This window comes from Candidatus Pantoea floridensis (genome assembly GCF_900215435.1).
GTDB classification, from domain to species: Bacteria; Pseudomonadota; Gammaproteobacteria; order Enterobacterales; family Enterobacteriaceae; genus Pantoea; species Pantoea floridensis.
The window spans coordinates 4,196,620-4,311,593 of sequence record NZ_OCMY01000001.1 but is presented as its reverse complement, the minus strand read 5'-3'; the positions used below and the strand labels follow the sequence as shown (position 1 = coordinate 4,311,593).

The following is a 114,974-nucleotide window of genomic DNA, read 5'->3' as shown; positions in this document are numbered from 1 at the left end:
AAGTGGTGGTGCTGGAAGGTGAGTTGCTGTTGGGATTGGACGGCACATGGCGCCGCTTACAGTGCGGCGAGGCCAGTCAGTTCGCCGCCGATAAACCACACAGCTATCGCAATCCGCTCAGCACGCCGCTGCGTTTTCACAGCCTAATCCACTATTTGCAGCGGCCATAGGGGCGCCATTTATCGCGGCTAACACCCGCTGCGCATAAATGCCGCACCCCACGCAACCCGCCGACAGCGCGCGCAATTACAAATTGATACGAAGGTAAACTACACAGTTTGCCTTCCTATTTATATACTCGCGCTTCATTAGTAAGGAGAAGGTGCCATGAGCGATCTTAATAGCGCGGCCGCGCTACTGCGCAGCATCAATGGCAAACTGGCGCGCCGCCTGCGTGAATCGGCCCCACCGGGCGATCTCACCTGGCCGCAGGTTTCGGTGCTCGGTTATCTGGTGCGCGACGGTGCGATGACGGTGACGGAATTGGCGGCTCGGGAAGCGGTACGAACCCAATCAATGGGCGCGACCGTTGCCAGCTTACAGGCGCTGGGTATGGTGCAGGGTGCTGTCGATCCGCTGGATGGCCGCAAAACCCGCTATCAGCCCACCGACGCCTGTTTAGCGCTTATCGCCGCCAACCGCGCGCAGCGGGATGATTGGCTCGTAGAGAGCATCGCTACACAGCTAACGCCACACGAGCAGCAAACGCTGCTGGCCGCCATTCCTTTACTTCAACGACTTGCCGACCATTAATCCTGAGAGGACTCAACATGGCTTTAACTACCCTTGATGACAATACCGCGCTGATTGTGATTGACCTGCAGAACGGCATCGTCGCGCTGCCCGTGGCACCGTTAGAAGCCAACGAGGTGATTGAGCGCTCAGCGCGTTTAGCCGATGCCTTCCGGGGGCAAAAACGTCCGGTGGTGCTGGTTAACGTAGCGGGAGGCGCGCCAGGCCGTAATGAACAACCTCGCCACGGCGGCGATCTGCCAGCCGATTGGGCGACATTAGTGCCGGATTTGGCGCAGCAGCGCGGCGATATCGCCATCACCAAAAAGACCTGGGGCGCGTTCCACAACACCGACCTGCATGAGCAGCTGCAGCAACGTGGCGTTACCCAGGTGGTCATCTGCGGTATCGCTACCGCTATTGGCGTAGAGTCCACTGCGCGTCAGGCTTATGAGCTCGGTTACAACGTCACGTTGGCAACCGATGCCATGACCTGCCTGAATGCCGAAACGCACAAAAACAGCGTTGAACGTATCTTCCCGCGCTTGGGTGAAACCGGCACAACGGAAGACGTGCTGGCGTTGTTGAAGTAATAGACAGTTTCGGTCGCCATGCATGGCGACCCTACGTGTATATAGCTGGGTTTTTGTAGGGTGCGCATTCATGCGCACCTGGATATCAATCGTGGCAACGCGTTTATTTACTGAAACGCATAGCTCACCGTTAAACCGACGCTGTAATTGCGGCCCGGTGCCGGTTCGTAATAGCGGCCGTTGCTTTCGTTGACGATCACCGAACCAATATAATTGCGGTCAAACAGATTATCGACGCGACCAAACAGATCCAACGTCCAGTTTTGCACCAGCCATTTATAACCGCTATTTATCCCCACTACGGTGTAAGACGGCGCTTTCACATCGTTCTCATCATCAGCGGCGATATCGCTCAGGTAACGCACATCTGTTCCAGCATACCAGCCTTGTTCTGGCGCATAGGCCAATCCGGCATACGCCATATTGCGCGCAATGCCTGGAATGCGGTTGCCATTGCAGCTTTCAGTGCCGCAGACGTTAGAGCGATAGCGGGCATCCAGCAAGGTCCATGCGGCTTTAAAACGCCAGCTTTCACCGAATTGCTGATCCAGCCCCAGCTCTAAACCACGGCGACGGGTTTCACCGGCGTTTTTGTAGCTGGTGCGGCCCTCAAAGCTGCTATCGGAAACGATCTCGTTTTTGGTATCCGTCTGGAATACCGCCGCGGTTAACAGACCATTGCCAATACGTTTTTTGCTGCCAAGCTCAACCGTCTCGCTGGTGGCCGGTTGCAGATCTAAATTGAGGCCGGCCTGATTGGCGGCACGATAGGACAACTCATTCAACGTAGGCGTTTCGAAACCGCGTCCGGCAGAAACGTAGGCGTTCCAGCTGTTATCAATCGTGTAGTTCAGCGCCGCCGCCGGCAGCCAGCGATGGTAGCGACGGTTGCCGCTGTCGTCCGGATCGGTAGCGGTCACGTAATAGTCGTTGGAGTCAAAATTCACCGTACTGAAACGCACACCAGCATCCAGCGACAGTTTATCCGTTAGCTGCCACGCGGTTTGCAGATAGGGATCGAGATTCCACATCAGGTTGCGCTCGTTACGACGCAGATCGCCCTGTACGCCTAGCTCGTTGGCGGTGAAGTTTTGATAGCCCTTACGCTTTTCGGTCATGGTTTCATAGTCTATACCGCCGGTGAACGTCACCGGGATGGTGAACAGCGCGTCGCGGTGCGTCCAGCGCGTATCAATGCCCTGATAATGACGCGCCAGCGAAATCACGCCGCCCGCATTGCCTGCGCTTTGCTGAGCACTTTTAGGAATCGATTGGTACTGTGTGGTTTCGCGCTCGCCTGCATACATCATGACGCTCAGATCGTCATTTTCACTCATCTGACGCTGATAGTGCAGGCCTGCTTGCGTCTGATCGACGGTTTTACGTGCGTTGTACAAGGTCACATTGCTGGCCACCTGGCGCGGATTATCTTTCCACTGATCGGCGGTTAAGCCGCCCGGATCCTGCGCATCCACGTGTACGCTGTTAAACAGCAGCGTCAGGGTGCTGACATCGTCAATGCGCACGCCGAGTTTGGCGTTACCCAGGTTTTTTTGTGCCGAGCTGTGATCGCGATAGCCGTGCGTGGTAAAGCGTGAGGCGGAAACGGTGTAATTGACGTCGCCGGCGTGCGTGCCGTCGCCGGTTGCGCCGCTGGCTTTCACACTGTTGCGCCAGCTGCCGTAGCTGCCATACCAGCTGCTGGCTTCCAGCGTAGTGGGCTGCTGACCGGTTTGGGTTTCGACGTTAATCACGCCACCGGAAGAGTTGCCGTACAGCGCCGAGAACGGGCCACGCAGCACGTCAATATGATCAATCGATCCGATATCAATATTGGAGGTTTGGCCCTGGCCGTCTGGCATGGTGGCTGGGATCCCGTCAACATACATGCGGATGCCGCGCAGGCCGAAAGTGGAACGCGAACCAAAGCCGCGCACCGAAATCTGTAGGTCCTGGGCATAATTTTGTCTGTTTTGTATCTGCAAACCGGGCACGCTGGCGAGATTTTCAGACAAATTCACGCGCGGTGCCGCGTGGCGCATATCGTCGCCGGAAACCACGCTAACCGCTGCTGGCGTATCCAGCTCAGAGAGTCCGGAAGCAGCGGGTGAGGCACTCACCACCATGGTATTGCTGCCTGCATCCGCCGCGATGACAGCAAGCGGGAACATTGCGGGCACCATCAGCAACGAAGCCTGTCGCAGTAAAGCTATTTTCATTATGAAAGACCGTAAAAAAGGGCGTGGAATGTACCGAATGGAACATTTATGGCGCGTATGTTAATCGTTTTTTCATTTGTTTGAAAAGCGTTAATAGTATGACGGATTATTACTCTTTGCGGTGTTGAAAATGTTTTTTCATCGCATCTCTCGCCTGGCTGCGTGAGGAAAATTCTGTCAGTCTGGCGGTTTTGTCTGTAGGCACAAAAGAGAGGGATAGATGAGTCAGCAACCTGTGGTAGCGGTACTGGGATTGGGCGCAATGGGTCATGCATTTGCCGCCAACCTGTTGAAAAAAGGCTTTACGGTACGCGGCTGGAACCGCACGCGCGCCAGGGGCGAAGATCTGCTGGACGCTGGCATCACCTTAGCCGATAGCGCCGCACAAGCGGTTGAGGGCGCGGATGTGGTGATCGCCATGCTGGCTGATGGGGACATTACGCAACAGGCCTTGAACGATGCCCGCAGCAACCTTAAGCAGGGCGCAACCCTTTGCCAGATGGGCACCATCGGCGTGGAAGCCACCGATCAACTGATCGCCGAATTTAAAAGCGTGCGTCCGGACGTGGTGTTTATCGATGCGCCGGTTTCCGGTACCAAAGCGCCGGCAGAAAATGCGCAAATTCTGGTGATGGCGAGCGGCGATCAAAGCAAAGCGCAGGCCGCCGAGCAGGTGTTTGCTGCCATCGGTAAAGGTACGCAGTGGCTGGGCGCAGCGGGTGCCAGCTCGCGCATGAAGCTGGTGGTGAATAGCTGGCTGATTGGTCTGATGCAGAGCCTGGCGGAAAGTACCCGTTTGGCGGAAGAATTCGGTTTCAGCACTGACGATCTGTGGAAAGTGCTGGATGGCGGCCCACTCGCCGCGCCGTATGCCAAAATGAAACTCGGTATGATCGCCAGCGGTGATTTCACCCCACAGATGCATCTGGTGTGGGCACTGAAAGACGCCAAACTGGCGCTGGACGCGGCGGGCGACAGCAAACTGCCGGCGCTGGAAAACATCGTTGACGTCTGGCAGCAAGCGGTGGACGCCGGTTATGGCGAGCAGGATCTGGCGGCGGTTTATCAATATCTGAAACGCTAGCATGAGTGCGCGGCTCAATTTCGACTTCACGCATCGCCCGCTGGTGCCGTATGCGCATGATTACGCACATGGCGACGCCGAGCCGTGGCATCACCACGCTTGCGCGCAGCTGATTCACACGCTGAGCGGGGTGGTAAAAGTTGAAACCCAGCACGGCAGCTGGATTGTGCCGCCGAGTCGCGGCGTCTGGCTGCCTGCCGAAACGCGCCACGCTTTACATATCGTCGGCGCGGTGGCGGCGCGCACGCTGTTTGTTGATCCGCTGGCGCGCGCCGATCTGCCCGCCAGCTGTCAGGTGGTGCAGATTTCGCCACTGCTGCGCGAGTTGATCGTCAGCGCGCTGGCGTTGCCGGAGCAGTACGGTTCCGGCAGTCGCGCTGAGCGCATTTATGAGCTGATTCTGGATGAAATCCGCGTGATGGATGTGCTGCCGTTTGGCCTGCCGCTGCCGGAAAGCAGGCGGCTGCTGAGTTTGTGTCAGCACATTCAGCACGCGCCGGGTGAAAACTGGACGCTGGCACGCGCCGCCGCTGAACTCTGCGTGGCCGAACGCACGCTGGCGCGCCATTTCAGTCGCGAAACCGGTTTGCAGTTTAGCGACTGGGTACGACGCGCGCGCCTGAGCGTAGCGTTAACCCGTTTAGCTCAGGGAGAAAGCGTGCTCACGGTGGCGCTTGAGCTCGGTTACGACAGCCCAAGCGCCTTCAGCGCCATGTTCCGCCGGGTGCTCGGCGTTACACCAGCGAACTACTTTCCTGCGGCAGAAAAGCGTGCGCCGCGTTGAGCAGCGCCTGCAACGACGCGCGCGCCACATCATTGTCAATTCCCACGCCCCACGCCCGTTCACCGCGGGCGTTAATACAGCTGATGTAGCTCACCGAACGGCTATCGCTGCGTTTACCCAGCGTATGTTCGTGATAATCCTCAATGGTGATGGCTAAGTCATAGCGCTGATGCAGCGCGGAAACGGCAGCGGACAGCAAACCATTGCCTTTACCTTCCAGCGTTACCTGCTGCGCACCTTGCTGCAATCGCGCTTTGAAACGCGTTTCGCCTTTGTCGTCGCTGTGGCTTTCCGCTTCCAGCAAACGCCGTGCGGGCTGCGTTAAACCATAATGCTTGCAAAATAGCTGCCACAGGGCGTGATGCGTCATCTCCTGGCCATGGCCGTCGGTTTGCTGCTGCACTAATCGGCTGAAATCCTGCTGTAAAGCGCGCGGCAGCTGCAGGCCGTGGTTCTGTTCCAGTAGCCATGCCGCACCGCCTTTGCCCGATTGACTGTTCACGCGGATCACCGCTTCATAGCTACAGCCGATATCCAGCGGGTCGAGCGGCAGATACGGCATTTGCCACATTGTTTCTTCCCGTTCAGCGCGTTCGGCAAAGCCTTTACGAATCGCATCCTGATGCGAACCGGAAAACGCGGTAAACACCAGTTCACCGGCGTAAGGATGGCGCGGATGCACCGGCAGCTGATTGCAGCGCGTCACCACTTCCAGCACCTGCTGGATATCGCTGAAATCGAGCTGCGGCGCAACGCCCTGGGTGTAGAGATTGAGCGCCAGCGTAACGATATCAACGTTGCCGGTGCGCTCGCCGTTACCAAACAAACAGCCTTCTACGCGGTCGGCTCCCGCCAGCAAAGCCAGCTCGGCACAGGCGATGCCGGTGCCGCGATCGTTATGCGGGTGCACGCTGATCGACACCTGCGATCGCTGGCTGAAGTGGCGACAGAAATACTCAATCTGATCGGCATACACGTTGGGCGTATTCACCTCCACGGTCGCGGGCAGGTTGATGATCATCGGGCGCGTGGGACCCGGTTGCCAAATCGCGGCAACCGCTTCGCAAATTTCCAGCGCAAATTCGGGTTCGGTAAAGCAGAACGTTTCTGGTGAATACTCGAAAGTCCACGCAGTAGCGGTTTGTGCTTCACAGCGGGCGCGAATCTGCCGTGCACCGGCGCACGCCAGCGCAATGATTTCACTTTTGCTTTGACGGAACACGCGCTCGCGGAACAGCGGCGCAGTCGCGTTATACATATGGATGATGGCGTTTGGTGCACCGCGTAGCGCCTCAAAAGTACGATCGATCAGGTCGCTACGCGCCTGCGTCAGTACCTGAATTGCTACGTCGTTGGGAATGTGATTGTGCTCGATCAACAGGCGCACAAAATCAAAATCGGTCTGCGAGGCTGCCGGAAACGCCACTTCTATTTCCTTGAAGCCACAGCGCAGTAACAGTTGCCAAAACTCCAGCTTGCGCGCGCCGTCCATTGGCGTGGCGAGCGCCTGATTGCCGTCGCGCAGATCGGTGGAGAGCCAGCGCGGGGCGTGCGTCAACTGACGCGATGGCCACTGGCGGTCGGGTAAATCGATAACCGGAAACGCGCGGTATTTGCTAGCAGGTTGAGTGAGCATAACAGTCTCCTTGTGGTGTTGTGATGAGTCTCGCCTGGCAGCACGCTGCTCGGCTCGCGCATTGCTGACAACCACCCGCGCGTAACTGACAACCTCTGCGTCACGTAACCCTTTGTGCGCCCACATTTGGCGAAACCGCAGCGCGCGCGTAGCATGGTGGCATGTTGTTTCACCAAAGATCGCCTCATGTTACTCACTACCTTCGACGGTCATAATGACCTGCTGCTTAACCTGTGGCTGCATCATCGTGATGCGCCCGCCCAGGCATTCTTTCACGGCATTGAAAAAGGCCACCTCGATTTTCCGCGTATGCAGCAGGGCGGCTTTGCCGGTGGCCTGTTCGCCCTGTTTGTGCCGCCGCCGCGCTATGTGCAAGAGATGGCACCGCTGCGGGCGGCGGAGAATCTGTCGCCGCTGGCGATCCTCTGGCAGCAGCTCGATATTCTCAAAGCGCTGGCTGCGCAATCCGACGGGCGGGCGCGCTTATGCCTCAACGCCGCCGATATGGCCGCCTGCCGCGCTGAAGGAGTGCTGGCGCTGGTGGCGCATATCGAAGGCGCGGACGGTTTTGATGTCGATGGCGCAGCGCTCGATGCGTTCTATCAGGCTGGCGTTCGCAGCATCGGGCCATTCTGGAATTTGCCTAATGGCTTTGGTGAAGGGGTTAGCGGCTCTTTTCCGCATTCGCCGGATACCGGGCCAGGATTGACGATGGCTGGTGAGCAGCTGATTGCGGCGGCCAATCGTCATCGCATGCTGATCGATATGTCACACATGAACGAAAAAGCCTTTTGGGACACGGCGCGCCTCTCATCGGCGCCGCTGGTGGCGACGCACTCTAATGCGCATGCGCTGTGCGCGCAGCCGCGCAATCTCACTGACGACCAACTGCGCGCAATTCGTGACAGCGGCGGCGTGGTAGGTGTGAATTTTGGTAACGCTTTCTTACGCAGCGATGGCAAACGCGATAGCGATACGCCGTTGATCGAAATTGTTAAACATGTTGAGCATTTGATCGCGATAATGGGCAGCGATCATGTAGCGCTGGGTTCCGATTTTGATGGCATCAGCGTGCCTGATGCGCTGAAAGATGTTTCCGGATTACCGCGCTTGTATGCGTTATTGCGCTCACTGGGCTACGATCAAACGGCTCTTGAGCAGCTCGCCTGGGGCAACTGGCAGCGCGTGTTGCAACAGATTTGGCGGGATTAGCACAATTCCCTTACCGAATCAGGGTTGATCTGCTCGCTACATTGGCGCAACATCTGCGCGCGTCATGATTGCAATGTGATCTACGTCACAGCTGCAATGATCTCCAGCAGAGCGTGCTCTGCATTTTTGAATGAATAAGAGGAAGAATATTATGTGGAAAAAACCTGCGTTTATTGACCTGCGTCTGGGCCTGGAAGTGACTCTGTACATCTCCAACCGCTAAGACTTCTGCCCGCCGCTCGTGCGGGCATTTTGTTTTCTCTCTCTGGTCAAATTTCATGTTTATTAAAGTCCTCGGTTCAGCGGCTGGCGGCGGCTTCCCGCAGTGGAACTGTAACTGCGCCAACTGCAGCGGCCTGCGTAACGGCACTATTCAGGCGCAGGCGCGCACGCAATCCTCGATCATCGTCAGTGATAACGGTGAGGATTGGGTGCTGTGCAACGCGTCGCCGGACATCAGCCAGCAGATTGCCCACACCCCAGAATTGATAAAAAAGGGCGTGCTGCGCGGTACGGCCATTGGCAGCATCATTCTCACCGACAGCCAAATCGATCACACCACCGGTTTGCTGAGCCTGCGTGAAGGTTGTCCGCACCAGGTGTGGTGTACGCCGGAAGTGCATGCCGATCTCACCAGCGGCTTTCCGATTTTCACTATGTTGCAGCACTGGAACGGCGGCTTGCAGCATCATGCCTTAACACCGCTGGAGCCATTTCGCGTCGATGTGTGCCCGAGCCTGCAGTTCACCGCGATTCCGATTCTCAGCAACGCGCCGCCGTATTCGCCATATCGCGATCGTCCGCTGCCGGGCCACAACGTGGCGCTGTTCATTGAAAACACCGCCAATGGCCAAACGCTGCTGTACGCACCGGGACTCGGCGAGCCCGATGCGGTGATCATGCCCTGGCTGGAAAAAGCCGATTGCCTGCTGATTGATGGCACGGTATGGCAGGACGACGAGCTGCTCGCCACCGGCGTCGGCAAAAATACCGGCAAGGCGATGGGGCATTTAGCGCTGGCCGAAGAACAAGGTTTAATGGCGCTGCTGGCCTCGCTGCCGGCCAAACGCAAAATTTTGATTCACATTAACAACACCAATCCCATCCTTAACGAGCAATCGCCGCAGCGCGACTATTTAGCGCAGCAGGGCATCGAAGTGAGTTGGGATGGCATGGCGATTCATCTGCAGGAGTTTGCATCGTGATCATTACCGAAGCACTATCGCCCGCCGCATTTGAGCAGGCGCTGCGCGATAAAGGCGCGTTCTACCACATTCATCATCCGTACCACATCGCGATGCACAATGGTAATGCCACGCGCGAGCAGATTCAGGGCTGGGTGGCGAACCGCTTCTATTATCAGACCAATATTCCGCTGAAAGACGCGGCGATCATGGCCAACTGCCCGGATCCCGCTACGCGGCGCAAATGGGTGCAGCGCATACTCGACCACGACGGCAGCAACGGCCACGAAGGCGGCATTGAAGCCTGGCTACAGCTTGGTGAAGCCGTCGGGCTGGACCGCGATGTTTTACTTTCAGAGAAGCTGGTGCTGCCGGGTGTGCGCTTTGCGGTAGATGCCTACGTTAACTTTGCGCGCCGTGCCAACTGGCAGGAAGCCGCGTGCAGCTCGCTGACCGAGCTGTTCGCGCCGCAGATTCACCAATCGCGCCTTGATAGCTGGCCGCAGCACTATCCGTGGATCAAAGAGGAAGGCTACTTCTATTTCCGCAGTCGCCTGAGCCAGGCGAATCGCGATGTGGAACACGGTCTGGCGTTGGCGCTCGAGGTGTTTACCACGGCCGAGCAGCAGAACCGCATGCTCGAAATCCTCCAGTTTAAGCTCGATATTCTCTGGACCATGCTGGATGCCATGACCATGGCGTATGCGCTGCAGCGTCCGCCTTATCACACGGTCACCGATCGGGTGTCCTGGCACAGCACAAGGTTGGTATAACGATATGAAAGATAATCTGATTCCGGCTTTCCGTCGTGGCTACCGCATGCAGTGGGAAGCGGCGCAGGAGAGCCATGTCGTGCTCTATCCGGAAGGCATGGCCAAGCTGAACGAAACCGCCACGATGATCCTTGAACTGGTCGATGGTAAACAGGATGTGGCGGCCATTGTTGCCACGCTGGATGCGCGCTTCCCGGAAGCGGGCGGCGTAGGCGATGACGTGAAAGAGTTCCTGCAATCTGCCATCGAACAAAAATGGATACTGTGTCGTGAACCCGAGTAAAACCGTGACGCCGCCGCTGTGGCTGCTGGCAGAATTGACCTATCGCTGCCCGCTGCAGTGTCCGTATTGCTCCAATCCGCTGGATTTTTCCCAGCAGGAGAAAGAGCTGACCACCGAACAGTGGATTGAGGTGTTCCGCCAGGCGCGTGCCATGGGCAGCGTGCAGCTCGGTTTTTCCGGCGGCGAACCGTTAACGCGTAAAGATTTGCCGGAGCTGATCCGCGCCGCGCGCGATCTCGGTTTCTACACCAACCTGATCACCTCCGGCATTGGCCTGACGGCAAAAAAACTCGACGCCTTTGCTGACGCGGGCCTCGATCACATTCAGATCAGTTTCCAGGCCAGCGATGAAACGCTGAACGCTGCGCTAGCCGGGTCGAAGAAAGCCTTCCAGCAGAAGCTGGAGATGGCAAAAGCGGTGAAAGCGCATGGCTATCCGATGGTGCTGAACTTTGTGCTGCATCGCCACAATATCGATCAAATCGACAAGATCATCGATCTCTGTATCGAACTGGAAGCCGATGACGTCGAGCTGGCGACCTGTCAATTCTACGGTTGGGCGCAGCTTAACCGTGAAGGATTGTTGCCGACGCGCGAACAGATCGCCCATGCCGAAGCGGTGGTGGCCGATTATCGTCAGCGCATGAGCGCCAGCGGCAATCTGACCAATCTGTTGTTCGTCACGCCGGATTACTATGAAGAGCGGCCGAAACCGTGCATGGGCGGTTGGGGATCGATCTTCCTTAGCGTCACGCCCGACGGCACCGCGTTACCGTGCCACAGCGCGCGCCAGCTGCCGGTTGAGTTCCCATCGGTGCTGGAACGCACGCTGGATGACATCTGGTACAACTCGTTTGGCTTTAACCGCTATCGTGGTTTTGACTGGATGCCGGAACCCTGCCGCTCCTGCGATGAGAAAGAGAAGGACTTTGGCGGCTGTCGCTGCCAGGCGTTTATGCTGACCGGCGATGCGGACAATACCGATCCGGTGTGCAGTAAGTCACCGCATCACGGCAAAATCCTCGAGGCGCGGCGTCAGGCCAACTGCAGTGATATCAAAATCCAGCAGCTGCAGTTCCGTAATCGTAGCAACTCCGAACTGATCTTTAAGCAGCGCGTCACCTGATGAACGCGCGCCAGATCACGCTCGCCAACGGCCTGCGCTGTTATCTGCACCATCAACCCGGCGCACGCGATGCGGCGGCGCTAATGCGCGTGCAGGCGGGCAGCCTGGATGAGCCGGATCGCTGGCCGGGGCTGGCGCATTTGCTCGAGCATCTGCTGTTTTGCGGCAGTGAAAACTTCAGCGGTGACTATCGTTTCATGCCGTGGGTGCAGCAGCAGGGCGGCCAGGTCAATGCCACTACGCAGCTGAGCCGCAGCGCCTTTTTCTGCCAGCTACCGGCCGCGGCGTTATCAGCGGGCGTACAGCGGCTGTGCGATATGCTCGCGGCACCGCTGCTGAGTGCGCAGGCTATCCAGCAGGAAGCGGCGGTGATTGATGCCGAGTATCAGCTGCTGCAACGCCATGCTGACACGCTGTGTGAAGCGGCGATACTGGATGCGCTGCAAGGCCGTTTTCAACGCTTTCGCGTAGGCAATCGCGTGGTATTTGGTGACGATGTCACGCAGTTGCGGGCGGCGTTACAGACATTTCATCAGCGTTGGTATCACGCTGATAACATGCAACTTTGGTTGCAAGGTCCGCAATCGCTCGATGAACTGGCGCAGCTGGCGTCGCAGTTTGGCAGCGGATTATTAACGGGTGGTGCAACTCCAGCGGCAATCGAACCTTTACTGCTGCCAGGCGATGGTTTGCTGCAGCTGGTGGGTGAAGAGAGTTTCTGGCTGGCGCTGCTGATTGACGGCGATGAACCCACCATTCGTGACAACGTCACCTTGCTGAATGCCTTTTGGCAAGATGAAGCACCCGGCGGCTTAATGGCGCAACTGCGGCATGAAGGGCTCTGTGAGTCCTTTAACGCCCAGTGGCTATGGCAGGATACGCACCACGCGTTACTGGCGCTGCGCTTTGGTGCGCCGCAGCTTACTCCCGCGCAGGCGCAACGTATCGAGCACTACTTCTGGCAGCATCTCACCGCGTTAAGAGAGGCACCTGCGCGGCAGCATCAGCACTATGCGCGGCTGGCACAGCAGGATTTTGCCGCCTCGTCCGCGCTGGAGCAGCTGCGCGGCCGGGCGCTCGGTTTTGCGCCTGGCTTAACGGTTCCAGATAATCTGGCTGACTTTGCCTCTGCGTTACCTCACCGCCCACGCAGGCGTTTGCTCACGCAGCAACAGCTGAAGGGTATGCCGCAGCAGAAACAGGGATTTACGCTGCAGCTGGCTGAATGGTTGCCCGAACAATGGCTCGCCACCGAACCTGCAACGTTTCACTTTTATCCGGCGTCAGCAGAGATAACGTTGCCTCGCTTACCGCCAGTGGCGCAGCCGCTGCCGGTGATTGCGCCCGTGCAATCGGTTGAGACGCTGCTGCTGCGCCCGGCGTTTTATCAGCTGTTGCGCGACGAGGAAGCACAGGCGCGGCAACGCTTATTGCGTCCGGTGCTAGCTGAGTTGCGCCACGCCGGTGGCAACGGCAGCTGGCAGCAAAAACAGGGTAGCTGGCAGCTGGTGCTTAATTTGCCTGCTTGCGCCGATCGCGCTTTGCTTAGCATGCATCAGGCTTTACAGGCGCTTAATGCACCGGTGCAGGATCGGGTCATCAAGACAACGCACTCTATCGTTATTCGTCAGCTGCTGGCCGCTTTGCCCAGCAAACTGATCCCGCCGCAGTCAACACCACAATGGTTGGTCGCGTGGTGTGGCGCAGAGGGTGCGCTAAGCCAGCGCGTGGGCCATCTGCTCAGCGAATTCTCCCTCGCGCTGGCACGCTATGCGCCACCTGCCATGCTGCATCGCGGCGTGATGCCGGTTGCCTGTGACGGGAGCGATCAGGCGCTGTTACTGTTTATGCCGCTGCCGCAGCAGGATGATGCCAGCCTCGCGGCGTTACGTGCGCTGGCGCTGATGCTGGAAACGCGCTTTTTCCAGCGTCTGCGGGTAGAGCAGCAAATTGGCTATGTGGTGTCGGCGCGCTATCAGCGAGTTGCGGATGTTGATGGTTTGCTGCTGGCGCTGCAGTCGCCGAATATCCCATGGCGCACGCTGCTTGGCCACAGCAAACGTTTTATGCGAGACATGCTTGCCGAAATTGCCGCTATTCCTGCGGCACATCTCGCGGCCTGGCAGGCCAACTTAGCGATGCAGTGCGTAAAACAGGACAACAGCGAGCGCGCGGAAGAAGCGCTGCGCCAGCAGCTTGGCTTACCAATCCTTAACCGCACCGCCATCCAGGCACTGACGCTGCCGCAGCTACAGCACCTTCACTATCACCTGCTGCGTGAAAGGCATCGCTGGTTGATTTTGGTTAATCAAAGTTGAAAGGCGATGTGTTTGCCGTTGGGCAACGTAACGTCAATACGCAGTTCACCACCTAAAGCGTCAACATAACGTTTTAATGTGGAGAGTCGCGGGTCGTTGCCGGGATTTTCCATTTTTGCCAGCGTGGGTTGCGAGACGCCAATCACACGTGCCAATTCGGTTTGCGAGAGATTAAGCTCTTCACGCAGCTGGCTCAAGGCAATCTCCTGGCGCAATTTCTCGACTTTTTTAGCGATCCGCTGCTGGCTTTCAGGTGATTGTTTTTCCAATAACTCTTTCAAAGTAGACATCTTATCCCTCCATCTGCGCCACATGCTTACGGTATTCTGTTTCAGCAAGGCGAATCATCGTTCGGTAAAACTGTTTTTGGTTGCAGCCGGTTTTATTCCCTGCGCATAGCACAATAGCGCGTCGCACCGGATCAAAAGCGAAAAATGCCCTGATGGGGTTACCTGCATGCTGAATGCGCAACTCCTTCAGGTTAGGGACATCGCTACCTTTTAGCGTATCAACATAAGGGCGTCCCAATTGGGGTCCCATTTCACCTAAAATAGTCATCGCGGCTAACACATCCTCGCGCAGTGCTTCACTCTGCGCCAGGAACCACTTATCGAAAACATCCGTTGTCAGAATTTCCCACATAATGCCATCCCATAGCTTTTTTGCTATAAATAACCTATAGCCTTTAGGCTATGAAAGCAACGTGCATGCTACTTACGCGCTGTGATTTTATCGTATGATGATTATTACTCATTGATATATTTGAATATATTTGACAGTCACCAGCAAATCTCTTCACTGGTTAGTTACCAGGTAAAGGGCGACACTCACTGCATTATCCCGAACTAAAAGGAACTGCGAGTGAAAAACGTTACCCGTCTTGCGCTGCCACTGTTGGCGGCGGCTACGCTTTATGCCCCCTTGTCACAGGCTGCAGCGATGCAGTATGCCCTCGATCCGGCGCACACCTCGGTCATCGTGACCTGGACGCACTTTGGTTTCTCTCACCCGACGGCCGATATCCCGAATAGCAAAGGGTCAATCGTATTTGATAAGGATCAGCCGCAGCAGTCGCGCGTTGATGTCACGCTGCCGATTACGCAAATTGATACTCACGTACCTGCATTGACCAAAGAGTTTCTCGGTGCTGAGTATTTCGATACCGCAAAATATCCTTCAGCGGTATTCCACAGCACCAAAGTGGAAGCCAAGGGTGATAACAAATTCGACGTGGAAGGTAACCTGACGTTGAAAGGGATTACCAAGCCGATCACCTTGCATGCCACGCTGAATCAGCAGGGCATGCATCCGATGGTGAAAAAAGAGGCGATTGGTTTTGATGCCACTGGCGTGATTAAGCGTTCGGATTTCAAGCTGGATAAGTATGTGCCAGCGGTAGGCGATGACGTGACGTTGACCATCTCAACCGAAGCATACGCGAAATAATCGCATCGATGTTTGCTGAGTCACCATCTCGATGAATCCCCCAGGATGCGCATTGGTGTTGACCAGGTGCGCATGCATGCGCACCCTACGAAATCCCGCTAAATAACCGTAGGGTCGCCATTTATGGCGACCTGGCTGCTGATGCTACATTTCCCGCCAAAACTTCTTCTTGCTGGTTTTGCCAATCCCCGGATTGCAGCTGTTGGTAGGATCGAGCTGTTTCCAGTGATCCACATGCTCGCATGAAGCCTGATAGAGGTGTCCAACGTTGTGCTCGGCGGGATATTTAGCCCCGCGCTGCTCCAGATACCGCTTCACCTCTTCCTTAAACGCTTTGGCATCATAGCCCGGCTTCAGTACATAATCCTGATGATTCACGAAACAGAAGAAATGCCCGCAACATGAATCGACCTGCACCTGTGCCGCCAGGTGATCCGGCAGCGTCAGGCGCCACGCATCATCATTACGACGCAGCGCCACGTCAAAGGCGACCAACCGCTCGTTAGGGTTATAACCCAGCGTATCGCAGTAGGAAATGGTGCAGCCGCCAACGCCAAAACGTACCAGGAAGGCATCTGCCGCTTCACGTGCATCGCAATGGAAAAAGCCGCCCTGATGAGCCGCAAAGAATGCCTGCAACAGAACGTGTAGCTCAGCGCTTTGCTGAGACTCAACTTTGATCATCAAATGATGTTGATACTCGCTGCGGTAATCCATAATGCGCGGCGCGATAAAGCTCGGTGTGAGCTGATTAAAGCATTGCAGCATCCGATCAACAAAATTGCGCGGCAGGAATTTCAAATGGCTGATGCGCACATCCCATTTGGCTTTATTCGCCATCATTTGCGGAATGGCCTGCGGACCGAGTTTACGTATTGCCAGATACATATGTTTGGCGTAGCGCACCGTCAAATCAAAGGCGTTACGATGGATATATTCCGCCTGTAACGGCAGCTCGCTCATGCGGGTCAACAGATAGCGACGCAGTTCCACCAGCACATTCTCATCATTGGTACCGATGTAAAAGGTATCGCTACCGGTGCTGGCCTCAAAGGTGGGCAAACGCACGGCAAACACCACCACTTTACCGGCGCTGCCGGAACTGTCGTGCAGATAACGGAGGTCGCCATTAAAACGTGCCGGGGAATCAGCGGTGACATCACGCAGGCGATCGGCATAATCTTCGGCCCAAATCTTTCCCTGCCAGTCGGGTTGTTCACCAGTTTGATACTGCTGCTGCGTCAGTGCTTCCAGCATGGCCTCTGGCGTTTCGCCCAGCGCAATACCGAGATGATTAACCATTTCTAAGCGGCCATCGTCATGGATGCGCGCGAACAGGGACTTTTCAGTAAAGGCCGGGCCGCGACGAATCAGTGAGCCGCCGGAGTTATTACAAATCCCGCCCACCACAGACGCGCCGATGCAGGATGAGCCAATCACAGAATGCGGTTCACGCCCTAAAGGCTGTAAGGTCTGTTCCAGTTCAGTGAGGGTGGTACCTGGGAAGGCAATGACCTGACGCGCCTGATCAATGACCTGCACACCTTTTAACTGGCGGGTGCTGATGATCACCACATCGCGATCGTAATCGTTGCCGTCGGGCGTTGATCCGCCGGTAACGCCGGTATTTGAGGCTTGCATAAGCACAATGGCGTCATGGGCGACGCAAACCTGCAGTGTCTGCCATAGCTGCAGCAGGGTTTGCGGTAACACCACCGCCAGCGCTTCGCCACGCCCCACACGGAAGCCTTTTATGTACCAGGCTTTATCATCGGCATGGGTTAATAACTGTTTCTCACCCACCACGCCAGCCAGGTGACGCAACATCTCCTGCGGAATACTCATCTTCTCTCTTCTTCGCTAATTATTTGCATTCATATTGGACAAGTGCAGCAACATTGAGTCAATCATTGACTGGCACGGATGCGGAAATAACGCACGTAATCATTATCCCTTTAACTTTCACGGAATAAACGCGCGGAAACGATAAAAATGCGCGGGAAATCACAAAATAGAGTGAAAGAAAAAGAGTGTCAGTAAAGATATTAAGGCCAGCGGGGCGCAAAGATAAATGTAAATATAACCTTATGATTTAAATGAATAATTCATATTTTAATCAGAATTGGCAATGTGATTTTAATCACAAAAAAGACTCATCAAAACCCTGTGTCAACGATCTCTGGCAGCAAATTCATGGCAAAAGTGTGACATTCGTTGCAAATAGCACTGCGGTTAATCGGAAGAATGAATATCAGACGCACAGCATGAAGGATGATGGCAATGAGAATTGGCATGGTGATCAGCGGTGGAGATGTTACCGGGATTAATAACTTTGTTTATCAAATATCCCGTCTGACTAAAGCGGAAATGGTGTTATTCAATGGCGGCATTCCTGGTTTACTGGAAAACAATCACCGGGAAATATCCCATCGTGATTTAGTCGATTACGCCATCGCTTCAATTCCGGTAATGCAGTCAGGAAGAACGACAAGGAAATTAATTCGCCCGGAATATGAAATCATTGCTAAACACCTCAAGTCGCTGCGTATTGACGTAGTAATTATGGCGGGAGGTGACGGTTCATTACAATTTTTGCACACGCTGAGCGAATTTGGCGTCAACTGTTTTGGCGTGGGTATGACTATCGATAATGACGTCTTTGGCAGTGACTACAGTATTGGTTTCTCCACTGCCTGCGAGCAGGTATTAAAAGAGGTGGCAAAATTACGCAATACCGGCCGCGCGTTAACCGGCCGCGTATTCATGGTGGAGCTACTCGGCGGCTATTGTGGGGAATTAACGTTACAGTCGGCGATCAAGTCCAATGCGGATTTTGCGCTGATTCCAGAATGCCAGATTGCACCGCAGGAACTGGCCGAGCGCATCACACAGCGGCTGGCCGCGCAGAACAGCGTGATTATATTGTGCTCGGAAGGCTATACCCGTGAATATTCACCGGGGTTTCAGGGCGCCATTGATACCTTAATAAAACAAATTGAACCGCTGATTGGCGTACGTATTCGTAAAACTATTATCGGTTATGGCCTGCGAAATGGCGATCCCACCTGTGAAGAGATTTATCAGGGCACCATTATGGCCAGTGAAGTCGCGCGTTGTATTCAGTCGGGAATGCGCAATAAAGCGGTCATTATTAATGGCAGTAATCGACCGATTCCGATTGATTTAATAAGCATGAAAAAACGCCTGGTCGATACTGAAGGGCATCATTATAAACTCGCTAAACAACTGCAAATTCTGTGAGGAAATAGCCATGCTGAAAATATTATGTGTCTGTGGATGCGGTCTTGGATCGAGTTTCGCAATCGAGATGAGCGCTAAGTCGGTATTAAAGAAGCTCGAAATCGAAGCCGATATTGATCACACCACTATTTCTGAAGCCAACGCCTTTAAATCCGACATGATTTTAACTCAGAAAGCGTTTGCTGATGTGTTAAATGCCGATGCCAGCCCGGAGCAAATTAAGCGGGTGATTATTCTCAACAAGCTGACTGATAAAGCGGAAATTGAAGAAAAAATCGTGGCGTTTATGAAAGAACGTAACTTAAAGGTTGCTAATCATGAATAGTGTGATCGACTTCCTGGTAAAAGATCTATTAGGGCAGGCGTCAATACTGATTGCCTTTATCGCCCTGATTGGTCTGCTACTGCAAAAAAAATCGGCGGGCAAGGTGGTGGAAGGCACCTTTAAAACCCTGCTCGGTTTCTTAATTATGATGGCCGGTATCAACATTATTGTCGGTACCTTAACTTTCCTGAACACCATTTTCACCCACGGTTTTGGCATGCAGGGTTATATCACCGACGTTGCCGCCATCGCCGGGTTAGCGAACCGCGAGCTGGGTTCAGAAGTGGCGCTGACGCTGTTGGTGATCTTTATCGTCAACATCATTATCGCGCGCCTGACACCGTTCAAATACATCTTCCTTACCGGTCAGGCGCTGCTGTGGATGGCGACGATTGGTGCGGTGATTGGCTATAAAGCGGGGCTAACAGGCTTACCTCTGATCCTTACCGGCGGCATTTTTGGCGGCATTATGGCGGTTGTCATGCCTGCGCTAGCCCAACCGGTGGTGCGCCGCATCACCGACTCCGACGACGTGGCGCTCGGACATTTCTGCACCATCGGCTATCTGCTGACGGCGGCGGTGGCGAAGGTGGTCGGCAAAGGCTCGCGCTCTACCGAAGATCTCAAACTGCCCGACAACTTTAAATTCCTGCAGGATACCTACCTGTCGATGGCCGTGGTGATGGTGCCGATGTACCTGATTCCTGCGGTTGCCGCCGGTCCGGAATTTATCGGCCAGTACAGCAACGGCATGAACTACCTGATGTATGCCTTTATGCAGTCAATTCAGTTCGTGTGCGGCGTGTTCGTGCTGTACAGCGGCGTGCGTCTGCTGCTGAATGAATTGGTGCCGGCTTTCCGCGGTATTGCCATGCGCCTGGTTCCCGATGCCAAACCTGCGCTCGATTGCCCGGTGATGTTCCCCTATGCCCCAAATGCGGTGATCGTCGGCTTCCTCGCCACCACCCTGGGTTCGGTGGTTGGCATGCTGGTGTTCCCGATGTTTGGTCTGGCGATGATTCTGCCAGGGCTGCTGACCAACTTCTTTGCCGGTGGCACCGCAGGGGTGTTTGGCAATGCGCTGGGTGGACGTCGTGGTGCGATGATCGGCGGCTTCGTTCACGGTTTATTCATTACCTTCCTGCCGGCGATTCTGGTGCCGATGCTGGAAAGCTATGGTTTCACCGGCGTGACCTTCAGTGATTCGGATGTCATCAGTACCGGGCTGGTGCTCGGTCACGCGTTCCAGAATAACTGGCTGTTCGTCGCCCTGTTTATTGTCTTTATTACGCTTCTCGCCTGGTTTGTTAACGGAAAATCCACGAAATCTAAATCCCATGAGGAAAAGCTCCATGAAACTTTATAATTTTACCGATCTGTTACAGGTGGCAAAAGAACGTGAATTTAAAGCGCTCGGTTCCTTTAATTTACACTGTCTGGAAATGCTGCCGGCCTTTTTTAGCGCGGCAGAGAAAACCAATAGCCCATTAATGATTCAGATATCTACCGGTACCGCGAAATATCTCGGACATAAATTATTGGTGGATGCGATTCGCTCATTATCAGAGAGCCGCAATGTCCCGACCTGTTTGCACCTCGATCACTGTTCCGATTTAGCGGCGATTCAAACTGCGCTGGATGCTGGCTTCAGCTCTATTATGTATGACGGCTCACATTTACCGATTGAAGAAAATATTGCCAATACGCGTCGTGTTATTGATATGGCGCGTCCGCTGGATGTCTCAGTCGAAGCGGAGCTGGGTGCGATTGGCGGTTCAGAAGACGGCAAAGTCGTCGCCATGAGCGAAACAGCTTTCACCACGGTCGATGACGCTAAGCGCTTTGTGGAAGAAACCGGTGTGGATATGCTGGCCATCTCCATTGGTACCGTACACGGCTTGTATACCGGTAAAGCGCACATTCAGCATCAGCGCCTCGCCGAAATCACTGACGCCACGAAAACACCGCTGGTGCTGCACGGCGGCACGGGGGTGAGCGATGAAGATATGCGGCTGGCGGTGCGCAGCGGTATTGAGAAAGTGAACGTCGGAACTGAGATGAACGTGCAATGGGTAGCGAACTGCAAACAGACATTCGAAAAAGGCAAAGTTAACGACAGCGTACGTAATTTCCTTGTACCGGCTAACGATGCCGTAACCAATGTTCTGGTAGAAAAGATTCAGCTGTTCCGCTAATAGTTTATCACTTATGACGTAATAACCTGAGGTGCCCGGCGCCATTCGGGGCAGGAGACGCTATGTTTGGATTCTTGAAAAAGGGCTTGGAAAATAAGAGCCAGGATTCACAGGAAATAGATCTTCAGGCTGAAGCGATCAGCGGTAAAATAAACGAACTGGAACAACAGTTGGCGAATAATCCGCAGGCGAAAGATACGCAAAAGCAATTAATGCTGGAATATAACCGCGCATTAACGCTTTTTGCTAAAAGCCACCGCTTCCGTCAGGAAATTGATCCGCTGTTCGTTAAAATTGATGAACTGCGTAATACCATTCGCAAATCCTTTTAAGGAGGCAGTATGAGCATTAAACAGCTGCTGCAGGAAGCGAGTGCGATTCAGGTCGGGATCAGCGCCATGGACTGGCGCGAGGTGATCGCGCTGGCCGCGCTGCCGCTGCTCAACGGCGGCTACATCAAGGCCAGCTATCCGGAAGCGGTTATCGCCAACACGCTGGAGCACGGCGCTTATTACGTGTTTGAGGAGGGCATTGCCATTCCTCATGCACGGCCGGAAACCGGCGTGTTGAAAGACTGTTTCAGCATGATCGTACTGGATGAGCCGATTTCGTTTGATGGCAGCGATAAAGCCGACATCGTGATTATGTTCGGTGCGCGTGACAGCAACGCCCACATTGAAGAGGGCATCCGCGCGATTGTCACGCTGCTGGAAGATGAAGAGACGCTGGTGCGCCTGCGCAATGCCAGCAGCGCTGCGGAGGTGATAGATATCCTATGACAACCCATAGCGAAGAGAAAATCGTCGTGCTGGTAAACGGCATTCCCGCTTCCGGCAAAAGCACGCTGACCCGCGCACTGGCAGAGCAGTTTGGCTTGCCGGTATTAACGCTGGATGGTCTGAAAGAGCCGTTTATGGCCAGCTTTGCACCGGTGGATCGGCAGCGCAATCGACAACTGGGCTGTGCGGCCTATCAGGCGATCTGGAACGTGGTGGCGCAGGCGCCGACGCGCTGCATCTACATAATCGACGCCTGGTTTGGCTTTCAGCCGCGTGAAGTACTGCAGCAAGGATTGCAAAAGGCGAACGTGACGCGGGTGCTGGAGCTGTGGCTGGCGATTACGCCGGATGATGCGGTAACGCGTTATCAGTCGCGTTTGACGGATCGTATGCCCGGGCATCCGGGGGCGGAGTATCTACCGGAACTGCGCAAGCTTGCGGAAACCGCTCAGCCGATGGGGCTGGGTCCGGTTTTGCAACTGGATGCGCGCGATCCGGACGAAGCGGCGGCTTTTGCCTGGCTGCAACGCCAGCTGCGAGTGCCCATCGCTGCCCAGCCTGCTTTATCAGCATCAGGTTAAATTCCTGTCTGCAACAGGCAAAAGGAGAGGCCTGAACAGCTGCCATTAGACGAAAATTCAGCGCGTGTTTTGCCGTGTCTTTCGATTAATCGCATGTTTCGTCAATGCGTGTCGCTGAGCTTCTACCAGGCTTTTGTGATTACGCTCACAGAGGAAACCTTCATGAATATCGATTTACACGGGAAAACAGCGCTGGTCACCGCCTCCACCGGCGGCATAGGTTTTGCCATCGCACAAGGTCTGGCCGCCAGCGGCGCGGAAGTGGTCCTGAACGGACGCAGTGAAGCATCGGTCAGCCGTGCACGCGAGAAGCTCAACGGCCTGGTGGCGGGCGCAAAAATCCATACCGTTATCGCCGACCTCGGCAGTGCGCAGGGTGTCAGGCAACTGCTTAACGGCTTGCCGCCGATCGATATTCTGGTAAATAACGCCGGTATTTACGGACCGCAGGATTTCTTTGAGGTGGATGACGAAACCTGGGATGCCTACTGGCAAACCAATGTGATGTCAGGTGTCCGCTTGTCGCGCGCGTTGTTGCCGGAGATGGTGAAACGCGGCTGGGGACGGGTAGTGTTTATCTCTTCTGAATCGGCTCTCAACATTCCCGCCGATATGCTGCATTACGGCGTCAGTAAAACGGCGCAGCTGTCGCTGGCGCGTGGTCTGGCAAAAGTGGCGGCGGGCAGTGGGGTAACGGTGAATAGCGTGCTGCCGGGGCCAACGCTTTCCGACGGTTTTGCCGCCATGATGGAAGATGAAGTGAAACGCACCGGCAAACCGCTGGAAGCGTTAGCGAAAGAGTTTGTGATGGCCCAGCGGCCAAGCTCCGTCATTCAGCGTGCTGCCACGGTGGAAGAGGTCGCGAATATGGTGGTGTATGTCTGTTCGAAACAGGCATCAGCCACGTCGGGCGCCGCGCTGCGCGTTGATGGCGGCGTCGTGGATGATATTGTTTAGCCGCATGCTGCGATTGACCTGGTCGCCATGAATGGCGATCCTACGGTGGATCGTGCGGTGTATAGGTTGCTCATCACGTAGGGTGGGCATTCATGCCCACCGTCTCAAAACACGCTCCGTACAATAAAGACAAAAGTTTACACTGCAAAGCTTGGTGTTTCTGCTGTAGATGCATAAAATGCCCGCACTTTTCTCTGAGGCTGCGGCATGACGATATCGCTATCACGCGCAAAATGGATTCTGGCACTGGTTTGTCTGGTGCTGGCATTTTGTCTCGTCCAGCGCAGCTTCAATTTGCCCTCCGCGCCGTTCCCGCAGATCAACGCCTCCGGGCAAACTCAATGTGTTGACGATGCCAGCGGCAGCGAAAAGCCCTGTGCACTGAGCGCGAAATCCCTCGGCGGCACGGCACCGCTCCTTGATACTGCATTGCCCTTTCTGCTGTTGCTATTAGCGTTAATGGCTAGCTTTACGCCAGCCACGAAGTCTGTCGGCTATCACTGCACACTACTGTTTCCACCGCTGCGACGGCGGCATCTCACCTTCTGTGTCTTCCGGGAATAACACGACGCGCTGCATCGCGTAAACCCTGTTATTTACTGGAGATATCAACATTTACTTATTAATCAGGAGCCTGCTGCTTCTGCTGGCGAGCTGTGCGATGACCGCGCAGGCCGCCGATACCGGCTGGCTGCGCAATGCGCAAAATAGCCACGCCGAGGTGCGCCTGCGCAGCGCCAGCTTCAACGACAAGCAGCAACTGCTGCTGGATATTCGTCTGCAACCCGGCTGGAAAACCTACTGGCGCACCCCGGGCGAAGGCGGCGTCGCGCCGGAAATCCGCTGGCAAACGCCGGAGGTCAACGCGCGATGGTTTTGGCCAGCGCCCGAGCGTTTTGACGTTAGCGGTTTGACCACGCAAGGCTACAAAGGCGATATCACGCTGCCCATCGAACTGGCAACATTGTCGAGCCAACGGCTTGCAGGTACGCTGACGCTCTCGACCTGCAGCGATGTCTGCATTCTGACCGATTTCCCATTCAGTCTCGATCTCACCCGACCTGCGGATGTGAATTTTGCCCGCGATTATGCCGAAGCGATGGGGCAAATTCCCGCCGCAGGCGGATTAACCGATCGGCTCGACGCCAGCTTTGTTAACGGCGAACTGCAAATTCGCGCCCAGCGCCAGGATGGCTGGCAAAAACCGGCGCTGTTCTTTGATTATCCGCCGGGCAGCATGCTGGCAGCACCCAGCATCAGCGTTAGCGGTGACACACTCAGCGCGCGGGTGGCGGTGACCGACGAATGGGGCGAAGCCGCACCGGACTTGCGCGGCAAAACGCTGTCGCTGGTGGTAGCCGATGGCGGTATCGCGCAGCAAAGCTCAGTGACGATTGGCGCTGAAAGCCTGGTTTCGGGCGGGGCAGCGTCGACCTTGTGGTCCGTTGTGCTGCTGGCGCTGCTCGGCGGATTGATCCTCAACCTGATGCCCTGCGTGTTGCCGGTGCTGGCGATAAAGCTCAGCAGCCTGGTGCAACAGCAGGGGCAAACACAGCGTCAAACGCGCCAGCAGTTCCTTGCCTCCAGCGCTGGCATCATCTTCTCTTTCCTGCTACTGGCATTGCTGATGACCGGGCTGCGGCTAAGCGGCCAAGCACTTGGCTGGGGCATCCAGTTCCAGAGCAGCGGTTTCTTGCTGGTGATGGTGCTGGTGATGTTCCTCTTCAGCGCCAGCCTGTTTGATTTGCTGCACTTCCGCTTGCCGTCGGGCCTCAATACCACACTGGCGACACGGGGCAGTGATGGTCTGCTCGGACACTTCGGGCAGGGCGCGTTTGCCACCTTGTTGGCCACGCCGTGCAGCGCACCGTTCCTTGGTACCGCTGTCGCCTATGCGCTGACTGCACCGCTGCCGCAGCTATGGCTACTGTTTGTGGCGCTTGGCGTGGGCATGAGTTTGCCATGGCTGCTGGTGGCCGCGCTGCCGGGTATGGCGCGTTGTTTACCGCGTCCCGGGCGCTGGATGGTGCATCTGCGCAGCGTACTCGGCTTGTTTATGCTGCTTGCCACCTTCTGGCTGGTCACGCTGCTCATACCTCACTGGGGCGCGACCTTTGCGCTGATGCTGGCGCTCACGCTGCTGGTGGTGCTTTGCATCTGGCTCGTGAAACAGCAGGCGCTCCAACAGGCTGGCGTCGTGCTCATCACGCTTACGCTGGCAGGCGCACTGTTCCTGATGACGCGTATTGAGCCGGAAGAGGATTCGCTGCACTGGCTGCCGCTGACAGAAGCGGCGCTCAATCAGGCACTTGAGCAGGATAAACGCGTGTTTATTGATGTCACTGCTGATTGGTGTATCACCTGCAAAGTGAACAAATCCCGCGTGCTGAATCAGCCTGATGTGCGTGCTGCGCTAAAAGCCGACGACGTGGTACTGCTGCGCGGCGACTGGACACAACCCGATGCGGCGATTGGTGAATTCCTGCGCCGCCGCGATCGTGTCGCCATCCCATTTAACCAGATTTATGGCCCGGCGCTGCCGCAAGGCCAGATTTTGTCACCGCTGCTGACGCGTGAAGCGGTGATTTCAACACTCTCTGAGGCGAAAAAATAATGAAGAAATCCCTGTTACTGCCACTGATGCTCCTTGCCATGCCCGCACTTGCTGCTGCGCCGTTTACCCCAGAACAGGAAGCGCGCATTAAAGAGCTGATTCGAGAGACGCTGGTGCAAAACCCAGCGATTCTGGCCGAAGCGGCCGACGCCTTGGACAAAGAAGCCGCGCGCCAGTAGCAAAGCGTGGTGGCGCAGATGGTGGAGAAAAACCGCGATGTGCTGTTCAACGATGCCGCCTCACCGCGCATTGGCGCTGAAAAGCCCGCGCTGACGTTGGTGTACTTCACCGATTACAACTGTGTGTTCTGTAAGAAATTTGAAGCAGATATCGAAAAGCTGATCAAAAACTATCCGCAGGTAGCGGTGGTGATTAAACCGCTGCCGTATCGTGCCGAAACCTCGCTGACCTCAGCACGACTGGCGCTCACCGTTTGGGAGCAGCAGCCTAAAAACTTTCTTAAGCTGCATGAGCGTTTGATGGCTAAAAAGGGCAATCACGATGCGGCCAGCATTGAAGCTGCACTGGAAAAAACCGGCATCACCTTGAAAGAGCCCAGCAAAGCCAGTCTTGACACCATTAACAGCAATCTGACGCTGGCACAGCAGCTTGGCGTCCAGGGGACGCCAGCAACGCTGGTGGGCGATCAGATGATCAGCGGTGCGGTCCCTTATGAACAGCTGGAAGCGGCAGTGAAAGGCGCGCTGCAGGCCAAGAAATGAGTCGCCTGAAGCGCTGGCTACGTGAAGCGCTATTGCTGGTCCTCATTGCCGGAGCAGTATTGTGGGGCATGGATTGGTGGCGTGCGCCGCAACTGCCTGCGGATTTGGCGCAACAGCCGCTGACTTCGCTACAAGGTGACGTCAATCTCGCTGAAATGAGTCAGCATCAGCCGGTGCTGGTTTACGTCTGGGCGACGTGGTGTGGTGTGTGCAAACTCACCACGCCAACCGTGGCGGCGCTCAGCCAGCAGGGAGTAAAGGTGGTTAGCGTGGCGCTGCGCTCTGGCAGCGATGCGCGCGTTGCCACCTGGCTTGAGAAGAAAGGGGTGCACGGTGTGGCGATCAATGATGAAAACGGAGCGCTAGGTCAGCGCTGGGATATCAACGCGACGCCGACCTTTATCGTGTTACACCAGGGAAAAGTCGTTAGCACCAGCAGCGGCTGGACCAGCGGTTGGGGATTGAAACTCCGCCTGTGGTGGGCATCCCGATAAGCTCACTGGCGGCACATGCACGTGCCGCCAGCAACATCGCATTTTTGCAGAACAATATGTTCTCGCTTCGTCGATTGCATGATCAGTCTGTGACTTGAATCACAGGCAATAAAGCATTTAAGGGCTGCATTTTACCGCTCACTGATTAAAATGAAACGGTGTTTCAATTTAATTTGAGGATGGATCATGAAAATCGCGTTGATGATGGAAAACAGCCAGGCTGCGAAGAACGCAACGGTGTTGAAGGAGCTTCAGTCGGTGGCACAGCCGCTCGGGCATCAGGTGTTTAACGTTGGCATGAGCGACGAGCAGGATCATCATCTGACATACATTCACCTCGGTATCATGGCCAACGTGCTGCTGAACAGTAAAGCGGTGGACTTTGTCGTGGCCGGTTGCGGCACCGGCCAGGGCGCGCTGATGTCGCTTAACCTGCATCCGGGCGTGGTGTGCGGTTACTGCATCGATCCGGCGGACGCCTATCTGTTTGCGCAAATTAATAACGGTAATGCGCTGTCGCTGCCGTTCGCGAAAGGTTTCGGCTGGGGCGCGGAGCTGAACCTGCGCTTTATCTTCGAAAAAGCCTTCACCGGAGAAAAAGGGCTGGGCTATCCGCCGGAGCGTAAAGCGCCGCAGGTGCGCAACGCCGGCCTATTGAACGAAGTGAAAGCCGCACTGCTGAAAGAGAACACGCTGGATGCATTACGCGCCATCGATCCTGAGCTCGTAAAGACGGCGGTAAGCGGCCCGCGCTTGCAGCAGTGCCTGTTTGAACATGGGCAAGACAAGGCGATCGTAGGCCTGGTACGTGAACTAACGCAGTAGTGATGCTCTTAGAGCTGATAAGGTGCGCACTGATGCGCACCTTTTTTTATGCTCGACTGTCATCTTTGCTCACAGCCTGATGATTGCAACTGCTCTGCGCCGCGCTAGACTGTATCGTATTGATTTTGATAGTGAGGCCAGTTCGTGAACGTCATTGAAGGAAAAGCACTGCAAGTATCTGATGCCATTGTGGCCTGTCAGCTTGATGGCGCAGGTGGCATGATTCCCATCGAAGATAAAGATGTGATTGATTGCGAGCGCCCCTGCTGGCTCCACCTCAATTATACCCAACGCCAAAGCGCAGAATGGCTGCAAAACACGCCGCTCATCCCCGACTCAGTGCGCGATGCGCTGGCAGGTGACAGTATGCGCCCGCGCGTGACGCGCCTCGGCGACGGCTTCATGATTGTGTTGCGTAGCGTTAACCATAACGCCGATTCGCGGCCCGATCAGCTGGTCGCCATGCGCGTGTTTATCAACGACAAGCTGATTGTCTCCACGCGCCGTCGCAAGGTGTACGCCGTCGATGAAGTGTTAACCGATCTCCAAAATGGCAATGGCCCGATTGATGGCGGCAGCTGGCTGGTGGATGTCTGCGATGCGTTGACCGATCACGCCAGTGAATTCATTGAAGAGATACATGACAAAATCATTGCGCTGGAAGATGGCTTGATGAACCAGGAAGTGCCTGCACGCGGTGACCTGGCGTTGATACGCAAGCAGCTGATTGTGATGCGACGCTATATGGCGCCGCAGCGTGATGTGTATGCGCGGCTGGCCATCGAAAAAATGGCGTGGATGAATGATGACGATCGCCGTCGTATGCAAGAAGTTGCGGACCGGTTGGGACGCGGACTCGACGATCTCAATGCCGGCGTGGCGCGTACCTCAATTCTGGCGGATGAAGTCGCTTCGATCCTGGCGGAGTCAATGAACCGCCGCACGTACACCATGTCGCTAATGGCGATGATTTTCCTGCCCGCGACGTTTTTAACCGGCTTATTTGGCGTTAATCTGGGTGGCATCCCCGGCGGCAGCTGGCCGCTGGGCTTCACGGCCTTCTGTGTGCTGCTGCTGATGATGGTTGCAGGTGTTGCGGTATGGCTTAAAAGACGTAACTGGCTGTAAAACAGAAAAGCGGTTTAAACCTGATCGATATCAATATCTCCCGAGACCAATCGGGGCAAACTCTCTCCCGCAGGTGAATGCAACGTCAAGCGATGGGCGTTGCGCTCCATATTGTCTTACTTCCTTTTTTAGAATTACTGCATAGCACATTTGATTCGTACGACGCCGGCCTATCCGCCGGCTTTTTTTTGCCCGCTTGGCTTGCTCGGCCATCCTTTCCTATGCTTACAAGACATTCAGCAATAAGGAGAAGGGCATGCAACCGATCACCGCTAGCGAACCGATTCCTACCGATCCACCCCCCATTCCCGAACCGATTCCACAACCACAGCCGATTCCACCGGAGCAACCGCCTTACGACCCGGAGTTTCCACCGATTCAAGATCCGCCGCCGCATCGCTAATTGCAAATAAAAAAGGCGCGTTGCCGAAGCGACGCGCCTTTTATCTCTCAAAAAACGCTTACTTAATTTCCAGCACGTCCAGACGTACGCTAAGGCTCGGCGCATCATCTTCTTCAGGCTGCCAGCCCGCAGGCTGCACCGGCAACGTTTCGCGATCAAATGCTAAATCACCGCCATCAACAACGTCATCGCCGTGTTTGATACCTTTGAAATCAAAAAGATTGATATCTGCCATATGTGATGGCACCACATTCTGCATGGCGGTAAACATGGTTTCGATGCGGCCTGGATATCGTTTATCCCAGTCGCGCAGCATATCGGCGACCACCTGACGTTGCAGATTTGGCTGCGAGCCGCACAGGTTGCACGGAATGATCGGGAACTGGCGTGCTTCCGCAAAACGAATGATGTCCTTCTCGCGGCAGTAAGCCAGCGGACGAATCACGATATGCTTGCCGTCATCGCTCATCAGCTTGGGCGGCATGCCTTTCATCTTGCCGCCGTAGAACATATTCAGGAACATCGTCTGGAGGATGTCGTCACGATGATGACCTAACGCGATTTTGGTACAACCCAGCTCGGTGGCAGTGCGGTATAGAATGCCACGGCGTAAGCGCGAGCAGAGTGAGCAGGTGGTTTTCCCTTCAGGGATTTTATCTTTAACTATCGAATAGGTATCTTCGTTGACGATGTGGTACTCAACGCCCAATTCATCCAGATAGGCTGGCAGGATATGCTCAGGAAATCCCGGCTGTTTCTGATCCAGATTCACCGCTACCAGCGAGAAATTCACCGGTGCGCTCTGCTGCAAATTGCGCAAAATCTCCAGCATGGTGTAGCTATCTTTGCCGCCAGACAGGCAAACCATGATGCGATCGCCTTCTTCAATCATATTGAAGTCAGCAATGGCTTCACCCACGTTGCGACGCAAACGCTTCTGCAATTTATTGAGGTTGTACTGCTCTTTTTTTGTTACTTCTTGATTTTCTGACATTATTTTCACGCTTAAGAGTGAAGACAAGGACCGTTAGCGGCTGAAGCAAACTTCAGCGGCAATAAACCCTTTTAACATGACTGCGTATGGTACGGATTGCGGGCGCGAATGCTAGCCTGAAGTGATCTCTTTTCTGCGAGTCACGCATTGCACTTGATAGCAAAGCGCACACTTTGCCAGCGCAATCTGTGTATTTATTGATCTAAGCAAATATTTTCCTCATCCGGCCCTGACAGGATGGCCAAATAGTTTTTTTAGTTTCTTAAGGTGAGGAGTGAAAAATGCAAACGTATGACATGGTGTTTGAAGAAGCATGCCGGCTGGTGGGGCAATGTTATCTGGAGCTGGCACAGCGCGGTGCCGCAACCGAGAAAGAAGTGTTAGCGACTGAGTTACGTAACCTGCAAGTGCGTTATCGTGAATTAACCGGCGCACCGAATCGCGCCGTGGAGATGGCAATCGTCCAGCTTAAACCCTGTTAAACCAGCAAAAAGCCCGGCCATCTGCGCCGGGCTTTTCCATTTACTCACTTTTCTCCCTTTTTCCTGCTAACTCCGCCAGCCGTTGATAGCGCTGCTCAGCGGCCTCCGTCGCGTCACGCCATAACTGAGACGCCTCTTCGGGGCGCTGGCTTTGTAATTGACGGAAGCGCTGCTCGTTCATTAATGCCTGTTCCAGCTCTGAGGTGGGTGGACGAGAATCCAGTGACAGCGCGGCTTTACCTTGTTCCGCTCGGCGCGGATCAAAACGATACAAAGGCCAGAAGCCGCTGGTCGTAAGCAAACGCATTTGCTCATGGCTATAGGCGAGATCGTAGCCATGTTCTTCACACGGGCTATAGGCAATGATCAACGACGGCCCTGGCCAGGCTTCGGCTTCCTGAATCGCTTTCACCGTCTGATTAAGCTGCGCACCCAGTGAGATCTGCGCCACATACACATGCCCATACAGTAGGGTGGACATGCCAAGATCTTTACGTGCTTTACGTTTGCCTTGCTCGCCAAATTTGGTCACGGCGCCCAGCGGTGTCGCTTTTGATGCCTGACCACCGGTGTTGGAGTAGCACTGTGTATCCAGCACCAGCACGTTTACGTTTTCGCTCAGGCTCATCACATGATCGAGTCCGCCGTAACCAATATCATAGGCCCAGCCATCGCCACCAATCAGCCAAACGGATTTCTCTACTAATGCATCGGCGGTTGCAGTTAATGCTACGGCTGCAGGCTGCGACGATGCGGCGAGCAGGGCGCGCAGTTGGGCAATCTGTTCGCGCCGCCGTGATATGGTGACGTTGTCACCTTTAAGGTCAGCAACTAATGCAGCGGGCAATTCTGGAGCACATTGATCGAGCAACCTGAGTGCGCGCTGTTTTTGCTGATCGACACTCAAACGGAAACCCAAACCAAACTCGGCGTTATCTTCAAAGAGTGAGTTAGCCCACGCCGGACCACGCCCTTCAGCGTTAGTGGTATAGGGCGTGGAGGGCAAGTTGCCGCCATAAATCGAAGAACAACCGGTAGCATTAGCAATTAATAGGCGATCGCCATATAGCTGCGTCAGAAGCTTGATATAAGGCGTTTCACCACAGCCGGAACAGGCACCGGAATATTCAAACAGCGGGGTAATGAGCTGCGAGGTACGGATATCAATCCTTTCCAGCTGTTCTGCCGTTATCTCAGGAAGTGCGAGGAAGGCAGCGTAATTGATCTTTTCAGTCTCAACATGCTCCAGCCGTGATTTCATGTTGATGGCTTTAATCTCTGGGTGCTGGCGATCGCTGGCTGGACACACCTCTACGCATAAGTTGCAGCCGGTGCAATCTTCCGGTGCCACCTGCAATACATATTTCTGCCCGCGCATATCGCGCGATTTCACATCAAGGGATGCGAGCGAAGCGGGTGCATCGGCCAGCGCTTCAGGGGCCACCACTTTGGCACGAATGGCCGAATGGGGGCAGGCGGCGACACAATGATTACACTGCGTACACAGATCAGGCTGCCAGATGGGGACCGCTTCGGCAATATTGCGTTTTTCCCACTGCGTAGTGCCGACCGGCCAGGTGCCGTCGGGTGGCAAAGCCGAGACGGGGAGCTTGTCGCCAAGGCCTGCCAGCATTGCGGCAGTCACGGTTTTGACGAAATCGGGTGCGCTATCTGACACCACCGGCGGCCGATGTGGGCTGCGGGGATCAACCGGCTGTCGCGGCACCGCGTGCAATGCCTGTTGAGCTAGCGCCAGCGCCTGCCAGTTGCGCTGCACCAGCGCTTCGCCCTTGCTGCTGTAGCTACGTGCAATCGCGTTTTGCAATTCGCTCAGTGCGCTGTTGCCTGGCAGGATCTGCGTCAGCTGGAAAAAGGCCATCTGCATAACCGTGTTAATGCGTGCGCCCAGTTGGCATTCACGGGCAATGCGCGCAGCGTTAATCACATAAAATTGTGCCTGTTTGTCGTTAAGCTTGCTTTGAACTTCCTGTGGCAAACGTGACCACACTTCATCCGCGCGGTAAGGCGTGTTGAGCAGAAAAATCCCGCCGGGCTTGAGCTGATCAATCATCGAATACTTATCGATAAATTGCAGCTGATGGCAGCCGATAAAGTCAGCTTGCTGAATCAAATAGGCGGACTGGATGGGATATTCACTGACGCGTAAATGGGATACCGTCAGTCCACCGGCTTTTTTTGAATCGTAAACGAAATAGCCCTGCACGTGCCACGGCGTAGCGTTGCCGATAATCTTCAGATTGTTTTTGCTGGCGCTGACGCTGCCGTCGCTTCCCAGGCCGTAAAACAGCGCCTCAAGTCGCGCGCGGTTAGGCACAATGTTGGCTTCCAGCGGCAGGGAAAGGTGAGTGACATCATCGTAAATGCCGACGGTAAAGCGCGCCGGAGGTTGTTCACGCTGTAGCGCCCGGAATACGGCCAGGACCGCATCGGGTGCGAACTCTTTCGAAGATAAGCCATAGCGCCCACCACTTACTTTTGGCAGCGATGCACGCTCGCCACGGCTGTAAGCCTCAGCCAGCGCAGTCATCACATCAAGGAACAGCGGTTCACCCAGCGCGCCCGGCTCTTTAGTGCGATCCAGCACGGCAATGCGCTGCGCGGACGCTGGGATCACGCTGAGTAAATGCTTCGCCGAAAACGGGCGATATAAGCGCACTTTCACTAAGCCAACTTTCTCCCCGCGCTGCAGCATCTCATCAATCGCTTCTTCCGCAGTGCCGCAACCAGAACCCATCATGACTATCACGCGTTCGGCCTGTGGATGGCCATAAAACTCAAACGGCTGGTAGTGGCGTCCGGTATTTGCGCCAAATGCTGCCATCGCATCTTCAACGTGTTGGGTGCAATTGTCGTACCAGCGGTTAGTGGCTTCGCGCGCCTGGAAGTAGGTATCAGGATTCGCGGACGTGCCGCGAATGGCAGGACGATCTGGCGTGAGTGCGCGCGCGCGGTGGGCGGCAATGGCGTCAGCGGGCATCAGCGCCTGCAGGGTTTCATCGCTGATCGGTACAATCTTGTTAATCTCATGCGAAGTGCGGAAACCATCAAAAAAGTGGATAAAGGGGATACGGCTGTTAAGCGAGGCAATGTGCGCAATCAAGGCAAAATCCTGCGCCTCCTGCACGCTGGATGCGCAAAGCTGTGCGCAGCCCGTTTGGCGAACGGCCATTACATCGGAATGATCGCCAAAAATAGACAGTGCGTGAGTCGCCACGGTACGCGCTGCAACGTGCAGCACAAACGGCATCAGTTGACCGGCCAGTTTGTACAGCGTTGGGATCATCAGTAGTAATCCCTGCGACGAAGTAAAGGTGGTGGAGAGCGCCCCGGTTTGTAGCGCGCCATGCACGGTGGCAATCGCGCCGCCTTCAGATTGCATCTCGATGACACGCGGTACGTCGCCCCAGACGTTAGGGCGGCCTTCGCCAGACCAGCTATCTGCCAGTTCGGCCATAGTGGAGCTGGGCGTGATGGGGTAAATGGCAATCACTTCACTGGTGCGGAAGGCGACCGAAGCCACTGCACCGTTACCGTCGACGGTAATCATAAATCGTCCTTTGCTACGCTGAGAAACCCGCAAAATTTACGGGGGTAATCAATTCAGTCTAGCAAAGTGTCATGAAGCGATTTTTTCATCTGTGTGCTCGTGTGCTGTGAACGCACAAGCCTCTAAAATTGATGGTTTTTACATCATCTCCAGCGATTGTACTCCTTTGATTTCCATCACCTTGTCGTAAATATTGTGAATTGGCGATCTGCGTGACAACGTCACCTCAACGCTTAGCTCGCATAAGCCGCTCTCTTCATCGCGATTGACCACTGCTATATGCCCGTAGCGAATGTTTTCGCGCTGTAATACCAACAATACGATTGGCACGCTTTTCGGTTTGAGATGGACCAGCAGCGTGTGATGACGGCCAATCAGCCAATGGCTGATGCGACGGAAGGTTTCCAGCACGACCAGCGCCAGCACCGTGCCATAAATGCCGATTTCATACATGCCGCTACCGATGACTAGACCAATCGCCGCGGTGACCCATAAACCGGCGGCGGTGGTAAGGCCTTTCACCACTTGTTTCTGAATGATGATGGTGCCTGCGCCGAGAAAGCCCATACCGCTGACTACCTGCGCCGCAATACGGCTGGGATCGAGCGCCACGTGTTCGCTGGCTAACATGTCGGCAAAGCCATATTTCGAAACCAGCATAAACATTGCGCTGCCGATACCCACCAGAATGTGGGTGCGTAAACCCGCCTCTTTGGCGCGCAGCTGGCGTTCCAATCCGATCAGGCCACCGAGGATCCCGGCCAGAGCAATACGAATCAACATATCCGTTAGCATTTATCTCTCCTTAGTCATTGAAAAATGGGAATGTCACAGGAATAAAATGGGGTAAATATCCCAATCAGGATAATTCTGCTTGTAAAGCGTGGAAGAAAATTTTGTAAAAAGCTGTGTCACCCCTCGATCCCTTGCCACGCCTGACATATGCTGGTGCGACTTTTTCGCTCATCCCCGGAGCCCAACCGATGAAAGCCGCTCTCTTCCTGCTGGCCGGAACGACACTGTTACTTTCTGCCTGCAGCAGCAATAGTGATAACGAACCGCCGCAACAAGCTACTGCCGCACACGTACAACCGCGCGTTATTATGTCATCGATGGCTGAAGTGAATTGCAGTAATGCCGGAGGATCGCTGGCGTTTTCCCGTCAGTTAGACGGTTCACGTATCGGTATGTGCCAGCTGGCGAATGGTCGTCGCTGTGACGAACAGGCGCTGATGGGGGGAAATTGCGCCCGCTAACGCAGGCGCAATGCGATTACGCCGTTACCTGATTGGGACTGGTTTCACCGCGCTCTAGCTGTTGTAGGTTGCCGAGCGTAGTTTCTGAAATCGCCGTCAGCGCTTCGGCCGTCAGGAAGGCCTGATGACCGGTAAAGAGCACGTTGTGGCACGCTGATAAGCGACGGAAAATATCATCCTGAATCACATCATTCGATTTGTCTTCAAAGAACAAATCACGCTCGTTTTCATACACATCCATGCCTAGCGAACCAATCTTTTGCTGTTTAAGTGCATCAATGGCTGCCTGTGAGTCAATTAACGCACCGCGGCTAGTGTTGATGATCATCACGCCATCTTTCATTTGGCTGAACGCCTGCGCATTGAGCAAGTGGTGGTTTTCCGGCGTCAGCGGACAGTGCAGCGTAATCACATCGGATTCGGCAAACAGCGTTTTGAGATCGACATATTCCGCGCCCAGATCGAGCGCCGCCTGGCTTGGATAGGGATCATACGCCAGCAGGCGCATGCCAAAACCCTTCAGGATGCGCATCGCCGCAATACCGATTTTGCCGGTGCCGACCACGCCTGCGGTTTTGTTATACATGTTGAAGCCGGTTAAGCCATCCAGCGAAAAATTGGCGTCGCGGGTGCGTTGATAAGCGCGATGAATACGGCGATTGAGCGTCATCATCAGGCCAACGGCATGCTCGGCCACCGCTTCTGGCGAATAAGCCGGTACGCGCACCACGTTTAATCCCAGCGCTTTAGCTGCTGCGAGATCGACGTTATTAAAACCGGCACAGCGCAGCGCGATATGCTTCACGCCCAGCGTCGCCAACTCTTCCAGCACCTCTTTACTGGCATCATCGTTGACGAAAATGCACACCGCATCGCAGCCAGCGGCATTTTTCGCGGTGGCTGGCGATAACAGGAAGTCAAAGAACTGCAGCTCAAATCCAAAGCTGGCATTGACGTGTTCAAGGTACTTCTGGTCGTAGTGCTTGGTGCTGTAAACCGCAACTTTCATTGTTTCGCTCCTGAAAAATGCTACGTCGGTATCATCAAAGGATAACGTTTTCCGCGGCATTTTGCTGGTCTTCAGCCAGACTATATGGCTGAAAACTTCATTTGCGAGACGTAACATGCCATCATTTGGCTCCTCGTCAGGATTGTGTAAAGAACAGGAAAGTTAACTGCATGACGCGTGGCCTTCGCCGAACACTTGCTGCACTACTGGCGCTGATACTGCTGCTATTAGGATTGCTGCTGACACTCACGCAGTGGCTGCCGCGTCTGGTGGGTATCTGGCTGCCAGAAAATACCCGCGTTGAACTCCACGGCACGCCGCGCTGGCAGCAAGGTGCGCTGCATTTTCCTGCGGTGCGCTATCTGGCGGGCGAGTGCGAGCTGGCGAAGGTAAGCGATGCCGCACTCGGCTGGCAGCACAAGCGCTGGCAGCTTAATGCCGAAGACGTGCAGCTCAACAGCGATTGCCTCCAATCGCTGCCGCGAAATGAGACAAACGGTACGCCGCGTAGCCTGGCCGAGTGGCAGAAGATGTTGCCGGGCGCGGATGTGCACTTGCAAACGGTCACCATTTTGCCGTTTCAGCAATATGCTGGTCGTTTTGACCTCACCTTAGATAAAGATGTGCAGCAACTGCACTATCAGGGCGACAATCTCAAGGTTGATGCCCGTTTGCAGGGGCAGCAGATGCATATTGCCCAGCTGCAGCTCACTCATCCTTTACTGCCCCAGCCGCTGAATTTACAGGGTGATGTCACCTTGCCAACCTTTGCCGATGGGTTACCCGTCGCTGGCCAACTGCACGCAGCGGTAAATTTGCTGCAATGGCCGCAGCCACTGGCGTTCACGCTTAACTGGCAACAACAGCAAGGGATGCTAGTAGTCAATCAACAGGGCGACGATCACCCGCTTTTGCAGCTGCCATGGCAGGGTGACGATCGCCAAATCCGTATTACGCAAGGTCAATGGCGCTGGCCGCAAGCCGAGCAGCCGCTATCGGGTGGCGTTACATTAACGCTTGAAAACTGGCAACAAGGGCTGGAAAACACCCAGGTCAGCGGACGATTCAATTTGCTGACGCAAGGGCGCGGTGGCAAAGGAAATCTGGTATTAAGCATCGGCCCCGGCAAACTGAGCCTGACAGAGAGCGCGTTGCCGTTTCAGTTGACGGGTGAGAGTAAGTTCGCCGATCTCCAACTATATGGCAGCATGCCCGGTTTGCTGCATGGCATGCTGACGGATCCGCAGCTCAGCCTGAAGCAAGGAGCACTGCTTCGTTTGCGCGGTCGTTTACTCTCAACATTGGAAGTGGATGAAGCACGCTGGCCGCTGGCCGGTGTTACCGTAGCCACGCGCGGCATTAATGGTCGCCTGCAGGCGATACTCAAGGCGCACGATCCCAACTTTGGTCGTTTCACGCTGCATCTTGATGGCCGCGCCACGGATTTTTGGCCGGACAGCGGCGTATGGAACTGGCGTTATTGGGGAGAGGGCGTGATTGAACCGCTGGCGGCCAAATGGGATGTGAAAGGCACCGGCAGCTGGCGAGACACATTAATCACCCTTAGCACGCTGGATACCGGCTTCGATCAGCTGGCCTATGGCATGGTGCAAGTCGCTAAACCGCGCCTGACGCTCTCTGCACCGGTGCGCTGGCAGCGCGATCCCCAGCATCCCGCCTTTAACGGTGGCTTTACGCTGAAATCCGGCCAAACCCAGTTCAGTTACGGCGGCTGGCTGCCCCCTTCAGAACTCAATTTCGCAGCCAAAGGCAGCGATCCCAGCCAGTTTATCTGGCGCGGTCAGCTGATGGCGGAAGATATCGGCCCGGTACGCGTCCATGGCCGCTGGGATGGGGAACGTTTACGGGGTGAAGCCTGGTGGCCCGCGCAATCGCTGACGGTATTCCAGCCCTTACTCAGCAGCGACCTGAAAATGCGCATTCAGTCAGGTGAATTGCGTGCGCAAGTGGCGTTTTCGGCAGCGAGCGAGCAGGGTTTTGAAGCAGGTGGTCACTGGACGGTAAAAGAGGGCAGCCTGTGGATGCCCGACAGTGAAATCAACGGTATTGATTTCTCGTTACCGTTCCGTTTAAAAGATCATCAGTGGCAGCTTGGCCGACGTGGACCGGTTTCATTACGCATTGCCGAAGTGAAAAACCAGTTTTCACTGCAGAATATTACCGCCGATTTGCAGGGTCATTATCCTTGGCGGGAGCGCCAGCCGCTAACGCTCAGCAATGTGAATCTCGATCTGCTCGGCGGACACGTGAGTATGCCCGAGCTGCGCATGCCGCAGCATCAGCCCGCGCGCGTCTCGCTCAAAGAGATCAACCTGAGCAAGCTGGTGACGGCGATTAAACCGAAGCAGTTTGCTATGTCAGGCAAGGTTAACGGCGAGTTGCCGCTATGGGTGAACAATCCCCATTGGCTGGTGGAAAAGGGCTGGATCGCCAACAGCGGTCCGCTGACGTTCCGCCTGGATAAAGATATGGCCGATGCCATCGTCAGTAATAATTTTGCCGCCGGTGCGGCGCTGGATTGGCTGCGCTATATGGAGATATCGCGTTCATGGGCCACGATCGATTTGGATAATCTTGGCAATCTGACGATGCAATCAGAGGTGAAAGGGACCAGCCAGTTCAGTAATCGCCGTCAGTCCGTCAATCTCAACTACCGTCATCAAGAGAATCTATTCCAGCTGTGGCGCAGCCTGCGTTTTGGCGATAATTTGCAATCCTGGGTGGAGCAAAATGCCACCTTACCCTCGAAGAAGGATCCCCAACCATGAGCCTCAGGGCATTACTGGTGCTGGTGCTACTGCCATTGAGCGGTTGCGTCCCGCGTATTGAAGTCGCCGCGCCGAAAGAGCCGATCACCATCAATATGAACGTCAAAATTGAGCATGAAATTCACATCAAGGTGGATAAAGATGTGGAAGCGCTGCTGAAGAATCAAAGCGGGCTGTTTTGAGGAGAAGCATGATGAAACGCAAGGGGATTGCCCTGATTGCCGCGCTGCTGCTCGTGCCATCGGCCTGGGCGCTAACGCTGGATGAAGCGCGTCAGCAAGGGCGCGTTGGGGAAACGCTGAGCGGTTATGTGGCTGCACGCCAGCAGGACGACGAGACGCTCGCGCTGGTCAAGCGTATTAACGATGGACGGATGCAGCAGTATCAACGTGTCGCTCAGCAAAATAATCTCACTACCAGCGAAGTAGCACGCATCGCCGGCGAAAAATTGGTGAACCGTGCGGGCAGCGGCGAGTATGTGCGCGGTATTAATGGCCAGTGGCTGCGTAAATAGAACGCATAAAAAAGCCGGGCACTCAGGCCCGGCAATGATGGCATGATACCCGTTATTGGCGGGTATTTATGGTTTAATACGGATTATGCAGCCACGATCTGTTTGATGGCGTCTTTCGCATCGTTAGCCGCTTTGGTCGCCACTTCTGGACCATAAGCAATGCCTTCCGCAAACACAAAGTTCACGTCAGTGATACCGATAAAGCCAAGGAACAGCTTCACGTAGGGTGTCAGCAGATCGCTGGCGGTGTCTTTATGGATGCCGCCGCGGCTGGAGAGGATCACTGCACGCTTACCGGTGACCAGACCTTCAGGGCCGGCTTCGGTGTAACGGAAGGTCACGCCAGCACGAGCAATCAGGTCAAAGTAGTTTTTCAGCTGCGTTGGAATGTTGAAGTTGTACATCGGTGCCGCGATAACGATAGTGTCATGGGCTTGCAGTTCAGCAATCAGTTCATCGGACAGAGACAGCGCTTCCTGCTGACGCGGAGACAGCGGCGCGTCAGACGGACGCAGTGCGCCAACCAGCTCACCATCCAGTACTGGAATTGGCTGAGCAGCCAGATCGCGAACGGTAACCGAATCACCTTTGCCACGTGCTTCTTCAGCGTAGAAGTCGGCCAGTTGATTTGACTGAGAATAACCAGCCAGAATGCTTGATTTCAGAACTAAAACGTTGCTCATGGTATTTTCCTGTGCGTTACGCGGTTGGCTTACCGCTCAATGCTTTACACTGTACGGAGTAAGCCCGTGCGGTAAAAGCGCAATATTTCGAGCTCGATGTTCGAAATAATTGAATAAGCTCGCACGTCGCGTTCAGGCAGGTTTTCCAGATTGTGCTATGATGCCGACCATTAATTGCTTGAATCCGCCGGGAAAGTGTCCGGTTTGCTGCAACAATAGGTAACTCATCGCTATGTCATCACCCGCACCCACTTCTTTAGCCTCCCTTTGGACGCGGCTCGATAATCTGATGCTGCGTGATGGTCAACGCCTGCGCCGACGTTTGCAAGGTGCGGCGAAGGTAAAAAATCCTGACGCACAGCGGGGCATTGTGGCTGAACTTGAGCCAGAATTTGCCGCTGCCGAGCAGCGTATTGCCCAGCGCACCGCCGCTACGCCGCGCATTACCTTTCCGGAAAACCTGCCGGTCAGTCAGAAACAGCAGGATATTGCCGATGCCATCCGTGAGCATCAGGTAGTGATCGTTGCCGGTGAAACCGGATCGGGTAAAACCACCCAGCTGCCAAAAATTTGTCTGGCGCTCGGTCGCGGCGTAAAAGGGCTGATTGGTCATACTCAGCCGCGTCGTCTGGCGGCACGCACCGTGGCCAATCGCATCGCGGACGAACTGGAAACGTCACTCGGTGGCACCATCGGTTACAAGGTGCGCTTTAACGATCAGGTGAGCGAAACCACTCAGGTTAAGCTGATGACTGACGGTATTTTGCTGGCGGAGATCCAGCAGGATCGCCTGTTGCTGCAATATGACACCATCATTATTGATGAAGCGCACGAACGTAGCCTGAACATCGATTTCCTGCTCGGCTATCTGCGTGAACTGCTGCCGCGTCGTCCCGATTTAAAGGTGATCATCACCTCGGCGACCATCGATCCGCAGCGTTTCTCACGTCACTTCCACAATGCGCCGGTGATTGAAGTTTCTGGACGTACCTATCCGGTAGAGGTGCGCTATCGCCCGATGGTGGAAGACGCTGAGGACACCGATCGCGATCAGCTGCAGGCCATTTTTGATGCGGTGGATGAGCTGGGTCAGGAGAGTCGCGGCGATATCCTGATCTTCATGAGCGGCGAGCGTGAAATCCGTGATACCGCCGATGCGCTGATGAAGCGCGATATCCCGCACACCGAGATTCTGCCGCTGTATGCGCGTTTATCGAATGCCGAGCAAAACCGCGTGTTCCAGTCGCACAGCGGTCGTCGTATTGTGTTGGCCACTAACGTGGCGGAAACCTCGCTGACCGTGCCTGGCATCAAATATGTTATCGATCCCGGCACTGCGCGTATCAGCCGCTACAGCTTCCGCACCAAAGTGCAGCGCCTGCCGATTGAGCCGATTTCCCAGGCCTCCGCCAACCAGCGAAAAGGCCGCTGCGGACGCGTGTCCGAAGGGATCTGTATTCGTCTCTACTCGGAGGATGATTTCCTTAGCCGCCCGGAATTTACCGATCCGGAAATTCTGCGCACCAACCTCGCATCGGTCATTCTGCAGATGACGGCGCTGGGGCTGGGTGATATTGCCGCCTTCCCGTTTGTGGAAGCGCCGGATAAACGCAACATTCAGGATGGCGTGCGCCTGCTGGAAGAGCTCGGTGCCATCACCTTAAGTGAAGACGAAACCTATAAGCTGACGCCTTCGGGTCGCCAGCTGGCACAACTGCCGGTCGATCCGCGCCTGGCGCGCATGGTGTTGGAAGCACAGAAATTTGGCTGCGTGCGTGAAGCGATGATCATCACCGCCGCGCTGTCGATACAGGATCCGCGCGAGCGTCCATCCGACAAACAGCAGGCCTCTGATGAGAAACATCGCCGCTTTGCCGATAAAGAGTCTGATTTCCTTGCCTTCGTGAACCTGTGGAATTACCTGCAGGAGCAGCAAAAAGCGCTCTCCAGCAATCACTTCCGCCGCCTGTGTAAAACCGAATTCCTTAACTATTTGCGCGTGCGCGAATGGCAGGATATCTACACTCAGCTGCGTCAGGTGGTGCGGGAACAAGGCATGCCGGTCAATAGCGAACCCGCGCCTTATCGCGAAGTGCACTGTGCTTTGCTCACCGGCTTGCTGTCGCACATTGGTCAGAAAGACAATGAGAAACAGGAATTTACTGGCGCTCGCAACGCGCGCTTCTCCATCTTCCCGGGTTCCGGTCTGTTTAAGAAGCCGCCGAAGTGGACCATGGTGGCGGAACTGGTGGAAACCAGCCGCTTGTGGGGGCGCGTTGCCGCGCGTATCGATCCCGAGTGGATCGAGCCGCTGGCGCAGCATCTGATCAAGCGCAGCTACAGTGAACCGCACTGGGAAAAAGCGCAGGGCGCGGTCATGGCGACGGAGAAAGTGACGCTCTATGGCCTGGCGATTGTGCAGGCGCGCAAGGTTAACTACAGCCGTATCGATCCGCAGCTGAGCCGCGAGTTGTTTATCCGTCATGCGCTGGTGGAAGGCGATTGGCATACGCGCCATGCGTTCTTCCGCAATAACCTGAAACTGCGTAACGAAATTGAAGATCTTGAGCACAAATCACGCCGTCGTGACATCCTGGTTGATGACGAAACGCTGTTCGCTTTCTACGATCGTCGCATTGGCAGCGAGGTGGTATCGGCGCGCCATTTCGATAGCTGGTGGAAACAGGCCAGCAAAGAGAATCCGGATCTGCTGAGCTTTGATAAGCAAATGCTGATCAAGGACGGTGCGGATAAAGTCAGCCAGCTCGATTACCCCAACTTCTGGCATCAGGGCAACCTGAAGCTCAAACTGAGCTACCAGTTTGAGCCGGGCGCGGATGCCGATGGCGTGACGGTGCACATTCCGCTGCCGCTGTTGAACCAAATTGAAGACACGGGTTTTGAATGGCAGATTCCGGGCGTGCGCCGTGAACTGGTGATTGCGCTGATTAAATCGTTGCCGAAACCGGTGCGCCGTAATCTGGTACCCGCGCCCAACTACGCTGAAGCATTCCTCGGCCGCGTTACCGCGATGGAGCAGCCGCTACTGGATGCGCTGGAGCGTGAATTCCGCCGCATGACCGGCGTCACCATCGACCGCGACGCCTGGCAGTGGGATCAGGTGCCCGAGCACCTGAAAATGACGTTCCGTATCGTTGACGAACATAATCGCAAGCTGCAGGAAGGTAAAAATCTGCATCAGCTCAAGCTGTTGCTGAAGGGCAAAGTGCAAGAAACGCTGTCGAAAGTGGCGGACGATGGCTTAGAGCAGAGCGGTTTGCATATCTGGAGCTTTGGCGACTTACCGCAAAGTTATGAGCAGAAGCGCGGTAGCTATCAGGTTAAAGCCTGGCCTGCGCTGGTCGATGAGAAAGACAGCGTGGCGATCCGCCTGTTTGATAGCGAAGCAGAGCAGCAAAAAATGATGTGGCGCGGTCAGCGTCGTCTGCTGCTGCTGAACATCCCATCACCAACGAAATATTTGCACGAAAAGCTGCCGAACAAAGCCAAGCTTGGTTTGTACTTCAACCCGTATGGCAAAGTGCTGGAGCTGATTGATGACTGCATCGCCTGCGGCGTGGATAAGCTGATGGCGGAGGCAGGCGGTCCGGCGTGGCAGCAGGAGAATTTTGAGCAGCTGCGCGACAAAGTGCGCGCTGAACTGAATGAAACCGTTGTCACTATCGCCAAACAGGTTGAGCAGATTCTGACGTGCGTATTCAATATCAATAAGTTCCTGAAAGGACGTGTGGATATGTCGCTGGCGCTGGCGCTGGGCGATATCAAAGCGCAGATGAATGGTTTGGTCTACCGCGGTTTTGTGACCGGCAACGGCTGGTCGCATCTGAGCGATACGCTACGTTATTTGCAGGGTATTGAGCGACGCCTGGAGAAACTGCCGGTTGATCCGCATAGCGACCGCGCACGGATGTTGAAAGTGCAGGCCGTGGAACAAGCATGGCAGATTTGGCGCAATAAATTGCCACCGCAGCGTCAGGATGATGCCGAAGTGCAGGCGATTCGCTGGATGCTGGAAGAGTTAAGGATTAGCTATTTCGCGCAGCAGCTGGGTACGCCTTATCCGATTTCGGAAAAGCGTATTTTGCAGGCGATGGAGCAGCTGAGTTAAGCGATTCGCATGTGAGGTGGTCGCCATGAATGGCGACCCTACAATGCGGGCATCAATATCACATTAAGGAGAAAAAGGTGGGCAGTGGAATAAAGCGTCCGCAGCTTACTGCGCCAACTCTTCCAGCTTATCTTTAAACGATGGCACCGCAATCGCGCGGTTATCGGCACGATAACGATCGGCCGGTGCCGGTGCCGAACTCTGCACCGCAATTAACTGCCACTCATCGCCATTTTTCAACAGCAACGGTGAACCGCTGTCGCCCGGCAAGGTATCGCACTGATGCGACAACACCGCACGCTGCGCCCAACCGGTAATCAAACAATCACTGTGTGAATAGAGCGTATCCAGATGATCGGCAGGGTAACCTGCCTGCGTCACTTTGCGCTCGGTGGTCTTGAGCGCGGCGGTTAAATCACCACGTGAGCCGTCAAACAGGGGAATCGGCACAATACCCGACGGTGGGTTATGCAAAATAACCAGCCCATAATCGTAAGGTGCGGCGGCTGGCGGTACGATCCAGCCTTCACCGTCAGCTTGCAACCGGCGTGCTAACGAAGGTTCTACGCGCGCATCAATATCATGAATCTCATAACGCCAACCTTTCGCACTGGCCATAAAGCGCAACGCTACCGGCTTATCAAATTTCCCCGGCGGCGCCAGCAAACAGTGGCCGGCAGTCAATGCCAGATGGGCTGAAATCAAAGTGGCGGTACAAAGATTGCCGCTTTCGGTCTCTAACTGACCGATGGCATCCCAGGGCGCAGCACTTACGTCGCGTATCGCCTGGCGATTATCTTTACCAAAGAACAACGTTTTGATGTCTTCCGGGCTTGGCCCATCTTCATCATCGGCATGTGCTGCGAGGTTGAAACTGAAAAGACCAACAAGAAAAAGGGTAGCCAGGCGCATAGTTCTCTCAATGGCGAGAATAAGTAGAGGTTATTGTCATCACGCTTGAGCGATAACTATAGTCGGTGAGCGATGAAAAAGGGAGAAATATTGGAGTAATCAGCACGCTACAACGACTAGATAAAAAAGCTGGCTGCAACTATGCCACAGAGGATCATCACAATCAGAATAATTTCGAAGCGATAGCGACGCACCATTTTTCGCTACTCCAGTAAATAAACACCCGGCATAACCGGGTGTTGTCAATCGTTAAGGCGGTGTTGGCGCTACAAGGCAACCTTATTTAGCCGCTTTTTTCACTTTATGGTGCTTTTTAGCAGCCTGCGCTTTCTGCGCAGCAGGTTTAGTTACTTTTTTGTGGTGCTTTTTAGCAGCCTGCGCTTTCTGTGCAGCTGGCTTGGTTGCTTTGTGGTGCTTTTTAGCAGCCTGGGCTTTCTGTGCAGCTGGCTTGGTTGCTTTTTTGTGGTGCTTTTTAGCAGCCTGGGCTTTCTGTGCAGCCGGCTTGGTGGCTTTTTTATGGTGCTTTTTAGCAGCCTGAGCTTTCTGTGCCGCTGGCGCTTTCTTCTCTACTTTTTTGTGCTTCTTAGCAGCCTGCGCTTTCTGAGCAGCAGGTTTCTTATGATGTACTGCTTTGTGTTTCGCTGGAGCAGCAGTAGTCGCTGGAGTTGCAGGAGCAGCTGTAGTCTCAGCAGCGAAAGCAACAGAAGACATACCCATAGCAGCGGCGATCACCAGTGCAAATAATTTTTTCATTGCAAAATCCTCGAACTATTTTTTCATGTGTAGCCCACTGCGGGGCCGGTGAAAACACTATATGAAAAACAATTGAGGCTTTCCGTGAGGCATTGGTATCGGCGTGTAACCGATTGTACAAAGCGGGTTATAGGCGGAAAAAAGGGCGGCCTAATGGCCGCCGCGCAGTTTACGCAGAGAGATAGCGTTGTTCAAGATGTTGGCGGAAATAGTGCGGATTCAGCGCTTCGCCGGTGGCATTGATCAGCAGCTGTTGCGTAGGGAAGCGGCTGCCATGCTGCCAAATGTTCTGCTGTAACCAATCAAACACAGGCTGCAGCTCACCTTGCTGAATTAACGTCTCGACCTGTGGAATAGCACGCTTCACCGCCTGGAACAGCTGGGCGGCGTACATCGCTCCCAGCGTATACGTTGGGAAATAGCCAAACGCGCCGTCGGTCCAGTGAATGTCCTGCATGCAGCCATCGCGATAGTTACCGCGTGTGTCAATGCCCAGCGATTGCTGCATCTTCTCGTCCCATAGCGCTGGGATATCATCCACTTCAATCTCGCCTTCAATTAACGCGCGCTCAATTTCGTAACGTAAAATCACGTGCGCTGGATAGCTCAGCTCATCCGCATCGACGCGAATAAAGCCCGGCTTCACACGCTGCGTCTGGCGTATAAAGTTTTGCAGCTCCAGCGCCGGCTGATCGCCCATCAGCGCCACCACCTGCGGATGGATGTGCTGCAGGAAGGCTTTGCTACGCCCAAGCTGCATCTCCATAAACAGACTTTGCGATTCATGGATGGCGGTTGAACGCGCCTGAGCGACGGGCTGGCCGCGCCACTGTTGCGGAAGATTTTGCTCGTAACGCGCATGGCCTGTCTCGTGGATCACACCCATCATGGCGCTGAGAAAATCATTCTCGTTATAGCGGGTGGTAATGCGCACATCTTCGGGTACGCCACCGCAGAACGGATGCGCGCTGACATCAAGGCGACCGTGATTGAAATCGAAACCTAACGTCTTCATCACGCTGAGGCCTAATTGCTTCTGCGATTCGACGGCAAAAGGGCCCACTGGCTGATCGGTGGGCGTTTGCTGCTGTTTTGCAACCGCTTTCTGCAAGAGATCGGGCAACCAGGTTTTCAAGTCACCAAAGGTTTTATCCAGCTGCGCGCTGGTCATGCCGGGTTCAAAAACATCCAGCAGCGCGTCATAGCGCGAAACACCGAGCGCGTCGGCGCGTAACTGCGCCTCTTCACGGCTAAGTTTTACCACTTCCTTTAGATTGACAGAGAAACCTTGCCAATCATTCGCAGGCCGCTGCTGGCGCCATGCATGTTCGCAGCGAGAGCCAGCGAGCGATTTGGCTTCAACCAGCGCTGCCGGTAATAGCGTGGCCTGCTGCCATGCACGCTGCATCTCATTCAAGTTCACTTGCTCAACGTCGTTGAGCGATTCCTGCTGCGCCGCATCGAATAATCCACCGAGACGTTTATCGGTAAGCACTTCGTGCATGAACACGCTCAGCTCGGCCATCGCTTCACCGCGGGCCTGGCTGCCGCCCGGCGGCATGGTGGTCTGCATATCGACACCTGCAATGGCACCTAAGTGACCAAAGCGAGAAAGACGCTGAAATGTGCGGCTAAGTTCTTGATAAGCTGAAGTCACGTAAAAAGCTCCTTATGACGGTAAGCGTGGTGCAATGTCCCGCAAGGGTAGATCAACCGGCCAGCAAAAGCGAACGCTGGCGCCGCCTAACGGGCTGCTCTCGATAGAGACATTTCCCTGCATTGCCAACGCGATAGAGTGCACGATCGCCAGGCCCAAACCGCATCCGCCGGTGGCGCGGTCGCGGCTGGGATCGAGGCGTACGAAAGGTTCGAACACGCGGGCGCGTTCTTCTTGCGGAATGCCCGGGCCATCGTCTTCCACCTGTAAACAGCCAATCGCACCGTCAAACCACAAACTGACGCGTAGCCGTTGTTGCGCATAGCGCAGGGCGTTATTCACCAGGTTATCCAGCACGCGCTCCATCAGGCGGGTATCCGCGCTACCGACGTTCTGGAGCTGTGGGATGTCGAGTGCGATCTGCGCCTGCGGGTTCATGGTTTGCACATCTTCGATATGCACGCGCAGCCATTGAGCGAGATCAAAGGTCTGCAGATTGAGATCGACGCGCGGACGATCAAGACGCGCATAGGTCAGTAGTTCTTCAATCAAACTCTCCAACTGTCCAACGTCACGATTCAGCGCCGCGGATTCCGCTTCGGTGAGATTATCGCTCATCTCCAGCCGGTAACGCAGGCGCACCAGCGGCGTGCGCAGTTCGTGGGCGATGCCGTCGATCAGCTGCTTCTTACTGGCCACTAGCGTGTTGATATTATCGGCCATTTGGTTGAAGGCCACGCCCAGACTGTGCAGGCTAGAGGTGCTTTCAAAATGGGTGCGCACATCCAGCTCGCCGCGACCAAACCGCTGAGCGGCTTTTTCCAGCCGCTGCATCTCTTGCCAGTGTGGACGCAGCCAGATAAATACCGGCAGCGCCAGCGACATGCCAATAAATGCCAGCAGCGCAATATCCAGAATACGCATCTGGTGCAGATAAAACAGGTAGGGAATAGGGCCAACGGAAAGTACGTAATGGCTGCGCGGAATGTGCTGCAGAAAAGTGTATTGATCGTCGATCGCCACAATTTCCCCGGCGCGCAGGCGCTTCATATCGGCTTCACCCAGCTGATATTTACTCATCGGTTCGATATTCAGGTCGAATGACAGATCGAGATCGAGGCTACGAATGGTTTTACCCCAGTCGCGCGGTGGGATCTCACGCAGTTCGCTGCGCATCAAAAACAGCGAGCTGGCCATGAGATCATTCATTGATTGGCGACCGGCGCGTTCGGCGGTGAATTTGTACACTAGGCCAACCAGCAGCGTCATCACCAGAAAACAGACGAACAGCAGCAAATAGAACTGAATAAAGAGCTTTCTCATGCGGAACGGGTATCCCAGGCCTGCGGCGCGAACAGATAGCCTTTGTTACGAATCGTTTTGATGCGAAACGGCTCGGTGGCGCTGTCGTATAACTTTTTGCGCAGGCGCGAAATGGCCACATCGATACTGCGATCCATACCGTCGTAACTGACGCCACGCAGGGTTTTCAGCAGCGCGTCGCGATTGAGAATTTGTCCTGCGTGATTGGCCAGTTCCCATAACAGATCGAAATCGGCGGTGGAGAGAATGATATTCTCATCAAATAGCGTAACCTGGCGATTGAGGGAATCGATGGTCAATGAGCCAAAGCGCAGTACGCGCTGTGAGCTTTGTATGGCCGGCGTCACTTCGGGTTGACCAACCTGCGCCTGGCGGAGATGTAGGCGCAGACGCGCCAGCAACACCGCCGGTGGCGTTGTTTTCAGAATGTAGTCGTTTGCGCCCATTTCCAGCGACAAAATGTGGTTCATGTCGCTGTCAAGCGAGGTCAGTAGCACAATCGGACCTTGCCAGCTGGCACGGAGATCGCGGCACAATGTCATGCCATCTTTGCCGGGCAGCATGATATCAAGCATCACTAAATCGGGATCGTGCGCAGCAATGGTCGCTTCGGCGCGGTCACCGCGGGTTTCAACAATCACTTCTATATCGTGGCGGCCAAGATAAGCGGCGATCAATTCGCCAACCTCTGGCTCATCTTCCACATAAACGATTTTGTTCATAATTCACTGTGGCGGCTAAGAATGTCAGCAGCATAGCTTTTCCTGGTCCTGAGCTCTACGCTACCGCACGAAATATCCCTACCTTACTGGTATGTATACCGTGAAATGTGCCATTATTAGCGGCGCGTTGTCGCGCAAGGTTCGGAACCGTAACGAAAAATAGGGGGAGTGCGAGGGTGTCTGATAAAGAGCTGGCTTCAGCCGGATACAGTGATCGCATCTGCTTCAATTACAGTGATTTTCTCTCCGCTTCCTGCAAAAAACGCTGGAGCTTTGTTGACGCCATTTACGGCGTAATGCCGATCTTTGGCATGGTGACGCGTAAATCGACGCATAATCTGCAGGCCAGCGACGATCATCTCAAAGATTTAGCATTACAAATCATTTCAACGCAGGTCAGCGATGAGATTAATATCGCGCGTTTAATTACGCTCGCCGAGCAGCAGCACATCAGCCGTTTCGATATTCAGTTACCTTATCCTTTGTCAGCCGAGCAGCTTGACGCTATTCATCAGGAATACCGTAAGCCGCTTAACCTGACACAGCAGGATGACCTGCTGTGCGTTTCAATTCCCATCCAACCGCATTAATTCGTCAGCTGCCAGGTAGCGGGCAGAGCGGCTGCAATCAATAATACGATCGCGATGCGTTCCAGCTGTGACAATACCTTGTCACCACGGCCACCGCGTCGTGCATACAGGAACAGCATCAGACCAGGCGCATACAGCACCACAGAAAGTAAGAGATGCAGCGGGCCCGATGCATATAGCAACCATATACCATACGCGCTGGCGCCAAGACCGGTGAACATCGCCAGCGGCCTGTTCTGGCCGCGCACCACTTTAATTAAGTAGAGACCAACCAACAGATAAGGCACCAGAATCATTTCCGAGGCGATGGTAAGTAGCGTGTTGTAATCTGCACCGGTAGCGGCAATCAAGATCAGGCAAACCTGCACGCTGCCATTTGTCAGCAATAGCGAGGCAGACGGCGAATTGTGACGATTCTGACGTGCGATGCTGCGTGGAAACGCACCCTGCTGTGCCGCCAGGAACGGCACTTCGGCCGCCATTATCGTCCAGCTCAGATAAGCGCCGCATACCGAGATAATTAAACCGACCGCAATTACCGCATCCCCCCAATGCCCCAGCAGATGCTTCATCAGGCCGGCCATCGACGGATTGCGCATTTGCGCCAGTTCGGCGCGCGGTATCACGCCCAGCGACAGCAGCGTCACCAGTAAATAAACCAGTAGCGCGGCAATCACCGCCATTAGCGTGGCGCGACCCACATCTTTTTTATTGCGCGCGCGCGCGGATACTACCACCGCACCTTCAACCCCAATAAACACCCACAGTGTGATCAGCATGGTTTGCTTCACCTGCTGCCAAAGCGGCTGACCGAGTTCTACGCCGCTAAAATCAAAGCGGAAGCGATCGTAATTAAATGCCAGCAATGCCAATACGACGAACAGCAATAACGGCACTAATTTTCCTAATGTCGCGAGCAGGTTAATGCTGGCCGCAGTCTGTACACCGCGCAATACCAGACAATGCACCAGCCATAGCAGCACAGAGGCGCCGAGCATGGCCTGCCACGTATTTCCATCGCCGAATACCACGCGATCGGGGGTATCGGTAAAGAAACTTAGCGCGGAGAAGACGATCACCAGATAGGAGACGTTAGCGATTACCGCACACAGCCAATATCCCCACGCTGAGCAAAAGCCCATCAGCTCGCCAAAACCCGCGCGTGCGTAGGTAAAAATACCGCCATCCAGTTCAGGTTTCAGCCGCGTGAGTAATAGCATGGCAAGCGACAGGAAGATGATGCCAACGCCGGTGATGAGCCAGCCGATCAGCAGTGCTGCCGGGCCCGCAACCGCAGCCATATTTTGCGGCAAGCTGAAAACGCCAGCGCCGAGCATTGAGCTGAGTACCAACGCGGTGAGCGCGCTAAGACCTAATTTTTTATCCAAAACGCCCATCCTAAGCAGCAGAGTATGCTGGGTGGTGGTCATTCCGTTGGCGTGTTGCAGGGTGTTTTGCCAACTTTAGAACGGAATCACCTGAAAACAGGCGGCAGATTTTACGGAGAGCAGGCAGGTAAGGCAATGCAAGAATATGCAAATCTGCGCAGAGATTATGCAAACGACAGAGAAGGGCGACAGACGTCGCCCTTGAGAGAAATTACTTGAAGAGATCGGCGGTGACGGTGAGGTTGCCACCGCTCTGGTTCTGCCATTGACGTGTGATGTGATAGTACTTCGCACCTTTCTCAACGGCACGTTTGCCAACCGCTTCAGATATTTCAGTTGGTGTACCGAAGTGATCGGAGAAAGTAATGGTATCGAACGGCTGCATCTGAGCAGCGGTAATAGCATTAACTTCCTGTACGCTGCGACCATCCGCGGTTTTCACCGTATAACGTTGACCGGTTGAACTTTGGGTTTCGAAGAAACGACCCACATTACGGCTCGGCGTCTCAGAAGAGGCGACTCCCGGGATTGCCACTTTCGTCGCTGCGGTGCCACCGGCGGCCAACGCGGCTTTACCGGCTTCTGAATCAGCAGGGATGGAGTCTGATGTGTTTTGCACCTTACGCTCTGGCGCATCGGCTTTATACACATAAGCGGTGACGTACTGATTGCCGCCGTTATTGGCATCAACCTGACGCACAATAAAGAACGAGGCCGCGCCCTTATTTTTCGCCGCTTTACCAATTGCTTCGTTCACATCCGGCTGGCTAGAGAAGAATCCGTTGACCGACACAGTATCGTAAGGCTCAAGGCGATAGGCTTCTGCTTTCGGCAGCTCTTTCACGCCTGAGAAGCTGCGGTATTTGGTTGAGTCATCCGCTTTCGGCGCATTGGCTTTGTACAGATCAGCCGTTACGCGCCAGTTACCGCCATTACCGTTGCTGTCATTGATACCCTGAACATAGAAAGAGTCTGCGCCTTTGGCATCGGCTTGTTTAGAGATGGCATCTGTTGCATCGCCAATGGCATTGAAACGACCGCTGATATTAATACGTTCGAATGGTTTCAACGCGGCCGCTTGATCTGGCGTTAACTCTTTAGCAGCGAAAGCATTTGCTGCCAGCAGTGATAACAAGGTAGACGCCAGAATAGTGTTCTTCAGCTTCATAAAAATGATCCTTCGCCTTACGCAAAATGAGTACGAAAACGTGCTGGACTCTTGATGTATAACAGATTAGCCGCTGATTATTGCATGTAATAATCAGCCTGTCTCAGCCAATTTATACGCATCAGATTGACAATAACGGCACCTTATTCGCTGGCCTGTCATTTATTGTTGTTAAGCCCCTTTTTTGCACAGATAACCACTTAATCTGGTAACACTTAGTGCTAATACAGTTAATGTATTGTTAAATAAAGGTTTTTAAAAACACTTAATTCGACATGACACGATTTTACGCAGCAGAATATTTTTTAATACGTTCCAAATGCAGTGGCAAACCATGGCATTCATTCTTTGCGTCTGAATATTTGTGTGAATGTCATAAGTGCGCGTTATCGCTGTGGATCACTCTTCACATTTTCAGTAGGTTATAAAGACTTTGTTACATTGTGCATTTTGCTCATAAAAAGCTGAAACACTGTTTCGGCTTTTGAGCTTTTGCCACTTACAGAACTCCATCCTTTAATTATTGAAAGGAAACAGTATGTTAATTGGAATACCCAAAGAACGGTTAGCCAATGAGTCACGCGTGGCCGCCACGCCAAAGACCGTTGAGCAACTGATCAAGCTGGGATTCAGCGTAACCGTTGAACAAAATGCCGGCCTGCGCGCCAGTTTTGATGATGAGAGCTTCATAGCTGCCGGTGCCACCCTCACCAATGGCACCGATGTGTGGCAGTCCGACATCGTATTAAAAGTCAATGCGCCAGACGATCAGGAGATCGAACTGACTCGTGCGGGCAGTACGCTAGTGAGCTTTATCTGGCCGGCGCAAAATCCTGCACTGCTGGAAAAACTGGCTGCGCGAAACGTTACCGTGATGGCAATGGATTCAGTGCCGCGTATTTCACGCGCGCAGGCGCTTGATGCACTCAGCTCAATGGCGAACATCGCAGGTTATCGCGCCATCGTTGAAGCGGCCCACGAATTCGGTCGCTTCTTCACCGGCCAAATCACTGCGGCAGGTAAAGTACCGCCAGCTAAAGTGATGATCATCGGTGCGGGCGTGGCTGGTCTGGCTGCCATCGGTGCAGCGGGGAGCCTGGGTGCCATTGTGCGTGCTTTCGATACGCGTCCGGAGGTAAAAGAGCAGGTGCAAAGTATGGGCGCCGAGTTCCTTGAGCTGGACTTCGAAGAAGAAGCGGGTAGCGGCGACGGTTATGCCAAAGTGATGTCTGAAGCCTTTATCAAGGCGGAGATGGAACTGTTCGCGGCGCAGGCGAAAGAAGTCGATATTATTGTCACCACCGCGCTAATTCCAGGACGTCCAGCACCAAAGCTGATTACCGCAGAAATGGTGGCCAGTATGAAACCAGGCAGCGTGATTGTCGATCTGGCCGCGCAAACCGGCGGTAACTGTGAATTGACCGTTGCCGATCAGGTGACGCTAACCAGCAATGGCGTGAAGATTATCGGCTATACCGATTTGCCCAGCCGTTTGCCAACGCAATCCTCCCAGTTGTATGGCACCAACCTCGTCAACCTACTGAAATTATTGTGTAAAGAGAAAAACGGCGAAATCACCGTTGATTTTGAAGACGTGGTAGTGCGCGGCGTGACGGTGATTCGTGATGGCGAAGTCACCTGGCCGGCGCCGCCGATTCAGGTTTCGGCGGCGCCAAAAGCGCAACCAGCTGCACAACCGCTGCCGAAGGAAGAAGCCAAACCGGTTTCACCGTGGCGCAAGTATCTGCTACTGGCGCTGGCGCTGGTGCTGTTTGCCTGCCTGGCGAATGTGGCACCACCTGACTTCTTGTCACACTTCACCGTCTTTGCGCTCTCATGCGTGGTTGGCTATTACGTGGTGTGGAACGTAAGTCACGCTTTACACACGCCGTTGATGGCCGTCACCAACGCTATTTCCGGCATTATTGTGGTGGGTGCGGTGCTGCAGATGGGTCATGGCGGATGGGTAACATTCCTTTCCTTTATTGCCGTGCTGATTGCCAGCATCAATATTTTCGGTGGTTTCACCGTCACCCAGCGCATGCTGAAAATGTTTCGTAAGAATTAAGGGGTAGCAACATGTCTGGCGGATTAGTTACTGCAGCATATATTGTTGCCGCGATTCTGTTTATTTGCAGCCTTGCGGGTCTCTCGAAGCACGAGACCTCTAAGCAGGGTAATATTTTTGGCATGAGCGGCATGGCGATTGCGCTGCTCGCAACTATTTTTGGCCCTCATACCGGTAACGTTGCCTGGATTATCGTGGCGATGGTCATCGGTGGTGCGATTGGTTTGCGTCTGGCGAAGAAAGTCGAAATGACTGAAATGCCTGAGCTGGTGGCCATTCTACACAGCTTTGTCGGTTTGGCTGCGGTGTTGGTGGGCTTTAATAGCTACATCGATCACGCACCGGGCCTGGCGCCGGTGATGGAAAATATCCATCTCACCGAGGTGTTTCTTGGCATCTTCATCGGTGCCGTGACCTTTACCGGTTCGCTGGTGGCATTTGGCAAACTGCGCGGGAAGATCTCCTCTTCGGCGCTGATGTTACCGCATCGCCATAAGATGAACCTCGCCGCGCTGGTGGTCTCTTTCCTGCTGATGCTGTGGTTTGTGCAGACCAATAGCACCGGTGCTCAAGTGTTCGCGCTGCTGCTGATGACCCTCATTGCGCTGGTATTTGGCTGGCATTTGGTGGCTTCGATTGGCGGTGCCGATATGCCGGTTGTTGTCTCCATGCTCAACTCTTACTCGGGTTGGGCGGCAGCGGCGGCAGGCTTCATGCTGAGCAACGACTTGCTGATCGTGACCGGTGCGCTGGTGGGTTCTTCGGGGGCCATCCTCTCATACATCATGTGTAAAGCGATGAATCGTTCATTTATCAGCGTGATTGCAGGTGGTTTTGGCACCGATGTAAGTGTGGGTGGTGAAAGCGAAGAAGCGGGTGAACACCGTGAAATCACTGCAGAAGAAACGGCTGAAATGCTAAAGGCCTCCTCTTCGGTGATCATCACCCCGGGTTATGGTATGGCAGTGGCGCAGGCGCAGTATCCAGTTGCTGAAATTACTGAGAAGCTGCGCGCGCGTGGCATCAAAGTTCGCTTTGGTATTCACCCGGTTGCCGGTCGTCTGCCTGGCCACATGAACGTTCTGCTGGCGGAAGCTAAAGTGCCGTACGATGTGGTGCTGGAAATGGACGAAATAAACGATGAATTTAGCGACACTGATACTGTTTTAGTGATCGGCGCGAACGACACCGTTAACCCGGCAGCGCTGGAAGATCCTCGTAGCCCAATTGCTGGCATGCCAGTGCTGGAAGTGTGGAAAGCGCAGAACGTCATTGTGTTTAAACGCTCAATGAGCACGGGATATGCCGGCGTGCAAAATCCACTGTTCTTTAAAGATAATACGCAGATGTTGTTTGGTGACGCCAAAGCCAGCGTCGAAGGTATTCTGCGGGCGCTGTAATAAAGCAGGGCGGTGATGTGAGTCACCGCCCTGAACGTAATAACCAGGGCGGCCATTGTGGACCGCCCTTGTTTAATTAATCGTCTTCATCTTCTTCATCATCGTACTCAATCGGCGATTTGAAATCGTCCGGCTTGATCGCCAGCAAATCACAGCGCAAATGATCGATAACCTGTTCAGCCGTGTTACCGAGGAACGCCGCAGAAAGACCGGTGCGACCAATGGTGCCCAACACCACGATGCCGGCATCAAGATGCGATGCGATATCCGGAATCACCTCCTCAGGTAAGCCTTTCGCCACGTGGGTGAACTCTTCACTGATGGAGAACTTTTGGCGTAGCGCTTTCATAGCCACCAAGTGCTGGCCACGAATGGCGTCGTTGTAGACGCTGGGATCAAAGTCCGGTAATTCGATGGCAATATTAATGGGGGTAATCGGGTAGGCGCCCACTAAATGCACTTCAGTGTGGTTAACCATCTCGGCGAGCAGTGTGGTTTCACGAATCAGTTTCTGGTTGAGTTCGTCATGATGCGGTTCTTCGCTCGCCAGATTAACCGCCACCACGGCTTTACCCCCTCAGGCCAGGCCTGATCTTTTACCATCCAGACCGGGCAAGGGCATTTACGCAGTAGATGCCAATCCGTAGGCGTGAAAATTACCGCTTCCAGGCGGTCGTGCTGGTGTGCCATTTTCAGCACCAAATCGTGCTGATGCGCCAGAATTTCCTGAATGATGGCTTCGTAAGGCCGGTTATGCCAAACCACCTTGATCTCAATTTCCACCCCGGCTTCCAGATACGCGTGAGCCTGCTGGCGAATCCACTCCGTGCGTTGGCTGATCACTCCCTTGCGCATGTTTGAGCGCTCATCGGGTGACAGTAACGTCGTCATTTCGTAGGAGAAGTCGTAGATAGGCAGGAAAGCTTTGATTTTTCCGCCAATACGTTGATTCAGATAAACCGCACGGCGCAGCGCGGGCTGGTCATCCTGTTGGGGATCAATAGCGACCAGAATATTTTGGTACCGGGACATAAGCCGATCTCCTAAACCAAAGCAAGTTGGATTAAAGATAGCCTAAGTTTGTGCAGGGCAGAAGAGGAAAAGTTGTTGCCGGATCAATAAAATAACTTTTACTGACCCGGCAAAGAATCATGCGGCTTGTTCAGTCTGGCCCGCTAATTCTGCCAGTAAAGCATGGTTCTCAATGGTGATATATTTGCCTTTTACGGCCAACATGCCACTTTTCTGGAAGCGACCGAGCAGACGGCTGATGGTTTCTACGGTTAGTCCCAGATAGTTACCAATGTCGCCGCGCGTCATAGTGAGGCGGAACTCACGTTGTGAGAAGCCACGTTGACCAAAACGACGGGACAAATTCCACACGAAAGCGGCCAGGCGCTCTTCCGCATTTTTCTTCGACAGCAACAGAATCATATCCTGGTCGCCTTTAATTTCACCGCTCATCAGACGCATCATCTGCTGACGCAGCGCAGGCATTTTACCGGAAAGATCGTCCAGCGTTTCGAAGGGGATTTCACATACCATCGCCGTTTCCAGCGCCTGAGCAAAGCTCGGATGTTTCGCACCGACAATGGCGTCAAAACCGACCAAATCACCCGCCAGATGGAAGCCAGTAATTTGCTCATCACCTTGCTCGGTGATGGTGTAGCTTTTGATGGTGCCGGAACGGATAGCGTAAAGGGATTTCAGTTCATCACCGGCTTTGAACAGCGTCTGGCCTTTCTGAATGGGCTTTTTGCGTTCAATAATATTATCCAGCTGATCCAGTTCGTGCTCGTTCAGCGTGAAAGGAATACACAATTGACTGATGCTGCAATCCTGGCAATGAATGGCACAACCGCCAGACTGAATACGTCGTATGCTGCGTTTTTCCGGGATCATATAATTTCGCTCGATGATTATTGACTGTGGTCAATTTTAACATTTTTCTAAGCGAAGGGAACTCATCCGAGCAGTAAATGTACCTAAAACCCTACTATTGTCGGGTATTCCAGGGTTTGAGCGGGTTTTTTTGCAGGGCCATAATTGATCTGGAACGTTTTCTTGCCAGCTTTACAGTTAAGCCAGCCTTGTTACAACGCAATATGTGACAGATGTTTTGCTTAAAATCCTTTGCTACTCTTTGGCTTTGGCGTCGAAAAAGGGCGCTCAGTTAAACACCAGGCGAGAGGAAACACCATGAATCTTGATGATGAAGACCTTTTCCGGGATGCCATGGGTGATGTGACACCACTTAAAAATTGCGCCAATACTCAGTGGCTGCGTGCGCCTTCGCCTAAGGCACCGCGTGTGCCAGAGCAGAGCGAGGAGCAGGAAAACTTTCTGACGCGCGGCTTTCTGGACATTATCCCGCTCACCACCGCGCTGGAGTATAAAGCCGAGGGCATCCAGCAAGGCGTGCTGGATAAGTTGCGGTTAGGTAAATATCCCATTGATGCCAGTCTGAATTTACTGCGCCAGCCAGTTGAAACCTGCCGGCAATCCCTGTTTAGTTTTATGCAGCAAGCCAACAAACACGGCTTACGCAATCTGCTGATTATTCATGGTAAAGGGCGTGATGATGAGTCGCATGCCAACATTGTGCGTAGTTATCTTGCGCGCTGGTTACGGGAATTTCCAGAAGTGCAGACGTATTGCATGGCTCGCCCGCAGGATGGCGGCGCGGGGGCGCTCTATGTCGGCTTGCGCAAAACCGACAAAGCGCGCCTCGAAAATCGCGAGCGGCATGCTAAGCACAGTCGCTAACTATGGAATTTGCGGATGGTCGCAATCAACACTTCAGCGCTAAGGCTCAAAGGACTGCCGCTGCGTGTAATGATGCCAACTGGCTCGCCCGGGCCCGGCGACGCAATCGGTAGTGCGCACAGCGCGTCGTGACTCAAATCTTCCTTAATTGCGCCTGAAGGTACAAACCACACATAGTCATAACGTAGCGCCAGCTGACGCGCCAGCGAGGTAGAGGAGGTTTCCACGCAGTTGGCCGGAAGGGTACAACCCTGTTCATTCAACATGTGCTGCGCAATGCGGCGCGGCGCGGTGCCTTCGGGTGAAATCACCACCGGCCATTGCATCGCCCGTGAAAGCATCACGTTGTCACTTAATAACGGATGATCTGGCCGCACCACAAGCTTGAGCGATTCCAGAAACAGCAGTTCATAAGTGAGTCCCGCCATCATTTCGCTGTCGGCCATGCGGCCGATCCCCACATCAAACTCGCCTGCACGCAAGCCCGCCAACAGCACATTATTATGCAGGGTAGCGACTTGCACGGTGGTATTCGGTTGCTGCGCGTGGAAACGATCGAGGATTTGCGGCAGCATACCCATGGCCGCCGTTGTGAGCGCGCCGAGGCGGATCACCACTGGGCGACCGGGCTGCGGAGCGTTAAAACTCTGTCCGGCATGATTCAGTGCATCCAGCACTTTCACGGCATGGATGAGGAATTGCTCACCCAAAGTGGTGAGCTGGGCGCCAAGGCGGCCGCGTTCGAATAGCCGCGCTCCCGCCAGTTCTTCCAGCTCATTAAGCGTTTTCGATAGGGCGGGTTGACTGAGATTCAGTGTCTCAGCCGCACGACCCAGCGTGCCCTGCTGCGCTACCGCAACAAAGGTATGTAAATGGCGCAAGCGAATGCGCTGATTGAAAAGGATATTTTTGTCCATACACTCAACATAATGAGTTCTGCCGAGCTGCGGCAATGGGGAAACTGAAATTATGTTAACCTGCCTGCAAAATAATATTAACAAAAATGCTGCAAAGTTGGGATTCTAGCTAACCCCTTGTATTGATGGGGCTTCATAAAAATGACTTTTTTTGCATTATCGTTATGCCACTTAGAATCAAGTGCTTATCGAGCAGAACATTGAATAATTCTCAATTACATCCAAATTTTCTGCCAGTTATTCTTAACGATGAGCTATGATAAGCGCCGTTTTTTTTACTAAAACTGATGCCCTAAACGGTTGAAAAGTGCAGGAGTCGTTAAGTGACCAGCGTTGAAGCAGTAGACGTTCGCCAGCTCATCAATCAGAGTGCGCTAAGCAGCTGGCAGAAGCGCTTAATTGCGCTGTGCTTCGTGGTGGTCGCGCTTGATGGCATGGACATTGCCCTCATGGGATTCATTGCACCTACGCTTAAAGCCAGTTGGGGAGTGACCAATCATCAGCTTGGCATGGTGATCAGCGCCGCGCTAATTGGTCTGGCGCTGGGTGCCATGGTTGCGGGCCCGTTAGCCGATCGCTACGGCCGTCGCGTAATGATTTTGCTCAGCGTGCTCTTTTTTGGACTGTGGACGTTAGCCACCGCCATGGCACAGAACATCGAACAGATGATGCTGTTTCGATTCCTGACGGGGCTAGGGCTTGGCGCGGCGATGCCCAACGTTGGCACGCTGGTTGCTGAATATGCGCCTGAGCGCCGGCGCTCATTTATCATCACCGTTGTATTTTGTGGCTTCACCTTTGGCGCCGCGTCCGGGGGCTTTGCCGCCTCGTGGTTGCTACCACGCTATGACTGGCACTCTGTCATGCTGATGGGCGGCGTGCTGCCGCTGGTTGTGCTGCCTTTTTTACTGCGTGGCTTGCCTGAATCGGTCCGTTTTCTCATCAGTCGCCGCGCCCCCGCCGCACGTATCCACGCCATTCTTGAACGCATGCTGCCCGGCGTCGTGCAGCCAAATAGTCATTATCAGAGTACTGAACTGCCAACGGCCCGCCGGGGATCTGTCGCCACGGTAGTGTCACGACGTTATCTGTTTGGCAGTTTGATGCTGTGGGGCGGCTATTTTATGGGGCTGTTCCTGGTTTATTTAATTGGTAGTTGGATGCCTTCGCTAATCAGCACGCTAGGTATGTCGGTGACGGAAGCGGCAATTGTTACCGCAATGTATCAAGCGGGCGGCACCCTCGGCTCGTTGTTTGCCGGTTGGTTAATGGACCGCATCAATGCCAATCTGGCGCTGGCAGCGATCTACTTCTGCGGCGGCATTGCTATTGTCGCGCTGGGTTTTTCGCCAGCGCAGGTCGGCCTAATGAGCGCCATCGCCTTCTTTAGCGGTTTCTGTTTTAACGGTGCTAACACCGGTATGAATGCGCTCTCCGCCAGCTATTATCCCACTCACGCGCGCGCGACAGGTTCCAGCTGGATGCACGGCGTGGGCCGCGTGGGAGCCATCATCAGCGCGTTTGTCGGCGCTGAGCTGTTAACTCTCGGCTGGTCATTTAGCCAAATCTTTCTGCTGCTGGCGATTCCTGCGGTACTGACCACCGTCATGCTGGTATTGAAATGCCGCTTTGGTGACCATCCAACCGCCAGTGAGTGACAAGGCGATCACAGTTCCACGAAATTCTCACCCAGCGCTAAAGGGTTGATCTACAGTAGCAGCAGCCCTTTAGCCCAAGGTGATGATGATGCCAAACTTCCTTAGCAGCGATGCGATCCGCACGCTTTTCTCTCAGGCGATGTCAGCCATGTATCAGCAGGAAGTGCCTCAATATGGCACGCTGACGCAGCTGGTCACCGCTGTCAATGAACGCACGCTGGAAGCTAATCCCGCGTTAAAAAACCGTCTATCGGCGGCTGATGAGCTCAGTCGGCTGAGCGTGGAACGTCACGGCGCGATTCGCGTTGGCACAGCAGAAGAACTCAGCACGTTGCGCCAGATGTTTGCCGTAATGGGGATGGAAGCGGTGGGTTATTACGATTTGTCACAAGCTGGAGTGCCGGTGCACTCCACGGCATTTCGCCCCGTAAGCGACCGTGCGCTGCGGCATAATCCGTTCCGCGTGTTTACCTCATTGCTGCGTCTGGAGTTAATTGACGATGCGGCATTGCGCGCTAAAGCTGCGGCGATTCTTGCCGCACGCGATATCTTTACGCCTGGCTGCCGCGCGCTGATTGCTCAACATCAGCAGCAGGGCGGTCTCAACGCGAATGATGCCGCCCGTTTTGTGCAGGAAGCGCTGGAAACCTTCCGCTGGCACGCGCACACCACGGTGGATAGCGGTACCTATCGCGCGCTCAGTGAACAGCACCGCCTGATCGCGGATGTCGTGTGTTTTCGCGGTTGCCATATCAACCATCTGACGCCGCGCACGCTGGATATTGATCGCGTGCAAGCGCTGATGCCCTCGCGCGGCATCGATCCCAAAACCCTGATTGAAGGCCCGCCGCAGCGCCAGGTACCGATCCTCTTACGTCAGACCAGCTTTAAAGCGCTGGAAGAAGCGGTACACTTTAACGACGGCACGCCGGGTACCCATACCGCGCGCTTCGGTGAGATTGAGCAGCGTGGTGCAGCACTGACGCCGAAAGGACGCGCGCTGTACGATCGGTTGCTGGCTGAAGCCGGCACCGGTAGCGACAATCAGCATCATCAGCAGCATCTCAGCGCTGTGTTCCGTGATTTCCCCGATGATGAAGAAACGTTACGTGAACAGCAGCTGGCCTGGTTCCGCTATCGCCTGACCGAGAAAGGGACGGATGTGCCGCCGCGTGCAGGTGAAAGCGTGGCACAATTGCTGGCAGAAGATCGCTTAGCCGTCGAACCGATCGTTTACGAGGATTTTTTACCGGTCAGCGCTGCAGGAATTTTTCAGTCGAATTTAGGTGATGTGGCACAAGCACGCAGTGCGGGCAATGCCAGCAAAGCCGAGTTTGAAAGCGCGTTGGGTGTAGCGGTACTGGATGAAATGGCGTTGTATCAGCAGATGCAGCAGCGCAGTCTGGAACGCTGTGGTGTTGCATCGGCGTAAATAAGAGAGCCGGTCTGTGAAGTTCAGCAGACCGGCTGCTTTTCTTATGGTTATTGCAAGCGCGAATCCCGCACCAGCGTGTACTTCCCAGCCCCTAAAAACATAATGGCGAGTGCGCCAAGCAGGTAAAGTGCCTCTGTCTCCAGTGCCCAGGCACCGACATCAGTGCGATGCCAGACGTCGCCCATTTTTACCAGCAGTGTCGCAACAATCATATTCACCGCAATAATGAACGCCGCAGGGCGGGTCATTAATCCGATGATAACCATTACGGGTGCCGCTATTTCCCCGATGTAAGCACCGTAAGCGATGAAACCTGGCATGCCTTTGACACTGAGCATGTGCGCGATCCACCCCACGCCATGCACCGCTTTGAATGCGCCATGAAACAACAGCAGCCCGCCAAAGGTTAACCGTAACAGCAATTTACCGAAGTCCGGGTGATCGCTCATCCGGGTGAACATCTGGTTGATTCCACCAAACATGCTGTCTCTCCGCCGCGCCAGGTTAACTTGTAACCTTAAAACAAATGGTCGTCTTAGGGTTAACCAAAATATTTGATGAGGTTGTTCAAAGAATCACACCGCGTTTCGGCTTAATCTGCAAATGCTTTCAGAACATGGACATTCGCACAAGGCCTGCAAATAATGGAACGATGCTTTATCAGGGAAGCCGAGATGAAAAATGAACGACGTCTGAGGATCATGACAGCAGAGGGTGAACTCAGAGGCCTGATGGATGAAGATCTTTTTGTCTTTAAGGGAATACCTTACGCAGCAGCGCCGACCGGCGCCTTACGCTGGCGTCCTCCGCAGCCGGTCCAGCCCTGGCAAGGTGTGCGGAATGCAACGGAATGGGGCGCGGCGAGCTGGCAGAATCGCGATTTTTGTGTGGCGGCAGGCGGCGGTGATCCGGGATGTTTCAGTGAAGATTGTCTTTACCTGAATATCTGGACACCGGATGTTGAACCATCGCGTCCGTTGCCGGTAATGGTCTGGCTGCATGGCGGCGGTTTCACAATGGGTGCAGGCAACCTCGATCCTTATCGTGGCAAGGCGTTGGCGGCACAAGGCGTGGTTGTCGTCACGTTAAACTATCGACTTGGCCACTTCGGTTTCTTTGCACACCCCGCGCTTGATGCGCAATATCCGGTCGGCGGCGTTATTAACAACTTCGCCTTACTCGATAAAATTGCCGCGTTGCAGTGGATTCAACGCAATATTCCGGCCTTTGGTGGCGATCGTCATAATATTACCCTGTTTGGTGAATCATCCGGTGCGCGCAGCGTATTATCGCTGTGCTGTTCGCCACTGGCCGAAGGGTTGTTTCATAAAGGCATCGTGCAAAGCGCTTACAGTCTGCCGGATGTGCCGCAGAAGCAGGCACAGCAACTCGGGCTGCAGGTCGCCGCGCATTTCAATTTGCCAGAAAACGTCAGTGCAGAACAATTACGCGAACTGCCTGCCGATCGGTTCTGGCCACTGGAGCGTCCGCTGGCGTTAGCACCGGTTCCCATCAGCGGTGATGCTGTCTTGCCCAAACCGATGCTGAACACCTTTATGGCAGGCAAACAGCATCGCATTCCTTTGATGATTGGCAGCAACAGTGATGAAGCCAGCGTGTTGGATTATTTTGGTGTGGATCCCACCGCGGTATTGAAGCAGATGCGTAGCAAGAACCGCATCAGCTATCGCCTGATGAAATGGCTTTATGATCTGCACGATGATGCACTGCTCGGTCGCGCGGTGGCGCGTGACATGGCCTTTACCGTATTGCCACTGATCGTGGCGCAATCACAATACAATATTGGCATGCCTGCCTGGCGCTATTGGTTCGACTATGTTTCGGAAAATGCGCGCGACCTTTATCCGCACGGCACCTGGCATGGCAATGAAATTCCTTATGTTTTCAATACGCTCGATACCTTCACGCCGTTGACCGAGCGCACTTACAGCGCACAGGATAAAGCGTTTGCTGCTAAGGTCAGCGCGTATTGGATCGCTTTCGCTCGTGAAGCCAGCGAGTTTAGCGCTCATTTAACGGGAGAGGTGGACTGGCCGGTTTGGCGTGCGGGCGAGGACATCACGCTAGCGTTAGGCGATCGGGGCAAAGCAGAGGCGGTATTGAAGAAAAAATTTATGCGTGGCCGGCTGCGTTTGTTCCGCCTGATGATGCGTAGCCATGTAAAGCTTTAGTTAGCTTGCTAATGGTGCAATTGCGCAAATGATTTTTTAAGGTAAATTTCACGCTATCTTACTGATAAGTATTACAAGCTAGCTTTAGTAACCTCAATTAGTGAGCAATTTATTAGCTTCCAAAACCGTTACATTTTCCCTTTCCCATGCCGATAAACGCAATATGCCCGATTTAATCGGGCCTCCTTCGCGTTTCACACCAAGGGATTATGTATGGGTATCTTAAAAAACTTCACGATTCGCACCGTTATGCTCACCATTCTTGGGCTGTTTTGCCTGCTGTGGTGCGCTGTCGGATTGTTTAGCGTCCACTCGTTGAACGCTCTGGGCGACGGTAATGAGATTGACCGCCAGTTAGTTAATCAAATGACGGTATTAAGCAAAGGAAATGACCAATATTTTCGCGTAGTGACGCGCCTGTCGCGCGTGATGGAAGGTCGGGCATCGGGCGCACCAATCAAAGGCGAGGCCTTCACACCGGTGCAGCAGGCATTAGATAACATGAAAAGCCTGCTGACTCAGTTCAAAGCAATGGCTCCCGGTCCAATGGACGAGGAAACGGCCAACAGCGTAATCGTTAACTGGCAGAAATTGCTGGATGAGGGCATTGCGCCGCAGGTTGCTTTGGCGCAGCAGGGTACGCTTGAGGCCTACCGCGCGCAGGCGAATAACGTTACGCCGCCGCTTAGCCGTGCTTTTGGTGCCAGTGCTGAAGCCTTCAATAAAGCCGCCGGCAGTAAACTGGATGAGACGCGGGTGACCGTTGATAAGCTCACCAGCATCACCAAAGCGATCATATTGGTGGCGGTGGTGATTGGCCTGGTCATCCTGCTGTTTACCGATCGTTATCTGGTGGCAATGCTGGTGAAACCGCTCGAGCGCGTGCGTAACCATTTTTCCATCATTGCGCAGGGCGATTTGAGTCAGCCGGTGGCAGAGTTTGGTCGCAACTGCGTTGGCAAGCTGGTGCCATTACTCAGTGCCATGCAGGACAGCCTGCGTGAGGCGGTAAGCGCCATTCGCAGCGGTACCGAAAACATCTATCGCGGTGCGGCTGAAATCTCCTCAGGTAACAACGATCTCTCTTCACGTACCGAAGAGCAGGCCGCCGCGCTAGAGCAAACCGCAGCCAGTATGGAGCAGCTCACGGCCACGGTAAAATTCAATGCTGACAATGCACGTCAGGCTAGCACCCTGGCAGAAACCGCAACCAGTACCGCGCAACAGGGCGGAAGATTGGTCGGTGAAGTAGTGACTACCATGCAAGGTATTTCCGGCAGTTCGAAAAAAATCGCCGAAATCACCAGCGTCATTAATAGCATTGCCTTCCAGACAAATATTCTGGCGTTAAATGCCGCGGTAGAGGCCGCACGCGCGGGTGAACAGGGACGTGGCTTTGCCGTCGTCGCGAGCGAAGTGCGCAACCTGGCGCAGCGCAGTGCGGGTGCAGCTAAAGAGATCGCGACATTGATTGAAGATTCCGTGCAGCGCGTAGAGAAAGGTTCAGAACTGGTGAGCAGCGCCGGCAGTACCATGCACGATATTCTTAAGTCGGTGCAGGACGTTAATGAAATCATGAAGCACATCGCTGCCGCTTCGGAAGAGCAAAGCAAGGGAATTTCGCAGGTTGGGACTGCGGTGACGGAGATGGACAGCGTCACGCAACAAAACGCCTCGCTGGTTGAGGAGGTTTCTGCCGCCGCCAGCGCGCTGGAGCGTCAAACACAAGAGCTACAAGCCTCTGTGGCTAAATTCCGGTTATCAGACAACACACCCGCGAGCAACATGCCGTTATCGCCAGCTGCTCCGGTACTGCGCCGCCCGGTGTTATCTGGCGCCAGCGTTCAGCCAAAATCGACCACCGACGAGTGGGTTTCCTTCTAAGGCTGCGCTAACCACGCCACCAGTTCCGGCAGGAACGGTGGCGCATCTTTTTCCGCTCTCTGCAACAGACTGTAGGTTGCGCCGGTTGCCACACTCGCGGCGAATGGCGCGATTAATCGACCGTTCGCCAGGTCATTCTGTACCAGGGTGACATCCGCTACCGTGACGCCAAATCCCTGAATCGCTGCGCTAATCGCTAAATCCATGGTGGCGAAATGCTGGTTGCGCGCCATAGGCAGCGCTGCTTCAACACTTGTCAGCCACAATTGCCAGTCGCGCATATCCTGCGTGGGATGGAGAAACGTAAGCTTTGCCAGTTCGGTGACCTGGGTGGGCGGCGTAACGCTGCTGGCCATTACCGGTGTTAAGCGCTCCTCAAACAGACAAAGCGAACCCGCGGGCGTTGCGCCAAACACAATCGCCGCATCAAAATTCTCGAGCTGCGAGCCATGATCGAGCGTGGTGGTAAGCGCAACGTGAATGTCAGGCCGGTGCTGTTCCAGCGCCACCAGACGCGGCACCAGCCAACGCATAGCGCAGGTGGGTGCTTTCAGGCGAATCGAGGTATTGCTGCGGCTGGCTTTTTCCGTTGCATTCACCAGCAGCGCAAAGCCTTGCTGTAGCTCCGGCAGCAACGCAGCGCCTTGCTCGGTGAGATTCAGTCCACGCGCGTGACGCACAAATAATGGGAATCCAAGCCAGCTTTCTAACGTTGCAACTTTGCGACTCACTGCGCCTTGAGTAATGCAGAGTTCACTGGCAGCACGCGTCAGATTCAAATGGCGTGCAGTCACCAGAAACGCGTGAATGGCATTCAGCGGCAGAGCGGAACGGGACATAACAACCTCAAGCTATGATTTTTAATCATGGCTATTATGACAACAATTCGCTTGTCGACTCAAGCCACACGCCGTTGAATAGAAATCTATTTTCATTACGTGGTTATGCAACTTTACGAGGCAACGATGACCCTGAATAGCAGTGTTAACATCTCTTCCAAACAGCCTGATGTCGGCACGACGATTTTTAGCGTCATCGGCCAGCTGTCGGCGCAACATCAGGCTATTAACCTTTCGCAAGGCGCACCGAATTTCCCCTGCGATCCGCAGTTGGTGGAGCTGGTAAGTAAAGCGATGCGTGAAGGCCACAACCAATATGCCTCAATGACCGGCTTGCCGGCGCTACGCGAAGCGCTGGCCGAGAAGGTTCACACGCTGTATGGCCAGCAATATGATGCCAGCAGTGAAGTGCTGATCACCGGCAGCGCCAGCCAGGGCATTTATATGGCGATCTCGGCGCTGGTGCATCCCGGCGATGAAGTGATCTTCTTCGAACCGGCCTTCGACAGCTACGCGCCGGTGGTGCGTTTGCAGGGCGCGACGCCAGTCGGGCTGAAGTTGCAGGTGCCCGATTTCGCTATCGATTGGGATGAACTGCGCGCCACCATTACCTCGCGCACCCGCATGATCATCATCAACACGCCGCACAACCCCAGCGCACAGGTGCTGTCAGCGGCGGATTTGGATCAGCTCGCCGCGCTGACGCGCAACACCGATATTGTGGTGCTGTCTGATGAAGTCTACGAACACATTCTGTTCGATGGTCGCCAGCATTGCGGCATGGCAACGCATCCGGAGCTGGCGCAGCGTAGCGTGGTGGTTTCGTCCTTTGGCAAAACCTTCCACGTTACCGGCTGGCGCGTCGGCTATGCGCTGGCGCCGGCCGCGCTGATGGAGGAGATCGTTAAAGTGCATCAGTTCATGATGTACGCCGCTGATACGCCGATGCAGGTTGGCTTTGCTCACTATCTGCAACAGCCGCAAAACTACCTGCAGCTATCGCCGTTCTATCAGGAGAAGCGCGATCGCCTGCTGACCTTGCTGCAGGATTCACCGTTTAAGCTGCTGCCGAGCGCCGGATCATTCTTTATGTTGGCCAGCTACGGACATTTCAGTGACGAGAGCGATAGCGAAATGGTAAAACGTCTCATCGTCGATCACGGTGTGGCCACCATTCCGTTGTCGGCGTTTTATATGGACGGCACTGACAATAAATTAATTCGCCTGTCATTCGCAAAAGACGACGCAACACTTCAGGCCGGTGCAGAAGCGCTCTGCCGGGTCAAAGGGTAACTTAGGGGTAAATATAATGAAAAAATTGAATGCACTGTTTGTCGCTCTCGGCATGCTGACCTCGGCGCACGCGCTGGCACAGGGAACCTTACGCTACGGTCTGGAATCGCAATATCCGCCGTTTGAAAGCCGCAATGCGCAGGGTGAACTGGAAGGTTTTGATATCGAACTGGGTAAAGCGATTTGTCAGGTAGGTAACTTCGATTGTAAGTGGGTGGAAAGCAGCTTTGATGCGCTGATCCCGGCGCTGCAGGCGAAGAAATTTGATGCCATTAACTCAGCGATGAACATTACTGAAGCGCGAGCCAAAAGCATTGATTTCACCAAGCCGATCTACCGTATTCCCACCATGCTGATTGTGAAAGAGGGTGAGAAGCTGCAGCCAACTGCGGAGTCGCTGAAAGGCAAAAATATCGGTGTGCTGCAGGGTTCCATTCAGGAAACCTACGCGAAGAAACATTGGGAAGCGCAGGGCGTAACCGTGACCTCTTACCAGGATCAGAACCAGGTTTACAACGATATGGTGGCGGGGCGTCTCGACGGCACGCTGGTGATGTCTGCAGCCGGTCAATCTGGCTTCCTGGACAAGCCGCAGGGTAAAGGTTTCGCCTTTGCCGGCAAGCCGGTTGAGGATGACACCATTCTTGGCAGCGGCATTGGCTTTGGTCTGCGTAAAGGGGATACCCGCCTGAAGCAAGAGCTGGATGCGGCCATCACCAAGGTGCAAAGCGATGGAACCGTGACCAAGCTGGCAGCGAAATTCTTCCCAGGCATTGATGTGTCAGCAAGCAAATAAAGTAAAAAAGGTCGCCAAAAAAGGCGACCCCAATCCAACTGTAAGGTCGTCATTTATGACGACCTTTTTGTATTATTTCGCCGCTAAATAACACAGCGCTTCCGCCACCTGATACGACTTCACAAACGATGGAACCGGTAAAAACTCAAAGCGCGAATGGAAATTGTGCGCGCCGGTAAAGAAATTCGGCGTCAATAATCCTTTCGCTGACAGCGCGGCACCATCGGTGCCGCCGCGCATCGGGATCACTTTCGGTTCCACGCCCACTTGCTCCAGCGCGGCAAAAATCAGGTCAATTGCGCGACGATCTTCACCAATCGCATTGCTGATATTGCTGTAGGTATCGTTAATGGTCAGCGCCACATGTCCGGTGGGATAACGCGCGGCAATCTCATCGGCCACCTCCACCAGCTGCTGCTTCCTGGCGTCAAAACCTTTCAAATCAAAATCTCGAATTGAGGCTTTCAGCACGGCACGGCTGGCATTGGCATTCATATCGTTAAACCAGATATAGCCTTCGCGTCCTTCAGTGTGTTCGGGTGTGGCAAGGCGATCAAATTGCGCGATAAAGTCATGCGCCATCAGCAGCGGATTAACCAGCACGCCTTTGCCTGACATCGGGTGCGCCGGTACGCCGGTAAACACCACTTCTGCCGCGGCGGCATTAAAGTTTTCATACACCACTTCGCCCAGCTCACAGCAGTCGATGGTCCAGGCGAAATCGACGTTAAAGCGCTGCTCCAGATCCAGCGCTTTGGCACCGCGCAGGCCAATCTCCTCATCGGGAACAAAGGCCACCACGATGTCACCGTGATCGCCCTTTAAATTTTCCAGCAGCGTCATCACTACCGTCACCGCCGCTTTGTTATCTGCGCCGAGCACGCTGGTGCCATCGCTGAAGATAATGTCCTGGCCAATGTAGGGTTGGATTTCCGGATGTTCAGCAACGCGCAGCCAGATATCCTGCGTACGATTCAGGCAGACATCATCGCCGGTAAATGTCAGGGTTTGCGGGTGGATGTCCGGTGAAAGACCCACATCCACGGTATCGATGTGGGTGATAAAGCCAATACGCGGCGCAGCAGGACGATTGCCTGGTTTTACTGCCGTTACCGTGGCGTGCTTATCGATCACGATATCCTGCAATCCCAGTTCGCCGAGCTCCTTTGCCAGTAATTCTGCCATCGCATGTTGCGAAGGCGTACTCGGCAGCGTGGTTGATTTGGCATCGCTCTGGCTGGAAACCGCCAGATAACGGTAAAAACGCTGGGTCAATTGGCTGGCAAGTTGGTCTGTCATCACAATTCCTTATTAGCATTGCGGCGTCTGTAGTACGCGTGCTGGTTAAATCATGTTATTTATTAGTCAGATGAACATTAAATAACGAAGCTGACTCATGGAAGTCAATAAAAAGCGAGGATAATGATGAAAAAAGTGATGGCAAAACTGACGCTCACGGCACTGGGATTAGCGGTTGCCGGCGGGGTTTCGGCGAAAACGCTGGTTTATTGTTCAGAGGGATCGCCGGAAAACTTCAACCCGCAGTTGTATACCTCGGGCACCAGCGTGGATGCCAGCGCCGTGCCGATTTTCAACCGCCTGGTTGATTTCACCCCCGGTACCACCGAGCTGGTGCCAAGCCTGGCGGAGAGCTGGGATATCAGCGCGGATGGTACGGTTTACACCTTCCACTTGCGCAAAGGGGTCAAATTCCAAAGCAACAAGCTGTTTAAGCCTTCGCGCGACTTCAATGCCGATGACGTCATTTTCTCGTTTATGCGTCAGATGGACCCGAAAAACCCCTACCACAATGTCTCTGGCGGTAACTACGCTAACTTTGAAAGCCTTGAGTTGGCGAAGCTGATCAAAAATATTGAAAAAGTCGATGACAACACGGTGCGTATCACCCTGGCACATGCCGAAGCGCCATTCCTCGCCGATTTGGCGTGGTATTTCGCCTCAATACATTCGGCTGAATACGCCGACCAGATGCTGAAAGCCGGAACACCGGAAAAAGTGGATATGGAGCCCATTGGCACCGGACCGTTTGAGCTGGTGCAGTACCAAAAAGATTCGCGCATTCTCTATAAAGCCTTCCCCGAGTATTGGCAGGGCAAGGCGAAGCTCGATCGTATAGTGTTCTCCATCACGCCGGATGCGTCGGTGCGTTACGCCAAGCTGGAGAAAAATGAGTGCCAGATTATGCCGTTCCCCAATCCGGCCGATCTGGAGAAGATGCGCACCAATCCTGACTTAACCCTTGAACAGAAATCGGGCCTCAACACCGGTTTTCTCTCTTTCAACACCACCAAAGCACCGCTGGATAACGTTAAAGTACGTCAGGCGCTGGCGATGGCGATCAACAAGCAGGCGATCATTGATGCCATTTTCAAAGGCACCGGCACCGTGGCGAAAAACATCCTGCCGCCAGACGTGTGGAGTGCGGATAAAGATCTGAAGGATTACGACTACGATCCGGCGAAAGCCAAAGCGCTGCTGCAGGCAGCGGGTATCAAGCCGGGTACCGAAATTGCGCTGTGGGCAATGCCGGTACAAAGACCCTATAACCCCAACGCACGTCGTATGGCAGAGATGATCCAGGCCGATTGGGCTAAAGTGGGCATCAAAGCCAATATCGTGAGCTATGAGTGGGGCGAATACCTCAAGCGCGTCAAGGATGGTGAACATCAGGCGGCGTTGATGGGCTGGACCACCGCAACCGGTGACCCGGATAATTTCTTCGGTCCACTGTACAGCTGCACGTCAGCTAACGGCGGCTCCAACTCCTCGAAATGGTGTTATCAGCCGTTTGAGAAAATCATCACCGACGCGCGGGCTGAGCAGAATCATGACAAACGCGTGGCTCTTTATCAGCAGGCGCAGCAGATGATGCACGACCAGATGCCTGCGGTGATGATTGCTCATTCAACCATTTTCGAACCGGTACGCAAATCGGTGAGCGGCTATCAGGTGGATCCGTTCGGTAAGCACATCTTCTATCCGGTGGATATTAAGAACTAAATTACGGCTTCCAGCGCTGACGTAAAGGCTCTTCCAGCGCATCAAGTTGCTGTAGCAAAAAAGTGAGAAACACATTCAGGGCGGCGCTACGGGGCCGCCCTGAATGCGTCTGCAGCTGCAAGGTGCGCTGGCTCAGCTGATCAATGCCCACCGAGCGCAATATCAAACCGTGTGTTTCAGCTTCCTGCAGTACGGTAAAGGCACTGCAAATAGTCACTGCCTGCGGCGTGCGTAGCAGAAATTGAAATAGCATGGAGAAGGTATCGCAGGTCATTACCGGCTCTAGCAGGCAGCCGCTCATGTGGCTGGCAAGTTCGAACAGCTGCCGTACCGTGGTGTTCTGCTGCGGCAATGCCAGCGGATAGTGGTTCAGATCGGCCAGCGTGACATGTGTAGCTTTGGCTAAGGGATGGCTGTGATGCATCACAATGAGTACTGGAGCAGGCCACGAACCCACAACATCAACGCCCCGTTCAGCGTGCAGGCTGAACTGCAGTGCCACATCACAGTCGCCGTTGCGCAGTGCTTCCGCCACGCCTTGCGTGCTTAACACCTTTACTTCAAACAGCACGCCAGGATTGTGAACGCGAAAGTCTGCAATCATGCGCGGTAAAAGGGTAAATGCCAGTCCATCGGTACAGGCGATGCGAATCAGCGTGCGGCGCACCGCGTTTAATCCTTTAATTTCCGCTAGCGCGTACTCCATATCCAGCATGTTTTTATGCACGTGGTGCGCGAAGATTTCTCCAGCCTCATTCAGCGCCATTCCGCGTGCGTGACGGTCAAATAGCGGTGCGCCAACCTGCTTTTCCAGCCGTTGAATTTGGCGACTAATAGCGGAAACGGCAACAAACAGCTGTTGACTGGCCGCGCTTAGCGAGCCGGTATTAACGACGGCGAGAAAATAGCGGATTTCGGTGCTTAACATGCAGACGCCTCATCGTGGTGCATGCCTCATAACCGGGCAGGCGAGTTTTGCTTTAAAAGCAAATGTTACTCGATAATTTGATAATTGTGGCAAAGCAGTGTTTCCGTAAAGATGAATTTACGACAAAACAATAAAAGACAGAGCAAACATGACGGCACAACACGCGGTGCAACGAGCCAGCGCCTATTTTGATAGCGGGGAATTCCAACGTATTTTGGCGCGTCGTGTCGCCCAGCGTACAGAGAGCCAGCGACAAGATCGTGATAGCGAATTACAGCGTTACCTGCAGGATGAAATCGGCCCACAGCTGATTGCGCTCGGCTTCACCTTGCATTTTATCGACAATCCGGAAGCCGCCCATCGACCGTTCCTCGTGGCGGTGCGCATGGAGGATCCCGCTTTACCAACGCTGCTCAGCTACGGTCATGGCGATGTGGTGTTTGGCGATGATGAAAACTGGCGTGAAGGTTTATCACCGTGGCAGCTGGTGGAAGAGGGCGATCGTTGGTATGCCCGGGGTAGCGCAGATAATAAAGGCCAGCACTGCGTCAATCTGGCCGCGCTTGAGCAGGTTTCCCAGGCGCGCGGCGGCAAACTGGGCTTCAACTGCAAAATACTGTTTGAGATGGGCGAGGAGATCAGCTCGCCAGGCCTGGCGCAGCTGTGCCATCAGCACAGTGAATTGCTGCAAGCCGATCTGTTTATCGCTTCCGACGGTCCGCGTCTCAATGCGATTCGCCCAACGCTTTTTCTGGGTTCACGCGGTGCCGTTAACTTTCGTTTGACGGTTAACGCGCGTGATAACGCCTATCACTCTGGTAACTGGGGCGGCTTACTGACCAACCCCGGCACGCAGCTGGCTAATGCGATTGCTTCGCTGGTCAACGCGCAGGGCGTATTGCAGGTTGATGCGTTGAAACCCAACTCACTCACGCCGCAGGTGCGCGAGATTCTGGCGGATATCGAGGTCGGCGGCATGCCGGGCGATCCCGCTATTGATGCCAACTGGGGCGAGCCAGGGCTTTCGCCTACTGAGCGGCTGTATGGCTGGAACACGCTGGAAGTGTTGTCATTTCTGACGGGCAATCCGGCGCAGCCGATGAACGCGATTCCAGGCAACGCAACCGCAGTATGCCAGCTGCGCTTTGTGGTTGGCACCGATTGGGAGCACCTTGCGCAGCATATTAGCGCCCATCTGCAACGACACGGTTTTGGCTACGTGGACGTTGAGTTCCTGCGCGGATCGCCCGCGACACGTCTCGATCCCACCGATCCGCTGGTCAATTGGGTGCTGACCAGCATGGCGGAAACGTGCGGCAAGAAACCGGCGCTGCTGCCCAATCTCGGCGGTTCGCTGCCGAATGAGGTGTTCTCCGATATTCTCGGCTTGCCAACGCTTTGGGTGCCGCACTCCTATCCGGCCTGCGGCCAGCATGGCGTGAACGAGCACATGTTGAAATCAATTGCCCGCGAAGGTTTGCAGATCATGACGCGCCTGCTGTGGGATCTGGGTGAGCGGGGAACCGAACTGGTGGCGCAGCATCGTGCGCACGTGGGAGGTGGGCGATGAGCAGCGTGAATACTACCTTGTCATTGGGTACCACCAAACCTAATCTGCATAAAACCCTGTTTGCTACCTGTATTGGCAACGCGCTGGAGTGGTTCGACATCGCCGTCTACGGCTTTTTCGCCAGCTACATCGCGCATGCTTTCTTCCCCACCAGCGATCCCTCGGTTTCAATGCTGCTGACGTTTGGCAGCTTTGGCGTATCGTTCCTGATTCGTCCCTTGGGTGCCATTGTGCTGGGCAACTACGCCGATCGCCACGGACGCAAAAAAGCGTTGCTGCTGTCGATTAATCTGATGATGCTCGGTGGCGCGGTGATTACCTTTATGCCGAGCTACAGCAGCATTGGTGTGATAGCGCCATTGCTGATTTTGCTGGCGCGCCTGGTGCAGGGATTTTCAGCCGGTGGCGAATTTGGTAGCTCGACGGCCTTTCTGGTGGAGCATTTTCCGGAGCGCAAAGCTTTTATTGCCAGCTGGCAGTTCGCCACTCAGGGTGCCAGTACCTTGATGGCGTCAGCATTTGGGCTGGGATTGACGCAGGCTCTCACAGAAAGCCAGATTCAGGAGTGGGGCTGGCGAATCCCCTTTGCCTTTGGTCTGCTGATTGGTCCGCTGGGGATTTATATACGCCGTCACGTCCATGAACCCGCAAGCTTCGCCGAACACAAACCGGAAGCCGCGCCGCTGAAACGCCTGTTGGGTCGACAAAAAGAGCTCATGCTGTTGGCGATCGGCCTGATGGTGATTTCGACTGCCGTCAATTACATGCTCAACTACGTGCCAACCTATGCCACTAAAAATCTGCACTTGTCGGGGAGCGTCGCGTTCACTGCCACGCTGTTGGCGGGGGTGATTTTAACGGTAGTGACACCGATTATGGGCCTGTGGGCGGAGCGCGTAGGACGTGTGCCGCTGATGTGGGGTTCACTGATTCTGCTGATCGTCACCATCTATCCGGCGTTTAAGCTGGTCGTGGAGCACGCCACGCCAACCACGCTGATTCTGCTGGTGTGCTGGATGGCGCTGCTGAAGTCGATTTACTTCTCAACGGTGCCTTCAGTGATGGCGGATCTCTTCCCGATCGGCACGCGCGCCAGCGGCATGGCCATTAGCTATAACGTGGCGGTAACGGTGTTTGGTGGTTTTGCGCCGCTAATCTGTACCTTACTGATTAGTGCGACCGGCACCAGTCTGGCGCCGGGCTATTATCTGATGGCGATGTCACTATTAAGCGGTCTGGCCTTGCTGCGCAGCCAGAAGCGCGTCTCGTAATGATTTTCCGGTGCGCAGCAATGCGCACCGGGTTTTCCTCATGAGAACTGCAAATAGGCGACGTGCGTCTGTAGAAACTCTTCTAACCCGTGACGTCCATCGGCGCCCCCAATCCCCGACTTGCGCCAGCCCGCGTGGAAACCTTGCATCGCTTCAAAATTCTCGCGGTTGATGTAGGTCTCTCCAAACTTCAGCTTACGCAGTGCCACCATTGCGGTATTCAGATTTTGCGTATAAATCGATGAGGTAAGGCCGTATGCGCAATCGTTGGCCAGCGTGACGGCTTCATCAAGCGTTTTAAAGCTCATCACTGGCAGCACCGGTCCGAAGATTTCCTCTTGCATGATTTCCATATCCTGACGCACGCCAGTAATAATGGTGGGTTCAAAATAGAAGCCTTTATTGCCGGCACGTTTGCCGCCCAGAACCACTTTGCCGCCATCAGCGACCGCTTTTGCAACTTTGTGTTCAACGCGCTCCAGCGCGGCGGACGTAATCAGTGGGCCCATATCAATGTCGTTTTGCTCAGCTGGATTACCGAACTTCACCTGCTGCATCGCGCAAGTTAGTGCGCTGATAAAGCGGTCGTAAATGCCCTCCTGCACGTAAACACGCTCAGCACAGTTACACACCTGCCCGGTGTTGATTACGCGCGAACTGACAATGGCTTTAACCGCTAAATCCAAATCGGCATCATTCATCACGATTGCTGGTGCTTTTCCGCCCAGCTCCAGCGACACTTTGGTGACATTTTTCGCCGCTGCTTCCATGGTTGCGATGCCGGCGTTGACGCTGCCGGTCAGGCTCACCAGGCCCACCTTCGGGTTGCCTGCTAGCTCCTGGCCAATTTCCGGGCCATAGCCGTAAACAAAGTTGATCACGCCTTTTGGCAGGCCAACCTGATGAATAATCTGCGCGAAAATTGCCGCATTGTTCGGCGTCAGTTCACTGGGTTTGATCACGATAGTGTTGCCGGTCACCAGCGCAGGCGCCGCTTTACGCGCAATCAGGAAGAAAGGGAAGTTCCACGGCAGGATGCCAGTGGTGACGCCGATGGCTTTTTTGAAAACAAAGATGTTTTCATTGGGACGATCGCTGTTAATGATCTCGCCGTCATAGCGGCGCGCCCATTCAGCCATGTACTCAAGATAATCGGCGGTGAATAGCACTTCGGTTTGCGCCAGGCCTTGCGTTTTGCCACCCTCAGCAACGATAGTCGCGGTCAGTTCCGGCTCGCGCTGGCGAATAGCTGCCGCAATTTTGCGCAGCCAGTTTCCGCGCTCCACGGCGGGCAGGGCTTCCCAATCAGGTTGCGCCGCTTCGGCGGCGTGAATCGCCTGCGCGGCATCTTGCCTACGCCCTTCGGGTATGCGCGAAAGCAATACTTCTGTCGCCGGATTAATAACTTCTATCCATTTATCATTCTGGTCGGCAACAAATGCGCCATTAATATAATGTTGGTGATGTGTTGTCATATGCAGGCTCCCCGCGATCGTTTTCGTTAAAATTCTGTGAAATAAAGAGTGAAACAGATCAGGGTGTCGCACCTTTTCGTCATTGCCAGGACGAAGGGTGGGATGGCAAAGAAGGGAAGAAGAGCGTGACGGACGCAGCATTCCTGGCGAAATGCCGCGTTTTCAGGTGGTTAGTTGCGCCTGGGCAAATGTTAAATTGTTATCAGGAACCCGGTACAGCTGCACCACTTACAATAAACCACGCTAGAAAACTAACGCCGGCAATAATGATGGCAATGGGGAAAAGCAGTCCGATTTTCATAATAATCCCGTGAGTTATGCGAGTTGAACGATCGCGCGATGGGTTTTCATCATACTGAACAGCTGGAATTGCGTTGCGTCATCAACCTGACGCAGATGTTCACCTTTTTGATAATGAATACTGTGGACGTGTCCCAGCTGGCGCCACACCACAATCACCGACGCCAGCAGGGCGCAGTTCTCTTCGCTCTGCAGGCAATCAATCGTGGCGTAATGTGCCTCATCCAGTCCATTAATAAAGACGTTGAGCGCCTGCGCTGGCACGACAGCGCGGATGTCATCGAGCATCACGCGACTCACCGATTGCGACAGCAGCAGCCTCAATCTTTTGGTATTCATCTCAATCCTTCGTCCTGATGATTTTCCCAACGTTATACGGATTATTTGTCAGCGGGGAAAGCCTGGCGCACGGCTTTGTGTGACTGCCATGTTAAAGGACGCTTTGGCAGTGAAGTAAATACTGTGCTGATCGACACAACAAAAAATAAAAATATGCTGAATAATAAGCTACTTATCAAAATCATCCGCTGCCCTGCCTGCAAATGCGATTTTGTGATCCTTATGTTGATGACCCCCCGAATTTTGCCAGTCACCTGCGCTTTCCGGCAGCCATTCAAAGGCTGAGCGAAAGCGGCTCACCGTAGACTGCCGGTAATCGGGAGACCGCCGGTTTCCTGTTGGCCTCAACCTTACGAAGGAATAACAATGAACAGTGCCATCATTGCAGGTATTTTCTGGCATCTGGTGGGTGCCGCCAGTGCCGCCTGTTTTTATGCTCCATTTAAGCAGGTGAAAAAGTGGTCTTGGGAAACGATGTGGTCGGTCGGGGGTATTATGTCATGGCTGATTCTGCCTTGGGCGGTCAGCGCCGTCTTGCTTCCTCACTTCTGGAGTTACTATGGCAGTTTCAGTTTTTCACAGCTGATGCCGGTCTTTCTGTTTGGTGCCATGTGGGGCATAGGCAATATCAATTACGGTTTGACCATGCGCTATCTGGGGATGTCGATGGGCATCGGTATCGCCATCGGTATCACCTTAGTGGTAGGAACCCTGATGACACCGCTGCTGCAAGGGCGTTTTGTCGAGTTGTTCAGCTCGGCAGGTGGACGAATGACACTGCTCGGCGTGTTTGTTGCGCTGATCGGTGTAGGAATCGTGTCACGTGCTGGTCTGTTGAAGGAGCGTGCGCTGGGTATCAATGCCGAAGAGTTCAACCTGAAAAAAGGACTGGTGCTGGCGGTCATGTGCGGCATCTTCTCTGCGGGCATGTCGTTTGCGATGGATGCCGCGAAGCCGATGCATGAAGCCGCTGCCAATTTAGGTATCAATCCCCTCTATGTGGCATTGCCGAGCTACGTGGTAATCATGGGCGGTGGTGCGTTGGTGAATTTGGCTTACTGCTTCATCCGCCTGGCGGTAAAAAGCGATTTGTCTGTGCGTCGTGATTTCTCGGTCGCTAAGCCCATGCTGCTTGCGAATATTGCCTTTGCCGTGCTGGGCGGCACCATGTGGTATCTGCAATTCTTTTTCTACGCATGGGGCCACGCCAAAATCCCAGCGCAGTATGACTTCGTCAGCTGGATGCTGCATATGAGTCTTTACGTGCTGTGCGGCGGCTTGGTCGGATTGGTGCTGAAAGAGTGGAAATCGGTGGGGCAACGTCCAGTACGCGTCCTTTCTCTGGGTTGTGTGGTGATTATCATTGCCGCCAACATTGTGGGTTTAGGCATGGCGGCCTGATGAATAGCCTGATGCGCCAAATGGCGTGTCAGGCTTTGGCCTTTTCTGATAAGAGTTCTCGCTGCGGCAGGAAGCGCTGCCGCCAGGCACTCGGCGTTAATCCCGTTTCACGCGTAAACACCACCGAAAAGTAGTTGCTGTCATCAAAGCCACACCGCGCCGCCACTTCACTGATTAATCCCTCTTGCGTCCGTAACAGATATTTCGCCTGACAAAGCTGGAGCTGTCGTAAATAGTGCCCAACGGTCATCCCCGTTTGCTGACGAAAAAGCTGTTTTAATGCGCGTTCACTTAACTGATTCTGTTGACAAAAAAGGGATAAATCGAAGGGGCGACTGATGGCACCTTGCAGCGCCGACATCAGGAGATCAAGCTGTTCGCCTTCCGGCAGTGCCCAGGGGCGATCGGCTGCATAACCGTGCCGCCGCAAAATGAGCGCCAGCTGTAAAAACAGGGCTTCAGAGAGCTGTATCGAAAGTGAATCACTTTTACGGCTTTCGCGTTCTAGCTGACTAATTACGCCGCGAGCCAATGCCATACCGCGCGTGGTTAAGCGCCAGCAACCGGGAGAATTCTCTTCCTGTGGAGGCAGCAGCTGACTCCAGTCGAGGCCAAGGCGAAAGCGATCGCGACAGTAAAGTATATTGTCGAGCGCCAGATCGTTGACGCTGTCATAGCTGTGGCAATCATTGTCATGGATGTAAAACACATCGCCGCAGGTCACTAACCATGGACGATCGTTTAATACATGCAGGCCGTTGCCGCGCCAGACAATGACAATTTCACTGAACTCATGGCGATGTGGCGGAAAGGAGGGCTGCGGCATGTGCTCGGCCACGGCAATCGGCAGATTGGTGGCCGGGAAATAGTCTTCGCGCGTTAAGAGCAACGGCATGAGAAAACACTCCGGTTATAGCATCTGCTGGCGCTCCGCTCGGGGCGCGCAGCCAAATTCTCGCCGGAACAGCGTGGAGAAGTGGTTACTGTCACCAAACCCACACTGATAGGCGATGTCGGTAATGCGCATATCGCTATGACGCAGTAAATGCCGCGCCTGTAACAGGCGAAGCCGATTAAGGTAACGCTGTGGCGTATTGCCGGTTTGCTGCTTCATCTGACGGTGCAGGGTACGCAGCGACAACGAAAAACGATCGGCCAACGCATCCCACACAATATCTTCACTGTAGTGTTCATTGAGCCAGTCAAGCAACCGGTGCAAGCGTGCTTCCTGGTCCTGAGAGTGATCGTTGTGAGCCGCTTCGCGCAGCAGCACCAGCAGTTGCAGAAAGAGCTGTTCCTGGTGTGCGTGGCGTTCCAGCGACCAGCCACCCTGTTGCTTCATCTGCGTCACAATGTGCAACGCTTGCGCCATGACTTTGTGATTAATGCGCCAATGCGAAGCGTAGTTATCCTCTTCCTCACGAGGCAGCAACGCCTGCAACCCGGAAAGAAATCGAAAAGAGGCCGGGCTACGGTAAAGCACATTGGTCAGGCACAAATTTTCGGTTTGCTCATACAGGTGGCGGTCGTGATCGCGAATAAAGCATACGCAGCCGGCAGATAACGCCTGCGGCTGACCGTTAAACACATGAATACCTGAACCTTGCTCCACCAGCACAATTTCATGGAAATCATGATGATGTTCAGGAAACGCCTGCTGTGGCACGCGCGGCTCAATGGCGATGGCGTAATCCCCGGCTGGGAAGAAATCTGCGCTATGTAGAACAGTCATGGTTCGCCTCTCATTTGACTCAACTGCAGCCGAGTCTACGCAGGCGCCCCGCAGCTTACCTTGAATTTTGAACTGTGTGACGCAGGAAAATGGCTAATTTTTCAAGATCTCATCGGCGAATGACGGAAATGCGGCAAGGCTCACAACTCTCTACTTATCGGGTTATGTGAGCTTTCTCACGAACTTCTTTGTCCGTCTGCCAGCAGATATTACGGCCTGGCAGTAAGGGGAAGGTGGCCAAAAGCAGAGGTTTCTAATCTGTAGTCATCTCATTACAGGAAGAACACGCCATGAGTATGCGTAACATTGTTGCCATTGATTTAGGCGCATCCAGCGGGCGCGTGATGCTCGCACAATGGAGTTCAGCGAAGCAGCACATTAGCCTGCGCGAAGTCCGCCGCTTTACCAATCAGCGCGTACGCCGTGCCGGCTATGATTGTTGGGATCTGGACCGACTGGAGCAGGAGATACGTCTCGGACTCGCCCAGCTAGACGACGAAGGCATCGTGCCAGACAGCATCGGCATTGATACCTGGGGCGTCGATCTGGTGCTGCTGGATGCCAACGGCGAGCGTGTCGGAGAGGCGGTTAGCTATCGTGACAAGCGCACGGAAGGGCAAATGGCGCAGGCCATTAACGACCTTGGCAAAGAAGCCATCTATCAACGTACGGGCATTCAGTTTCTCCCCATCAATACGCTCTATCAACTGCGTGCGCTGCATCAACAGCAGCCCGATTGGCAGGCACGAGTGCGCCATGCCTTAATGATTCCGGACTACCTGCATTATCGCCTTACCGGCCAGATGAACTGGGAATATACCAACGCCACAACGACGCAATTGCTCAATATCCAGAGCGGTGAGTGGGACCACGATTTACTGGCGTGGGCGGGTGTCCCTGCTGAGTGGTTTGGTAAACCGACGGCGCCGGGAAATACCGTGGGATACTGGACCAGCGCCAGTGGCAACCATATTCCCGTGATTGCTGTCGCCACTCACGACACCGCCAGTGCGGTTCTGGCGACACCATTGATGCAGGATGATGCTGCCTACCTCAGTTCAGGCACCTGGTCACTGATAGGCATTGAGAGTTTGCAGCCTTGTGTCAGCAGCGCTGCGCTTAACGCCAACGTGACTAACGAAGGCGGAGCAGAAGGCTATCGTGTGTTGAAAAACATCATGGGCCTGTGGCTGCTGCAACGGGTGTGCACGGAACTGCACATTACCGATCTCTGCTCACTGATCGATGATGCTGCACAAGAACCGCTGTGCCACGCCCTGATCAATCCCAACCACAGCCGCTTTATCAACCCTATCAGCATGGTCCAGGAGATTCAAAACGCCTGCGCCGAGCAGAATATGCCGGTGCCGCAAACGCCTGCCGCGCTAGCGCGCACCATTTTTGACAGCCTGGCACTGTTATATCGCCAGTCAATCGGAGAACTCGACCAGCTCCGCGCCACGCCGCTGCGGCAGCTGCATGTGGTGGGCGGTGGCAGCCAAAACCCGCTCCTGAACCAACTGTGTGCCGATGCTTGTCAGTTACCGGTATTGGCCGGCCCTATTGAAGCCTCAACGCTCGGCAACGTCGGTTGCCAGTTAATTGCGCTGGGGGAATTACGTGACGTTAACGATTTACGCCGCTGCATCAGCCAAAACTTCCCGTTGAAAACATTTGAACCGCTAAAAAACAGTGCCTTTGCTGCCCATCAGGCACGCTTTGCGGCGCTGAGCCAACCTGCTAAGGAACTTGCATATGACTAAGCTGATTGAACAAGCCTATGAACTGGCTAAACAACGCTATGCCGCGATGGGCATAGATGTGGAACAGGTGATGGCGCAACTGGATGGCATTCCTGTCTCAATGCACTGCTGGCAGGGCGATGATGTACGCGGTTTTGAAAATCCGAACGGCGAGTTAACCGGCGGCATTCAGGCGACGGGCAACTATCCCGGCCGCGCCCGCAATGCTGACGAGCTGCGCGCTGATGTAGAAAAGGCGATGTCGCTTATTCCCGGCGCCAAACGCCTCAATCTGCACGCGATTTATCTGGAGAGCGATAAGCCGGTTGATCGTGATGCAATTGAGCCACAACATTTCAGCAACTGGGTGGAATGGGCTAAAACGCATAAGTTTGGTCTCGACTTCAATCCTAGCTGCTTCTCGCATCCGCTGAGCGCTGATGGTTTCACTCTGTCGCACGCAGATAAAGGTATTCGCCAGTTCTGGATCGATCACTGCAAAGCCAGCCGCCGCATTTCTGCCCACTTTGGCGAGCAGCTAGGTACGCCTTCGGTCATGAATATTTGGGTACCGGACGGAATGAAAGATCTCACCGTCGATCGATTAGCGCCACGTCAACGACTGGCCAGCGCGCTTGATGAAGTTATCAGTGAAAAACTCAACCCAGCGCATCATATCGATGCCGTAGAGAGCAAACTATTTGGCATTGGGGCAGAGAGCTACACCGTGGGCTCCAATGAGTTCTGCCTCGGGTATGCCAGCAGCCGCCAAACCGCATTAACGCTCGATGCCGGGCACTTCCATCCTACCGAAGTGATTTCGGACAAAATATCCACCGCCATGCTTTACGTGCCGCGTCTGCTGCTGCATGTGAGCCGCCCAGTGCGTTGGGACAGCGATCACGTGGTCATTCTCGACGATGAAACGCAAGCCATCGCCACTGAAATTGCCCGCCACAAGCTGTTCGACAAAGTGCATATCGGCCTCGACTTCTTCGATGCTTCGATCAACCGCATCGCGGCATGGGTGATTGGGACGCGCAATGCCAAAAAAGCGCTGTTACGTGCGCTGCTTGAGCCAACCGATCAGTTACGTAAGCTGGAATTAGAAGGGGATTACACCGGCCGTCTGGCCATGCTGGAAGAACAGAAATCCTTGCCGTGGCAAGCGGTATGGGAAGCATGGTGCCTGCGCCACGATGTTCCGGCTGACGCCAGCTGGCTGAGCGAAGTCCGTCATTATGAACAACAAACACTGCGTCAACGTTAAGGGACACATCATGCAAAATATTCTCTCTTCCGCTTTTGTTCAGGGAATGGTTAAAGCGACCAGCGACATGTGGTTGAAGGGCTGGGATGAGCGTAACGGCGGTAACGTTACCCTGCGCTTGTTACCTGAGGAAGTTAAAGCTTACGCCAGTGATTTTTATACGGAGCCGCGCTGCATTGAGTTGACGCAACCCGCACCGGCCCTGGCCAATGACTGGTTTCTGGTAACCGGTTCGGGCAAATTTTTCCGCAATGTCCAGATCGATCCGGCCGATTGCCTCGCGCTGTTGCAGGTGGATGACAAAGGGTTGTCATACAAAATCCATTGGGGATTGAGTCATGGTGGCTTGCCAACGTCAGAATTAGCTGCGCACTTTCAGTCGCACAGCGTGCGCAAGCAGATCTCCAACGGCGTCGACCGCGTCATCATGCATTGTCACGCCACCAACTTCATGGCGCTGAGCTATGTGGTGGATCTGGACTCAGCGCGCTTTACGCGCTTGCTATGGGAAGGCAGCACTGAATGTCTGGTAGTGTTCCCCGATGGCGTTGGCATTCTGCCGTGGATGGTGCCTGGCACCGATGGCATTGGGCAAGCGACAGCGGATGCGATGGCAAACCACAGCATTGTGATGTGGCCGTTCCACGGCATTTTTGGTGCTGGCCCCAATCTTGATGAGACGTTTGGCTTAATCGATACCGCCGAAAAATCATCAGAAGTGGTGGTAAAAGCGCTGTCGATGGGCGGCATTCGTCAAAGTATAACCACCGAGCAGTTGATTGCATTGGGTGAGCGTTTCAACGTCAAGCCATGGCAAGCAGCTTTACAGGCGGAGCGCAGTGATGTTGCGTAAGGCGTTTGTGATGCAGGTTCATGCACACTGCCACGATGAGTATTTGCGTCGCCATTCGCCTATATGGCCAGAGCTGGCCGAAACGCTGAAAGCCCATGGTGCACACAATTATGCTATTTGGTTAGACGAAGAGCGCAATCTACTCTTTGCAAGTGTGGAGGTTGAGTCTGAAGCGCGTTGGGATGCTGTGGCAAAAACGGATGTGTGTCAGCGCTGGTGGGCATCGATGAAGGAGTTAATGCCAGCAAATCCTGATAACAGCCCGCTGAGTGCGGCTCTCAAACCGATGTTTTTCTTGCCGTAGAATCGCGCGTTAAAAGAAGTTAAGCAGGCCAGCATTCATGTTGGCCTGCATTTTTATCTAGCTCAGCTCACAATAACCTGCCAACGCAGGCCAAATTGCCATCTGCGTATCGACGATCTGGTCAAGATCGGCGCGATTGGCACCTTCGCGAGCCCGTACCGACATTCCCTGCAGCAAGCAGGCGAGATAACTGGCTAATGTGCTGCTGTTAGCGCACTGCGGCAGTTCATTACGTTGCTGCCGCTTATCGAGAAACGCTTTTAACGCAGACTCTTGCGCATGATGCTGCTGCGCAAGCATCTGTGCCACCTCTTCTGAGCCAGACGATAACGCGCTGGACGTACAGATAAAAAAGCAGCCTGCGGGTTTATCGCACTCGGTAAAGCAAGCCGCGGTGGCGCGAAAATACGCTTCAATTGCGGTTTTCACATCCAGCGCATCATCATTCAATACCGCATTACGCTGTGCACTGAATGTTTCGACGTAGCGCTGCATTGCCGCACGAAACAAACCCTCTTTGTTTTCAAACTCGGCATAGAGCGTAGGTGCTTTAGCGCCGGTTGCGTTAACCAAATCTGACAGCGAAGTGCCTTCGTAACCATGGGCCCAGAACAGCATCAATGCTTTATCTAGCGCATCGTTACGATCAAAGACTTTTGGTCGACCGCGAGTTTTACGTTTTACCGCTGCGGTAATGTCTGTCATTGGGCACCTCATTGCATAAAAACACCCAATTAAATTACCGATCATTAAATAAATATGCAAGTCGACTTCATGCTACCTGGTTCAGGCTTTGCCCGTTTGTGCTTTCGCTGGCTAAAAGCACCCGAATGGATAAGTCAAAAAAGCGCTGAAAGCCCATAATCACGCCACTCCCGATTAAAATAATGACCGTTAATAAAATGATTGACGAGCATGCCCATTCGGCGTTAGCATTTAATTAACGGTTGTTAAGTTAATCGCATCCGACCCCAATTCATCTGTGTATAAGAGAGAAAATTATGAAAAGCATTAAACTGACCCTGGCCGCTGTGGCACTGTCCTCCATCGCGTTTGGTAGCATGGCTGCCGATCTGGTGAACGAAGCGCCAATGAATCAACAACAGATTGGCGTGATTAGCGCTTCAGGTAGCACTAACCTGACCTCGCTGGAGAACCAGCTATCGGAGAAGGCCAATGCTGCGGGAGCAAAGTCTTTCCGCATAACTTCGACCTCTGGCAACAACAAGCTAAATGGCACAGCAGTCATTTATAACTAAGAGAATTGTGCAGCGTGCCCCGAAGCATGCTGTGAGAAATGAAAAAAAGGCTTCAGCAGCGTGTGTCTGCTGAAGCCTTTTTTATTATCCGTTGGAACGTAACTGAGGATAGCGACGGAAGATAGCGATACACCAGAACAGGGCGGCAAGCCCAATAATGCCACCAACGTTACCCACATCTGACATTTTCATATGCAGGCTAACCTGGTTGCCCAGCAGCGCGCCTGCACCAATGCCGATATTGTAAATCCCTGAGAACAGCGACATTGCGACATCAGTTGCATCCGGTGCCAGTGCCAACACGCGCACCTGCATGGCCAATCCGATCATCATCATTGCCATGCCCCAGGCGATGCATAGCACGGTGATTGCGGCGGGACGCGCGGCGGCAAAGACCAATAGCCCCATGCTCAACGTGATGATAGCAATGGCCGCGATCAGCATCGCTGAGGGAAATTTATTACCTAGCGTGCTGAACAACACGCTGCCGATAATGCCAGCCGATCCAAACAGCAGCAAAAGCAGGGTGGTGAAGTTTTCATCGGCATTGGCCACAACCTGCATAAACGGTTCGATATAGCTGTAAGCGGTGTAATGCGCCGTCACCACCACCGTTACCAGAATGTACATGGCGACCAACGCAGGACGACGGAATAACATCGGTACGCTGCTCAGCGAACCGGTGTGTTCACTAGGCAGGCGAGGAAGTACGCGCATCAGCAGGATGAGCAATACCAAAGCCGACAATCCAATCATACCGAAAGTTGTACGCCAGCCGAGGTATTGACCCACGATGCGGCCAATGGGCACACCCAATACCATCGCCAGCGCCGTCCCGGTAGCCAGCATACTTAATGCCTGTGTTTTCTTACCGGCAGGCGCCACACGAATTGCCAGCGAAGCGGTAATTGACCAGAACACCGCATGCGCCAGCGCAATGCCGATACGGGAGATAACCAGAGAAGTGAAATCCCACGCCACAGAAGAGAGCACGTGGCTGGCAATAAACAGAATAAATAGCACCGACAGGAGTAAGCGGCGTTCAATGTTACGCGTCAGCAACATCAACGGCAGCGACAATAGTGCCACCACCCATGCATAGATGGTGAGCATGATGCCAACGTCGGCGGTCTTCATGGCATAACTGGCGGCGATATCCGACAGCAGACCAACCGGAACGAATTCCGTGGTGTTAAAGACAAAAGCAGCGATAGCCAGCAGCACGACGCGCAGCCAGGCTGTCTTACGGGAGACGGTTGTAGATTGCATGGAGTTCAAATCAGTCAGGCGGCGAATGTCAGGGCCAAATTGCACCCCATAAAGGTGACCTTTGTCACAAAATTGCGGCTATTGTGGAGCATTAATGCGCCGAGGGAAACCGTTTGTCGGGCTTTTATCGCTGAATATTTTTTATCACCTCAGGCGTGGTTAATAGCCTGAGGTTATTATTGTTTTCTGCTCGATAAATAAACAGCGCGAAAGAGTGAAGTAAAATGCTAAGACGAGTTCGGGGCGATCTGGACCTTGGGCGCATTCCTTACACTAAGGTCCAGTCAATATTAAGCTGAAATTTATAATTATTATGAAATCCCTTAGTTTCGCTTAACAAAATGGTTTAACCGCTTAAACCATTGTCAGACCAGTATTATCAGAGTCTCACCATGTGTTTTAGTGCCACACTATTCTGGGTTGTCAGGTTTTTTTTTACACCGACCGGACAACAGTGCTCGCAGCCCATCGCGCTGGTATAAAACTTACGCGCCTGTTGGATGGCGGCGTTCGGCGTATAAAAAGTACCTAGAAAACGGCGTGCATTATCGGAAGGAAGGAACGGGCAGCCCGTTGCATGTACCACATGATTGTCGTTATAGCCGGCATGCTTATCGACGTAATAATAGAGTTCCATCTAACGTCCTCATTGCTGTGAAATAATAAAAGTCTAACTATTGTTGGAATGGAATTATTATAGCGATGAATCGCCATTTTGTTTTATCTGGAACTGTCAGAACGGCGGATGGCGTAACGTGATAAAAGAAGCGGGGCGCACAGGCCCCGAGAGAAAGGTGAAAAGTATTACAGTTTTCGGCACTGTAAGCGCCATCCGACCAACAAAGCCATTAATAATAAAAGCGTAATGAAGACGGTGACGCCTATCCAACCATAGCTATGCCAGAACACGCCACCTAGCGTTCCTGCCACACTTGAGCCCACATAGTAGCTGAATAGATAAAGTGAAGAGGCCTGGCCTTTAGCGCGGCGCGCGCGTGGACCAATCCAGCCGCTTGCAACCGAGTGAGCGGCAAAGAATCCAGCGGTGAACAACATCATGCCAGGTAAAATTGCCCACAGTGAGTCAAAGGCGGTAAGCAACAGTCCCGCGAGCATGATCGCCGTGGCGCTAATCATCACTGGACCACGCCCAAAGCGGCTGGTCATGGCCCCGGCCTTCGGCGAGCTCCAGGAGCCGGTAAGATAAACAATTGAAAGCAAACCCACCACCGCCTGGCTTAGCGACCACGGTGCGTTCAGAAGGCGATAACCGATGTAGTTAAACAGCGTCACGAATGCGCCCATCAGCAGAAAGCCTTCCGCAAACAGCAACGGCAGTCCTTTATCGCGCCAGTGCAGGCGGAAGTTGATGAACAAACTGCGCGGTCGCAGCGATGCCGGACGGAAATGGCGCGATGCTGGCAAAATTTTCCAAAACATCAGCGCACCGGCAAGCGCAAAGCAGCCGATTACGCCAACAGCAATGCGCCATGAGAAAAAGTCAGTGAGAACGCCGGTAAGCAATCGTCCACTCATACCGCCAATCGAGTTGCCGCTAATATACAGTCCCATCGAAAAGGCGATAACCCGCGGATGAATCTCTTCGCTCAGATACGTCATGCCCACAGCCGCGACGCCGCTAAGCGATAAACCTATCAACGCGCGCATCAGCAAAATCCCCTGCCAACTGCTCATGGTGGCTGATATCAACGTGCAAATGGCCGCGAGCAATAGTGCCGTTACCATTACCGATTTGCGTCCAATTGCGTCCGATAACGGGCCGGTAAACAGCAATCCCAACGCCATTAACCCGGTCGAAAGTGAGAGCGAAATGCTGCTCTCTGCGGGCGACACGCCAAATTGCTGTGATAGCACTGGGAGGATGGGCTGTACGCAATATAACAAAGCAAAAGTGGCAAGGCCGGCGGAAAACAGCGCAAGGGTCACGCGCATAAACTGCGGCGATCCGCGCTCAATCCATTCTGAAGGGGGTACAGCGGGTGCAGGCTCTACAGACAACTCGTCTTCATCAAGTATCCCCGCCTGGGAAGAGCGACTCACGGAACATCCTCGGTTGGTGATTAATGACGTTACTGTAGGAAAGCGCTAATAGGTTGTACAATATATTAATAATCTCAAATAAGACGTTTAAAATATGAATGTTGAGTTGCGCCATTTACGCTATTTCATCGCCGTGGCGGAAGAGTTGCATTTTGGCCGTGCAGCGCAGCGCCTGAATATTTCGCAACCGCCGCTCAGTCAGCAGATTCAGCATCTGGAACAGGAAATTAACGCTCAACTTTTTACGCGTACCAATCGTAGCGTGCAGCTCACGCCCGCAGGGCGCCTTTTTCTCCAGGATGCGCGCGCTATTATGCTGCATGTTGAGCAGGCAACGGGCCGTGCGGCGCGAGTACATAGCGGCCAGGAGGGTGAGTTACGCATCGGTTTTACGTCGTCCGCTCCGTTCACCGGTCTGGTATCCGATGCGCTTTATCAGTTCCGGCAGCGCTGGCCGGAGGTGCACATTCAGATGCAGGAGAACAATACGCGCCAGCAGCTTGCGCCTCTGCATGAAGCGCGGCTCGATCTCGGCGTTATGCGCAATACGCCGCTACCCAACGACCTGCAACATCGGGTGTTACTGCGTGAACCGCTCTGTGCCGTGGTGCACTGGGCACATCCGCTGGCTGATGCGGAATCTATTTCCATCCAGCTATTAGCAAACGAGCCATTTGTGTTTTTTGATCCGCAAGGGGGGACGGCGCTGTACGGAGAAATTCTGGCGCTGCTGCATCGTTATCAAATCCAACCCTTTATTACCCAGGAAGTCGGTGAAGCAATGACTATTCTTGGCCTGGTGGCAACCGGTCTTGGTGTCTCGATCTTACCGGCGTCTTTCCGTCGAGCGCGTCTGGCGGATGTGGTATGGATTCCCTTGCAGGAGAGCGATGCTATTTCTGAGGTTTGGCTGGTCTGGTCGGCGACGCGTGAACCCACCGCGCAGATGGCAAATATGATGACCCTGATGCTCAAAAATGCCGAGAATTGAACCAGCTGCTGTCGCGACATACTCTCTTTATGTGCGATAAATCACATTTCTAATCAAATATTTGACGCTGCCGGTCAATCTGCATCACCATAGCTGCTGTTTATTTAGAAGCGCGAAAATAATGGGAGCAGGGGCGTGAATCTGTACAGTCAACCTGGCCATATTGACCAGATAAAACAGACCAACGCAGGTGTGGTTTACCGACTGATTGACCTTTACGGCCCGATTTCGCGTATTGAGCTGTCTAAACGTGCCCAGTTAGCACCCGCCAGTATTACCAAAATCGTACGTGAAATGCTTGATGCCCACCTGGTGCAGGAAACGGAGTTTCAGGATCCGGGCAGTCGCGGGCGTCCGGCGATTGGTCTGATCCTCGATACCCTTGCCTGGCACTTTCTCGCTATTCGCATCCAACCCGGACAGATTACGCTAACGCTGCGCGATCTCAGCACGCGAGCAATCCAGGAAGATCGCTTACCGCTGCTCGCCACGCCTGAAAAGCCTTTGCTACAAACCTTGCAAGACATCGTCAATGATTTCTTCATTCGACATCAAAGTAAGCTGGAGCGGCTAACCGCTATCGCCATTACGCTACCGGGGTTAATCAACGCCGCTTCGGGCGTGGTGCATCGCATGCCAGGATATGATGTGGAGGAGATGCCTCTGGGAGAAACCCTGGCTCAGCGCACCGGGCTACCGGTGTTTGTGCAGCATGATATTTCCGCATGGACGCTCGCAGAAGCGCTATTTGGCGCATCGGGCGGCGCGCAAAACGTGATTCAGATAGTGATTGATGAAACGGTTGGCGCGGGCGTCATTAGCGGCGGACAGTTGTTGCATAAGAATGGCCGCACCTTAGTGGAAATTGGACATACGCAAATCGATCCCTACGGCCAACAGTGCTATTGCGGGAATAATGGTTGCCTGGAAACGGTGGCCAGCACCGGAAGTCTGCTGAACCTGACGGCGCAGCGTTTGCCGTCGCAGCCAGAAAGTTTGTTGCATGATGCACCTTTGACCATCGCAAGCCTGTGCTCGGCAGCCCAGCAGGGCGATCGTCTGGCGCGCGATGTCATTGCCGGAGTGGGTCATCATATAGGCCGCATGCTAGCAATGATGGTCAACATCTTTAATCCTCAACAAATACTTATCGGTTCTCCGCTCAACCAGGCTTCTGACGTTCTGTTTCCGGCGGTGAGTAGTACCATTCGTCAGCAGGCATTGCCCGCGTACAGCCGTGAAATCCAGCTCACGCCAACGGCTTTCAACGATCCTGGCACTTTTGGCGGCGCGGCGCTGATCAAAGACGCGCTCTATAGCGGCTCTTTATTGGTAAAACTGTTGCAGGGATAATTAAAGCTCACCTTAAGTTTGCGCTAACGCAATCTGCTTCTCGCCACATTTCCTTAAACTGCCTCCTTCGCACGTTACACATCGCTTTAATGAAGGAGGAGAGTGGTGAAAACACTTTTTGTCACCGGTACCGACACCGCGGTGGGTAAAACCGTCGTATCACGCGCGTTATTACAGTGTTTCGCAAAAGCCGATTTATGCGCAGCAGGTTACAAACCTGTCGCCAAAAGCGCGCAGGTCACACCTGAGGGGCTACGTAATAAAGATGCGCTTTTATTACAGCAGTCTTCCGCTCTCACTCTGCCTTATAGCGCGGTGAATCCTATTACGTTGATTGAGGATGAGATCAGCACCAGCTCTTCGCAACGTATTGATTATTCACTGTTGAGTCGCGGGCTTCATGATTTACAAGCGCGCGCAGCCTGCGTTGTGGTTGAGGGCACGGGTGGTTGGCGCAGTTTAATGAACGATCTCCAACCGTTATCTAACTGGGTACAGCAGGAGCAATTACCCGTGCTGTTGGTGGTAGGGATTAAAGAAGGCTGTATCAGTCATGCATTACTCACCGCTGATGCCATTGCGCTTGATGGATTGAAATTAGTGGGCTGGGTTGCTAATCGTATTAATCCAGGTTTGGCCCACTATGCTGAAATTATTGATGTGCTGCGGGAAAAACTGCACGCCCCTTTGTTAGGGGAATTGCCTTATTTGCCGCGCGCAGAACAGCGCGAACTCAGCCGCTATCTGGATGTAAATCTATTGAATGAAGCGGTTGCGCGCAATGACAGTGCCAAACCGGCAGCCTGATGAAAGTGAATGCAGTGATGAGTTGTGATCTGGTGCGTCTCGCTGTCGTCACTCTACGCTGATTCATGCCCCGCGCGGTAAAGGCGCGGGGCACTTACTTGATTAACGTTGGTTTATTAAGGATTTAACCGACGACGCGTACGCCCTGAACTCAGATAATCGGCAATGTAATCCTGTGATATCTCGCCGCTGTAGCGTCCCTCTTCATCGACAATCGGCATCCATACCGTGTTGTGTTCATACAGTTTGGAGAGCACCACGCGCAGGTTTTCTTCAGCTTTCCCCGTTACTTTAAACGTATGCAGCATCTCTTCGCAGCGACCGGTGGCTCCGCGTGCTTCACGACGCTTCACAAATCCCAGTGGCTTGCCATCTTCATCTACTACCGTCACCGAACGCATATCGTTATCGTCCATGGTGGCGAAAGCTTCCTGCAGGGGCGTATTACGCTGTACGGTAATGGTGGGCTGTTGATCGGTTACATCGCCTGCCTGCACCAGCAGTAACCGTTTCAGCGTTCGGTCCTGACCGACAAAAGAGCCAACAAAATCGTTAGCGGGTTTGGCTAACAGCTCATCCGGGCTGGCGCACTGCACGATTTTACCCTGACCAAATACCGCAATGCGGTCGCCCAGTTTCAACGCTTCATCGATATCATGACTAACCAGCATCACGGTCTTCTTCAGCTGACGCTGCATCTCGAGAAACTCGTTCTGAATCACTTCTCGGTTGATGGGGTCGACCGCACCGAAAGGTTCATCCATCAGCAATACCGGCGGATCAGCGGCCAGTGCGCGAATCACGCCGATGCGCTGCTGTTGGCCGCCAGACATCTCACGCGGATAGCGGTGCAGGAATTTGGTCGGATCGAGCGCCACCATGCTCATCAATTCCGTGGCACGTTCGCGGCAGCGCTTCTTATCCCAGCCCAGCATACGCGGCACTACGGTGATATTCTCTTCGATGGTCATATTCGGGAACAGACCAATCTGCTGGATGACATAACCAATATTACGGCGCAGGGTCACGGTATCTTGTCCGCTGGTGTCTTCGCCGTTGATCAAAATCCGGCCGCTTGAGGAAGGGATCAGACGATTAATCATCTTCAGGGTAGTGGTTTTGCCACAGCCCGATGGACCGAGCAGCACACACATTTCCCCGGCAGGCACTTCAAGGCTGACGTTATCAACGGCATTAAGCGTAGTGCCGTTCTTTTGCGTAAAGGTTTTCGTCAGGTTTTCCAGTTTTATCATTATCGAATCCCCTTAGGAGTCAGCGCCGACTGCAAACGGTGCAGCAGCCAATCAAGCACAATCGCGAGCAAACAAATCATTAAGGCACCGGCAATCAACATACGCACATCGCTGCCGCTGATACCGTCGAGCAGCTGCAGGCCGAGGCCGCCGGCACCAATCACGGCAGCAATCGCCATTACACCGACGTTCATCACTACCGCAGTACGAATACCGCCGAAAATCACCGGCAGCGCCATTGGAATTTCTACCCAACGCAGGCGTTGCCAGAAGGTCATGCCAATCCCGCGCCCGGCTTCACGCAGACCCGGCGAAAGATTCTCCAGTGCGGTGTGCGTGTTACGTACGATGGGCAGCAGCGAGTAAAGGAACACGGCAGTGATCGCGGGAAGGGCACCGATGCCTTGACCGATCATCGAAAACAGCGGAATCATCAGGCCGAACAGCGCAATGGTGGGAATGGTTAACACGATGGTGGCGATGCCGAGCACCGGCGTTGCCAGCCACTTAAAGCGCACAATCAAAATGCCCAGCGGTACGCCGACAATAATCGCGAAACCGACCGCCACCAGCACCAGCCACGTATGTTGCCAGGTGAGCGTCATCAGGGTGTGCCAGTTATTCATGATGTAATGCAAGGTATCCACAGCGCCTCCTTACAGCATGTTTTTAGATTGAAGGAAATCACGCGCCACCTGTTGCGGTGACTGATGATCAATATCGACACGCTTATTCATCTCGGTAATCGCTTCGTCATTAATCAGGGCCGACAGCTGATTAAGGGCGCTATCCAATCCCGGATGACTTTGCAACACATCCTGGCGCACCACTGGCGTGACGTTGTAACTTGGGAAGAAGTGCTTGTCGTCCTCTAACACTTTGAGTTCAAAACCTTTCACACGCCCATCGGTGGTATAGATCAGGCCGGCATCCACAAAACCATCACGAATCGCGTTGTACACCAGGCCCGGATCCATCTGGCGAATCTGCGGTCGATCCAGCGGCATGTTGTAGGCTTTTTGCAGCGGCTTCAGGCCGTCGGAGCGTCCTGAAAACTCGAGATCCAAACCGAGTTTCCAGTTGTGTTTAGGATCGTTTTTACGTACCTCTTCCAGCTTCGCCACCAGCTGCGACATGGTGGTGATGCCTTCTTTATCCGCGCGGTCACGCTGCATGGCGAACGCATAGGTGTTGTTCATCGGGGCCGGATTGAGCCACACCAAACCCAGTTTGGCGTCCAGCTGTTTCACCGTTTTATAGGCGTCTTCCGTCGACATCGGTTTATTGATGTGATTAAAGATGATCAGCGAGGTGCCGGTGTATTCCCAGGTCATATCAATCTGTTTATTGATCATCGCGTTGCGACCAATGGTGGTGGCGATGTTGGTCTTTGGGATCACCTGAAAACCTTTCTTCTGCAACCACAGGACCGTCATCGCGGACAGGATGTGTTGCTCGGTAAAGCTTTTAGTCGCCATGGTAATCGGTGTTGCGGCGGCGGCGCTTTGGCTGATTGCCAGCGTCGCGGTCAGTGCCAGCGCCGTACGTTTAACCCAGCGCGCCAGCTTATTGGCAGTAGCCATCACAAAACTCCTTGTGTTTAAGCCGCAGAGTGCGGGCTGAGATAACGTCCCAATGCCGCCAGCAGCATATCGAGAATCAGCGCGACCAGAGCGGTAGCGACTGCGCCAAGAATAAGCGTGGGGAAATCATTGAGATAGATGCCGGGGAAGATCAGCTCGCCAAAGCTGCTGGCGCCAATCAAGAACGCTAATGGCGCGGTTCCTACGTTGATGGCGGTAGCGATGCGGATACCGGCTAACATCACCGGCAACGCGTTGGGGATCTCCACCTGGCGCAAACGTTGGAATTTGGTCATACCTATACCATTGGCGGCTTCGATTAACGACGGCGGAACCGCGCTTAAACCGGCAAAAGTATTACGCACAATCGGCAATAGTGAAGCGAGGAACAAGGCAATGAGCGCAGGGCGATCGCCGATACCGACAATCACCATGGCCAGCGCCAGAACGGCCAGCGGCGGCAGCGTGTTACCTACGTTGAAGATTTGCATTACATATTCAGCCCAGCGACGGGCGAACGGACGACTAAGTAAGATACCGCTGGGAATCCCGACCAGCAGCGCAAAGAACATCGACCAAAACACTAAAAACAGATGCTGCTGTCCGAGATAAACCAAATCTTCCCGGCGATCGCGCAGCGTATTTAAACCCAGCCCCCATACCAGCAGAGCAATCACCGCGACAATCGCGAGCAGAGCCAGCCCCGCGCGGCGGGCGAGCGATGCATTTTGCATAGCCAGTGTCTCCCTGATTCGAAAAATCGTTCGATATGCTTATGTCATTCCCAGGATGGTGGCGATGTGAGCCATACTCACACACGAAAATCCTTCACCCCGTCAAATTGCAGTTAAAATGACTGTTTGCTAATGCTTTTTCAGCGAATAACTGGAAAGCACCGTTTAGAGCTATAGCAATGCTTGTCGAATAGCGCCAGTTTTTACGGCAAAATCAGACAGATAGAAATCACAGGAAATCACAGCGAACCCGCGTGGAATAAGGCATCATCCGACAATAAAAAAAATTCATCGAAATGCGTGACGCCGTCACAAATAGGCGCACGCAGAGGAAACTGCTATTACGAATTTTCAGCTAGCCTTGTTAGAAATTAGGGAGACGTATGACTGAAACTGCAGAATTGAATACGGAACATCGCCATTGGATTCTCATCGGCTGCATGCTGGCCATGTTTATGGCGGCGATTGAGGTCACCATCGTGGCCACCGCGATGCCGACGATCATTGCCGATCTCGGCGGTTTTTCGCAGTTTGGTTGGGTGTTCTCCATCTATCTGCTCACCCAGGCGGTAAGCGTGCCGCTGTATGGCCGCCTGGCGGACATGTGGGGCCGTAAACGGCTGCTGTTTATTGGTGTTACGCTGTTTTTGCTTGGCTCCATTCTCTGCGGATTTGCTCACAACATGACGTGGTTAATTCTGTTCCGTGCTTTTCAGGGCCTGGGCGCGGGCGCCATTATGCCGCTGACATCGACCATCGTTGCCGATGTCTATTCTCCGCGCGAACGCGCCAGCGTTCAGGGCTGGCTCTCCAGCGTGTGGGGTATTGCCGCTATTATTGGACCACTAAGTGGCGCATGGCTGGTCCAGCACTTTAGCTGGTCGGTGATTTTTTGGGTCAACGTGCCGATTGGCGTGCTTTCGATGCTATTGCTGGCGCGGTTCCTGCCAACGCGTGAGCACCATCAGGATTCCGCACTTAATCTCACTGGCAGCTGCTGGCTGATGATATGTGTAACGGCATTATTAGTCGCGCTGCTGCAAGCGGAAGTGCTTGGCTATTGGTTATTGCCGTTCCTGGCGCTGGCGCTCATTGCCGCATGGCGCTTAAAACATCATGAACAGCGCGCCGATGCGCCCCTTTTTCCGCTCGAAATTTGGCGCAGTCGCCTCATCGTCGCGGGTAACGTGGGCAACCTGATCATAGGTGCCACCATGATGGGCATTAGCGCATTTTTACCCACGTGGATTCAGGGCATCACCGGCGGCACGCCGCTGCAGGCGGGCAGCGCATTAGCAATGATGTCGATTGGTTGGCCGCTGGCAAGCACCTTGAGCGGCCGATTGATGCTGGTGACGTCGTATCGATTTACCGCACAAATGGGTGCACTGCTGCTGATTGCGGGCAGCGCGTTACTGTTACTGCTGCGCAGTGATAGCTCCATTATGCAGGCCGGTTTTACCGCGTTTGTAATGGGGACCGGCATGGGAATGACCAGCACGACCTTTTTGGTATCGGTACAGAACCACGCGCATTATGACATTCGCGGCATTTGCACCGCGTCGATCATGTTTAGCCGCATGATAGGGTCGGCCATTGGTACCGCTTTGATGGGGGCGGTGCTCAATCTCAATCTGTCACTGCGTTTGCCGCAGGCAGACGATCCGATGCAGAAAATCATGTCGCACGAAAGCCGTCAGGCGCTGCCAGAGGCGACGTTGCATGCCTGGACTGGGCAAATTGCCACCTCATTACACTGGGTGTTTGTCGTATCGCTGTTGATTGCGCTGTTGACGTTGGGAGTGGCATGGCTGATGCCGCGCCAGCGGCCGGAAGCGGAGTAAAAGCAGGGCGGCCAGGATGCCGCCCGAAAGATTATTGCGCTGAGCTATCCTGAGAACTGCCTGCGCTGTCTGGCACGCTGCTGTCAGCATCATGGCCATTTTTCTTGTAAACAATCTTCTGTGTGTCATTTTCACAATGACCAACCACCTGACCACCAGCCTGATCGGCTTGATCGTTGGGGACAATATCAAGCGTGAAGTCCGCTTCAGCGACGCCGTTATTGATAATTTTTTTGCTGATATCCGCTTTAACACTTTCACACGATGCCTGTGCTAACACCGGAAGAGCCAGCATGGCCATCAGCAGAACTGCATTACGTTTTTTCATCATTCACTCCTTTGGTAAGAATTCCTTTGCAAACTATAGCAGCGATAACGCATTAGGGCGCAACGGGGCGTCCGGTACGACGATCAAGGCAACGCAGCGTGTTAGGTTCCCAATAGGCGTTAACGTTGTAACTTTTCTCGCACGAATCACGCGTATCAAAGGCTTTATCCGCTTTGTCGAACTCTTTCTCAACGCGGGTATTGACCTTGTTACGCAGATTTTTTGTGTCGTTCCACTGCTCTTTGCTTTGACGCGCTGCTTCATTGCTGGACGCACTGTTGCCATTTTCAATAATCAGGCGATCGGTATTTGCAGAAGCCAGCGGCGCGGCCAGTAATGCGCTGGAGGTCAGCACGGTTACCAGCAGGGTGGAATACAGTTTTTTCATCTTCATTTCCTTCAGTTTAACACCAGCACAGCCGGGATCATGGCTGTAACAACCATGGACGCTAGTATATCATCGCTGCTTCTTTGCTCACCAGCGGTGAGCTATTTGTTTAGGTTAGAGAGAGATTTTCCATGCTGGTGAAAACCACGTTGCTGTTTTTCATTACAGCGATTGCGGAAATTGTCGGGTGCTTCCTGCCGTGGCTCTGGTTAAAGAAGGGCATGACGGCCTGGCTATTGCTGCCAGCGGCGGCGAGTCTGGCGCTGTTCGTTTGGTTATTGACGCTGCATCCAGCGGCAAGCGGACGCGTCTATGCGGCCTATGGCGGCGTGTATGTGTTGACCGCGCTAATCTGGCTGCGTGTGGTAGATGGCGTGAAACTGAGTACCTGGGATTGGGTCGGCGCGCTGGTGGCGTTTAGCGGTATGCTGATTATTGTGGCCGGTTGGGGACGCGCTTAATTTGGTAGGGTCGCCATTTATGGCGACCTGGTGCGCATGAATGCGCACCCAACGAAATCACATTAACCTTTATGCACCTTCAAACCTGCGGTGGTTTGCGTTACGGGCATAATCTCCAGCGTATTAATGTTGACGTGTTTTGGCAGCGTGGTCACCCAATAGACCGCTTCGGTGACATCTTCTGCCGTCAGTGCGGTGGTGCCTTCATATACCTGTTCCGCTTTACCATCATCGCCTTTAAAGCGCACGTTAGAAAACTCGGTGCCGCCAACCAAACCTGGCTCAATATCGGTTACGCGCAGCGCGGTGCCGTGCAGATCGGTACGCAGATTCAGGCTGAACTGACGCACGAACGCTTTGGTCGCGCCATAAACGTTACCGCCTAAATAGGGCCAGCTGCCGGCAATCGAACCGATATTCACAATATGCCCCACGTTGCGCTCAACCATCGCTGGCAGCACCGCGCGCGTCATATACACCAAGCCTTTGTTGTTGGTGTCGATCATATTTTCCCAGTCTTCAATATTGGCTTTATGCGCCGGTTCAACGCCCAGCGCCAGGCCGGCATTGTTCACCAGCACATCAATATCGCGCCATTCGGCGGGCAGGGCAGCAATCACTTCGTCGATGGCGGCACGATTGCGCACGTCCAGCTGCACGGTATACAGATTGTCGCCCAGCTCCTCTTTCAACTCTTTTAAGCGCTCAGCGCGACGTCCGCTGGCGATCACCTTGTGACCTGTAGCAATGAAGCGGCGGGTGATACTTTGACCAAAACCAGCAGTTGCGCCAGTAACAAAAATAATCATCTCACTGTTCCTTAAACGATTTCAGGTTATCAGCCACACCTTAGCATTAACCTTGAACCCATGCTCATGAAAACCAAAAGCAAGCTGTTGCAGGATTTTGCCTGCACGTTGAGAGTGCAATCGCGCACCACAAAGACGCATGTCATCGAGCTTTGTACGCGCTCAATGAAGCAAAACTCAGCGCAATGGTAGATAGCAACCGTTTGCCACCATAAGCAATCGGTTGCGCATACGATTGCAGTATCAGCTTGACACAAAAACCAGTCTAATCAACTTATTATATTGAATTTAAACAGTATTTTTTGTTCTTTGCGTTGGCATGCGCTTTGCAAACTATCTTTAAGCCATTACCTGCACATTAAAAAGCACCAAGGAACCGTTATGCCTTACGCATCCGAAACGCTGCTGCGCGCCAGCTTCTTTGATATCACCGCTCTGGCCGCGCAGCCGGACGACATCGCCGCCAACGCACGCTATCTCGAAGATGGCTTATTAACGCTGCGCGACGGCAAAGTGGTCAGCCTCGAAAGCTGGCAGATCGCGGAAGGGCGCGTCAATCCAGCAGAGGTTACCGATCTGCGCGGCAAACTGATTGTGCCGGGCTTTATCGATACCCATATTCATTACCCGCAAACTGAGATGATTGGTGCCTTCGGCGAGCAGTTACTCGAATGGCTGAATCACTACACCTTCCCGGCGGAAAGCCAATATCACTGTCCCGATCACTCAGCAAAAATGTCGGCGTTCTTCCTGCAACAGCTGTTATCAAACGGCACCACCACCGCGCTGGTGTTTGGCACCGTGCACAAACAGTCGGTGGATGCACTATTTAGCGCGGCGCATCAATTGGATATGCGGCTGATTGCCGGCAAAGTGATGATGGATCGCAATGCGCCGGAATACCTGACTGAAACGCCCGAACAGAGCTACCAGCACACGCGAGAACTGATTGAACGCTGGCATCAACGTGGTCGCCTGAGCTACGCGCTCACGCCGCGCTTCGCGCCGACATCCTCACCGGAACTGCTGGACAAAGTGCGTCAGCTGCGCGAAGCGTATCCAGACGTGTGGATGCACACGCACCTGAGTGAAAACCAGCAGGAAATCGCCTGGGTAAAAGCGCTGTTCCCGGAGCGTGACGGATATCTCGACGTCTACCATCATCACCACCTCACCGGCAAACGCAGCGTGTTCGCCCACTGTTTGCATCTGGAAGATAAAGAGTGGCAATGCCTGCACGACACCGATTCATCGATTGCGTTCTGCCCGACCTCAAACCTGTTTCTCGGCAGCGGCCTGTTCAATATCAAACGCTGCTGGCAGCAGGGCGTGCGCATGGGCATCGGCACCGATGTCGGCGCTGGCACCACCTTTAACCTGCTGCAAACGCTCGGCGAAGCCTACAAAGTCGGTCAGTTACAGCAGTACAAACTGAGCGCCTGCGAAGCGTTCTATCATGCCACCCTGGGCGGCGCGCACGCGCTCGATCTCGATGACGTCATCGGCAACTTTAATCCCGGTAAAGAGGCCGATTTCGTGGTGCTCGACCCGGCGGTTTCGGCGCTGCAGAAGCTGCGCCATGCCAATAGCAAAGATATCTGGGAGCGCCTGTTTGTGCTGATGACGCTGGGCGATGACCGCAACATCGCGCAGACCTGGGTGAGCGGCAAACCGGTATGGCAGCGTGAAAGTGAGGAGCAAATCGCATGATTCAGTTTTTACTCAACAATCGTCTAGTGACCGAACACTCGCTGGATCCCAACCTCACCGTGCTCAACTACTTGCGCGGCCAGCAGCAGCGACGCGGCACCAAAGAGGGCTGCGCCTCAGGGGATTGCGGTGCCTGCACCGTCACGCTCGGTAAGGTCGTCGATGGCCAGATGCACTATCAGGCGGTCAACAGCTGCCTGACACTGGTCAGCAGCCTGCAGGGTAAGCAACTGATCACCGTGGAAGATCTTAAACAGGGCAGCGAACTGCACAGCGTGCAGCAAGCGATGGTGGATTGCCACGGATCGCAGTGCGGTTACTGCACGCCGGGCTTTGTGATGTCGCTGTTCACCCTGCAAAAAAACAGTGGCGGCTGGAATCGTCATCAGGCGGAACAGGCATTAGCGGGCAATCTCTGCCGCTGCACCGGTTATCGTCCGATCATGGAGGCCGCGCAGCAGGCATGTGAACACGCACATGCGGATGCGTTCACCGCCAACGCCGCCTCGCTGGTGCAGCGTTTACAGGCGCTCAGCAACGATGACGTGCAGATTATTGAAGCCGATGGCAGCCGCTGTTATCTGCCGAAAACCGTGGCGCAGCTCGCCGATCTTTATCAGCAGCATCCCGAGGCACGTTTAGTGGCGGGCGGCACCGATCTGACACTGCAGATCACCCAGCAATATCAACGCCTGCCGCTGTTAATTGCGCTTGAGCAGGTTAACGAGCTGAAGGTTTGCCACGAGGATCATGACCATATTTATCTCGGTGCCGCCGCGTCCTTGCAGCAGTGCTACCAGTTTCTGGCGCAGCACATCCCGGCGTTTAGCCGCATGCTGGAGCGTTTTGCCTCGCTGCAAATCCGCAATCAGGGCACGCTGGGCGGCAACATTGGCAATGCATCACCGATTGGCGATTGTGCGCCAATGCTGCTGGCGTTGAACGCGCAGCTGGTTTTGCAGCAGGGCGAACGGCAGAGAAAAGTTCCGCTCGATCATTTCTTTACCGCATATCGCCAAACGGTAATGCAGCCGGGTGAGTTCATTCACAGTATTACTATTGCCAAAGTGACGGTGTCACCCAACTTTGCCGCATGGAAAGTGGCGAAACGACTGGACGATGATATTTCCGCCGTGTTCGCCGCCATCAATCTGCACATCAGTAATGATGTGATTGTGGAAGCGCGTATCGCCTTTGGCGGCATGGCGGCAACACCGAAACGCGCGCTGGCAGCGGAAACAGCGCTGCTTGGCCAGCCGTTGAATCTCACCAGCATCGAAAAAGCCTGTACCGCGCTGAGCGTTGATTTCCAGCCGCTGAGCGACTTCCGCGCTAGCGCTGATTATCGCCTGCAGGTGGCACGCAATCTGCTGCGCCGCTATTACGCGCAAGCGTCTGGCGAGCTGACCATTACCGAGGTGTCGCGCTATGTCTCATAACCGCCCGGAACTGAATGAAACCCTGCTGAAAACGCAGTTCGCCACCGGCATGCAAAGTGGCGTGGGACGCAGCAACAAACATGAAAGTGCCGACAAGCACGTCTCCGGTGAAGCGCTGTATATTGACGATAAGCCGGATTTACCGGGATTACTGCATCTCTGTCCGCGCCTCAGCGAGCACGCGCACGCGCGCATCCTCAAGCTGGATGTGCAACCCTGTTACGCGGTGCCGGGCGTGGTCAGCGTATTGACCTGGCGCGATGTGCCGGGTCTCAACGATGTTGGGCCGCTGGAGCCGGGCGATCCGCTGCTGGCGCAGGACAACATCGAATACTTCGGCCAAATTGTGATTGCCGTCGCGGCCGACTCACCGGAAGCGGCGCGTGCCGGCGCTGCGGCAGCGGTCATTGAATATGAAGCACTTCCGGCGGTACTCGACGTGCGTGAAGCACTGGAACAGCGCTTCTTTGTGCAGCAGCCACATGTTCATCAGCGCGGTGATGCGGAAGCCGCGCTGGCGCGCGCGCCTCGGCGAATCAAGGGCGAGTTTCATATCGGCGGCCAGGAGCACTTCTATCTGGAAACCCAGACGGCGCTGGTGATTCCTGGCGAAGACGACAGCCTGCAGGTGTTCTCCTCCACGCAAAACCCCACCGAAGTGCAAAAACTGGTGGCGGAAGTGATGGGCATCACCATGAACAAAGTCACCATCGATATGCGCCGCATGGGCGGTGGCTTTGGTGGCAAAGAGACGCAGGCGGCGGGCGTGGCCTGTTTATGTGCTATCGCCGCACGGCAATTGCGTAAACCGGTGAAGATGCGTCTGGCGCGGCGCGACGATATGCAAATCACCGGCAAACGCCACCCGTTTTTTGTACGTTACGACGTCGGCGTTGATGACGATGGGCGCTTCTGCGGCGTGAAAATTGATTTGGCCGGCAACTGCGGCTATTCGCTCGATCTCAGCGGATCGATTGTCGATCGCGCGATGTTTCACGCCGATAACGCCTATTACCTGGGCGATGCGCTGATCACCGGCTATCGCTGCCGCACTCACACCGCGTCTAACACTGCTTATCGCGGCTTCGGCGGCCCGCAGGGCATGGTGGCGATTGAGCAGATCATGGATCACATCGCGCGGGAAATGGGACTGGACCCGCTTGAGCTGCGCAAACGCAACTATTATGGCAAAACCGATCGCAACATCACCCATTATCACCAGCAGGTGGAAGACAATCTGCTGGATGAGATGACCGCCCAACTCGAAACCAGCAGCGAATATGCGGCACGTCGCCGTGAAATAAGCGCCTTTAACGCCAGTAATCGTTTGATGAAACGTGGGCTGGCGCTGACGCCAGTGAAATTTGGCATCTCCTTTACCTCCAGCTTCCTTAATCAGGCTGGCGCGCTGATTTTGATATACACCGATGGCACGGTGCAGCTCAATCATGGTGGCACCGAAATGGGTCAGGGGTTAAACACCAAAGTGGCGCAGATTGTGGCGGAAGTGCTGCAAATCGATATCAGCCAGATTCAGGTCACCGCCACCGATACCGGTAAAGTGCCGAATACCTCGCCAACTGCCGCCTCAAGCGGCGCCGATCTCAACGGCAAAGCGGCGCAGAATGCCGCGCAAATCCTGCGCGATCGCATGACCGAGATGCTGTGTCAGCAGCATCAATGTGCTGCTGACGCGGTGAGCTTTAGTAACGGCATTGTGCGCGTTGGTGAGAAGCACTTTACTTTTGCGCAGGTGGCACAGCTTGCCTGGCTTAACCAGGTGCCGCTCTCTGCCACCGGCTTCTATAAAGTGCCGGGTATCCATTACGATCGTGCCGCCGGCCGCGGCAAACCGTTCTATTACTTCTCTTACGGCGCCGCCTGCTGCGAAGTGTTGGTCGATACCCTGACCGGTGAATACCGCCTGCTGCGCGCCGATATTCTGCATGATGTGGGCGCCTCACTGAATCCCGCTATCGATATCGGGCAAGTGGAGGGCGGTTTCGTGCAGGGCATGGGCTGGCTCACCTGCGAAGAGCTGGTATGGAATGATAAGGGCAAACTGCTCACCGACGGTCCGGCCAGCTACAAAATCCCGGCGATCAGCGATGTGCCGAGCGATCTGCGCGTCACGCTGGTGGAGAATCGCAAAAATCCGCAGGACACGGTGTTCCATTCGAAAGCCGTTGGCGAGCCGCCCTTTATGTTAGGCATTGCCGTGTGGTGTGCATTGCAGGATGCCGTCGCCAGCGTCGACAACTATCGCCGCCATCCGCAGCTGGATGCACCGGCCACGCCAGAGCGGGTGTTCTGGGGGATTCAGCGCTTATCAGGAGCAGAGCATGATTTATCATGACTGGATCAGCGTGCTGCACAGCCTGCGCGAAAAGCGCGAAAGCTGCGTGCTCATCACCGTGCTCAGCGAGCGTGGCTCGGTACCGCGCGATCGCGGCAGTAAGATGGTGGTAAGCGCCAGCGATACGTTTCTGACAATTGGCGGTGGTCATCTTGAGTACCAGTGCATTGCGCAAGCGCGTGCCATGCTGCAGCAGCGGTGCACGCAACCGCGCAGTGAAGAGTTCGCGCTGGCCGCACGTCTCGGCCAGTGCTGCGGCGGTCACGCCACGTTGCTGTTTGAGCCGCTGATGCAGCATCAGCCGGAAATTCACCTGTTTGGTGCCGGTCATGTTGGCCAGGCGTTGGTGAATTTACTGGCCACCTTGCCGTGCCATATCACCTGGATTGATAGCCGCGCCGCACAGTTTCGCACGGTACCGGCTGGCGTCACGGTGCGCCAGGTCGACGATCCAATCGACTGTGTGCAGGAAGCCGCACCTGACAGTTACTTTGTGGTAATGACCCACGATCATCCGCTGGATCTGGCGCTCAGCGAGGCGATTCTGCGCCGCGGCGATTTCCGCTATGCCGGGGTGATTGGCTCGGCGACGAAAGCCCAGCGCTTTCGCTATCGGCTGGAGGGCAAAGGCATTGCTGCCGAATCCGTTGCACGCCTGCGCTGCCCGATTGGTTTAGCGGATGTGAAGGGTAAGTTGCCAGCTGAAATTGCGGTGGCGGTGGCGGGCGAAATCATCAGCGTTTATCAGCAGCAGGCGATAAGTTGTTGAGAGAGGTGGAAACTGCCAGGATAGAAACATCCCGCCGCCGCCGTGCGGCGTTGCTGATTATCAGGAGCGATAATGACTTCACGAGCCAATCCGTTTTTCACCGCCAGCCGTTTGCCGTATCAAACGCCACCCTTTGATCAGATTCAGGAAGACGATTTTCTGCCTGCGCTAGAAGCGGGCATTGCAGAAAAACGCCGCGAAGTGGCGGCAATCGCCAACAATCCGGATGCGCCAGACTTTGCCAACACCTATGAGGCGCTGGAGCGCAGCGGTCAGCTGTTAAAACGCGTCAATCTGGTGTTTGGCGCGATGACCTCTGCCAATACCAGCGATCGCCTGCAGGAAATCGACGAACAGATTACGCCGCAGCTCACCGCGCTGAACGATGAAATCTGCCTTAACAGCCAGCTGTTCGCCCGCCTCGATAGCGTGTATCAACAGCGCGGTTCGCAGTGTCCGGATGCCGAAGCGATGCGTCTGGTGGAAGTCACCTGGCAGCATTTCCAGCTGGCGGGCGCTAGCCTGAGCGAAGCCGATAAAACCCAACTGCGTGCCTGCAATCAGGAACTGGCGAGCCTCAGCACGCGCTTTGGCAACAAGCTCTTAGCCGCCACCAAAGCGGGCGCCTATGTGGTAAGCGATGTGCGGGCGTTGGCAGGATTAAGTGAAGACGATCTGGCGCACGCCAAAGCCGCCGCCGAAGCGCGCGGTTTACACGGTGAATGGCTGATCGCCCTGCAAAACACCACCCAGCAACCGGCCTTACAATCGCTGGAGGTACGCGCCACGCGTGAAGCGTTGTTCCAGCAGGCACTAACGCGCAGCGAGCAGGGCGATGATAACGACACGCGCGCCATCGTGTTGCGCATGGCGCAGCTACGCGCTCAGCAGGCGAGCTTGCTCGGATTCAAAACCTATGCCGAATGGAGCATGCAGGATCAGATGGCAAAAACGCCAGATGCCGCGTTTGCCTTTATGCGTAACATTGTGCCTGCCGCGCGCGCACGCGCAGAACGCGAAGCCGCTGATATCCAGCGCGCCATTGAGCAAGCGCATCACCGTTTCCCGCTGCGCGTCTGGGACTGGAATTTCTATGCCGAGCAGGTACGCAAAGATAAATACGCGCTGGATGAGAGCCAAATCCGCCCTTATTTCGAGCTGAACAACGTGCTGGAGAAGGGCGTGTTTTGGTCCGCCAGCCAGCTGTTTGGTATCCGTTTTAGCCAGCGTCACGATCTGCCGGTTTATCATCCCGACGTCAACGTGTATGAGATTTTCGATGCCGACGATACACCGCTAGCGCTGTTCTACACCGATTTCTTCAAGCGCGATAACAAGAGCGGCGGCGCGTGGATGAGCAATTTTGTCGACCAAAGCACGCTGCTCGGCAGCAAGCCGGTGATCTACAACGTCTGCAACTACACCAAGCCGCAGGCTGGCCAGCCGGCGCTGCTGAGCTGGGACGAAGTGATTACGCTGTTCCATGAATTTGGTCACGCGCTGCACGGTTTATTTGCGAACCAGCGTTATCCGAGCCTGTCCGGCACCGCCACGCCGCGCGATTTTGTCGAGTTCCCGTCGCAGATCAACGAGCATTGGGCCAGCAACGAAGCGGTGTTTGCTAACTATGCGCGTCACTACCAAAGCGGCGAGGCGATGCCTGGCGAATTGCGTGACAAGATGGTGCGTGCCGCGAAGTTCAACAAAGGCTATGACATGACCGAGCTGCTGGCCGCGGCGCTTCTGGATTTGCAGTGGCATTCGCTCACGACCCAAGATAATCCGCAGGACGTGAGTCACTTTGAACTACAAGCGCTGGCGGCGGAAAACATCGCGCTGGCGGCGGTTCCGCCGCGTTATCGTTCCAGCTATTTCCGTCACATTTGGGGCGGCGGTTATGCGGCCGGTTATTACGCCTATATCTGGACGCAGATGCTGGCCGATGATGGCTATCAGGCCTTTGTTGAACGAGGTGGATTAACACGCGAAAACGGCCAGCAGTTCCGCGACCATATTCTGTCGCGCGGCAATAGCACCGACCTGCAGCATCTGTGGCTGGCCTGGCGCGGCAGAGAGCCGGAGATCGGCCCGATGCTGAAAAACCGTGGTCTGGAGGACGCGTAACGATTGTTTGTAGGGTCGCCATTCATGGCGACCCGGTTCACCCGAACGGCCCGCCTTCAATGGTTTCGATCATTCCGGCCAGCACGCGCTCGCCGGTTTCGTTTTTCAAATCCGCGTACCACGCCGCGGTCACTTCAGCATCTTTCGCATGCGTCACATCGCAGCGCTTGCGCGCCTTAAGGACCAGATCTTTGGTGCGATCCACGCGCCGTGCTTCGTAGCGTAGCAGCGCATCCTCAATCCCCAGCGAATGCGCTGCCAGCGTCTGCGCCAGCACCACCGCATCTTCCATTGCCGCGCAGCCACCTTGCCCGATATCCGGCGTGGTGCTGTGCGCTGCATCGCCCAGCAAGGCCACGCGACCTTTGACGAAACGGCTGAAGGGTTCGATATCGTGAATTTCTACCCGATTAGTGGTTTGTGGATTGAGGCTTTCAATCAAGCGTTGCACCGGATCGGCCCAGCCGCTGAAGTAGCCTTTAAGATCGTTTTTCAGCGTGGAACGATCTTCCGGTAAGCCTTTCGGCAGGGGGACATCGAAGAAAAAGTAGAAGCGATTGCCGCTAACCGGCATCAGCGACACGCGTTTGCCTTCCCCAACAAAAGTGGTCCACTGATCGGCAGGCGCGATGGTTTCATCAATGGTCACCAGACCGTTCCAGTTAACGTAGCCGGCATAACGCCGCTCCACGCTCTCGCCCAACACATAGTGACGGATCACTGAATGCGCACCGTCAGCGGCAATCAGGAAATCGCCCTCGGCCTGGCTGCCATCATCAAACCAGGCGGTGACGCCTTGCTCGGTTTGCTCAACCTGGGTCACGCGCTTGCCGAAGCTGATACGCGAACGACCGTAGGTGTCGATTAGCATTGCCTGTAATTCGGCGCGTGCCACCGGGTAAGGATATTCACCAACCTGTTGCACCAGCGGCGTCATGCTGAAGCGGGTGAGCGTATGGCCGCTGTGCGCATCGTTGTAAGCCATATACGCCATGTTGCCGCCCAGTACGCGCAGCGACGCTTTCATGCCTAATGCATTGAGGCATTTAACGCCGTTTGGCCAGATAGAGATTGCCGCACCCACCGGCTTCATCTCTTTCACTGCTTCAAACACCGTTGTATCAAAACCCGCTTTCTCCAGCGCAATAGCGGCACTCATCCCACCAATGCCCGCACCAATGACAATCGCTTTCATATTTATCTCCTTTGCTATGCCTTAGAGATTGCAACTTTTGTACCAGTTATGTTTATGGAGAAAATTATCGATATCATTTTGATTTATAAATGATAATTCAGTGTTTATCTCGGCGTGCTGCACGGTAAGGGAACGGCCTGGTGCACCTTATCAGGGCAAGCTGCGCATTTTTGTGAATCAAAGGTTTCAGCATGGTAATTGGCCAGGGAACAGCCATACTGATAGAACCTTTCTGCGAGGACTTACTCATGAAGTGGATAATGGCTTTTACGCTGCTATTCAGCGCTAGCGTGCTGGCGCAACCGCAATGGCAGCCGGAGAGAAAAGCGCCGGTAGTGCAGCTAACGCCAATTGCCGCGAAGTGCGATGTGTCGGCGTGTCAGCAAAACTGCTACGTGCAGCAATCGCAGTGCAAGAACGACAACGGAGGCGGCTGCGGCTCGCTGGCACAAATTTGCGTACAAAACTGTTCCAGTCAGTGTCGTTAAGTGAAATAAATCTGTCACAACAGGGTGCTAGCGTGTTTCCCCGGCAAGGTAATATTTTGATAACAGGGGAAAATAATGAAAACCCGCTTCACACTGATTGCAACGGTTCTACTGCTGGCACAGCAGGCGTATGCGGTTTCACTGCCCGACGCTGCTGCGCTAGCCGATCTAACGTCTACCGGTTCCACGCCCGGCTACTCCCAACTTGAACAGCAATCACTGCAGGCTGAACGGCAGGCGCTGCAAGGCAACGCCAGTGCCTTAACGCGTGAACAGCTGGAAAAGGCCAGGCAGACAGCGAAACAGGCCGACACGCAGTGGCTAAAAAACAACGGTTACGACTTCAAAAGCAAAGAGAATCAGCAGGCGGGCATAGCGTTGCTTTCCGGCTTTAGCGCACTGCCCAGCAGCGTACTGGATGCCAGCCGCGCCACCGTCAGCAGCATCAACCTGAACGCCACGCAAAACGTCCGTCATCAGGCTCTGGCCGATGCGGAAGCGATTAGCTATCTCTATTTCCTCTCCGATGCGCTCGGTCCGCGCCTTGGCAAAGCGTTCCTCACGGCTTACGACAAAGGTGAAATCGGCAAAGCGGCAGCCCTGATTAAAGCTAGCGAAGTCAGCACCAGCGCGGCGAAGAAACATTTTAATTACCCACGGCCTTTTCTACATGAGGGCAACAGCATCCATCTGGTGCCAGACGATGTGGTAGTGAAAGACAATGTACGTTATACCGCCGACGGCGGCTCCTTCCCAAGTGGCCACACCAATACCGGTTACACCGACGCCTTGTTGTTGGCCGAAATGGTACCGGAGCGTTTTGAAGCGCTGGTGACGCGAGGAGCGCGGTACGGTTATTCGCGTGTGGTGTTAGGCGTGCATTATCCGTTGGATGTGATGGGTTCTCGCATGGTGGCGCAGCGTAACGTGGCAAATTACCTCAACGATGCGCGTTATCAGGCGCTGTTCAGTGAAGCGCGCGATCAGCTGCGAGCCGCATTGGAGAAAGAGTGTGGTACTACGCTTGCAGAGTGTGCACGCAGTGAGGGCAAAAACGATCCGTACCGCTCGCCAGCTATGCTGCCGTTCTATCGCTTCACCATGAGTTATAACCTGCCGAAAGCCGCGGTAAAAAATACGCCGGTTAAGGTGCCGCAGGGCGCGGAGATCTTGTTGAAGGCGGCGCTGCCGCAGCTTTCTGATGCGCAGATTCGCGGCCTGATGGTGAAAAGTGCATTACCTAACGGTTATCCGTTGTCGGGTAATAACGCCGAGCAGTCGTTCTGGCAACGTCTGGATTTAACGGCGGCATATGCATTGGCCAGACCGCAGCGCTAATATGTTGATCGCCATTCCTGCGCGCGGCATCACTCCTTAATCCGCCGGTCAAGCGTGAAGGGCGCTGAAGTGGCCTGGGCGAAAAGGGCGGCAGCGGCGGGATGATCGGGATGCAAAATGGCATTGTCTTCACCGGTCAGAATGCTCGGCACCGTCAGCAGCAAAGGCAATTCACTCTCCAGATTGAGAAAGGCCGCGCCAATCGCCTGCGTCTCTTCCTGCTGCTGATATTTATGCCAGTCGCTGGGCAGCTTGCTGCTGTCCAGCGCCATAATTTCGCTTTCTGGAACCGGCACGGTAAAGATCACAAAGCGACTTTTCTCCAGCATGGCTTTACCCGTATGCACCACCAGTTCCAGCGTGGCGAGCGCCTTTGAGCTGCTGAGATAAACCGTTTTAATACCGGGCGGATTCCAGCGACCGCCCCATTTTTCTGCGCCAGCGCCGCTAAAGGCATCGCTGGCGTACTCTTCTTTCACTAAACGATAAAACAGGCGGTAGGGAGCATCCGGTTCCTTCCGTTGCGTCATTACACAATCACTCCGTGTTCCAGACGGCCAATCAGCGTTAACACCGCATCACAGCCCGCGGGCGTGCTCAGCATCTCCATAGGCACTGCATCATCCAGTGCTAACGCAGGTTGATACATCCAGTGCATCGCGGCGTCAACGTCACCACCAAATAATTGCAGCACGGCATCCAGAATTTCGAAGACCTGATAAACACGAGCGCCTTGCTCCACGGATAGCTGTGAACCGGCTTTCTCGCGACGACGATAGGTATTGCGATCGATTGAGACCATTTGCGCGACGTCCAGCGGTGTCGCTTTGAGCACCGTAGCAGCGCGCTCAACGATGCCAACGTCCAATCCTTCGGTGATCAGCTGGTGCGCTTTGAGCGGATTACGCGGCAATCCCATTTGGTCCATGAAGGATTTATGCACATGCTGCATCAGCCTAGGATCGAAGACGCGTGCGGCATTGCCGTGATTGAATGGGGATGCAGTTGTCATAACAACCTCCTGTGTAATGTTCATTTGAACATTTTGATAGTTCAAGTGTACAGCACTACGCAGAGGTTGTCATTTTTTGTCCGTACGTAAAAACAAATGGCGGTTAATCAACAATAAATAACGTTGCGCCCAGCGTTGTTGAGGAGCGATGTGCTTCCGCATTGTCCGCAACCTGGTAACTGACGCCAGCGGTTAAGGTGAAGGTGCGTCCATCATCCAGCTCGGTCACCATTTCACCTTGCAGGCACAGCAAAATATGTCCTTTACTGCACCAGTGATCTGCCAGATACCCCGCTGAATACTCCACCATGCGAACGCGAATATCACCGAAGCGCTGG

The 114,974-nt window shown here is 54.4% G+C and carries 108 protein-coding genes and 2 pseudogenes (2 of these 110 only partly in view); 65 read left to right on the top strand and 45 right to left on the bottom strand.

The genetic code is table 11. From position 1 onward, the window contains the following. From CRO19_RS20150 to CRO19_RS20140, 3 genes are all read left to right on the top strand, one after another. Positions 1-170 carry the 3' end of a helix-turn-helix domain-containing protein gene (locus tag CRO19_RS20150; protein ID WP_097097444.1) on the top strand. It extends 376 nt beyond the left edge of the window, so only the last 170 of its 546 coding nucleotides appear in the window; its start codon lies beyond the left edge, outside the window; the stop codon is at positions 168-170. A 157-nt stretch (positions 171-327) separates the two neighbouring features. Then, positions 328-753 (top strand): MarR family winged helix-turn-helix transcriptional regulator, encoded by a 426-nt coding sequence (locus CRO19_RS20145; protein ID WP_097097443.1) that lies wholly within the window; start codon positions 328-330, stop codon positions 751-753. Between the two features lie 17 nt (positions 754-770). Continuing rightward, complete coding sequence (locus CRO19_RS20140; RefSeq protein ID WP_097097442.1) at positions 771-1,325, top strand: isochorismatase family protein; 555 nt, start codon at positions 771-773, stop codon at positions 1,323-1,325. Positions 1,326-1,432: 107 nt separating this feature from the next. On the opposite strand, the gene pqqU is transcribed toward CRO19_RS20140, so the two are convergent. Further along, positions 1,433-3,544 carry a TonB-dependent receptor PqqU gene (gene pqqU / locus CRO19_RS20135; RefSeq protein ID WP_176519179.1) on the bottom strand — a complete coding sequence of 704 codons (2,112 nt, stop codon included), beginning with the start codon at positions 3,542-3,544 and terminating at the stop codon, positions 1,433-1,435. A gap of 220 nt (positions 3,545-3,764) precedes the next feature. Between pqqU and CRO19_RS20130 the strand changes: the two genes are divergently transcribed. After that, positions 3,765-4,628 carry an NAD(P)-dependent oxidoreductase gene (locus tag CRO19_RS20130; protein WP_097097440.1) on the top strand — a complete coding sequence of 288 codons (864 nt, stop codon included), beginning with the start codon at positions 3,765-3,767 and terminating at the stop codon, positions 4,626-4,628. Position 4,629: 1 nt separating this feature from the next. Then, on the top strand, positions 4,630-5,412 hold the full coding sequence (locus CRO19_RS20125) for an AraC family transcriptional regulator (protein ID WP_097097439.1): 783 nt from the start codon (positions 4,630-4,632) through the stop codon (positions 5,410-5,412). Here the strand turns inward: CRO19_RS20125 and leuA are convergent. Beyond that, positions 5,363-7,048: a 2-isopropylmalate synthase gene (leuA, locus tag CRO19_RS20120; protein WP_097097438.1), complete on the bottom strand. Its 1,686-nt coding sequence runs from the start codon at positions 7,046-7,048 to the stop codon at positions 5,363-5,365. The two genes, CRO19_RS20125 and leuA, sit on opposite strands and share 50 nt — an antisense overlap. A 186-nt stretch (positions 7,049-7,234) precedes the next feature. Here leuA and CRO19_RS20115 point away from each other — a divergent pair, with 186 nt between their 5' ends. The 7 genes from CRO19_RS20115 (at position 7,235) to pqqF (ending at position 13,944) form a co-directional block, all read left to right on the top strand. After that, a complete protein-coding gene (locus CRO19_RS20115; RefSeq protein WP_320204500.1) occupies positions 7,235-8,260 on the top strand; it encodes a dipeptidase in 1,026 nt (341 codons plus the stop codon). A 151-nt stretch (positions 8,261-8,411) separates the two neighbouring features. Beyond that, entirely contained in the window at positions 8,412-8,483 is a 72-nt protein-coding gene (pqqA, locus tag CRO19_RS20110) for a pyrroloquinoline quinone precursor peptide PqqA (protein ID WP_002905689.1), read from the top strand. A gap of 55 nt (positions 8,484-8,538) precedes the next feature. After that, positions 8,539-9,465 carry a pyrroloquinoline quinone biosynthesis protein PqqB gene (gene pqqB / locus CRO19_RS20105; protein ID WP_097097437.1) on the top strand — a complete coding sequence of 309 codons (927 nt, stop codon included), beginning with the start codon at positions 8,539-8,541 and terminating at the stop codon, positions 9,463-9,465. Continuing rightward, positions 9,462-10,217 (top strand): pyrroloquinoline-quinone synthase PqqC, encoded by a 756-nt coding sequence (pqqC, locus tag CRO19_RS20100; RefSeq protein WP_097097436.1) that lies wholly within the window; start codon positions 9,462-9,464, stop codon positions 10,215-10,217. The genes pqqB and pqqC overlap by 4 nt, the downstream gene beginning before the upstream one ends. Positions 10,218-10,221: 4 nt before the next feature. Beyond that, positions 10,222-10,500, top strand: a complete 279-nt coding sequence (gene pqqD, locus CRO19_RS20095) for a pyrroloquinoline quinone biosynthesis peptide chaperone PqqD (RefSeq protein ID WP_097097435.1) — start codon at positions 10,222-10,224, stop codon at positions 10,498-10,500. Continuing rightward, on the top strand, positions 10,487-11,626 hold the full coding sequence (gene pqqE, locus CRO19_RS20090; protein ID WP_097097434.1) for a pyrroloquinoline quinone biosynthesis protein PqqE: 1,140 nt from the start codon (positions 10,487-10,489) through the stop codon (positions 11,624-11,626). The genes pqqD and pqqE overlap by 14 nt, the downstream gene beginning before the upstream one ends. Continuing rightward, the gene (gene pqqF / locus CRO19_RS20085) at positions 11,626-13,944 is read left to right on the top strand and encodes a pyrroloquinoline quinone biosynthesis protein PqqF (protein ID WP_097097433.1); all 2,319 of its coding nucleotides are present in this window, start codon (positions 11,626-11,628) and stop codon (positions 13,942-13,944) included. The genes pqqE and pqqF overlap by 1 nt, the downstream gene beginning before the upstream one ends. Here the strand turns inward: pqqF and CRO19_RS20080 are convergent. Both CRO19_RS20080 and CRO19_RS20075 read right to left on the bottom strand, forming a co-directional pair. Next, positions 13,935-14,234, bottom strand: coding sequence for a helix-turn-helix domain-containing protein (locus tag CRO19_RS20080; RefSeq protein WP_007891812.1), 300 nt, complete (start codon positions 14,232-14,234; stop codon positions 13,935-13,937). The genes pqqF and CRO19_RS20080 overlap by 10 nt on opposite strands. A 1-nt stretch (position 14,235) precedes the next feature. Continuing rightward, positions 14,236-14,586, bottom strand: a complete 351-nt coding sequence (locus tag CRO19_RS20075) for a type II toxin-antitoxin system RelE/ParE family toxin (protein ID WP_007891814.1) — start codon at positions 14,584-14,586, stop codon at positions 14,236-14,238. A gap of 219 nt (positions 14,587-14,805) precedes the next feature. Here CRO19_RS20075 and CRO19_RS20070 point away from each other — a divergent pair, with 219 nt between their 5' ends. Next, the gene (locus CRO19_RS20070) at positions 14,806-15,390 is read left to right on the top strand and encodes a YceI family protein (RefSeq protein ID WP_097097432.1); all 585 of its coding nucleotides are present in this window, start codon (positions 14,806-14,808) and stop codon (positions 15,388-15,390) included. 144 nt (positions 15,391-15,534) lie between these two features. On the opposite strand, the gene dld is transcribed toward CRO19_RS20070, so the two are convergent. Further along, a complete protein-coding gene (gene dld / locus CRO19_RS20065) occupies positions 15,535-17,235 on the bottom strand; it encodes a D-lactate dehydrogenase (RefSeq protein WP_097097431.1) in 1,701 nt (566 codons plus the stop codon). A 435-nt stretch (positions 17,236-17,670) separates the two neighbouring features. Between dld and CRO19_RS20060 the strand changes: the two genes are divergently transcribed. From CRO19_RS20060 to CRO19_RS26145, 15 genes and pseudogenes are all read left to right on the top strand, one after another. Further along, positions 17,671-18,651, top strand: a complete 981-nt coding sequence (locus CRO19_RS20060) for a 6-phosphofructokinase (protein ID WP_097097430.1) — start codon at positions 17,671-17,673, stop codon at positions 18,649-18,651. Between the two features lie 10 nt (positions 18,652-18,661). After that, complete coding sequence (locus CRO19_RS20055) at positions 18,662-18,976, top strand: PTS sugar transporter subunit IIB (protein ID WP_034827292.1); 315 nt, start codon at positions 18,662-18,664, stop codon at positions 18,974-18,976. Continuing rightward, entirely contained in the window at positions 18,969-20,342 is a 1,374-nt protein-coding gene (locus CRO19_RS20050) for a PTS sugar transporter subunit IIC (RefSeq protein ID WP_097097429.1), read from the top strand. Before CRO19_RS20055 ends, CRO19_RS20050 begins: the two co-directional genes overlap by 8 nt. Next, positions 20,329-21,171, top strand: coding sequence for a class II fructose-bisphosphate aldolase (locus CRO19_RS20045; RefSeq protein ID WP_097097428.1), 843 nt, complete (start codon positions 20,329-20,331; stop codon positions 21,169-21,171). Before CRO19_RS20050 ends, CRO19_RS20045 begins: the two co-directional genes overlap by 14 nt. A 62-nt stretch (positions 21,172-21,233) precedes the next feature. After that, positions 21,234-21,503 carry a hypothetical protein gene (locus CRO19_RS20040; RefSeq protein WP_097097427.1) on the top strand — a complete coding sequence of 90 codons (270 nt, stop codon included), beginning with the start codon at positions 21,234-21,236 and terminating at the stop codon, positions 21,501-21,503. 9 nt (positions 21,504-21,512) lie between these two features. Beyond that, the gene (locus CRO19_RS20035; RefSeq protein WP_097097426.1) at positions 21,513-21,950 is read left to right on the top strand and encodes a PTS sugar transporter subunit IIA; all 438 of its coding nucleotides are present in this window, start codon (positions 21,513-21,515) and stop codon (positions 21,948-21,950) included. Beyond that, positions 21,947-22,531, top strand: a complete 585-nt coding sequence (locus tag CRO19_RS20030; RefSeq protein ID WP_097097425.1) for a P-loop nucleotide/nucleoside kinase family protein — start codon at positions 21,947-21,949, stop codon at positions 22,529-22,531. Before CRO19_RS20035 ends, CRO19_RS20030 begins: the two co-directional genes overlap by 4 nt. 162 nt (positions 22,532-22,693) lie before the next feature. Continuing rightward, positions 22,694-23,488: an SDR family NAD(P)-dependent oxidoreductase gene (locus CRO19_RS20025; RefSeq protein WP_097097424.1), complete on the top strand. Its 795-nt coding sequence runs from the start codon at positions 22,694-22,696 to the stop codon at positions 23,486-23,488. A gap of 207 nt (positions 23,489-23,695) precedes the next feature. After that, positions 23,696-24,052 carry a hypothetical protein gene (locus CRO19_RS20020; protein ID WP_097097423.1) on the top strand — a complete coding sequence of 119 codons (357 nt, stop codon included), beginning with the start codon at positions 23,696-23,698 and terminating at the stop codon, positions 24,050-24,052. 49 nt (positions 24,053-24,101) lie between these two features. After that, entirely contained in the window at positions 24,102-26,102 is a 2,001-nt protein-coding gene (locus CRO19_RS20015; protein WP_097097422.1) for a protein-disulfide reductase DsbD family protein, read from the top strand. Next, positions 26,102-26,824, top strand: a pseudogene (locus CRO19_RS20010) (DsbA family protein). Before CRO19_RS20015 ends, CRO19_RS20010 begins: the two are co-directional and overlap by 1 nt. After that, complete coding sequence (locus CRO19_RS20005) at positions 26,821-27,318, top strand: protein disulfide oxidoreductase (protein ID WP_097097421.1); 498 nt, start codon at positions 26,821-26,823, stop codon at positions 27,316-27,318. Before CRO19_RS20010 ends, CRO19_RS20005 begins: the two are co-directional and overlap by 4 nt. A gap of 186 nt (positions 27,319-27,504) precedes the next feature. Then, entirely contained in the window at positions 27,505-28,143 is a 639-nt protein-coding gene (locus CRO19_RS20000) for an RpiB/LacA/LacB family sugar-phosphate isomerase (protein ID WP_097097420.1), read from the top strand. Between the two features lie 144 nt (positions 28,144-28,287). Beyond that, positions 28,288-29,271 carry a zinc transporter ZntB gene (zntB, locus tag CRO19_RS19995; protein ID WP_097097419.1) on the top strand — a complete coding sequence of 328 codons (984 nt, stop codon included), beginning with the start codon at positions 28,288-28,290 and terminating at the stop codon, positions 29,269-29,271. A gap of 256 nt (positions 29,272-29,527) precedes the next feature. Next, on the top strand, positions 29,528-29,674 hold the full coding sequence (locus tag CRO19_RS26145; protein ID WP_176519178.1) for a hypothetical protein: 147 nt from the start codon (positions 29,528-29,530) through the stop codon (positions 29,672-29,674). Between the two features lie 58 nt (positions 29,675-29,732). On the opposite strand, the gene ttcA is transcribed toward CRO19_RS26145, so the two are convergent. Further along, positions 29,733-30,668, bottom strand: coding sequence for a tRNA 2-thiocytidine(32) synthetase TtcA (ttcA, locus tag CRO19_RS19990; protein ID WP_097097418.1), 936 nt, complete (start codon positions 30,666-30,668; stop codon positions 29,733-29,735). Positions 30,669-30,949: 281 nt separating this feature from the next. Here ttcA and CRO19_RS19985 point away from each other — a divergent pair, with 281 nt between their 5' ends. Continuing rightward, positions 30,950-31,150 (top strand): DUF2767 family protein, encoded by a 201-nt coding sequence (locus tag CRO19_RS19985; protein ID WP_097097417.1) that lies wholly within the window; start codon positions 30,950-30,952, stop codon positions 31,148-31,150. A gap of 40 nt (positions 31,151-31,190) precedes the next feature. Here CRO19_RS19985 and nifJ read toward each other — a convergent pair whose 3' ends face one another. Continuing rightward, positions 31,191-34,718: a pyruvate:ferredoxin (flavodoxin) oxidoreductase gene (nifJ, locus tag CRO19_RS19980; protein ID WP_097097416.1), complete on the bottom strand. Its 3,528-nt coding sequence runs from the start codon at positions 34,716-34,718 to the stop codon at positions 31,191-31,193. A 138-nt stretch (positions 34,719-34,856) separates the two neighbouring features. Then, positions 34,857-35,513: an MgtC/SapB family protein gene (locus CRO19_RS19975; RefSeq protein WP_097097415.1), complete on the bottom strand. Its 657-nt coding sequence runs from the start codon at positions 35,511-35,513 to the stop codon at positions 34,857-34,859. A 188-nt stretch (positions 35,514-35,701) separates the two neighbouring features. Between CRO19_RS19975 and CRO19_RS19970 the strand changes: the two genes are divergently transcribed. Beyond that, on the top strand, positions 35,702-35,974 hold the full coding sequence (locus tag CRO19_RS19970; RefSeq protein WP_097097414.1) for a putative hemolysin: 273 nt from the start codon (positions 35,702-35,704) through the stop codon (positions 35,972-35,974). A 16-nt stretch (positions 35,975-35,990) separates the two neighbouring features. On the opposite strand, the gene CRO19_RS19965 is transcribed toward CRO19_RS19970, so the two are convergent. After that, entirely contained in the window at positions 35,991-36,983 is a 993-nt protein-coding gene (locus CRO19_RS19965) for a 2-hydroxyacid dehydrogenase (protein WP_097097714.1), read from the bottom strand. Between the two features lie 170 nt (positions 36,984-37,153). Between CRO19_RS19965 and CRO19_RS19960 the strand changes: the two genes are divergently transcribed. From CRO19_RS19960 to CRO19_RS19950, 3 genes are read left to right on the top strand one after another with little or no spacing between them, the layout of a single operon-like run. Further along, positions 37,154-39,772, top strand: a complete 2,619-nt coding sequence (locus tag CRO19_RS19960; protein ID WP_097097413.1) for a YdbH family protein — start codon at positions 37,154-37,156, stop codon at positions 39,770-39,772. Next, positions 39,769-39,954, top strand: a complete 186-nt coding sequence (locus CRO19_RS19955) for a YnbE family lipoprotein (protein WP_097097412.1) — start codon at positions 39,769-39,771, stop codon at positions 39,952-39,954. Before CRO19_RS19960 ends, CRO19_RS19955 begins: the two co-directional genes overlap by 4 nt. An 11-nt stretch (positions 39,955-39,965) precedes the next feature. Beyond that, positions 39,966-40,286, top strand: coding sequence for a YdbL family probable chaperone protein (locus tag CRO19_RS19950; RefSeq protein ID WP_097097411.1), 321 nt, complete (start codon positions 39,966-39,968; stop codon positions 40,284-40,286). An 83-nt stretch (positions 40,287-40,369) separates the two neighbouring features. Here CRO19_RS19950 and azoR read toward each other — a convergent pair whose 3' ends face one another. Then, on the bottom strand, positions 40,370-40,969 hold the full coding sequence (gene azoR / locus CRO19_RS19945) for an FMN-dependent NADH-azoreductase (RefSeq protein WP_097097410.1): 600 nt from the start codon (positions 40,967-40,969) through the stop codon (positions 40,370-40,372). 232 nt (positions 40,970-41,201) lie between these two features. Between azoR and hrpA the strand changes: the two genes are divergently transcribed. After that, positions 41,202-45,098, top strand: a complete 3,897-nt coding sequence (hrpA, locus tag CRO19_RS19940; RefSeq protein ID WP_097097409.1) for an ATP-dependent RNA helicase HrpA — start codon at positions 41,202-41,204, stop codon at positions 45,096-45,098. Between the two features lie 105 nt (positions 45,099-45,203). Here the strand turns inward: hrpA and CRO19_RS19935 are convergent, their stop codons facing one another. The 6 genes from CRO19_RS19935 to rstA all read right to left on the bottom strand — a co-directional run bounded on the left by CRO19_RS19935 (position 45,204) and on the right by rstA (position 50,465). Next, entirely contained in the window at positions 45,204-46,010 is an 807-nt protein-coding gene (locus tag CRO19_RS19935; RefSeq protein WP_097097408.1) for a trypsin-like serine peptidase, read from the bottom strand. A 116-nt stretch (positions 46,011-46,126) separates the two neighbouring features. After that, positions 46,127-46,207, bottom strand: a complete 81-nt coding sequence (ydgU, locus tag CRO19_RS26575) for a small membrane protein YdgU (protein ID WP_455843913.1) — start codon at positions 46,205-46,207, stop codon at positions 46,127-46,129. An 82-nt stretch (positions 46,208-46,289) separates the two neighbouring features. Beyond that, positions 46,290-46,763, bottom strand: a complete 474-nt coding sequence (asr, locus tag CRO19_RS19930; RefSeq protein WP_097097407.1) for an acid resistance repetitive basic protein Asr — start codon at positions 46,761-46,763, stop codon at positions 46,290-46,292. 169 nt (positions 46,764-46,932) lie between these two features. Beyond that, on the bottom strand, positions 46,933-48,420 hold the full coding sequence (locus CRO19_RS19925) for a carboxypeptidase M32 (RefSeq protein WP_097097406.1): 1,488 nt from the start codon (positions 48,418-48,420) through the stop codon (positions 46,933-46,935). Positions 48,421-48,432: 12 nt separating this feature from the next. Continuing rightward, positions 48,433-49,743: a two-component system sensor histidine kinase RstB gene (rstB, locus tag CRO19_RS19920; RefSeq protein WP_097097405.1), complete on the bottom strand. Its 1,311-nt coding sequence runs from the start codon at positions 49,741-49,743 to the stop codon at positions 48,433-48,435. After that, entirely contained in the window at positions 49,740-50,465 is a 726-nt protein-coding gene (gene rstA / locus CRO19_RS19915) for a two-component system response regulator RstA (RefSeq protein ID WP_097097404.1), read from the bottom strand. Before rstA ends, rstB begins: the two co-directional genes overlap by 4 nt. Before the next feature lie 176 nt (positions 50,466-50,641). Between rstA and CRO19_RS19910 the strand changes: the two genes are divergently transcribed. Next, positions 50,642-51,055, top strand: a complete 414-nt coding sequence (locus CRO19_RS19910) for a hypothetical protein (protein WP_097097403.1) — start codon at positions 50,642-50,644, stop codon at positions 51,053-51,055. Here the strand turns inward: CRO19_RS19910 and CRO19_RS19905 are convergent. Continuing rightward, positions 51,052-52,443 (bottom strand): amino acid permease, encoded by a 1,392-nt coding sequence (locus CRO19_RS19905; protein ID WP_097097713.1) that lies wholly within the window; start codon positions 52,441-52,443, stop codon positions 51,052-51,054. The genes CRO19_RS19910 and CRO19_RS19905 overlap by 4 nt on opposite strands. A 211-nt stretch (positions 52,444-52,654) precedes the next feature. Continuing rightward, on the bottom strand, positions 52,655-53,611 hold the full coding sequence (gene ydgH, locus CRO19_RS19900) for a DUF1471 family protein YdgH (RefSeq protein ID WP_097097402.1): 957 nt from the start codon (positions 53,609-53,611) through the stop codon (positions 52,655-52,657). 538 nt (positions 53,612-54,149) lie between these two features. Between ydgH and pntA the strand changes: the two genes are divergently transcribed. After that, on the top strand, positions 54,150-55,679 hold the full coding sequence (pntA, locus tag CRO19_RS19895; protein ID WP_097097401.1) for a Re/Si-specific NAD(P)(+) transhydrogenase subunit alpha: 1,530 nt from the start codon (positions 54,150-54,152) through the stop codon (positions 55,677-55,679). Positions 55,680-55,690: 11 nt separating this feature from the next. After that, the gene (gene pntB, locus CRO19_RS19890; RefSeq protein WP_097097400.1) at positions 55,691-57,079 is read left to right on the top strand and encodes a Re/Si-specific NAD(P)(+) transhydrogenase subunit beta; all 1,389 of its coding nucleotides are present in this window, start codon (positions 55,691-55,693) and stop codon (positions 57,077-57,079) included. A gap of 76 nt (positions 57,080-57,155) precedes the next feature. Here the strand turns inward: pntB and uspE are convergent. Together uspE and fnr are read right to left on the bottom strand one after the other, a co-directional pair. Beyond that, positions 57,156-58,111, bottom strand: a pseudogene (gene uspE / locus CRO19_RS19885) (universal stress protein UspE). Between the two features lie 117 nt (positions 58,112-58,228). Then, complete coding sequence (fnr, locus tag CRO19_RS19880; RefSeq protein ID WP_097097399.1) at positions 58,229-58,981, bottom strand: fumarate/nitrate reduction transcriptional regulator Fnr; 753 nt, start codon at positions 58,979-58,981, stop codon at positions 58,229-58,231. A gap of 297 nt (positions 58,982-59,278) precedes the next feature. Between fnr and smrA the strand changes: the two genes are divergently transcribed. Beyond that, positions 59,279-59,845: a DNA endonuclease SmrA gene (smrA, locus tag CRO19_RS19875; protein WP_097097398.1), complete on the top strand. Its 567-nt coding sequence runs from the start codon at positions 59,279-59,281 to the stop codon at positions 59,843-59,845. Here the strand turns inward: smrA and CRO19_RS19870 are convergent. After that, positions 59,842-60,762 (bottom strand): LysR substrate-binding domain-containing protein, encoded by a 921-nt coding sequence (locus CRO19_RS19870; RefSeq protein ID WP_097097397.1) that lies wholly within the window; start codon positions 60,760-60,762, stop codon positions 59,842-59,844. The genes smrA and CRO19_RS19870 overlap by 4 nt on opposite strands. Positions 60,763-61,085: 323 nt before the next feature. Here CRO19_RS19870 and CRO19_RS19865 point away from each other — a divergent pair, with 323 nt between their 5' ends. Further along, positions 61,086-62,420, top strand: coding sequence for an MFS transporter (locus tag CRO19_RS19865; RefSeq protein WP_097097396.1), 1,335 nt, complete (start codon positions 61,086-61,088; stop codon positions 62,418-62,420). An 88-nt stretch (positions 62,421-62,508) separates the two neighbouring features. Continuing rightward, on the top strand, positions 62,509-63,852 hold the full coding sequence (gene hglS / locus CRO19_RS19860; protein ID WP_176519177.1) for a 2-oxoadipate dioxygenase/decarboxylase HglS: 1,344 nt from the start codon (positions 62,509-62,511) through the stop codon (positions 63,850-63,852). Between the two features lie 50 nt (positions 63,853-63,902). Here the strand turns inward: hglS and CRO19_RS19855 are convergent, their stop codons facing one another. Further along, the gene (locus CRO19_RS19855) at positions 63,903-64,337 is read right to left on the bottom strand and encodes a DoxX family protein (RefSeq protein ID WP_097097395.1); all 435 of its coding nucleotides are present in this window, start codon (positions 64,335-64,337) and stop codon (positions 63,903-63,905) included. Positions 64,338-64,529: 192 nt separating this feature from the next. Here CRO19_RS19855 and CRO19_RS19850 point away from each other — a divergent pair, with 192 nt between their 5' ends. Continuing rightward, a complete protein-coding gene (locus tag CRO19_RS19850; RefSeq protein ID WP_097097394.1) occupies positions 64,530-66,047 on the top strand; it encodes a carboxylesterase/lipase family protein in 1,518 nt (505 codons plus the stop codon). Positions 66,048-66,260: 213 nt separating this feature from the next. Continuing rightward, entirely contained in the window at positions 66,261-67,931 is a 1,671-nt protein-coding gene (locus CRO19_RS19845) for a methyl-accepting chemotaxis protein (protein ID WP_097097393.1), read from the top strand. Here CRO19_RS19845 and CRO19_RS19840 read toward each other — a convergent pair. After that, entirely contained in the window at positions 67,928-68,770 is an 843-nt protein-coding gene (locus CRO19_RS19840; RefSeq protein ID WP_097097392.1) for a LysR family transcriptional regulator, read from the bottom strand. The genes CRO19_RS19845 and CRO19_RS19840 overlap by 4 nt on opposite strands. Positions 68,771-68,896: 126 nt before the next feature. Here CRO19_RS19840 and CRO19_RS19835 point away from each other — a divergent pair, with 126 nt between their 5' ends. Further along, positions 68,897-70,063 (top strand): methionine aminotransferase, encoded by a 1,167-nt coding sequence (locus tag CRO19_RS19835; RefSeq protein WP_097097391.1) that lies wholly within the window; start codon positions 68,897-68,899, stop codon positions 70,061-70,063. A 16-nt stretch (positions 70,064-70,079) separates the two neighbouring features. Continuing rightward, entirely contained in the window at positions 70,080-70,859 is a 780-nt protein-coding gene (locus CRO19_RS19830) for a transporter substrate-binding domain-containing protein (RefSeq protein ID WP_097097390.1), read from the top strand. Between the two features lie 72 nt (positions 70,860-70,931). Here the strand turns inward: CRO19_RS19830 and pepT are convergent, their stop codons facing one another. Beyond that, positions 70,932-72,158 carry a peptidase T gene (gene pepT / locus CRO19_RS19825; protein ID WP_097097389.1) on the bottom strand — a complete coding sequence of 409 codons (1,227 nt, stop codon included), beginning with the start codon at positions 72,156-72,158 and terminating at the stop codon, positions 70,932-70,934. A gap of 126 nt (positions 72,159-72,284) precedes the next feature. Here pepT and CRO19_RS19820 point away from each other — a divergent pair, with 126 nt between their 5' ends. Further along, a complete protein-coding gene (locus tag CRO19_RS19820; RefSeq protein ID WP_097097388.1) occupies positions 72,285-73,880 on the top strand; it encodes an ABC transporter substrate-binding protein in 1,596 nt (531 codons plus the stop codon). A 1-nt stretch (position 73,881) separates the two neighbouring features. Here the strand turns inward: CRO19_RS19820 and CRO19_RS19815 are convergent, their stop codons facing one another. After that, positions 73,882-74,808, bottom strand: a complete 927-nt coding sequence (locus CRO19_RS19815; RefSeq protein WP_097097387.1) for a LysR family transcriptional regulator — start codon at positions 74,806-74,808, stop codon at positions 73,882-73,884. Positions 74,809-74,956: 148 nt separating this feature from the next. Between CRO19_RS19815 and CRO19_RS19810 the strand changes: the two genes are divergently transcribed. After that, on the top strand, positions 74,957-76,378 hold the full coding sequence (locus CRO19_RS19810; RefSeq protein WP_097097386.1) for a M20 family metallopeptidase: 1,422 nt from the start codon (positions 74,957-74,959) through the stop codon (positions 76,376-76,378). Further along, complete coding sequence (locus CRO19_RS19805; RefSeq protein ID WP_097097385.1) at positions 76,375-77,649, top strand: MFS transporter; 1,275 nt, start codon at positions 76,375-76,377, stop codon at positions 77,647-77,649. Before CRO19_RS19810 ends, CRO19_RS19805 begins: the two co-directional genes overlap by 4 nt. Positions 77,650-77,687: 38 nt before the next feature. Here the strand turns inward: CRO19_RS19805 and aldA are convergent, their stop codons facing one another. The 3 genes from aldA to CRO19_RS19795 all read right to left on the bottom strand — a co-directional run bounded on the left by aldA (position 77,688) and on the right by CRO19_RS19795 (position 79,763). Continuing rightward, a complete protein-coding gene (gene aldA / locus CRO19_RS19800; RefSeq protein WP_097097384.1) occupies positions 77,688-79,124 on the bottom strand; it encodes an aldehyde dehydrogenase in 1,437 nt (478 codons plus the stop codon). A gap of 202 nt (positions 79,125-79,326) precedes the next feature. Beyond that, on the bottom strand, positions 79,327-79,425 hold the full coding sequence (locus CRO19_RS25905) for a YoaK family small membrane protein (protein ID WP_141400252.1): 99 nt from the start codon (positions 79,423-79,425) through the stop codon (positions 79,327-79,329). 14 nt (positions 79,426-79,439) lie between these two features. Continuing rightward, entirely contained in the window at positions 79,440-79,763 is a 324-nt protein-coding gene (locus tag CRO19_RS19795) for a hypothetical protein (protein WP_097097383.1), read from the bottom strand. A 366-nt stretch (positions 79,764-80,129) separates the two neighbouring features. Here CRO19_RS19795 and rhaT point away from each other — a divergent pair, with 366 nt between their 5' ends. Further along, a complete protein-coding gene (rhaT, locus tag CRO19_RS19790; RefSeq protein WP_097097382.1) occupies positions 80,130-81,164 on the top strand; it encodes an L-rhamnose/proton symporter RhaT in 1,035 nt (344 codons plus the stop codon). 28 nt (positions 81,165-81,192) lie between these two features. Here rhaT and rhaR read toward each other — a convergent pair whose 3' ends face one another. Further along, complete coding sequence (gene rhaR / locus CRO19_RS19785) at positions 81,193-82,059, bottom strand: HTH-type transcriptional activator RhaR (RefSeq protein ID WP_097097381.1); 867 nt, start codon at positions 82,057-82,059, stop codon at positions 81,193-81,195. Between the two features lie 15 nt (positions 82,060-82,074). Further along, positions 82,075-82,896 carry an HTH-type transcriptional activator RhaS gene (rhaS, locus tag CRO19_RS19780; protein WP_097097380.1) on the bottom strand — a complete coding sequence of 274 codons (822 nt, stop codon included), beginning with the start codon at positions 82,894-82,896 and terminating at the stop codon, positions 82,075-82,077. Between the two features lie 290 nt (positions 82,897-83,186). Here rhaS and rhaB point away from each other — a divergent pair, with 290 nt between their 5' ends. Genes rhaB through rhaM form a run of 4 tightly spaced genes read left to right on the top strand, consistent with a single transcriptional unit; the run spans position 83,187 to position 87,065 of the window. Then, positions 83,187-84,659 carry a rhamnulokinase gene (gene rhaB / locus CRO19_RS19775; protein WP_097097379.1) on the top strand — a complete coding sequence of 491 codons (1,473 nt, stop codon included), beginning with the start codon at positions 83,187-83,189 and terminating at the stop codon, positions 84,657-84,659. Further along, on the top strand, positions 84,652-85,908 hold the full coding sequence (locus CRO19_RS19770) for an L-rhamnose isomerase (RefSeq protein WP_097097378.1): 1,257 nt from the start codon (positions 84,652-84,654) through the stop codon (positions 85,906-85,908). Before rhaB ends, CRO19_RS19770 begins: the two co-directional genes overlap by 8 nt. Positions 85,909-85,918: 10 nt before the next feature. Then, positions 85,919-86,761, top strand: a complete 843-nt coding sequence (gene rhaD, locus CRO19_RS19765; RefSeq protein ID WP_097097377.1) for a rhamnulose-1-phosphate aldolase — start codon at positions 85,919-85,921, stop codon at positions 86,759-86,761. Next, a complete protein-coding gene (gene rhaM / locus CRO19_RS19760) occupies positions 86,751-87,065 on the top strand; it encodes an L-rhamnose mutarotase (RefSeq protein WP_097097376.1) in 315 nt (104 codons plus the stop codon). The genes rhaD and rhaM overlap by 11 nt, the downstream gene beginning before the upstream one ends. A gap of 57 nt (positions 87,066-87,122) precedes the next feature. On the opposite strand, the gene CRO19_RS19755 is transcribed toward rhaM, so the two are convergent. Next, complete coding sequence (locus CRO19_RS19755; protein WP_097097375.1) at positions 87,123-87,770, bottom strand: TetR/AcrR family transcriptional regulator; 648 nt, start codon at positions 87,768-87,770, stop codon at positions 87,123-87,125. Positions 87,771-88,066: 296 nt separating this feature from the next. Here CRO19_RS19755 and bhsA point away from each other — a divergent pair, with 296 nt between their 5' ends. Next, positions 88,067-88,324: a multiple stress resistance protein BhsA gene (gene bhsA / locus CRO19_RS19750; RefSeq protein WP_097097374.1), complete on the top strand. Its 258-nt coding sequence runs from the start codon at positions 88,067-88,069 to the stop codon at positions 88,322-88,324. Between the two features lie 84 nt (positions 88,325-88,408). Here bhsA and CRO19_RS19745 read toward each other — a convergent pair whose 3' ends face one another. The 3 genes from CRO19_RS19745 to ynfM form a co-directional block, all read right to left on the bottom strand. Then, the gene (locus CRO19_RS19745; RefSeq protein ID WP_097097373.1) at positions 88,409-89,593 is read right to left on the bottom strand and encodes a sugar transporter; all 1,185 of its coding nucleotides are present in this window, start codon (positions 89,591-89,593) and stop codon (positions 88,409-88,411) included. 379 nt (positions 89,594-89,972) lie between these two features. After that, complete coding sequence (locus tag CRO19_RS19740; RefSeq protein WP_097097372.1) at positions 89,973-90,230, bottom strand: hypothetical protein; 258 nt, start codon at positions 90,228-90,230, stop codon at positions 89,973-89,975. Between the two features lie 167 nt (positions 90,231-90,397). Next, positions 90,398-91,654, bottom strand: a complete 1,257-nt coding sequence (gene ynfM, locus CRO19_RS19735; protein WP_097097371.1) for a multidrug efflux MFS transporter YnfM/SxtP(Kp) — start codon at positions 91,652-91,654, stop codon at positions 90,398-90,400. Positions 91,655-91,748: 94 nt separating this feature from the next. Here ynfM and CRO19_RS19730 point away from each other — a divergent pair, with 94 nt between their 5' ends. The 3 genes from CRO19_RS19730 (at position 91,749) to bioD (ending at position 94,805) form a co-directional block, all read left to right on the top strand. After that, positions 91,749-92,645 (top strand): LysR family transcriptional regulator, encoded by an 897-nt coding sequence (locus tag CRO19_RS19730; RefSeq protein ID WP_097097370.1) that lies wholly within the window; start codon positions 91,749-91,751, stop codon positions 92,643-92,645. 135 nt (positions 92,646-92,780) lie between these two features. Beyond that, a complete protein-coding gene (gene mlc, locus CRO19_RS19725; protein WP_097097369.1) occupies positions 92,781-93,998 on the top strand; it encodes a sugar metabolism global transcriptional regulator Mlc in 1,218 nt (405 codons plus the stop codon). Positions 93,999-94,100: 102 nt separating this feature from the next. Continuing rightward, positions 94,101-94,805: a dethiobiotin synthase gene (bioD, locus tag CRO19_RS19720; RefSeq protein WP_097097368.1), complete on the top strand. Its 705-nt coding sequence runs from the start codon at positions 94,101-94,103 to the stop codon at positions 94,803-94,805. A gap of 116 nt (positions 94,806-94,921) precedes the next feature. Here bioD and osmV read toward each other — a convergent pair whose 3' ends face one another. The 4 genes from osmV to CRO19_RS19700 are packed head-to-tail and all read right to left on the bottom strand — an operon-like array spanning position 94,922 to position 98,375. Then, positions 94,922-96,058 carry an osmoprotectant ABC transporter ATP-binding protein OsmV gene (gene osmV, locus CRO19_RS19715; RefSeq protein WP_097097367.1) on the bottom strand — a complete coding sequence of 379 codons (1,137 nt, stop codon included), beginning with the start codon at positions 96,056-96,058 and terminating at the stop codon, positions 94,922-94,924. Then, the gene (gene osmW, locus CRO19_RS19710; RefSeq protein WP_064738719.1) at positions 96,058-96,705 is read right to left on the bottom strand and encodes an osmoprotectant ABC transporter permease OsmW; all 648 of its coding nucleotides are present in this window, start codon (positions 96,703-96,705) and stop codon (positions 96,058-96,060) included. Before osmW ends, osmV begins: the two co-directional genes overlap by 1 nt. Positions 96,706-96,714: 9 nt before the next feature. Further along, on the bottom strand, positions 96,715-97,641 hold the full coding sequence (locus CRO19_RS19705) for a glycine betaine ABC transporter substrate-binding protein (RefSeq protein ID WP_097097366.1): 927 nt from the start codon (positions 97,639-97,641) through the stop codon (positions 96,715-96,717). A 17-nt stretch (positions 97,642-97,658) separates the two neighbouring features. Continuing rightward, positions 97,659-98,375, bottom strand: coding sequence for an ABC transporter permease (locus tag CRO19_RS19700; RefSeq protein WP_097097365.1), 717 nt, complete (start codon positions 98,373-98,375; stop codon positions 97,659-97,661). 383 nt (positions 98,376-98,758) lie between these two features. Here CRO19_RS19700 and CRO19_RS19695 point away from each other — a divergent pair, with 383 nt between their 5' ends. Continuing rightward, positions 98,759-100,219: an MDR family MFS transporter gene (locus CRO19_RS19695; protein ID WP_097097364.1), complete on the top strand. Its 1,461-nt coding sequence runs from the start codon at positions 98,759-98,761 to the stop codon at positions 100,217-100,219. Positions 100,220-100,250: 31 nt separating this feature from the next. On the opposite strand, the gene CRO19_RS19690 is transcribed toward CRO19_RS19695, so the two are convergent. Together CRO19_RS19690 and CRO19_RS19685 are read right to left on the bottom strand one after the other, a co-directional pair. Beyond that, positions 100,251-100,547 carry a DUF1161 domain-containing protein gene (locus tag CRO19_RS19690; protein ID WP_097097363.1) on the bottom strand — a complete coding sequence of 99 codons (297 nt, stop codon included), beginning with the start codon at positions 100,545-100,547 and terminating at the stop codon, positions 100,251-100,253. Between the two features lie 52 nt (positions 100,548-100,599). Then, a complete protein-coding gene (locus tag CRO19_RS19685) occupies positions 100,600-100,935 on the bottom strand; it encodes a DUF1283 family protein (RefSeq protein ID WP_097097362.1) in 336 nt (111 codons plus the stop codon). Positions 100,936-101,066: 131 nt separating this feature from the next. Here CRO19_RS19685 and CRO19_RS19680 point away from each other — a divergent pair, with 131 nt between their 5' ends. After that, positions 101,067-101,396 carry a YnfA family protein gene (locus CRO19_RS19680; protein ID WP_176519176.1) on the top strand — a complete coding sequence of 110 codons (330 nt, stop codon included), beginning with the start codon at positions 101,067-101,069 and terminating at the stop codon, positions 101,394-101,396. A 62-nt stretch (positions 101,397-101,458) separates the two neighbouring features. Here CRO19_RS19680 and ydfG read toward each other — a convergent pair whose 3' ends face one another. Continuing rightward, on the bottom strand, positions 101,459-102,205 hold the full coding sequence (gene ydfG / locus CRO19_RS19675; RefSeq protein ID WP_049852249.1) for a bifunctional NADP-dependent 3-hydroxy acid dehydrogenase/3-hydroxypropionate dehydrogenase YdfG: 747 nt from the start codon (positions 102,203-102,205) through the stop codon (positions 101,459-101,461). Positions 102,206-102,586: 381 nt separating this feature from the next. On the opposite strand from ydfG, the gene guaD reads away from it, so the two are divergent. The 5 genes from guaD (at position 102,587) to dcp (ending at position 110,603) form a co-directional block, all read left to right on the top strand. Continuing rightward, on the top strand, positions 102,587-103,915 hold the full coding sequence (gene guaD / locus CRO19_RS19670) for a guanine deaminase (RefSeq protein ID WP_097097361.1): 1,329 nt from the start codon (positions 102,587-102,589) through the stop codon (positions 103,913-103,915). After that, on the top strand, positions 103,912-105,354 hold the full coding sequence (gene xdhA / locus CRO19_RS19665; protein WP_097097360.1) for a xanthine dehydrogenase small subunit: 1,443 nt from the start codon (positions 103,912-103,914) through the stop codon (positions 105,352-105,354). The genes guaD and xdhA overlap by 4 nt, the downstream gene beginning before the upstream one ends. After that, complete coding sequence (gene xdhB / locus CRO19_RS19660; protein ID WP_097097359.1) at positions 105,344-107,710, top strand: xanthine dehydrogenase molybdopterin binding subunit; 2,367 nt, start codon at positions 105,344-105,346, stop codon at positions 107,708-107,710. Before xdhA ends, xdhB begins: the two co-directional genes overlap by 11 nt. Next, on the top strand, positions 107,697-108,479 hold the full coding sequence (gene xdhC, locus CRO19_RS19655) for a xanthine dehydrogenase accessory protein XdhC (protein ID WP_097097358.1): 783 nt from the start codon (positions 107,697-107,699) through the stop codon (positions 108,477-108,479). Before xdhB ends, xdhC begins: the two co-directional genes overlap by 14 nt. 72 nt (positions 108,480-108,551) lie before the next feature. Further along, positions 108,552-110,603: a peptidyl-dipeptidase Dcp gene (gene dcp / locus CRO19_RS19650; RefSeq protein WP_097097357.1), complete on the top strand. Its 2,052-nt coding sequence runs from the start codon at positions 108,552-108,554 to the stop codon at positions 110,601-110,603. 37 nt (positions 110,604-110,640) lie between these two features. Here dcp and hpxO read toward each other — a convergent pair whose 3' ends face one another. Then, a complete protein-coding gene (gene hpxO / locus CRO19_RS19645) occupies positions 110,641-111,798 on the bottom strand; it encodes an FAD-dependent urate hydroxylase HpxO (RefSeq protein ID WP_097097356.1) in 1,158 nt (385 codons plus the stop codon). 248 nt (positions 111,799-112,046) lie between these two features. Between hpxO and CRO19_RS19640 the strand changes: the two genes are divergently transcribed. Continuing rightward, on the top strand, positions 112,047-112,286 hold the full coding sequence (locus CRO19_RS19640; RefSeq protein ID WP_097097355.1) for a hypothetical protein: 240 nt from the start codon (positions 112,047-112,049) through the stop codon (positions 112,284-112,286). A 75-nt stretch (positions 112,287-112,361) separates the two neighbouring features. Then, on the top strand, positions 112,362-113,624 hold the full coding sequence (locus CRO19_RS19635; protein ID WP_097097354.1) for an acid phosphatase: 1,263 nt from the start codon (positions 112,362-112,364) through the stop codon (positions 113,622-113,624). 29 nt (positions 113,625-113,653) lie between these two features. On the opposite strand, the gene CRO19_RS19630 is transcribed toward CRO19_RS19635, so the two are convergent. The 3 genes from CRO19_RS19630 to CRO19_RS19620 form a co-directional block, all read right to left on the bottom strand. Further along, positions 113,654-114,154 carry an RES family NAD+ phosphorylase gene (locus CRO19_RS19630; RefSeq protein ID WP_097097353.1) on the bottom strand — a complete coding sequence of 167 codons (501 nt, stop codon included), beginning with the start codon at positions 114,152-114,154 and terminating at the stop codon, positions 113,654-113,656. Further along, a complete protein-coding gene (locus CRO19_RS19625; protein WP_097097352.1) occupies positions 114,154-114,636 on the bottom strand; it encodes an Xre family toxin-antitoxin system antitoxin in 483 nt (160 codons plus the stop codon). Before CRO19_RS19625 ends, CRO19_RS19630 begins: the two co-directional genes overlap by 1 nt. 103 nt (positions 114,637-114,739) lie before the next feature. Next, a protein-coding gene (locus CRO19_RS19620) for a DHCW motif cupin fold protein (protein ID WP_097097351.1) crosses the window boundary here: on the bottom strand, positions 114,740-114,974 show its 3' portion. It continues 95 nt past the right edge of the window; only the last 235 of its 330 coding nucleotides appear in the window; its start codon lies beyond the right edge, outside the window — the gene reads right to left on this strand; its stop codon occupies positions 114,740-114,742.

Coding starts and splice junctions, on each gene's coding strand:
- CRO19_RS20145 (WP_097097443.1), top strand. CDS start 328: ATGAGCGATCTTAATAGCGCGGCCGCGCTACTGCGCAGCATCAATGGC.
- CRO19_RS20140 (WP_097097442.1), top strand. CDS start 771: ATGGCTTTAACTACCCTTGATGACAATACCGCGCTGATTGTGATTGAC.
- pqqU (WP_176519179.1), bottom strand. CDS start 3,544: ATGAAAATAGCTTTACTGCGACAGGCTTCGTTGCTGATGGTGCCCGCA.
- CRO19_RS20130 (WP_097097440.1), top strand. CDS start 3,765: ATGAGTCAGCAACCTGTGGTAGCGGTACTGGGATTGGGCGCAATGGGT.
- CRO19_RS20125 (WP_097097439.1), top strand. CDS start 4,630: ATGAGTGCGCGGCTCAATTTCGACTTCACGCATCGCCCGCTGGTGCCG.
- leuA (WP_097097438.1), bottom strand. CDS start 7,048: ATGCTCACTCAACCTGCTAGCAAATACCGCGCGTTTCCGGTTATCGAT.
- CRO19_RS20115 (WP_320204500.1), top strand. CDS start 7,235: ATGTTACTCACTACCTTCGACGGTCATAATGACCTGCTGCTTAACCTG.
- pqqB (WP_097097437.1), top strand. CDS start 8,539: ATGTTTATTAAAGTCCTCGGTTCAGCGGCTGGCGGCGGCTTCCCGCAG.
- pqqD (WP_097097435.1), top strand. CDS start 10,222: ATGAAAGATAATCTGATTCCGGCTTTCCGTCGTGGCTACCGCATGCAG.
- pqqF (WP_097097433.1), top strand. CDS start 11,626: ATGAACGCGCGCCAGATCACGCTCGCCAACGGCCTGCGCTGTTATCTG.
- CRO19_RS20080 (WP_007891812.1), bottom strand. CDS start 14,234: ATGTCTACTTTGAAAGAGTTATTGGAAAAACAATCACCTGAAAGCCAG.
- CRO19_RS20075 (WP_007891814.1), bottom strand. CDS start 14,586: ATGTGGGAAATTCTGACAACGGATGTTTTCGATAAGTGGTTCCTGGCG.
- dld (WP_097097431.1), bottom strand. CDS start 17,235: ATGAGTATTCCGCAGGAGATGTTGCGTCACCTGGCTGGCGTGGTGGGT.
- CRO19_RS20060 (WP_097097430.1), top strand. CDS start 17,671: ATGAGAATTGGCATGGTGATCAGCGGTGGAGATGTTACCGGGATTAAT.
- CRO19_RS20055 (WP_034827292.1), top strand. CDS start 18,662: ATGCTGAAAATATTATGTGTCTGTGGATGCGGTCTTGGATCGAGTTTC.
- CRO19_RS20050 (WP_097097429.1), top strand. CDS start 18,969: ATGAATAGTGTGATCGACTTCCTGGTAAAAGATCTATTAGGGCAGGCG.
- CRO19_RS20045 (WP_097097428.1), top strand. CDS start 20,329: ATGAAACTTTATAATTTTACCGATCTGTTACAGGTGGCAAAAGAACGT.
- CRO19_RS20040 (WP_097097427.1), top strand. CDS start 21,234: ATGTTTGGATTCTTGAAAAAGGGCTTGGAAAATAAGAGCCAGGATTCA.
- CRO19_RS20035 (WP_097097426.1), top strand. CDS start 21,513: ATGAGCATTAAACAGCTGCTGCAGGAAGCGAGTGCGATTCAGGTCGGG.
- CRO19_RS20030 (WP_097097425.1), top strand. CDS start 21,947: ATGACAACCCATAGCGAAGAGAAAATCGTCGTGCTGGTAAACGGCATT.
- CRO19_RS20025 (WP_097097424.1), top strand. CDS start 22,694: ATGAATATCGATTTACACGGGAAAACAGCGCTGGTCACCGCCTCCACC.
- CRO19_RS20020 (WP_097097423.1), top strand. CDS start 23,696: ATGACGATATCGCTATCACGCGCAAAATGGATTCTGGCACTGGTTTGT.
- CRO19_RS20005 (WP_097097421.1), top strand. CDS start 26,821: ATGAGTCGCCTGAAGCGCTGGCTACGTGAAGCGCTATTGCTGGTCCTC.
- CRO19_RS20000 (WP_097097420.1), top strand. CDS start 27,505: ATGAAAATCGCGTTGATGATGGAAAACAGCCAGGCTGCGAAGAACGCA.
- CRO19_RS26145 (WP_176519178.1), top strand. CDS start 29,528: ATGCAACCGATCACCGCTAGCGAACCGATTCCTACCGATCCACCCCCC.
- ttcA (WP_097097418.1), bottom strand. CDS start 30,668: ATGTCAGAAAATCAAGAAGTAACAAAAAAAGAGCAGTACAACCTCAAT.
- CRO19_RS19985 (WP_097097417.1), top strand. CDS start 30,950: ATGCAAACGTATGACATGGTGTTTGAAGAAGCATGCCGGCTGGTGGGG.
- nifJ (WP_097097416.1), bottom strand. CDS start 34,718: ATGATTACCGTCGACGGTAACGGTGCAGTGGCTTCGGTCGCCTTCCGC.
- CRO19_RS19975 (WP_097097415.1), bottom strand. CDS start 35,513: ATGCTAACGGATATGTTGATTCGTATTGCTCTGGCCGGGATCCTCGGT.
- CRO19_RS19970 (WP_097097414.1), top strand. CDS start 35,702: ATGAAAGCCGCTCTCTTCCTGCTGGCCGGAACGACACTGTTACTTTCT.
- CRO19_RS19965 (WP_097097714.1), bottom strand. CDS start 36,983: ATGAAAGTTGCGGTTTACAGCACCAAGCACTACGACCAGAAGTACCTT.
- CRO19_RS19960 (WP_097097413.1), top strand. CDS start 37,154: ATGACGCGTGGCCTTCGCCGAACACTTGCTGCACTACTGGCGCTGATA.
- CRO19_RS19955 (WP_097097412.1), top strand. CDS start 39,769: ATGAGCCTCAGGGCATTACTGGTGCTGGTGCTACTGCCATTGAGCGGT.
- CRO19_RS19950 (WP_097097411.1), top strand. CDS start 39,966: ATGAAACGCAAGGGGATTGCCCTGATTGCCGCGCTGCTGCTCGTGCCA.
- azoR (WP_097097410.1), bottom strand. CDS start 40,969: ATGAGCAACGTTTTAGTTCTGAAATCAAGCATTCTGGCTGGTTATTCT.
- hrpA (WP_097097409.1), top strand. CDS start 41,202: ATGTCATCACCCGCACCCACTTCTTTAGCCTCCCTTTGGACGCGGCTC.
- CRO19_RS19935 (WP_097097408.1), bottom strand. CDS start 46,010: ATGCGCCTGGCTACCCTTTTTCTTGTTGGTCTTTTCAGTTTCAACCTC.
- ydgU (WP_455843913.1), bottom strand. CDS start 46,207: ATGGTGCGTCGCTATCGCTTCGAAATTATTCTGATTGTGATGATCCTC.
- asr (WP_097097407.1), bottom strand. CDS start 46,763: ATGAAAAAATTATTTGCACTGGTGATCGCCGCTGCTATGGGTATGTCT.
- rstB (WP_097097405.1), bottom strand. CDS start 49,743: ATGAGAAAGCTCTTTATTCAGTTCTATTTGCTGCTGTTCGTCTGTTTT.
- rstA (WP_097097404.1), bottom strand. CDS start 50,465: ATGAACAAAATCGTTTATGTGGAAGATGAGCCAGAGGTTGGCGAATTG.
- ydgH (WP_097097402.1), bottom strand. CDS start 53,611: ATGAAGCTGAAGAACACTATTCTGGCGTCTACCTTGTTATCACTGCTG.
- pntA (WP_097097401.1), top strand. CDS start 54,150: ATGTTAATTGGAATACCCAAAGAACGGTTAGCCAATGAGTCACGCGTG.
- pntB (WP_097097400.1), top strand. CDS start 55,691: ATGTCTGGCGGATTAGTTACTGCAGCATATATTGTTGCCGCGATTCTG.
- fnr (WP_097097399.1), bottom strand. CDS start 58,981: ATGATCCCGGAAAAACGCAGCATACGACGTATTCAGTCTGGCGGTTGT.
- smrA (WP_097097398.1), top strand. CDS start 59,279: ATGAATCTTGATGATGAAGACCTTTTCCGGGATGCCATGGGTGATGTG.
- CRO19_RS19870 (WP_097097397.1), bottom strand. CDS start 60,762: ATGGACAAAAATATCCTTTTCAATCAGCGCATTCGCTTGCGCCATTTA.
- hglS (WP_176519177.1), top strand. CDS start 62,509: ATGCCAAACTTCCTTAGCAGCGATGCGATCCGCACGCTTTTCTCTCAG.
- CRO19_RS19855 (WP_097097395.1), bottom strand. CDS start 64,337: ATGTTTGGTGGAATCAACCAGATGTTCACCCGGATGAGCGATCACCCG.
- CRO19_RS19850 (WP_097097394.1), top strand. CDS start 64,530: ATGAAAAATGAACGACGTCTGAGGATCATGACAGCAGAGGGTGAACTC.
- CRO19_RS19845 (WP_097097393.1), top strand. CDS start 66,261: ATGGGTATCTTAAAAAACTTCACGATTCGCACCGTTATGCTCACCATT.
- CRO19_RS19840 (WP_097097392.1), bottom strand. CDS start 68,770: ATGTCCCGTTCCGCTCTGCCGCTGAATGCCATTCACGCGTTTCTGGTG.
- CRO19_RS19835 (WP_097097391.1), top strand. CDS start 68,897: ATGACCCTGAATAGCAGTGTTAACATCTCTTCCAAACAGCCTGATGTC.
- CRO19_RS19830 (WP_097097390.1), top strand. CDS start 70,080: ATGAAAAAATTGAATGCACTGTTTGTCGCTCTCGGCATGCTGACCTCG.
- pepT (WP_097097389.1), bottom strand. CDS start 72,158: ATGACAGACCAACTTGCCAGCCAATTGACCCAGCGTTTTTACCGTTAT.
- CRO19_RS19820 (WP_097097388.1), top strand. CDS start 72,285: ATGAAAAAAGTGATGGCAAAACTGACGCTCACGGCACTGGGATTAGCG.
- CRO19_RS19815 (WP_097097387.1), bottom strand. CDS start 74,808: ATGTTAAGCACCGAAATCCGCTATTTTCTCGCCGTCGTTAATACCGGC.
- CRO19_RS19810 (WP_097097386.1), top strand. CDS start 74,957: ATGACGGCACAACACGCGGTGCAACGAGCCAGCGCCTATTTTGATAGC.
- CRO19_RS19805 (WP_097097385.1), top strand. CDS start 76,375: ATGAGCAGCGTGAATACTACCTTGTCATTGGGTACCACCAAACCTAAT.
- aldA (WP_097097384.1), bottom strand. CDS start 79,124: ATGACAACACATCACCAACATTATATTAATGGCGCATTTGTTGCCGAC.
- CRO19_RS25905 (WP_141400252.1), bottom strand. CDS start 79,425: ATGAAAATCGGACTGCTTTTCCCCATTGCCATCATTATTGCCGGCGTT.
- CRO19_RS19795 (WP_097097383.1), bottom strand. CDS start 79,763: ATGAATACCAAAAGATTGAGGCTGCTGCTGTCGCAATCGGTGAGTCGC.
- rhaT (WP_097097382.1), top strand. CDS start 80,130: ATGAACAGTGCCATCATTGCAGGTATTTTCTGGCATCTGGTGGGTGCC.
- rhaR (WP_097097381.1), bottom strand. CDS start 82,059: ATGCCGTTGCTCTTAACGCGCGAAGACTATTTCCCGGCCACCAATCTG.
- rhaS (WP_097097380.1), bottom strand. CDS start 82,896: ATGACTGTTCTACATAGCGCAGATTTCTTCCCAGCCGGGGATTACGCC.
- rhaB (WP_097097379.1), top strand. CDS start 83,187: ATGAGTATGCGTAACATTGTTGCCATTGATTTAGGCGCATCCAGCGGG.
- CRO19_RS19770 (WP_097097378.1), top strand. CDS start 84,652: ATGACTAAGCTGATTGAACAAGCCTATGAACTGGCTAAACAACGCTAT.
- rhaD (WP_097097377.1), top strand. CDS start 85,919: ATGCAAAATATTCTCTCTTCCGCTTTTGTTCAGGGAATGGTTAAAGCG.
- rhaM (WP_097097376.1), top strand. CDS start 86,751: ATGTTGCGTAAGGCGTTTGTGATGCAGGTTCATGCACACTGCCACGAT.
- CRO19_RS19755 (WP_097097375.1), bottom strand. CDS start 87,770: ATGACAGACATTACCGCAGCGGTAAAACGTAAAACTCGCGGTCGACCA.
- bhsA (WP_097097374.1), top strand. CDS start 88,067: ATGAAAAGCATTAAACTGACCCTGGCCGCTGTGGCACTGTCCTCCATC.
- CRO19_RS19745 (WP_097097373.1), bottom strand. CDS start 89,593: ATGCAATCTACAACCGTCTCCCGTAAGACAGCCTGGCTGCGCGTCGTG.
- CRO19_RS19740 (WP_097097372.1), bottom strand. CDS start 90,230: ATGGAACTCTATTATTACGTCGATAAGCATGCCGGCTATAACGACAAT.
- CRO19_RS19730 (WP_097097370.1), top strand. CDS start 91,749: ATGAATGTTGAGTTGCGCCATTTACGCTATTTCATCGCCGTGGCGGAA.
- osmV (WP_097097367.1), bottom strand. CDS start 96,058: ATGATAAAACTGGAAAACCTGACGAAAACCTTTACGCAAAAGAACGGC.
- CRO19_RS19705 (WP_097097366.1), bottom strand. CDS start 97,641: ATGGCTACTGCCAATAAGCTGGCGCGCTGGGTTAAACGTACGGCGCTG.
- CRO19_RS19700 (WP_097097365.1), bottom strand. CDS start 98,375: ATGCAAAATGCATCGCTCGCCCGCCGCGCGGGGCTGGCTCTGCTCGCG.
- CRO19_RS19695 (WP_097097364.1), top strand. CDS start 98,759: ATGACTGAAACTGCAGAATTGAATACGGAACATCGCCATTGGATTCTC.
- CRO19_RS19690 (WP_097097363.1), bottom strand. CDS start 100,547: ATGAAAAAACGTAATGCAGTTCTGCTGATGGCCATGCTGGCTCTTCCG.
- CRO19_RS19685 (WP_097097362.1), bottom strand. CDS start 100,935: ATGAAAAAACTGTATTCCACCCTGCTGGTAACCGTGCTGACCTCCAGC.
- CRO19_RS19680 (WP_176519176.1), top strand. CDS start 101,067: ATGCTGGTGAAAACCACGTTGCTGTTTTTCATTACAGCGATTGCGGAA.
- ydfG (WP_049852249.1), bottom strand. CDS start 102,205: ATGATTATTTTTGTTACTGGCGCAACTGCTGGTTTTGGTCAAAGTATC.
- guaD (WP_097097361.1), top strand. CDS start 102,587: ATGCCTTACGCATCCGAAACGCTGCTGCGCGCCAGCTTCTTTGATATC.
- xdhA (WP_097097360.1), top strand. CDS start 103,912: ATGATTCAGTTTTTACTCAACAATCGTCTAGTGACCGAACACTCGCTG.
- xdhB (WP_097097359.1), top strand. CDS start 105,344: ATGTCTCATAACCGCCCGGAACTGAATGAAACCCTGCTGAAAACGCAG.
- xdhC (WP_097097358.1), top strand. CDS start 107,697: ATGATTTATCATGACTGGATCAGCGTGCTGCACAGCCTGCGCGAAAAG.
- dcp (WP_097097357.1), top strand. CDS start 108,552: ATGACTTCACGAGCCAATCCGTTTTTCACCGCCAGCCGTTTGCCGTAT.
- hpxO (WP_097097356.1), bottom strand. CDS start 111,798: ATGAAAGCGATTGTCATTGGTGCGGGCATTGGTGGGATGAGTGCCGCT.
- CRO19_RS19640 (WP_097097355.1), top strand. CDS start 112,047: ATGAAGTGGATAATGGCTTTTACGCTGCTATTCAGCGCTAGCGTGCTG.
- CRO19_RS19635 (WP_097097354.1), top strand. CDS start 112,362: ATGAAAACCCGCTTCACACTGATTGCAACGGTTCTACTGCTGGCACAG.
- CRO19_RS19630 (WP_097097353.1), bottom strand. CDS start 114,154: ATGACGCAACGGAAGGAACCGGATGCTCCCTACCGCCTGTTTTATCGT.
- CRO19_RS19625 (WP_097097352.1), bottom strand. CDS start 114,636: ATGACAACTGCATCCCCATTCAATCACGGCAATGCCGCACGCGTCTTC.